Raw genomic sequence first — 112,980 nt, forward strand, 5'->3', positions numbered from 1 at the left:
TCTGTATCCGTTCCTGCAGAAGTACTTCGTGCGGGGGATCATGCTGGGCTCCGTCAAACAGTGAGGACGCCCGACGGCGCCCACCTCCCCTCCATGACTCTCTGGCGATGTATGTCCAGGTTCACGACGTCCGGGACCCGATGTCCCGGACGCCTTCAGAAAGGAACACTCGCATCATGATCATCACAACCACAGCAGGACAGCGACGTCGGCTGCTGCCGGTCGCCGCCGCTTTGGCGGCAGGGTCCCTGGTCCTCTCGGCCTGCGGCGGCGCGGCCGACGGGGACGCGGACGCCGAGGTCGACATGGAGGAGGTGGGTGTCGGCGCGATGGAGGACTACGACGTCGGCGACACCTTCGTGGCGACCGAGCCGGTGGAGTTCTCGCTGCTCTATCGGGACCACCCGAACTATCCGCTCCGGAACGACTGGTCCTTCTTCGAGCACCTCGAGGAGGACCACAACGTCACCTTGTCCGCTGAGAACGCCCCGCTCTCCGACTGGGAGGAGCGGCGCTCCCTGGTCATCGGAGCCGGAGACGCCCCTGACTTCATCCCCGTCGTCTACCCCGGGGATGAGACCCAGTTCATCTCGGGCGGCGCGCTGCTGCCGGTCAGCGACTATCTGGAGCACATGCCGAACTTCACCCAGAAGGTGGAGGACTGGGGCCTCGAGGAGGACATCGACAGCCTCTACCAGGACGACGGCAAGTTCTACATCCTGCCCGGTCTGCATGAGTCGCCGCAGGACCAGTACTCCGTGGCGGTCCGCTGGGACATCTGGGAGGAGCTCGGCTATGACGAGCCGGAGACCTGGGACGAGTTCGCCGAGCAGCTGCGCGGGGTGAAGGAGGCGTATCCGGACATGGTGCCGTTCTCTGATCGGTGGCAGATGGATGCGACGCTGAGCTTCGCGGCACCCAACTTCGGCACACAGGCCGGTTGGGGGTACAGCGGTGCCTACTGGGACGAGGCTGCTGAGGAGTTCACCTATACAGCTGCTCAGGACGAGTACCGGGACCTGCTCGAGTACTTCCACGGGCTTGTGGACGACGGGCTGATGGACTCCGAGTCCCTGGTCCAGGACGACGATCAGGCCATTCAGAAGTTCGCCTCCGGGCAGTCTGCGGCCATCGGCGGCAACGACCAGGAGATCCTGTCCTATCGCACCTCGATCGAGGAGGTGGGCGAAGACGACATGGAGGTCAGGCTGATCCGGGTTCCGGCCGGCCCCGCAGGGGACATCGCCCCCGGCGGCCAGACCGAATCCGGGCTGGTGCTCTCCTCCTCGGTGGCCGAGCAGGAGAACTTCGTGGCCCTGCTGCAGTTCATCGACTGGCTGTACTACTCCGACGAGGGACTGGAGTTCGCCAAGTGGGGTGTGGAGGGCGAGACCTTCGAGCGTGAGGGCGACGAGCGCGTGCTGGCCGACAGCATCGACATCCACGGGCTGAATCCGGAGGGGGATGAGGAGCTCTCCGCCGACTACGGCTTCCACAACGGCGTCTTCATGCCGGCTCACGGCTCCACCACCGACCTGGTGCAGTCGATGCTGCGTGACGAGGTGGTCGAGTTCCGCGAGTCGATGGCGGACAAGGAGCGGACCCCGGTCGTGCCCGCCACGCCGTTGGACGAGCTCGAGCGGGAGCAGGTCTCCCTGACCGAGACGGCGCTGAACGACACCGTGTCCACGGCCACTGCGCAGTTCATCCTGGGGCAGCGTGACCTCGAGGACTGGGACGCCTTCGTCAGTGAGCTGGAGGGTCAGGGCATGGCCGACTACATCGACAAGCACAATGAGGCCTATGAACGGGCCCAGCAGGAGATCGACGGCGTCGAAGCGGACATGGACCAGTGATCGGTCAGCCCCGGGGCACTGTCCGGCGCGGGTGAGAGGGGACAGCCCGAGGACGTCCGGCGAGTCCGCGCCCGGGTCCGGCTATGAGTCGGCGCCGGGCGCGGACGTCGTCGTGTGGGGTCCTGTGATGGATCATGGTGAACGGCGACGCGTCGAGACGGGCCGTCGGCGACCGAGTGCGCAGGAAGGTGAGGGATGAGCATCATGGACTCGGAGAGGGAGGGCCCGCTGGCGCGGGTCACCAATGCCGTCTATCGGATGATCGTCATCGAAGTGGCGTTCGTGGTGGCCACTCTGCCTGCGCTGATCGGCATCATCCTGCTGGACCAGGATCCGAGCAACATCCCCCTCTACGGGCTCTTCGCCCTCGCGTTCGGCCCGGCCATCACCGCCGGGGTCTACGCCTGGCGGGCGGACGCCGACATCATCCCCTGGCTGCGGTACTGGAAGGGATGGGTCGAAGGCTTCCGGCAGACGATGGTCGTCTGGGCCCCCGCCGTGATCTTCGCCACACTGGCCGCCTTCAATGCGGCCTTCGCGCAGGTGCCCGGCGCGATCCTGCTGGGCGGGGCAGTGGTGGCGGGCGCCGTCGTGCTCGTGGCGGTGGCGATGCTCGTGATCATCGCGACCTTCGACTTCCGCACTCGGGACCTGTTCAGTGTGGTGATGTACGGGGTGGCCTCCGCCCCGCTCGCCGCCCTGGGGGTGCTGGGGCTGTTCGTGGTGGTCGGTGCCGTGGTGGTGCTGTGGTCCGACTGGGTCGGGGTGCTCCTGGCCTCGGTGTTCCTGTGGCTGCTGGCCCGCACCGTGCGCCCCATGCTGGTGCAGATCCGGCAGGATCTCGTCGCCGGGTGAGCATGCCCGCCGGAGTGCGGAACGTGCCGGGGTGGCGACGCCGGCCGACGTGTGATTTGCTGGCTGGTACGGCCTGCGCCTAGAATTTCAGTGGTCCACCACGGGATCGCGCCCCCATCGTCTAGCGGCCTAGGACACCGCCCTTTCACGGCGGCGGCACGGGTTCGAATCCCGTTGGGGGTACTGCGAAGCTCCGATTTGGAGCCCAGCGAGAAGCTCTGATAGAGTTTCTAACCGTGCCAAGCGGCACGGACAACTGAAAAAGCAAGGCCCAGTGGCGCAGTTGGTTAGCGCGCCACCCTGTCACGGTGGAGGTCGCGGGTTCAAGTCCCGTCTGGGTCGCTCCAGCTCTCGGAGGAGAGTGAAGTCATCTTGTGATGGCGCCCCGGCTCTGTAGCTCAGTTGGTAGAGCGTTCGACTGAAAATCGAAAGGTCACCGGATCGACGCCGGTCGGAGCCACCACCCGAAACCCCCGCTTCCGGCGGGGGTTTCGTCGTGTCTGGGGTCCGTATGACGCGCCCCGGCCTCAGCCCCGCCGAGACATCGACTGCTGAGCGCTGACTCGTATAGGTTGTGAAGTGAATGACGCGACGCAGACCTCAGGAGGCGCCATGACGCAGCAGCCCGGACACCCCGGCCCCGACGACCACCACGACCAGAACGGGGAGCAGGCCTCTGAGGGCACCCCCGAGCAGCAGGGAGAGCAGCAGACCCAGCCGTACCCGGAGCCCGGCTTCCCCGGGGCGCAGGAGCCCACCCCGGAGCCCACCGCCGACGCCGTCTCCGGAGCCTCAGCCTCCTCGGCCGCCGAGACCGGTCAGCCCTTCGACCAGCAGCTGCCCCCTGAGCAGCAGCCTCAGCCGGGCTACGGGCAGAACCCCTACGAGGGGCAGCACCCGAACCACTACGACGCCGCCCAGCACGGTCAGGGCTACGACCCGCACCAGCAGGGCCACCCCGGCGCGCAGCAGGGCTATGGACAGCCCGCCCAGGAGGGGCACGGTGCCTACGAGCAGCCCCAGCCGGGCTACTACGGCCAGCAGGCCGCCGCTGACCAGCAGGCCCAGTCCGCCGCCTCGGCGCAGCCCGCCTACGGCTACGGCCAGCAGCCCGACCCTTACGCCCATCAGCCCGGCTACGGGCAGCAGCAGTACGGCGGCCAGCCCTATGGGCAGCAGTACGAGCAGCAGTACCAGCAGCAGTATGCCCAGCAGCCCGGCGGGGCCCCGGCGCCGGCCGGTCGCCCGAACACGGTGGAGGGCAAGGGCTTCTTCGGTGCGCTGTTCGACTTCAGCTTCCAGAGCTTCGTCTCGGTGAAGTTCGCCAAGTTCATCTACATCATCCTGCTGGCGTTCCTGGGCCTGGCCTGGTTGGTGTCCATCATCGCCGGATTCGGCGTGGATGCGATCGCGGGCCTGCTGGCCCTGTTGCTGGGCTGGATCCCCCTGGTGATCTACCTGATCCTGTTCCGCGTGACCCTCGAATTCATCATCTCGATGGTCCGCACCTCGCAGAACACCGCCGGTGTGCGCACGGAGCTGGAGGACCTGCGACAGGACCTCCGCGACCGGTCCTGAGCACTGAGTCTCTGGACGACGACGGCGCCCGCACCCTCGACAGGGGGCGGGCGCCGTCGTCGTCTGCTGTGATGCCCGGAGCGGATGCGGCCCCGGGTGCGGGCGTCAGCGCAGGTCCACCACCACGGGGGCGTGGTCCGAGGCGCCCTTGCCCTTGCGCTCCTCGCGGTCGATGAACGCCGAGTCCACGCGTTCGGCCAGGGCCGGGCTGGCGAGCACGAAGTCGATGCGCATGCCCTCCTTCTTCGGGAAGCGGAGCTTCGTGTAGTCCCAGTAGGTGTACACGCCCGGGCCCGGGGTGTGGGGCCGCACGACGTCGGCATAGCCGGCCTCCAGGAAGCCGCGGAACGCCTCGCGCTCCGGCTCGGAGACATGGGTCAGCCCCTCGGCCCGGAAGTAGTCGATGTCCCAGACGTCGTCGTCCTGCGGAGCGATGTTCCAGTCGCCCATCAGCGCCACCTGGGCCTGCGGGTCATCGGTCAGCCACGTCTCGGCGTGCTCCCGCAGCTGGTGCAGCCAGGCGAGCTTGTAGACCATGTGCTCGTCCTCCAGCGCCCGTCCGTTGGGGACGTAGAGGCTCCAGATGCGCACCCCGCCGCAGGTGGCGGCGATCGCACGAGCCTCCTGGATGGGGTCCTTGCCGCCCTTGCCGAAGGCGGGCTGATCCGGGAAGGTCCGCTCGACGTCGGACAGCCCCACCCGCGAGGCGATGGCCACTCCGTTCCACTGGTTCAGCCCGAAGTGGGCGACGTCGTAGCCGTTGTGCTCGAAGACCTCCCAGGGGAAGTTGTCATCCTTGCACTTGGTCTCCTGGATGGCGAGGACGTCCACGTCCGTACGGTCCAGCCAGGCCTCCACCCGGTCAGCCCGGGCGCGCATCGAGTTCACATTCCAGGTCGCGATTCTCACGGAGGTCACGCTATCAGCCGCGCCAGCTCCCCTGCGGCGGATGCGGAACGTGCTGGTGCTGGACGTAGACCTGAGCGGGCTGGGGCTTCGAGCCGCAGGCCATCACCAGAGCCACCACCCACCCGATGAACGACCATCCGAGCAGCAGGTTCACCAGGAAGACGCCGCCCAGGTTGTGGCTGCGGATCATGGCGATGAGGGACGGCAGGAAATAGACGGCCAGGGCGACGAGCCCGACGACGACGATGACGATGCCCACGATGGCGCCTTCGGCGCCGTTCATCCCGAACATGGGTGCCTCTCTGTGGTGCGGGAGATGTCAGTCCAGGGTACTCGGGCGCCAGCGGCCTGTCTCAACGGGATCAGCTGCGCCACCAGGTGTCCTGGATGGTCACCGGCAGGGCGCGCTTGTGACGGGTGGCCAGGTAGCGTCGTTCGATGATCTCGGCGAAGTCCGTCGGGACCTCGCGGCCCTCCAGGTAGTCGTCGATGTCGTCGTAGCTCATGCCCAGCTCGGTCTCGTCCAGCTGGCCCGGGTTCTCATCCAACAGGTCAGCGGTGGGGGCCTTCGACCACAGGGCCTCATCCGCTCCCAGATGCTTCAGGATCTGGCGGACCTGACGCTTGTTCAGGGTGAACAGGGGCAGCACGTCGGCGCCGCCGTCGCCGTGCTTGGTGAAGAACCCCGTGATGGACTCCGCCGCATGGTCGGTGCCGACCACCAGGCCCCCGTGCTCGCCGGCGATCGCATACTGGGCCGTCATGCGCAGGCGGGCCTTCACGTTGCCGCGGTGGTAGTCCTCCATGGGCCGGCCCATGGTCTCGGCGTAGGCTGCGTCGAGGCCGGTCACGGCCTGTTCGATGTTGACCGTGTGCACGTGGTCGGCGCCGATGAACTCCACCGCGCGGGCGGCGTCGTCCTCATCATGCTGGACACCATGGGGGAGTCGGACCGCATGGAACCGGACCTCATGGCCCGCATCCCGCAGCCTCTCAGCCGCCCGCTGGGCCAATGCCCCGGCCAGTGTGGAGTCCACACCGCCGGAGATCCCCAGCACCAGGGAGCGGCCGCGGGCGCTGAGCAGGTAGTCCGCCAGGAATCTGACCCGGCGCTCGACCTCCTCCGCGGGATCGATCTCCGGCTTGACACCCATCTCGGTGATGATCGCAGTCTGCAGCTCACGCATGCCGCCGAGTCTACCGAGCCGCGTGTCACAGGCATATGACGGCTCGGGGGCCACGTCACCGGGGCCCAGTAGGCTGAGGCTCAGGAAGTGCCGACGGCGGAGGAGGCATCGTATGACGTCCTGCGAGGTGCTGGACGTGCAGAAGGCCGTCGCAGCCCATCGAGACTACGACTCCGAGAGCGGCTGACCGCTGGTGGAGGTCGCACAGCTGACCTGGGCGGAGCGGCTCCAAGGCTTCCTCGTGGCCGGGGCGGCCCTGCTGGGGCTCAGCCTCGGCTCCGTGGACCAGATCTCCGGGCTCGGCGAGCACATCGTGCTGCCGGCCCTGCTGGTGATGCTCGCCGCCTTCTTCGTCCAGGTCGACGTCGGTAGTGTCGGTGACGTCAGCCGCGCCCGGCGGCTCGTGGGGGCCAGCCTCGTGATGAACTACCTCTTCACGCCCCTGGTCGCCTGGGCGCTCGGAGCCGGGCTGCTGGGCGCCCAGCCTGACCTGCGCATCGGGCTGCTGCTCCTGCTGGTCACCCCCTGCACCGACTGGTACCTGGTATTCACCGCGCTGGCCCGCGGGCACACCGGCATCGCCGTCGCCCTGCTGCCGGTGAACCTGGTCCTCCAGCTGATGCTGCTGCCCGTCTACGTGCTGCTCCTGGGCGGTGAGGCAGCCCCTGTGGAAGCAGGGGTTCTGGTGGAGGCCGTGGCGCTGGTGCTGCTGGTGCCGTTGGCTGCGGCGACGATCCTGCGGAGGACTGCGGGAAGGGTGGGCGGAGCCTCGGCCCGCCGCCGGCTCGACCGGTGGGCGTCCCGGAGCACGCTGCCGCTGCTCTGCCTGGCTGTGGGCGCCATGTTCGCCTGGCAGGCGGAGACGGTGTGGACGGCAGGAGGGACGCTGCTGATGCTGCTCCCGCCGCTTCTGGCGTGGTTCGTCCTGATGCCGCTGATCGCCACCGTGGTCTCCCGGCTGCTGGGGCTGCCGGGAGAGCAGCGGGTGACGCTGACGATGGTCACCGTGGCGCGGAACTCTCCCATCGCCCTGGGCATCGCCGTGGCGGCCTTCCCCGACCAGCCGCTCATCGCGCTGGCCCTGGTGGTCGGCCCGCTCATCGAGCTGCCAGCATTGGCGATGCTGGCGCCGCTGGTACGGCCGCGCGGCTCCCGGTGAGGGTCACGTTCCCTGGTCAGGGTCCTTCGTCTGCAGCCCGCGGAAGTAGGCCTCCACGTTCGCCCGGTGCTCAGCCGGCGCGACGACCAGCAGCTCGTCATACAGCTGGAGGGCGGTGCGCCCATCGGGCACGAAGGCCGAGCCGGCGCGGATGACCAGCGAGATGTCGGCGCTCTCCGGAAGATCCAGGTGCTTCAGCGGCATGCCCTCCAGAGCGCAGTGTCCGGTCAGCTTCACTTTCACGAGGTCCGCTCGCTGCTCGTCCAGCGGAGCGGGCTCCAGGGTCACCGCGGTGGCCGCCGTGTCCTCGACGAGCCCCAGCCGTCGGGCCACCCACGGCAGGGAGGGGGCCTGGATCGCCGTGTAGGCGATGACGAAGACCAGGACGACGTCGAACAGCCTGTCCGCATCCTCCATCTGGGCGGCCATCGGGACAGTGGCCAGAATGATGGGCACCGCCCCGCGCAGCCCCGCCCACGAGAGGAACGCCTGCTCTCGCCAGGGCACCCGGAACCAGACGGCGCAGAGGACCACCGCCACCGGGCGCACCACGAACGTCAGGAAGAGTCCGGCGGTGAAGCCCAGCAGGACGACATCCCAGGTGATCCGGCTGGGGCTGGCAAGCAGCCCGAGCATCACGAACAGGCCGATCTGAGCCAGCCAGCCCGTTCCTTCGGCGAATGCCTGCGTGGCGCGTCGATGGGGGAGCCTCCCGTTGCCCAGCACCATGGCGCAGATGTAGACGGCGGCGAACCCGGAGACGCTGATCTGGGTGGCGATGCCGTAGGCCAACACGGACCAGGCCAGCGCAGCCAGGGGATAGAGGCCGGCAGCAGGAAGGGCGAAGCGGCGCAGGACGAACACTCCCAGCGCCCCCAGCATCACGCCCAGCACGATGCCGCCCACCAGTTGCGCCAGGATCAGCAGCGCCACACCGGGGATGCCGCCCGGCTGGGGCGCCCCGACAGCGGCCGCTGTGGCCGCCGCGACGATGAGCACGGTCGGAGCATCGTTGAGCCCCGACTCGCCTTCGAGGGCGGACCGCACGCGGGCTGGCAGGGGGATGCCACGCAGGACCGAGAAGACGGCGGCGGCGTCTGTGCCCGCATTCACGGCGCCGAAGAGCAGGGCCAGGAGCAGGGGAAGGCCGAGCGCGTAGTGGCCGATGAGGGTCATCAGCCCGATGGTGACCACGACGCCGACGCTGGCCAGGACCGCGGAGAGTCCGATCGTGGGCCGGATGTCCTCCCATTTCGTGCTGAGCCCACCTTCCGCCAGGATCAGCGTCAGCGCGGCATAGCCGAGCCCTTGGGCGATGACGGCGTCGTCGAAATGGAGCCCGACTCCCGACTCGCCCAGGATGATGCCGACCAGCAGGAACAGCAGCAGCGCGGGAAGACCCAACCTCGTGCCCACCCGCACTCCGCCGATGGCGACCAGCAGGACGAGCGGTGCGAGCAGCATGAAGAGGTTGATGAGGTCCATGGCTTCCATTCTTTCAGACCGCCGACCTGGAGCTCCGTGGGGCACTGGTCAGCGGAGCCGCCACCAGTAGGATGGCCCCATGATCTCCAGCACCACCGGCAGCAGCACGGACGTGTCCACTCCCAGCGCCGAGCGCCGTCGGCTCAAGCAGCTCATCAGTGAGCTCGCCGTCGTCCGCGGGAAGGTGACCCTCTCCTCCGGCAAGGAGGCCGACTACTACATCGACCTGCGCCGCATCACGCTCCACCATGAGGCCTCGCGCCTGGTGGGCCGGGTCATGATGCGCCTGCTCGACGACGCCGGCATCGACTACGTGGCCGCCGGCGGTCTGACCATGGGGGCGGACCCGGTGGCCACCGCCATCATGCACGCCGCCCACGAGCAGGGCCGGGCCGTCGACGCCTTCGTGGTGCGCAAGGCCCAGAAGTCCTACGGCATGGGCCGGCAGGTGGAGGGCCCGAACGTGGAGGGCCGGAAGGTCGTGGTCCTGGAGGACACCTCCACTACGGGCGGCTCCGCGCTGACCGCTGTGGAGGGAGTGCGCAACGCCGGCGGCCTGGTGCAGGCAGTGGCGGTCATCGTGGACCGCGACACCGGCGCCCGGGAACACATCGAGGACTCCGCCGGGGTGCCGTACCTCTTCGCGTACTCCAAGTCCGACCTCGGACTCGACTGACCTCCTCCCGACGACGCTCCGGCCCGGGCGGCTCGTGAACGGGTCGCGGTCCAGCGGCGACGCGCGGGAGGCATGAGGAACTGACGGACCACTCTGGATGGAGGAAGACCGTGGCCTTCTACAACTCCCGCGCGCACATGGTGCCTGAGATGCTCTCCGCGCTGCTGTCCACCGCCGAGATCGATCGGCTCGGCACGTCGGACGGCACCGCCGTGCTCGTCCGCCGCGGGCATGATCCGCAGGCCGGGGTCGCCGTGATCAGCGGCGGCGGCTCCGGGCATGAACCGGCCCATGCCGGGTTCCTCGGCGACGGCATGCTCGCCGCCGCCGTCCCCGGCTCACTGTTCGCCTCCCCGCCGGTCAGCGCCGTGTTGGAGGCGATCCGGGCGGTCACCGGGCCGGCCGGCTGTGTGCTGATCATCAAGAACTACACCGGCGACCGGCTCAACTTCGGCCTGGCCGCCGAGCGGGCCCGCGAGGAAGGCCTGGACGTGCGTACCGTCCTGGTGGCCGACGACGTCTCCCTGCCGGAGATCGAGCAGCCCCGCGGGTTGGCCGGCACCGTGCTGGTGCACAAGGTCGCCGGCCATCTGGCGGCCGCCGGGGCCTCCGTGGAGCAGGTGGCCGAGGCCGCGCAGCGGATCGCCGACGGTCTGCGCACCATCGGACTGGCCCTCACCCCGGCCACCCTGCCCGGCGAGGACACGGAGCCCACCCGCGGGGCGGAGCTGGGGCTGGGCATCCACAACGAGCCGGGCGCCCGGGAGGTCGACGTCGACGGCGCCGCCGGTGCGGTGCAACAGGTGCTCGACGCCCTCGATGCCGATGAGTTCGTCCGCACGTCCGAGCACGGGGTGGTCGCTGTGCTCAACGACCTGGGCGGCTGCTCCCCGCAGGAGGGTCTGGTGCTCACCCACGAGCTGCTCGACCGGCTCGGCCGCGACGCCGTCACCCGCCTGCTGGGGCCCGCCCGCCTGATGACCTCCCTGGACATGCACGGCTTCTCCGTGACCCTCGCCCCGGCCAGCGAGGAGCTGGTCGCCGCGCTGGACGCCCCGACGACGGCGCCCGGCTGGGTGCGGCCCAGCAGTCCGTGCGCCCCGCAGAAGGTTCCGGGCGTGGGTGTGGCCACCGGCGAGGTGGCCGCTGTGGTCGCCGAGGCCACGCCGCGCACCCAGGACGGACGCCTGGAGGACGCCGTGGCCGCGGCATGCCGGGCCCTGGAGTCCGCGCAGCGGGAGCTCGACGAGCTGGACCGTGCCGCCGGGGACGCCGACGCCGGCACCACATTCGCCGCCGGGGCGCAGGCGGTGCGCGGGCTGGTGGAGTCCGGGGACCTCGGCTTCGCCGACCCGGCCGCCGCGATGCGCCGGATCGCCCGCACTCTGGAGACCGCGATGGGCGGCTCCTCCGGGGTGCTGCTGGCCATCCTCGCCACCGCCGCCGGACGCAGCCTCGAGACTGACGGCCGGGCGGACTGGTCCGGCGCGCTCGCCGAGGGGATCGCCGCAGTGCAGCACCATGGCGGCGCCGCCGAAGGGGACCGCACCATGCTGGATGCGCTGATCCCCGCCCAGCGGGCGCTCGCCGAGGGTGACGGCGTCGTGGTCCCCGCGGCGGTGGCTCAGGCGGCCGCAGCAGGTGCCGAGGCGACGGCGACCCTCACTGCGCGCGCGGGCCGGGCGGCCTATGTGCCGGACTCAGCCACCCAGGGCTCCCCGGATGCAGGGGCCGCCGCCGTCGCGAAGCTGGTGCGAGCACTGGCGGATTCGCTCAGCTGACCGGAACAGGCGGGGTCCCGGTGCGTCGAGGGGTCATTCTCCCGTGCGACATCCCTGACATGACGCGCGTCAGCGAGCGGGCAAGCGCCGGAATGTGACTCCTCGTCCCTCAAGGATGGGCGGGCTCAAGGATGGGCGGGCTCAAGGGTGGATGACGCCCAGGGGCAGGATCACGCCGCAGTCTCCCGTCGGCGGCGAAGAAGGGACCCGAATTCATCGAGCGCGGGGCGCTGGACCGCGTAGTACGCCCAGCGGCCGCGCTGGGTGCGGGTGAGCAGCCCCGCCTCGACGAGGATCTTCAGGTGGTGAGAGACCGTGGGCTGGGACAGTCCCAGCGGTGCGGTGAGGTCGCAGACGCAGGCTTCGCCGTCCTCGGTGTGCTCGATCAGGGACAGCAGGCGCAGCCGCACGGGATCCGCCACAGCTTTGAACACGGCGGCCAGGGGTTCGGCCTCCTCGGCGGTCAGCGGGCCCTGGAAGGTGGGCAGGCAGCAGGCGCTGTCGGCCGGCGTCGAGGTGCTCATGGAGTCATCGTAGCTCACGTATTGACGAATTTCGATGGGTGACCCTAGAGTCTCTCGTATCGAAGTCTGTCTATGTGTCCTGGTGTCATGTCGGCTCCAGATGACGCCGACCCTGAGGAGACCCCATGCAGCACACGACCAGCACCGCTCCCTCTGCTCCCTCCGCTGCGGACGCGCTGCCGGTCGCGGTCATCGGTGCCGGCCCGGTGGGCCTCGCCGCCGCGGCGCACCTGCTGGAGCACGGGATCGAGCCGCTGATCCTGGAGGCCGGCGACGACGTCGGCGCCGCCATCCGGCAGTGGGGCCACATCCGACTGTTCTCGCCGTGGCGCTACGACCTCGACTCCGCCTCCACCCGCCTGCTGGAAGCCGCTGGTTGGGAGCCGCCGCGGCCCACCGCGCTGCCCTGGGGGCGGGAGATCGTGGAGGACTACCTGGAACCGCTGGCCCAGGTGCCCGCCATCCGTGACCGTCTGCGCACACGCTCCCGCGTGGTGGCCGTGACCCGCGGATCCCGGGACAAGACCCATGTCCGGGGTCGTGAAGGTGCGCCGTTCGTCCTGCGCGTCCAGCGGCGCACCGAGGCCGGACTGCAGGTCGACGAGGTCCGCGCCCGCGCGGTCATCGACGCCACCGGCACCTGGAGCGCCCCCAATCCCCTCGGCGCGGCCGGGCTGCCGGCGCTCGGGGAAGACGCACCCGGCGTCGTGCCGCACCTGACGGGAGCTCTGCCAGATGTGCTCGGTGAGGAGCGGCAGCGGTTCGCCGGCCGGCACACGCTGGTGGTCGGTGCCGGGCACAGTGCGACCAACACGCTGCTGAACCTCGCCCAGCTCGCCCGGGAGGAGCCCGGCACCCAGGTCCACTGGGCGATCCGCGGGCAGGACCCTGGCCGGACCTACGGCGGGCGCGACGCGGACGGCTTGCCGGCCCGCGGAATGCTCGGCACCCGGCTGCAGCGCGCGGTCGAATCCGGCGCCGTCCAGCTGCACGCGCAGGCGTCGGTCTCTGCGCTGCGCCCGGTCGAGGACGGGAAGGGGCACGGCGTCGTCGTCACCGTCGGTGATGGCGACTCGGCCCGCGAACTCACGGTGGACACCGTGGTGGCGGCCACCGGATTCCGCCCCGAACTGGACATGCTGCGCGAGCTGCGCCTGGAGCTCGACCCCGCCGTGGAGGCGCCGGTGCGCCTGGCGCCGCTCATCGACCCGGAGATCCACTCCTGCGGCACGGTCCCCGCCCACGGGGCAGACGTCCTGGCCCACCCCGAGGATGGGTTCTTCCTGGCCGGCATGAAGTCCTACGGGCGAGCGCCGACGTTCCTGCTGGCCACCGGCTATGAGCAGGTCAGGTCCATCGCCGCGCACCTGGCCGGCGACGACGCCGCCGCCCGCGACCTGGCCCTGCCGGAGACCGGGGTCTGCTCGGTGGCGGCGCCCGAGCCGGAGCTGATCGGCGTCCCCACCGGGGTGGCGCACGGTCGCACCGGGGACTGACGCGGGTCCGACGCATCAGGCGCAGCCCTTCCGGTCAGGTGAGGCCCGCCTCCCGGGCGTGGATCGCCGCCTGCATCCGCGAACTCAGGTGCAGCTTCGCCAGCACGCTGGAGACATGCGTCTTCACCGTGGCCAGGCTGATCACCAGCTCCTCGGCGATCTGCGCGTTGGAGAGCCCGCGGCCGAGCGCCCGCAGGACGTCGAGCTCCCGCGGGGTGAGCTCCCCGAACGCTCTCTCGGTGCCGTCGGCGACACTCGCGGGGGATCCCGGCGACCTGCCGGATGCGCTGGCGGTGACGGCGTCCGTTCCTGTGACCGGTGCGCCCTCGTCGGCCACGAACGTGCGCAGCAGCCGGCGCGTGACCTCCGGTGCGATGACGCCGTCTCCGGCGGCGATGCGACGGATCGCGTCCAATAGTTCCTGCGGGTCGGCGGACTTCAGCAGGAACCCGGCGGCCCCGGCCCGTAGGGCGCCGAACACCACCTCGTCCAGGTCGAAGGTCGTCAGCATCAGCACCTCTCCGGTGCTGGCCTGGACGACCTGTCGTGTGGCGGCGATGCCGTCGGTGCCCGGCATCCGTGCGTCCATGATGACCACGTCCGGGCGCAGGGACTGTGCCTGCTGCACGGCGACGGCACCGTCGGCGGCCTCACCGATCACCTCGATGTCCGCCGCCGTCTCCAGCAGCAGTCGCAGCCCGGCCCGGATGCTGGGGTGGTCATCGGCGAGCAGCACGCGGACGGGCGGCGTTCCGTCGTCGGCGTGCGGGGTGGGGAAGGGCATGCTCATCGTCTCCGTCCTCGGGGAAGGTCTGCCGTCAGCACCCAGAGGTCCCCGTCGCGGCCCGCCTGAAGCGTGCCGCCGGCCTGGGCGAGCCGTTCCCGCATGGTGATGATCCCCGTGCCGGTGGCCAGTGCCGGGGAAGGTCCTCTGCCGACAGGGGCGTCTGGCACGCCGTTGGTCACTCGCAGGCGCATCTGGTGCGGAGTCTCGGTGAACTCCACCCGAGCGGCGCCGTCCCCGTGGGCCGCCGCGTTGGTCAGCGCCTCCTGCAGCACCCGGGAGAGGACTCCCCGGATGCCGGAGCGGGTCGGCTCGTCCCCGCGCGGAACCTCGCCGGAGATCTGCAGCGACAGGCCGCGGCTGCGGGCGACCTCCACCACGTGCTCGAGGGACGGCGGAGCCAGCAGCTCGGAGCTCTGGGCGTCGCGGCTCTGGGCGTCGCGGCCCTCCGGGACGCCCTCGGGGGACTCGGCGTCCTGGCCACGCAGCAGGTTCACCATGGTCCGCAGGTCCTCCAGGGCGGTGACGGACGTCCGCCGCACCTCCTCGAGGGCGCGGCGGTCGCGGTCCTGGTCAGGGGAGCCGGCAAGCGCCGCCCCGGAGTGCAGGGCGATGGCCGAGACATGCGAGGAGATCACATCGTGGAGCTCGCGGGCCATCCGCTGGCGTTCCGCGGCCACCGCCCGGCGCCGGTCCAGCTCATGCACCCGCACCAGCGCCGCGTGCCGTTCCGCGTCGAGCCGGTCCCGTTCAGCGGCGAGCGGCCCCAGGGGATATCCCCGGCGGACCTCCACAGACCACCACAGCGGAAGCAGCAGGACGCTGCCGATCAGCAGCGTCGCGGAGACCGCCGTGCCGGCGTCCCCGTCGGCCGCGAACAGCACGACGCCGCCGGCGAGCATCAGGGCCGCGAACACCCCCGCCAGCCAGGACAGGGAGCGGCGTCCTCCGCGCAGACCGAAGAAGTAGATGAGGTCGGCCAGGCACAGCCAGATCCCGACGCTTCCACCGATGGCCAGATCGGCCAGTACGCAGAGGCCTCCCGCCAGCAGCGCCGTCAGAGGCGCCGCCGGCTTGACGATCATCGCCGCGCCGATCACGGCCAGTGGCCCCAGATGCCACCACCAGACGGGGCCCGGTCCGAGAGAGTCCAGCCACGGCGTGGGCAGCAGACCCCGCAACTGGACCGCCAGCAGCCCGAGGGCGGCCGCCAGCGTCACGACGGTCTGGACCTGATCGCGGCGCCGCAGAGGGTCCGGCCAGGTGGGCCGTCGACCCCGGCGAGGCGGACTGCCGTCGTCGGAGGCCCTGCGCAGGCCGGGGGAGGAGTCCATGACGCCATCTCACCACAGCGCGGGCGCCTGGTCCTCCGACCAAAGTCTGAGGAGCGGGTCAGGGTTCAGCCCTTCGGCCGATGCGCAGGGCGCGGGGCCAGGGCAGGGTGGCAGGTATGAGCACCACAGACATCCTCATGCCGGTCCTGGACAGGACCTGGTCTGCTGTGAGCCTCTCGGACCTCAGCGGCGAGCTGCCCACCGACGGGCTCGGTGCCGGACTGTGGGGGATCCTCGCCGTGCTGGCCCTGATCGACTCCACCACCTTCGGCACGCTGCTGATCCCGGTCTGGCTGCTGATGGCGCCGGGGCGGCTGCGCGCCGGACGGGTGCTCGTCTACCTGGGTGTGGTGGCCGCCGGCTATGCCGTCATCGGTGTGGTCCTGCTGGCCAGCCTGACCTTCTTCGGGGACGGGCTGCTGAGCTGGTTCGCTGAGGTCCGCGGCACGCCGGTGTTCCTCCTGGGGCAGGCGCTGCTGGGCGCCGCCCTGCTGGCGTACAGCTTCCACCTGGACCCGATGACCAGGGCGGGCAAGGCGCGGAAGGCTCGCCGCGAGCAGGCACGGGGCTCCGCCGGCCGGGTGACTCGGTGGCGTGCCCGGGTGTTGGGCACGGAGGTCTCGCCGGCCCCTGAGGCGGTGACATCACCGCGGGCGCAGACCGCCGCCGCGCCGTCGTCCGGACAGGCTGGCCCGTCCGCGTCGGAGTCCGCGTCGGAGTCGGCGTCGGCGTCGACGTCGACATCCGCGGTCCGACCGGCCGGGGTGGGTGCGCTGGTGGGACTGGGGCTGCTGGCCGTGCTGCTGGAGATCGGCACGGTGCTGCCGTACCTGGCGGGCATCGGGATGGTCGCCGCGACGGGTCCGCAGTGGCCGGCGTCAACCGTGATGATCCTCTTCTACTGCCTGATGATGGTGCTTCCGGCGCTGGCGCTGCTGGGCGGACGCCTCGTGGCCCAGCGGGCTCTGCAGGGCCCGCTGGAGAAGCTCGAGGGGTGGCTCAGCCGTCACGCGGCGGGCATGGTCGCCTGGGTGGTGGGCGGCGTCGGGGTGCTGCTGCTGATCAACGCCCTGGGATCGCTCGACGTGCTCTGAGCGGACCAAGGCCAGGGGCTCCGCGGTTCACAGCTGGCGCAGAGAGTCCAGCAGCTCGTCGGCCTGACGCAGATTCCGGGCCAGCTTCTCCCGGCGTTCCGCCAGCTCCTCCTGCAGGGTGGCCAACCGCCCTCTGGCCTGGTCATCCTCCGGGGAGGCGGTGACGGCGTCGATGGCCTCCAGTGCCCTGGTGATCTCGTCGAGCGAATAGCCCAGCGGCTTCAACGTGCGGGCCACCAGCAGGCGTTCGAGATCGGTGGCGGTGTAGACGCGGAATCCGCCCTCGGTGCGGGAGGCCGGCAGGAGGCCGACGTCGTCGTAGTGGCGGATGGTGCGGTGGGAGAGGCCGGTCTTCTCGGCGAGTTCCCCGATGTGCATGGTCGACTTCGCGGGGGAGTCCGTGCCGGCGGCAGGGACGTGCGCCTCCGATGCGTCATCTCGTGTCCTGCTGCGGTCATGCATCGGGATCCGCCTCCGTCCGGCCAGCTGTCAGGTCCTGTCACGGCGTGCGCGTCGCCGGCCCGCCGGATGCACCGCGTCACGGGACTTTCGAGGGCCCAGTCTATGTGGCCTGCCGCGTGGTGCGCCGGTCTCGTTCTGCCCACTGACGGTATGCCGCTCCGCTGACGTCGGCAGCGCAGGTCCCGTACGCTCGTGCCATGCCTGATCAGCCCGACGCCCTGTTCGCTGATCCGCGCCTGGCCGCGGTCTATGACGCGCTCGACCCGGACCGTGGGGACCTCGACGAGTATGAGGCCGCCGTCGCCGCACTGGAGGCCCAGAGGGTCCTGGACATCGGGTGCGGCACCGGAGTGCTGGCACGTCGACTGGCCCACCGGGGGATGCAGGTGATCGGTCTGGACCCTGCCGCGGCCTCGATCGCGGTGGCACGCAGCCGCCCCGGGGCCGAGCGGGTGCAGTGGGTGACCGGCACGGTGGCCGCCCTGGAGGCGGCTGATCTGCCGACAGAGGTCGTCGCGATGCTCCCGGTGGACGCCGTGACCATGAGCGCCAACGTCGCTCAGGTGTTCACAGACGACGCGGAGTGGTCCGCAGTGCTGGCAGCGGCGCACCGCGCGATGCCTCCCGGAGGGCTGCTGGTCTTCGAGGCCCGTCGGCGAGAGGCCCGTGCCTGGGAGTCCTGGACTCCGGAGCAGTCTCGCACCCGGGCTGATGTGCCGGGGGTGGGCGCGGTGGAGCGCTGGGTGGAGGTGGTCGACGTCGTCGGCGACGGCGAGCTGGTCACCTTCGATCAGCCCACCGTGTTCCTCGATGAGAAGACTGGCGCCCCGCTCGACGACGGCACCCGGTGGGAGTCCCGCTCCACTCTGCGGTTCCGCACCCGGGAGGAGATCGAGGGATCGCTGGAGACGGCAGGCTTCACCGTGGACGTGCTGGACCTGGCGTACGCGCCGGGCTGCGGGTGGCTGTATCTGGCTCGGCGCCGCCCGTGAGCCGGGACGGAGCTTCGCCCGGTCGGTTCCGGACCCGGCGCCGGGATCCTCAGCTCAGCGCCCGCCCGATCCGTGTCACCGCCTCGGTGAGGATCTCCTGCGACGTCGCCATGTTCAGCCGAGCGTGGCCTGCCCCGCCGTCACCGAAGGGGTTCCCCGCGGTCAGCGCGACTCCGGCCCGCGCCAGCAGCGCCCTGGCGGGGCCGCGGATCGGTGCCTCGGCGCCTGCGGCCGCGACGTCGTCCTCGGCCCCGGCCAGCGCGGTCGCCCGGAAGTCCAGCCACGCCAGATAGGTGGCCTGCGGCGGAGTCCACCGCACCTGCGGCGCATGCTCGGCCAGCAGCTCACCCAGCAGCGTCCGGTTGGCGCGCAGGCCGTCCAGCAACGCGTCCAGCCACGGCTCGCCGTGGGCGAAGGCGGCAGTGTGCGCGAGCGCGCCCACATGGCTGGGTCCGTGCGCGACGATGTCCGGCAGACGCCACAGATCCGCGACGGCGTCGGGTCCCGCGATCATCACCGCCGCCTTCAGCCCGGCCAGGTTCCAGCCCTTCGAGGCGGACATCAGACTGATGCCCCGCGGATCCACGGACAGGTACGGCGTGAAGCGGACCGGGGCACCGTCGGAGTCTGCACCGTCGACGCCGGGATCGCCGGGGTCAGGTGTCGAGCCGAGGACCAGCGGGGCGTGGATCTCATCGGCGACCACCCGAAGTCCGTGCCGGTCGGCGAGCTCCGCCAGCTGCTCCAGCTCGGCGCGGGTGTGCACCACGCCGGTCGGGTTGTGCGGATTCGCCAGCAGGAATACCGGGGAGGTCGAGGTGCGGGCGGCCTCCGCGAAGGTCTCCTCCAGCGCGGCCGGGTCGAGCCGTCCTGCCGGGTCCAGTGGGGTCTGCACCACTCGCCGGCCTGCCTCGGCGGGGTACTGGTAGAACGGCGGGTACACCGGGGAGGCGACGACGACGGCGTCGCCGGGTGTGCTGATCAGCTTCAGCGCCTCGGTGATCCCGCGCATCACATCCGGGACCGTGCTGGTGTGCGCGACATCCAGGCTCCACCCCCAGCGGCGCTCGGCGAATCCGGCCAGCGACTCCGCATAGCCGCGGCCGGCGGGGTATCCGGTGTCGCCGCGATCGATGACGCCGCGCAGCGCGTCGGCGATCGGTTCGGCCAGGGGGACGTCCATCTCCGCCACCCAGAGCGGCAGAACACCGTCGCCGAAGGCTCGCCATTTGGCGCTGCGCCGGGTGCGCAGGTCCGCCAGCGAGAGCCGCTCCAGCGGGTTGGGCGGGGATGACGGACGAGCGGGGGACTCGACGTGCGGGGTGCTCTGAGCCATAGGGCCGAGCCTACGTCGAGGCTCGGGGGTGAGGGGAGGGGCGACGAGTCCCGTGGGCGGTGCGGCCGGGGCCGGCTCCGGTAGCCTCGTGCGCATGGATGACGCGCCCCGCCCCCGCCCGGATGCCACGCCCACCGCAGCAGGCGAGCCGTCAGGGGGCCAGGCGGCCGGTGCTCGCGAATCAGGCGCTCGCGCATCTGCCGCCCGGGCCGCCGATGCGAACGATCCCGATGCCCGCGAGGTCGGCGTCGGGCCCTGGGAGGGGCCCTGGCCCGAGGGGGAGCACTGGGACCCGGAGCTGCTGCGTCACGGCGACCGGCGCAATGTGGTGGACCGGTACCGCTACTGGCGCCATGAGGCGATCGTCGCCGATCTGGACACCCGCCGGCACGGGTTCCACGTGGCCATCGAGAACTGGCAGCACGACTTCAACATCGGCACGGTGGTGCGCACGGCCAACGCCTTCCTGGCCGCCGAGGTGCACATCATCGGCCGACGCCGGTGGAACCGCCGGGGCGCGATGGTCACCGACCGGTACCAGCACGTCCGTCACCACGCCACCGTGGAGGAGTTCGTCGCCTGGGCGAAGGAGGAGGGGCTGCCGGTGCTGGGCGTGGACCTCTTCCCCGAGTCCGTGCCGCTGGAGACCTACACCCTGCCGCGGGAGTGTGTGATGGTCTTCGGGCAGGAGGGCCCGGGTCTCAGTGAGCAGATGCGGGCCGCCGCCGAGGCGACCCTGTCCATCGCGCAGTTCGGCTCCACCCGGTCCATCAACGCCGGCACTGCCGCCGGCATCGCGATGCACGCCTGGATCCGCCAGCACGCCCAGCTGGAGTAGATCGGCGCTAGGATGGGCGGCACCGACGCCCTCCGACGAAAGGGGCCTCCGTGTCCGATTCCCTGCACGAGCTCCTCGTCCGTCACGTCGACGCCGGGACGATGCCCGGCGCCGTCGGCACCTACGGCGACGAGTATGAGCCGTTCAGCGTCGGCCTCGATGCTCCGGGCGGGGCTCCTCTGGGAGTCGACACGATCTTCCGCATCCAGTCGATGACGAAGGCCGTCACCGCCGTGGCGACGCTGCGACTGGTGCAGGACGGGGAGATCGCCCTCGACGATCCGATCGCCGCCTGGCTGCCGGAGCTGGCCGAGCCGCGCGTGCTCGCCCATCCTGATGCTCCGCTGGAGGATGCGCAGCCTGCCCGTGCGCCGATCACGGTGCGTCATCTGCTCACGAATCAGTCCGGCTGCGGGATCATGACCGCCGATTCCCCACTGAAGCAGGCGATGGTCGACGCGGAGGTGGAGGCAGGTGCCGAACCTGTCGCACTGGGCGCTCAGGACTGGCTCGACGCGCTCGCGTCCCTGCCGCTGGCGTTCGAACCCGGCGAGGGGTGGCGTTATCACCACTCCTTCGGGCTGCTCGGCATTCTGCTCGGACGTCTCGGCCGCGGCAGCACTGACGAGGTGCTCGCCGAGACCGTGTTCACCCCCGCAGGCATGACGGACACCGGCTTCACGGTGCCCACTGACCAGGTGCACCGTCTGCCGGCCGTGTTCCAGCGCGGCGCTGAGGGCTTCGAGCGGTGTGAGCCGGCGGCAGCTGGTTTCTATGCCGCACCAGCGCCTTTCGATGTGAGCCACTCCGAGCTGGTGTCGACCCTGGCGGACTACCATGCGTTCCTCAGCGCGCTGCGTGACGGCCGGGTGATCAGCCCTGACCTGCGGGACGAGCTGTGCCGGGATCAGGTGGATGAGGGCGCGAAGGCCTCGGACAGCTTCTTCCCGGGATTCTGGGAGGGCACCGGGTGGGGCTACGGGGTGTCCGTGGTGACGGAGGGGCCGCATCGAGGGCGGTTCGGCTGGTCCGGCGGGCTCGGCACTGACTTCTTCGTCGACCCCGATGGCAGGATCTGCCTGGTCATGATGCAGGTGGCCATGGACGAGCGCGTGTTCGCTCTGCTCGGAGAGCTGCGGGGCATTGAAGGGGCGTAACGTCTGAGTCGGCGGGGAGCAGCTTCTGGTGGGCCTGGACTGTCCTACGCGCCGTCAGGGAGGTCGCAGGGAGTGACCCCGGTGGACCTCAGCCCAGCGAACGGGCCCAACGGCTGAGGAACTCGGCGCCGGCGTCGTCATGGATGGCGCCGGTGTCCGAGGTCAGCACCGGGTGGGCGGTCTCCGGGATGCCGTCGGCGGGGCGGACGTCCACATGGCTGACCTGGTGGCCGCGCTCGTGCAGCCAGGAGGCCATCGCGTAGTCGGTGCGGGAGTCGCCCATGGTGTACCAGGCCTGCGGGGTGATGCCGCGCTCGCGGAGCAGCTCCAGGGCCCGGGCGGCGCCGAGGTCCTTGCCGAGACGCTCGTGCTCGATGTCGGTGGAGATGATGGTCGGGTCGATGCGGACGTCACGGACCTGGTGCTTCTCCAGCAGGGCGGGGACGGCGGCGTCGAACTCCGGCTGGACCGCCAGGTAGTCCTCGTTGGCGACGTCGGTGCGCTGCTCCAGGGAGATCATGGCCCGCTTGGTCTCGTCGAAGAACATGTGCCCGCTGAACCGCTCGGCCACCAGGGCGCGGACGTCGTCGGCCAGTGCGCCGGGCAGCCGCAGCTCCGCGTCGATGTGGATCTCGCCCAGCCCCTCCGGGGTGACCTCGGCCCAGACCGCGCCCTTCTCGCTGATGGTGAAGACCGGGGCGCCCGCGCGCAGGCCCGCCTCGCGCAGTGGCGGGACCACCTCACGGGCGATGAAGTCGTCGGAGCGCCCGGTGTTGAAGATGACCGGGATGCCCCGGTTGGCCATGGCGGCCAGATCGCGGCCGATGGAGGTGATCGCCACCGTCCGCGAGACCGGCGAGGCGATGGGGCCGTCCACATCCAGCAGCAGCCCGAAGGCAGGCTCGGCGACGACGGCGGGGGAGGGCGCGGTGGAGACGGTCATCCCACCAGTATCAGGGATTCAGGCCGGCTCAGCAGTGGCGGTGCTCACGCCCCGGGTGCAGGAACGCGGGTCGACATCGTGTGACGGTGCCCCTATGCGCTGGTGACCAGCGATGACGGCGGGGACAGGCGGTTCCCGGCGTCATCTGCCGTCCAGGAATTTCTGTGAGCGGCTCCGCGGTTATATCCTGGTGTGGTCGCGCGCGGCGATCTGCGGAGATGATCTGCAGAAGAGCCGGTGCGGCGACACTGCATACGGGGCTATAGCTCAGCTGGTAGAGCGCGTCGTTCGCATCGACGAGGTCAGGGGTTCGACTCCCCTTAGCTCCACAACTGAAGACGTCCGAACCCTGCCCCGCGGCGACGCCGGGCAGGGTTCGTTCGTTGCGGGCGCGTCTTCCTCGAACTCTTCGGCATCGATCCCTAAACTCCGGGCTGTCCTTCCCCCGGGGGGCCTACCCTTCCGCTCTGACGCGGAACGATCGTCAACCGTGTTCTCGGTGAATATGGCCGCAGGCCTGTGAACCCAGCGGCGTGTCTATGTCAGGGTGGGTGACCTGGCGGTGCGGTCGTTCAGAAGTGTCCCCACGTACTGCATGCTGTCGGGGCCGTCTGACTGACCCTGACACGAACTGGAACGGGAGGCGGAGAGCAAGTGGAGGTTGATCACTCGTCGAAGGGTCAGTGTGTTGTCATCATCGGGGGCACCGGGATGCTCAGGCCAGCCGTACGGACTCTCATGGAGCGGGGAATCTCCGTCGTCGTGGTGGCCCGCCGTCCCCTCCGCGGCGTCCCACCGCAGGTCAACGGAGGGGCCTATATTCCCGTCGAGGGAGAGTGGAGCGCACCTGAGTCGTTGGCTGAAGCGGTTCGTGATGCGCTTGAGGACCGAGGAATATCGCGCTCGACAGTCTGCGGCGCGATCATCTGGGTGCACTCGCCGCACCGCCAGAGCGTCCTGGACGAGCTCACTCGCATCTTGAAGCCCGACGCCCGGGTCCTGCAGCTTTGGGGAAACGCAGCTCAGGACCCCCGGGAGGTCATGGACAACGAGGACCGTCCAGACAGGCCCTGGAGAACGCGCCATCTGTTCCTCGGCTACCACCGAGACAGCGGTGGATCGCGATGGCTCACAGATGGTGAGATCTCGCGCGCGACCGTGCTCGCCTGGGACAGCGGGAGCGAGTACGCCAGCGCCGGTCAACTCGACCCCTGGGAACTCCGTCCCTGAGCGAACCGTCCTGGGTTTCGTTCCTTCGGGCTACGAGGATTCAAGGGGATGGGCCGCGGATCCCCAGAAGCTGTCGACGCTCTCCGGTGTCTTCACATCTCAGGCGCTGCGGCGACAGTCTCAGTGGTCGCAAGCCTCGATATAGTCGAGGGTCGCGGTGGCAATCTGCATCCGGGTATTCCGCATCCTACGTTGAGCAGTTCGATCTGCAGGGCGCCCCAGAGTGACTCGATCACGTCATTGTCATGCCCATCACCCCTGGTCCCGGGTCTGTTGAAGGGTCTGCTGCTGACCGATGATGACGCCATGATCCGTTCGACGCTGGCCCTGCTGCTGCGCCTGGAGCCCGACATCGACGTCGCTGACCGGCTCTCACTCCGCCTCATCACCCGGAGCGTGGTCGTGACTCGACGCGCGCGTCCCGGTGTGCTGCGGGCCGGACGGCGCGGCGAGACGATGGGGCAGATCGCGCAGGCGCGATGGGCCGGTGCGCGCCCCTACACCGCCCGGGCCGCCGCGCACTGGCAGGCTGCCAGCATCCCCTCCGAGGCCTCGGCCTCCGTGGGGCGGGAGGGATCGTGGCCACCCTGGGCCGGGGGCGCGAGGGCCTCCTCCGGCACGGAGGCTGGGAGCTCCACACGGCGAGGCCACAGCACCCAGGCGCTGACCAGCCCGGCGAGGGCCAGCAGGGCCAGAGTCGCCCAGGCGGGGGTGAGCCCGACGGCGGTGCCGAGCCATCCGGCGATCGGGTAGGTGACCAGCCAGGCGGCGTGGGACAGGGAGAACTGTGCGGCGAACACCGCCGGCAGCTGGTGGTCCTCCACGCTGCCGCGGATCACCCGTCCGGTGGGCGTGACGATCAGTGCCATGCCCGCCCCGATGAGCGCCCAGAGCGGAGCGGTGACGCCCCAGGCGGTGATGCCGGTGGCGCTCATCGTCACGGCGGCGAGCACGCCCACCAGCAGGGTCACGGCGCCGGTCATCATCACGGACCGTTCACGCACGGAATCCAGCACGCGAGGCAGCATCAGTGCGGCCACCAGGGTGCCGAGGCCTGAGGCGGCCAGCATCCAGGCGACGTCCGCCTGGGTTCCCCCGAGCTGGTCCCGCACGTAGTTGACCGTGTTGACCACGACGATCGCGCCGGCCGCGGCGACGACGAGGTTCAGGGCGAGGACCCCGCGCAGCCCAGTGGTGCGCAGCATGAGCCCACTGCCGGAGGCGACTCGTGCCCAGACGCCGGTGTGGCCGCTGGGCCGGGCGTCGGGGATGCGCGTGGAGAGCACCAGGGCGGCCGAGACCAGGAAGCCCGCGGAGGTGCCGACGAACAGCCAGTTGAAGGACATGAAGGTCAGGGCGACGGCCGCCAGGACCGGGCTGAGCAGGCTCTCCATGGTGTAGGCGACCTGCGACGCAGACAGGGCCCGGGTGTAGTCGGCCTTCTGCGGCACGATGTCGGGGATGGTGGCCTGGAACGTCGGCGTGAAGGCCGCCGAGGCGGCCTGGAGGAGGCCGACCAGGAGGTAGATCTGCCAGATCTCCGTGACGAACGGGAGGGCCAGGACGACGCCGGCCCGCACCGCGTCGAGCAGGGTGAGGAACATTCGCCGGGGCAGACGGTCGGCGTAGGCCCCCGCCACCGGGGCGACGAGCACGTACATGACCATCTTGATGGTCAGCGCGGTCCCGAGGACCGCCCCGGCCTGGGCTCCGGCCAGGTCATAGGCGAGCAGGCCGAGTGCGACCGTGGCCAGGCCGGTGCCGAAGAGCGCGATGACCTGGGCGCTGAAGAGGTGCCGGTAGTCGCGGATCGCGAACAGACTCATGGGGTCCTCCTAGAGTGTCTCACCGATGACCAACGATATACCCCTAGGGGGTATTCCCGGGGTGTGAATGTGCTCCTCGGGAGCACCCGCACCCCCGGCGCCCAGCGACCTCGGGAGTCGGGGAGCGTCGGGGGCGCAGGGTGCCGCCACTGGCCGACGTCGGCCCGGTCACGGTTGAAGCCGGGGCAGGTTGAAGCCGGGGCGGGCTGAGACCGTCGGTGGATCACGCGGGGTGCGCGTATTGCTCCGGGTCCGCGTCGAAGAGCGGGCCGCAGGCTGCGCAGCAGAACCAATACCGCGTGCCCCGGTGGTCGCGGTACAGGCCGGCCTCCTCCGCCTGGGCCTTGACGACCGGGGTGCCGGCCATCACCGGGCATTCGGCCATGTCGTCGGCCGGGGCCTTCGTGGTGGCCTCAGGGCGGGGCGTGTGGCCGCAGCAGCTCCCACCGCCGGAGGAGGTGTCGGTCAGGGGCAGGCTCTCTCGTGCAGTCATCGTGTGTCCTCTCGTCTGGTCTCGATGATGGATGGTCAGGTGTTCGCCGACTCGTTCGCCGATCCGCGTGCCGGCGCCGCGGTACGGACCGCCGGGGCGGCGCCGTCGTCGGCCGTGGCCCTGAAGCCGCGCAGCCTGAGGCTGTTGGCGACCACCGACACGCTGGAGAAGGCCATCGCCGCCCCCGCGAGCATCGGGTTGAGCAGCCCGAACGCTGCGATGGGGATCGCCGTGGTGTTGTACCCGAAGGCCCAGAACAGGTTCTGCTTGATCGTGCGCAGGGTCCGTCGGGCGAGACGGATCGCGTCGGCCGCCGCCCGCAGATCGCCGCGGACCAGGGTGATGTCAGCGGCCTCGATGGCGACGTCGGCGCCGGTGCCCATGGCCAGGCCGAGGTCGGCCTGGGCCAGGGCGGGGGCGTCGTTGACGCCGTCGCCGACCATGGCCACCACCTTGCCCTGATCCTGCAGCCGGGTGACGACGTCGACCTTGTCCTGCGGCAGCACCTCGGCGAAGACCTCCGTGATGCCGACCTCGGAGGCGACCTGCTCGGCCACGGCCTGGTTGTCGCCGGTCAGCAGGACCGGGGTCAGTCCCAGCTCTCTGAACTGGGCGATGGCCTCCGCGGAGGTGGGTTTGATCGTGTCGGAGACCACCAGCACGCCGCGGACCTGGCCGTCCCAGCCCACTGTGATCGCGGTCCGGCCCTCGGCCTCCGCCGCGCGTTTGGCGGACCGGAGATCTTCGTCCAGGTGCATCGACCAGTCCGCCAGCAGCGCCTCGCGTCCGGCGACGACGGCATGACCGTCGATCACCCCCTGGACCCCGAGGCCTTCGATGTTCTCGAAGGACTCCGGGGTGGGCAGCTTGCCCACCTCCGCGGTTGCGCCGGCGGCGACGGCCTGCGCGATGGGGTGCTCCGAGTGGTCCTCCAGGCCGCCGGTGATCCGCAGCAGCTCGGAGCGGTCCACGCCGGCGGCAGGGATGACGTCTGCCAGGGTCATCTTCCCGGTGGTGACGGTGCCGGTCTTGTCCAGCACGATGGTGTCGACCCTGCGCGTGGACTCCAGGATCTCCGGGCCCTTGATGAGCACGCCCATCTGGGCTCCGCGCCCGGTGCCGACCAGCAGTGCGGTCGGCGTCGCCAGCCCGAGGGCGCACGGGCAGGCGATGATCAGCACCGCCACGGTGGCGGTGAAGGCCGCGCTGACCGGGAATCCAGCCCCCAGCCAGGCTCCGAGCGTGGCGACGGCGATGGCGATCGCCACGGGCACAAACACGGCGGAGACGCGATCGGCCAGCCGCTGGATCTCGGCCTTCCCGGACTGCGCGTCCTCGACCATCTTCGCCATCTGTGCCAGTTGGGTGTCGGCGCCCACGCGCGTCGCCCGCACCACCAGCCGCCCGCCGGCGTTCACCGTGGCGCCGGTGACGGCGTCGCCCGCGGAGACCTCCACCGGCACCGATTCGCCGGTGAGCATGGAAGCGTCGACGGCGGAGGTCCCCGAGACGATCGTGCCGTCAGTGGCGATCTTCTCGCCGGGGCGGACGACGAACTCGTCGCCGACCGACAGCTCGTCGACGGGGACCCGCACCTCCTGGCCCTGCCGGAGGATCGAGACCTCCTTGGCCCCCAGCTCCAGCAGGGCCCGCAGGGCGGCGCCGGCCTGGCGCTTGGAGCGCTTCTCGAAGTAGCGCCCCAACAGGATGAAGGTGATCACCCCGGCGCCGACCTCCAGATAGATGTGGCCGAGCCCGTCGGCCCGGGAGATCGTGAGCTCGAAGGGGTGGACGACGCCGGGCTGACCGGCGGTGCCGAAGAACAGCGCGATGACCGACCACGCCAGCGCGGCGGAGGTGCCCACTGAGATCAGCGTGTCCATCGTGGCCGTGCCGTGCCTGAGGTTGGCCCAGGCGGCCCGGTGGAAGGGCCAGCCCGCCCACACCACGACCGGTGCGGCCAGGACCAGGGACGCGAATCCCCAGTAGTCGAACTGCAGCGCCGGAATCATGGCCATGGCGATGACCGGCACGGAGAGGGCGGCCGCCCCGATCAGTCGCTGCCTGAGCACCCGGATCTCGGTGTCCTCGCTCGATTCGCGCTCCTCCCCGGCGGCCTGGGCGGCGTCCGTGGCGGCGGGTGGGAGTTCGGCGGTGTAGCCGGTCTTCTCCACCTCGGCGATCAGCAGCTGGGGGTCGTAGTCGTGGGGAGCGGTGACGCTGGCCTTCTCCGTCGCGTAGTTCACGCTCGCTGTGACGCCGTCGAGCCCGTTGAGCTTCTTCTCGATCCGGTTCGCGCAGGAGGCGCAGGTCATGCCGCCGATCCTCAGCTCGACGCCGGCGAGGCTGTCGGGGGTGCTGGTGCGCTCAGTGGTCATGATCTGCTCCGTCCTCGTCCTCGTGCGTGTCGTCCTCGTCCTCGTGCGTGTCGTCCTCGTGCGTGCCGTGGTCGGGTCGGTCGCCCGCGTCGCCCGCGTCGAGCACCAAGGGAGCCGTGTGGACCTGCCCGTCGACCTGGAAGTCCAGGTACAGCAGGTAGCGGCCCTCGGTGGGGGCCGTGGCCTCGAAGGCGATCTCAGGCCCCGAGGTCTCCCCGGGCTGCGGGGCGGCCCCGTGCGGATGGACGTGCAGATAGGCCAGGTCTCCGTCGCGCAGGGCCACCAGGTGCCCGAAGGCGCCCAGGTAGGGCTCCAGGGTGGTGACGGGCTCGCCGTCGCGAGAGACAGTCATGGTCAGCGGGGAGGCTTCCCCTGCGACGAGGTCACCCTCGACGGCGACGTCGAAGCCGTCCGTCGTGGCGGCGGTGATCGGCTGCTCAGCCGGTGTCGGAGTGTAGTCGCCCCCGGCGTGCACGGTGGTGGAGAGGGTGAGCCCTTCCCCGGTCTCGGCGGGGAGGAAGTCGGCGATGATGCGGTAGGACCCTGCGGCCTCCCACTCCCAGGGGATCGACCACGTGCCGGTCTCGTCGCGCTCAGGGTGCACGTGGGCGAAGTGCTGGCCGTCGGCACGCACGACGATCAGGTGCAGCTCCTTCTCGTGCTCGAGGGCAAAGTCGGTGACCGGTCGCCCGTCGGGGCCGGTGACCGCGAAGGTCAGCTCGCCGTGGACTCCGGGGGAGGCAGGCGCGCTGACGTCGGTGAGTCGGTAGCCGTTCTGGGCCAGCCCGAGTCCCAGCGCCGCCGGGTCTGTGTGGTGGCCGTGGTGCGTTGTGCCGGTCATGTCCTCGTCTCCGTCCTCGTTCTGGTGGTGGCCGTCTGGGCTCTGGTCGGTCCAGGTCTGCACGGTGGCGTCGGGGACGACGGCGTTCGCCGTGAATCCGGCCACGGCGAACACGGTCACCAGGATCAGCCCGTACAGCCCCAGTCGTGCGGGTGCCTTCATCGGTGGCTCCTTCTCTCCCGGACGGTCGATGGATATACCCCAATGGGGTACCTGCGAGACAAAAGTATACCCCTAGGGGGTACCTGTCAAGGGGTGGGGTGAAGCGGTGCGCCGCCCGGGGGCTTCCGCTGTACAGGTGGCGGGATCTACGGTGAGATCTGTCCCGGTGAGAGCTGCCCCGGTGGCATCATCTAGGGGTGTCATCCGGAGGCGTCATCACTCACGCCGCACCACCCGCACCCGCACCCGTCCCTGATCAGCTCTCCCAGAGGAGCCGCCATGACGTCGTCGTCCGTTCCGTCCGGGGACATCCCCTGGGAGCAGGGAGTGTGGAGCAACCCTCCCGCGGCGGTGGAGAACCAGGGCTCAGACCTTCTGGTCACCGCGGTGGAGACCTCTGACGCCTGGCGGCACACCAGCTACGGATTCGTCCACGACACCGAACACGCCCTGCTGGCACCGTTCCGGCCCGGCACCGCCATGGAGGTGGAGTACACGGCTGACTTCTCCGCCCAGTTCGACCAGGCGGGCCTGTTCATCCGCGCCGCGCAGGATCACTGGACCAAGGCGGCCACGGAGTTCTCGGACGGGCACCTCAGCGCCGGCGCCGTCGTCACCGATGGCGCCTCGGACTGGTCGCTCTCCCCGGCGGACGACTGGCTGGGCCAGCGGGTGCTGGTCCGCGCCAGCTGGAGCGATGACGCGATCACCGTGCGCGCGGGGCTCCTCGGCGGCGAGCTGCGCCTGCTGCGGGTCTTCCCGTTCCCCGCCCGCGACGACGTCGCCGCCGGCCCGCTGGTCTGTGCCCCGACACGGGCCGGGCTGACCGTGACCTTCCACGCGTGGCGGAGCGCTGAAGCCGACGTCGCCCTGCACCCGTGAGCAGGGCGCTAGGACGGGGCGATCGCCCGGGAGGCTGATCAGCGGCGCTCCTGCCGGTGCATCATCACCGTGACGACCCCATCGACGATGAACAGCCCGATCATGGCGAGTGCTGCCGGGGTTCTGCAGTGGCGGGCATACTCTGAGGCGATGACCAGGTGGAGGCCTTCACGGGCCATCAGGGCTGGCCAGCGCCGTCGCGGCCAGATGCGGGAGGATGTGAGGATCGCGGACCCGAGGCCGACGTCGGCGACACCGATGAGACGGGCTCGCGCCGGTGGCGTCCCGTCGAGGCCCAGGAGGCTCCCCACTTTCTTCGGCGCCAAGGTCAGTCCCAGGCCGAGAGCCAGAGAGGTGCTTCCGATGAGATCCGCCAGCAGGTCGACGACTCGCTGATCGGGGGAGAGGGCTGCGCCAGACTGGGCGAAGATCGCCGCGGGCGCCTCCGTCTCAGTGAGGGACACCGGGCCGCCCTCCCTTCCGGCCGAGGTGCTCCCATCCCAGCCCTGTGAAGCACGGTCCCGAGGTCGCTTCGGAGAATTTGATGTCGTTGTGGCCGTTGTTCCACTCGAGCACGTGGACTGAGCCGTCCTGAGAAACGGTCAGGTCCCACCCGATCACCGGGGCCACCGGGAATCGTCGATGCAGCCGTTCCACGGCCTCGCGGCAGGCGGCGTAGTTCGGCACCTCACGTCCGGCGAACACGGCGCCGGAGTCGGGATGCCGGTCGATCTCGAGCCAGTCCACCGTGTAGCCGATCGGGCTGAAGGCTCCCGTGGCGGTGTCGAGCAGTACGCGGATGTTCGAATCCGAGGCGACGTGGTCCTCCGTCTCCCGCCCGAAGCGCAAGTAGGCATCCCTGAGTGACGTCTGCCCGTCAGGTTCGACGACCGTCGTCATCCGCAGCGTCCCGACTGAGCCGGACGCGATCTCAGCGAATGCCTCGTGCTGGTGGATGAAGGGCTGAACCACGCCGTCGGGAAGGTCCCCCGCGGTCCGGGTGAAGCTCTCTCGATCCAGGATCTGCACGCCTCGACCGCGCGCGCTCCCGTCAGCTTTGAAGGCCACTCTGTCCCCTCCTGCGAAGACCAGGTCGGTGAACTCCTCCAGGGATGCGCTCTCGTCGAGCGATGCGCTGAACAGCCGCCCCTTGACCACGTATCCGCTGTCGGGGATCTCCTTCTCGTGCCCGAAGATGCGAGCCGTCATCGCCCGCATGTCCGAGAGTGCGCCATGCCGACCCTCGATCGCGGGAAGCACCACGGACATGTAGTAGTCGTCGGGAATCCACCCCTCGCGGAACTCACCGCCGATCGCGCAATAGACGTACAGCCAGGCCGCATGGCTCCTGGAACCGAGCACATCCCCTGCGTAGTCGTCGGCCTGCGCTCTGACATGCCGCGGCACCGGGCCTGTCGCGGATTCGATCGATCGCAGCACCTTCGCCGCGTTCCGGCGGTTCAGCCGGGCCCGGACCTTCATCCTCAGGGCATCGTCAGCTTGCTCTATCGTGTCCAGGTTCATGCCGACTCCCTTGAGAGGTGTTGTGGTGCCGCGCCGTCAGCAGCCCGGCTCGACCATGGTCGAAGTCTCGAATGCCTCTCTGGGAAACTCCCGCATCAGCGGTGTCACAGCCCGGGTCCGCGGCGCCCGCACCAGACGACGACGGCGCTGACGGCGATCATGGCCGCCGCGATGCCGGCCAGGTAGAGGATCACGCCCGGGTAGCCGGCCAGCGGCACCAGGTCCGGGTTGCCCGGATCCATGAAGGGGTAGGGGTACCAGAAGGGTGCGCCGGTGGCCGGATCGGTGACCAGCGGGCCTCGGACCATTGTGTAGATCGCCCACAGCAGCGGGAACGCCACCATCACCCACAGGGCGCGCCATGGCAGAGCGCGTCGGCGCGGCCCCAGCAGCAGGTCGGCGAAGACGAACAGCGGCACCACCAGGTGCAGCACCTCGTTCGACCATGGCGGCGGCTCGCTGCCGGGGGGCAGCGGCAGATGGCGCAGCAACGTGTTGTAGACCGCCCCGGTGATCAGCACGCAGCTGGTCACACAGGCCAGCCCCAGGGAGAGCGCCGGCGGGTCCACCAGGGAGCCGCGCCGACGGATGAGCGGACGCAGCCCGGCCCAGGCCAGGAACACTGCTGCCGCTGAGTTGGAGAGGATGGTGAAGTAGCTGAAGAAGTTCCCCACCGTGGCGCCCAGAGCCCGGTCATGGGTGAGGGCGCCGTCCAGGGCGGCGACGAACTGCGCGACCACGGCCGCAGTGGCGAGCACCGCGACGAGCACGCGCATGGCGGACCAGAGGATCATGCTGGTCGGCAGGCGGCGCAACGGGATCCTCGACGCCGTCGGCGCGCGCGGGTCTCCGCGCTGAGTCATCGTCTCGGCCTCGGCCACCCGGTGAAGTCCTTCCCCTCGCCATGCCCCGCCGACGCCGTCAGGCTCACCGCCGGACGTCCGACGCACGGGTGGTCATCCGACCATATATAGCGCATCAGTGGCTCGGGGGCCAGGTCTGAGGGCTCGCCGTTGGGCCGTCAGTGGAGGTCGCGCTCCGCGGCAGTCCGCTGCGACGGCTCAGATGATCTGCAGCTCCCGCAGCTTGGCGGCGACGTCGTCGTTGCTGGGTTCCACGTGGTGGGAGCCGTCCGGGTAGACCACTACGGGGATGTTGGTGCGCCCGGAGATCTCCCGGGCGACGTCGGCGGCTGCCACATCCTGCTCCAGGTCGATGTACTGGTAGTCGACGCCGAGGCCGTCCAGCTGCGCCTTGGTGCGGCGGCAGTCACCGCACCACTGGGCGCCGAACATACGGATCGTGGCGGGGGTCGTCTCGGTCATGGCGGGTCCTCTCGGGCGATGCGGTCGGCGGGATGCTGTGCCGACGTCCACTGCTGCAGTGATGTCCACAGAGGGAACCATCGGCGGTGCAGGAGGATTCCCGGGGCGGTCACCGGGTCGAGCACCGTCGCTGTCCCAGTTTCAGGGATGCGACGACTCATAGAAACCGCCCCGCCACTCATAGAAACCCCCGCCCCGCCTCGCATCAGTGGACGGCCTCGTGCCTGCAACGGAGACACAGATCGGGGACCGTGAGAGGAACCCCGAGAAAAACTTCGCCCGGATCTGTCGATCCCGGCACACCCCGTGCGTCAAGATGTTGTCGGACCATCCGGTGCGACGTCCTTCGGCTCTCGTCGCGTCCCTCCCCGGGCCGCGGTCCACGGCCGACAGATATGAGGAGTCACTATGAAATACGCACTGCTGCTGACGGGTCGCACGGATGACGCCGGCTGCGGCGAGCACGGAGGCGCGGACCCTGAGGAGTTCTTCGCCTTCGACAAGGAGATCACCGAGGCCGGCGTCGTCGTCACCTCCTTCGCCCTGGAGGACCCCGAGCACGGGGTGCGGGTCGCCAGTGACGACGACGGCGCCCGGGTCGTCACCTCCGGCCCCTTCGCCGAGGTTCAGGAGTTCGTCGGCGGCACCTACATCATCGAGGTGGCCGACATCGACGAGGCCATCGAGTGGGCCCGCCGCAGCCCCGGCTCCGCCCCGGGCGGGCATGTGGAGGTCCGCCCTGTGGCCCCCTACTGAACCGCCGGCCGTGACAGCCCCGCACATCGGCGGAGCGGATGCCGCGCACCGGGCGATCGCCGGCCTCGGCCGGGACGCCCGGGCGCGCATTCTCTCCGCTCTGGCGCGTCGGTTCGGAGACCTCGACCTCGCCGAGGACATGCTCCAGGACGCCATCGTCCAAGCGCTGCACAGCTGGTCCGAGACGGGCGTGCCCGCCGTTCCGGAGGCTTGGCTGACCACCGCGGCGCGCCGCAAGGGCATCGACTCCCTGCGCCGGGGCAGGGTGCGGGCCGCCGCGCTGCCGCGGCTGCGGGTGGAGCAGGACCGCGGCCCCGTCCCTGAGGCGCTGGAGGACCCCGCCCAGCAGGACCACGACGACGAGCATGCCGAGATCCCGGATGAGCGCCTCGGGCTGTTCTTCGCCTGCGCCCACCCCCTGCTCGCCCCTGAGGACCGCATCGCGCTGACCTTGCGGTTCCTCGGCGGTCTGAGCACTGCGGAGGTGGCGCAGGCGCTTCTGGTGCCCACTGCGACCATGCAGCAGCGGATCGTGCGGGCCAAGCGACGCATCCGCACCCTCGGCATCGCCTTCACCCCGCCTCGACGACAGGATCTCGGGGCGCGTCTTGCGGGCGTGCAGCGCGTCATCTACCTCCTCTACACCGAAGGCTTCGTCGCCACCGGGGGAGAGTCTCACACCCGGGAGGACCTCACCGGCGAGGCGATCCGCCTGGCCCGGGTGCTCCACCTACTCATCCCGGGCTCCGCCGAGACCACCGGCCTGCTGGCCCTGCTGCTGCTCACTCAGGCCCGGCGTCCCGCCCGGTTGGCCGACGACGGGTGCCCGGTGCCGCTGGCCGCCCAGGATCGGGCCCTGTGGGACGACGCGCTCATCCGCGAGGGCGTGGCCCTCACCGAACAGGCGACCGCTTCCCCTGGCGCAGGGCCGTACGCCATCCAGGCGGCCATCGCTGCGGTGCATGCCGAGGCGCCCGCCGCAGAGTTCACCGACTGGGCACAGATCGCGGTGCTCTACGACATGCTGCGGACCCACGACGACGGCCCGGTGGTCCTGCTCGGTCGGGCCGTCGCGCGAGGCAAGGCTCGGGGCCTGGAGACGGGCCTGCGAGAGCTGGATGCGCTCGCTGAAGATCCGGTCCTCTCGCGGTTCCGGCCGTTCCACACCGCCCGGGGGCTCACGTTGGAGCAGCTGGGGGATCACGGCGCCGCCGCAGCAGCGTACCGGCGCGCCCTCGAGCTGCCGGGGAACCAGGCCGAGGAGGGCTTCCTGGCCGCCGCCCTGGCCGGCGTGGAGGGCGAGGCCTGAGGCTCACATCAGCTGAGGCAGAGCCGTGGCGACCATGTAGACGCCCAGCCCGCCGAGCACCGCCCCGCTGACGGCCTGGATGCCGTGGGTGACCGCCGGCCGGGCCAGCCAGCGACGGGCGGCGTCGGCCAGCACCACGACGGCGATCAGGTAGAGGAAGATGCACAGCGCCACCGTCCCGCCCAGGGCGAAGGTCACCTGCGGCACGCTCATCTCGGCCGAGGTGAACTGCGGGAACAGGGCGATGAAGAACAGTCCGGTCTTCGGATTCGTCAGGCACGTGGTCACCCCGGCCAGCAGCGCGGTCCGATTCCGGATCCTGGGCGGCGCGGCGACGGCCACCGCCCCCGACGGGCCGACGGCGGCGTCGTCGTCGGTCCTGGCCGGCTCGGCGTCGGCCCGCGGGCCGTGGGCATGGGTGGCAGGCGTGACCGGAGCGGAAGTGGCCGAGAGGGACGCGCGGGCCTCCCGCGCGGCGTGCAGTGCCCGGGCGCCCACGATGATCAGGTACGTGCCGCCCAGCAGGGTGAGTCCGTAGTAGGCGGTGGTGGAGCTGCGCAGCGCCGCCGCCACTCCGGCCGCCGCCAGCGCGGCCCAGGCGAAGATCGCCGCGGAGGATCCGGTGGCGGCCAGCAGGCCGGGGCGACGGCCAGCCATGGCATAGCGCAGAGCCAAGAACGTGTCCGGTCCCGGAGTGACCGCCAGGATCGCGGCGACGCCGAGAAAGGCCAGGTAGCTGCTCAGGGTCACGATGTCTCCTCGGGGGCGAACGGCCAGCCTCACCATTCCACCTCCTTCAACTGTTCGGGACAAGCGGGTGTTCTTGAATGATTGTTCGTCATCACCGTATGGTCATGGCATGCAGAACCCGCACCGTCTCCAGATGCTGGAGGCCGTGATCGCCAGCGGCTCCGTCCAGGCGGCGGCCCGGAACCTGAACTATTCGCCGGCGACCGTCAGCCAGCACCTCAAACAGCTGGCCCGCGAGACCGGGCTGGAGCTGTTCACCCGAGAAGGCCGGGGGATCGTGCCGACCGAGGCGGCCCGGGAGCTCGTCGCCCACGCGTCGGGAGCGCTCACCGAGCTGCGTCGGCTGGACCGCACCATCGCTGACCTGCGGGAATCCCCGGCGGAACACCTGGCGGTGGCGTGCTTCTCCTCGGCCGCGCAGGTCTGGCTGCCGGGAGTCATCGAGGCGGTCCGCACCCACCACCCTCAGGTCACGGTGGAGGTCAGCCTCAACGAGCCCTATGGCGGGCATGGCCGCCGTCATGCCGACCTCGACATCCGCAACGAGCCCCTCGACGATCCGCCGGAGCCGGATGCTCCCCGCCTGGAGGGCTACGAGCGGCATCCGCTGGCCGTGGACGCCTTCTTCGTGGTGCTGCCGCCGGGGCACCGGCTGGCCGACCGGGACGTCATTCCGCTGCAGGAGCTGCAGGACGAGCCCTGGATCGACCACGACATCTATGACAGCCCGACGGGCCGGATCATCAGCACCGCCTGCCGCGCGGCGGGATTCGCGCCGGGCTATGTGGCGCGGCTGGACGACCATCACGCGGCGCTGGCGCTGGTCGAGGCCGGGATCGGTCTCACAGTCCTGCCGCGGTTGGCGCTCACCGGCGTGGAGGAGAGGCTCCCGGTCCGGGGGCTGACAGCCCCGGAGGTCCGCCGGCGCATCGTGGTGCATGTCCGGCGTGCCCCGCAGCCGCGCCCTGTGGTGCAGCGTGCCCTGCAGACGCTGATGCAGCTGTCCGCCCGAGGCTGAGGGGCGCCCAGGGCCAGGACCAGGGCCCGGTGTCCAGCGCTGAGGGGTGGGACAGCCGGCGACGCCGAAACCTCGCGCAGGCGAGGTGCCGCTGACTATCCTGCGAGCACACCGGAAGGACCGGCCCATGGCACGCATCCTCATCACCGGATCCACCGACGGACTCGGTCGCATCGCCGCGGAGCACCTGCAGGCGGCAGGACACCACGTCACGGTCCACGCCCGCGACGACCACCGTCTCGCCTCCCTGCGGCCGCTGGTGGACGACGGCGCCTCCGCCGTGGTCGGCGACCTCGCCGACAGGGAGCAGGTCCGGGACATCGCCGCCCAGGCGGAGGAGCTCGGTGGCTTCGATGCGGTCATCCACAACGCCGGCGTCCTCCGTGGTGCGCACCTGCTGCCGGTCAATGTGGTGGCCCCCTATCTGCTCACGGCGCTGCTGCCCCGTCCCCGGCGCCTGATCATCCTCTCCAGCGGTCTTCACCACGGCGGCCACCCGACCCTGGAGGGACTCGACTGGGCCGGAGAGCAGGAGACTGCCACCTATGCGGACACCAAGCTGATGGCCACCGCTCTGGCCGCCGCCGTCGAGCGCCGATGGCCGGAGACCGTCTCACACGCGGTGGACCCCGGCTGGGTGCCGACCCGCATGGGCGGCGCCTCGGCCACCGGGGACCTCCGGGAAGGAACTCGGACCCAGGAATGGCTGGCCGTCACCGACGACGCCGCCGCCGGCGTCGGCGGGTATTGGCACCACCGGCGTCGCGAAGAGCCCCATGCCGCCGTCCACGATGAGCAGTTCCAGGGGCAGCTGTTGGCCGCGCTGGCCCAGCACACCGGCGTCACACTGGACTGAGCCCCGCAGACCGCCCCCGGGGTCGCCCGAGCTGACCCATCTCCCGGCGGCTGTGACTCGTACCATGGACTATGGAGGGCTTGTCCCGGGCGGACCGGGCGGACGACGCCGCATTGCTGGCGGGCCTCGCAGTGGGAGACGCCGCTGCGGCCACGGCCTTCGTGCGCCGGTTCCAGCGTGCGGTGTTCGGCATGGCGGTCAGCATGACCCGCGACCCGGCCCTCGCCGAGGACGTCAGCCAGGAGGTGTTCCTGCGTGCCTCGCGGGCCGCGGGCACCTATGACCTGCGGCGCGCCTCCGTGCTGACCTGGCTTCTGACGATCTCCCGCAACGCCGCCATCGACGCCGTGCGTGCCCGACGGGTCACCCCGGTGGAGGACGAGATCCTGGACCGGCTGGTGCAGGACACGCTGACGGCGGTGCCGGAACAGGAGGAGACGGCGCTCAACCGCATCGAGTCGGAGCGGGCCCTCCGGAGGCTGCACAGCCTGTCACCTCCCCAGGCGCGGGCGGTGGTGCTGGCAGTGTTCGGCGGCTGCACCGCCGCCGAGGTCGCTGACCGGGAGGGGATCCCGCTGGGCACCGCCAAGACGCGCATCCGCGACGGGCTGCGCCGCCTGCGGGACCGGAAGGAGGCGGATCATGCCTGATGCCCACCCCGACCCGCACCTGCTGACGGACGTCGCGCTGGGCACCGGAGACCCCGAGCCCACGGCATCGCTGGTGGACCACGTGTCGCAATGCCCGAGCTGCCGCCGCACCGTCGCCGAACTCCTGGACGCCGTGGAAGCGGTCCTGCCGGCGGCGCCGCGGGCGGGCCCCGCGCCGGGGCTGGAGTCACGCGTGTTGGCCGGTCTGGGCGTGGAGCCGCCGTCGTCCTTCCCGACGGCGGCGCCTGCCCCCGGGCCCACCGGTCGCCTGCGCAAGGCCCTGCTGTCCTCCGCGGCAGCGGTGACGGGCCTGACCATCGGGGCGGGGATCATGTGGGGAGTGCTCGGCGGGCAGCCACCGGCGGGACCGGAAGACGCAGCGGGGATCCCTCTCGTCGCTGCCGACGAGGATGACGCCGATCCGGTGGGTGAGGTCTCCCGCGCCTACGGAGAGTCTGGGGCGGTGCTGGTGATCGACGTGGTCGCGGCCCCGGAGGGCCGGGCCGTCACATGCCTGGTCAGGCTGGCCGACGGCACCGTGCAGGAGGTCGGCGAGTGGCCGCTGGGTGAGGGCGGCGGCACGTGGGTCGTCGCCGACCGCGACCCCGGCGTGGTGGAGGTCCTGCTCATCGACCAGGACGGGCAGCGGTGGGCCTCCTCCCGCCTGTGACCGACCAATCCCTCTGCGGCTTCCAGACGTATCGTCGGTATGAGACCACACCTGAGGAGAACTCCTGCACAGCCCGGCAGGCGCCGGACGAGCACCACCCTGGCAGTCCTGGCCGCCGCGGGGCTCCTGCTCGTCGGCTGTCAGGGCGATGAGCCGACCGATGACCACGGTACTGAGGAGGAGGCCGACAGCCCCCGGCCGGGCTACGGCGCCCCTCGAGAGGCCGAGGAAGAGACAGACGGTGCCGACGACGGTGACAGCGCGGCGACACCGGTCCACCTGACCATCACCGACCACGAGTTCGATGTCCCGGACACCGTGGCTCCCGGGGCGGAGATCACCGTGACCAACCATGACGGTGAGGCCCACACCGTGACCTCCGATGAGTCCGGGATCTTCGACGTCGCGGTGGGCGCCGGTGAGACCGTGACCTTCGCCGCCCCCGAGGAGCCGGGCGACTACAGCCTGCACTGCACCCCGCATCCGTTCATGACCGCCACGCTCGTCGTCGAGTGATCCGCCCTCGAAGGGCCCTCCGGGGCGTGACGGGACCTCGCCGCCGCCGCCTGACAGTCATGCCACGGGGCTGGCGACGCATGCGGCGTCACCAGCCCCGATCGGCTACTGCGTCCGTCCCACGGGAGAGATCCCTGAGCAGATGCCCAGGGGCGGGACGTCCACCTCTGTGATCACGTGGCCGTGTATGCGGCTCACAGGATGTACATGATGTTCATGAAGTTCATCACCGTGGTGAGAAATTCGAGCATGGCTCCTCCTCTCGGGTCCTGGCGTCGCGGTCTGGACCGAGGGGCGCGGTGAGGTGGCAGATGCCCGGACGCATGTCGTCCGGACGCCCGTGAGGCCGCGCCCCTCGGCATGGCCGACTATGTCGACGCTGACGACTCTCCCAGGGGGTGCTCACATCTCACTCACATCTCACTCACGAGGTCGTGAGGCAGGATGGGTCCATGGAGACGACCCCCACCGCATCCCACCATCGCCGTGAACTCCGCAACGTCCCGGGCGCCGACATCGGCTTGGACCCCCGCGAGCGTGAGGTCCGTCGTCGTATCGCCGCCCAGGAGCTCTACACCGATGCGGCGCCCGGCCTCGACGGCCTGGAGGAGGCCCGCATGAGGGGGAAGGAGCTCGCCGGCGAGTACAACGCCACGGGTCCGCGAGAGGCCTCCCGGCGGGCCGAGCTGCTCGGGAAGCTGTTCGGTCGCGCGGGCCGCGACCTGTGGGTGGAGCCTGATGTCGTGGTCTCCTACGGCGCGCACACGTTCTTCGGCGACGACGTCTTCGTCAACACCGGGCTCACTCTCGTCGACGACAGCGAGGTCCACATCGGCGACCGCGTGATGCTCGCCCCCAGGGTCACCATCACCTCCACCGGACACCCTGTCCACCCGGAGCTGCGCCGGGACGGCACCCAGTTCTCCGCACCCGTGATCATCGAGGACGACGTCTGGGTGGGGGCCCATGCCGTCATCCTCCCCGGCGTCAGGGTCGGGGCCGGGTCCGTGGTCGCCGCCGGTGCGGTGGTCCACGCCCACGTGCCACCGCTGACGGTGGTCGGCGGGACCCCGGCGCGCGTCCTGAGGCAGATCACCGAGGCGGACTGGGACTGGTCCTGGAGGGAGCCCCGGACTCTTGCGGTGCCGACCGGCAGCGAGCCCACCGAGGGACCTGGCCGATGAGTTCGGGCTCCACGGGCTCCACGTGCTCCGCGGGCGGGGCCGTGCCCGCGCCGCGCTGGGCGGTCTGGGCTGCCTGGGGCACCGTGCTCACCACGCTTCCCAGCGGTCTATGGAGGCTCGGCAACGCGCTGGGCCTTCCGTGGGGCTATGCCAGCGCGCGGTGGGACCAGGACGGGCCAGCCCTGATCGCCTTGTCGCTGCTGACCACCGCGACGGCGGCTCTCAGCCTCGGCCTGGTGCGCTCCTGGGGTCAGACCGTGCCGGGCTGGGTGCCGCAGCTGGGTGGGCGGGTCGTCCCCGTGCGTCCCGTGGTCGTGGTGGCCTCGATCGGCGCGGTGCTGCTCACCCTGCTCTGGGCGCAGCTGTTCTGGTGGTGGGCCGTGGAGCCCGTGTCCAGCGGGGTGGATCCGCGCTGGCACACTGCCGTCGGGTTCCTCTACCTGCCCCTGGTCGCCTGGGGTCCGCTGCTGGCGGCGGTGACGTGGGACTACCGCCGACGTCGGCGGGCCTCCGAATCCGTCTGAGGGGGAGCGACGCGGGCGGTGAGGCGCCAGCAGGCTGAGGCGTCTCACCTCGGGAGAAGGTCCGTGGATCTCTGGTGGCCCGGCAGGTCCAGCTGGTAGAACGGTGAGCACAGCCTCGAGGGTGAGGCTTCAGAACGATCACCGCTGCGGTGCGGCGAGAAAGAGGCTGAGGTGGCAGGCGATCCAGAACGGATTGAGGGGAACGGGGCGGACGCTGAGAGCAGCTCGCCCCTGCTGATTCCGGTGCGTCTTGACGCCGCCGTGGACCTCGCTGATCGGGACGGTCAGCGGACGCGGCATGCGGACCTTGCCTCCGCGCTGGCCGCGGTGCGTCGCGGTCATCACGGGCACCTGTCTCCGGTCATCGGGCTCGACGCGGGTCCGGGCGCCGCCGACGTCGTCGAGTCCGGGTGCTGGACGCTGGAGTACATCGATCCGGAGCGGTGCGAACGGCCTCCTCGTCAGGCCGTGGACTTCACACTCTCCTACACGGATTGGACGATGACGGTCCCGGGAGAGGGGCCGCGCCCGGTCGATGTCGCGGAGCTGGGCGAGGAACTCGCGTCGGTGATCCGCGCCAGCGGGCGGCCCGCCGAAGTCGTCGGGGATCTGCTGGGCCTGCGACCGACCGTCTTCACCCTGGACACCGACGGCCGTGCTGCGCCCGCACCCGCAGCACTGGCGGAGCACATCCGGTCCGCCGGGCTGCCCCAGGAGGAGCCGGAGTCAGACGGCACGGCTGAGCATCAGGCGGCAGGGCACGCGAGCCGCGCCGACGAGGTCGGCTCGGACTCCGCTCCTGTTGTGGCCGGGGCTGTTGAGGGTGAGCCTTCCCTGGACACCGGTGAGTTCGAAGCGCTCACCCGCAGTGCGCGCCGTGCCCAGGACCGGCAGCGGCGGAAGCGTCGTCGTCGGCGGGCTGCGGTGCTGGGAGCGGTGGTGGCGGTGCTGGTCGGCGGCCTCGCCTGGTACGCCGTGACAGGGGAGGACGACGCACGGGGAGACTCTCCGGCGACCGCCTCCCCTGAGCTCGTGGAGGCAGGGATCGATCTTCGGGACGAGTACTCCCTGCGGCTGTGGGACCTGCCGCCGTCGGAGGCCGGTCAGCTCTCGGTGTTCTCGGCGGGCGTTCTCAGCGTGGCCGGCGAGGGCGAGACCCTGGTGCTGCGTGCTGGGCTGACCGGCGAGCCGGTGGCGGAGATCGAGCTGGACTCCGAGCTGCAGTGGACCACCGAACTGCGGCTGCCAGGGGAGACCGAGGCCGCCGTCGACGCCGTGGGCGTCCGTACCGACGGTGAGTTCACCGTGGTGACCGCCGCAGGGGATGAGCAGAGGTGGGAGATTCCTGAGGGGTCGGAGGTCACGGCAATGGGGGAGATCCCGCTGCTGCATGACCAGGACGGCGTCCACTTGCTCGAGCTGGGCTCGGAGGAGCCGGAGCTCCTGGAGGTCAATCCCGAGCTGATCACCGGAGCGGCCGACCGGGCCGGGATCATCCAGGCCCGACCCGGTGAACCGGAGATCGTGCGTATCCCGTGGTCAGAGGGCGAGGAGTCGACGGCACTGACCCTGGAGACGCCGGAGGAAGGGTTCACCTTCACCAAGCACCTGGCCGTGGGGCACGGGCAGGGGCTGTCGTACTGGACTGCCGAGGACCAGGGCTACTACGTGGTCCACGATCTCGACGACGGGGCGGCCCGTGCCGTGCTCGAGACGCCGACCCCGGCCTCCGAGGCGCCGGCCTGGGAGGTCGGGCGGGGTATGGACCTGGCCATCATCGAGAATTATGCTGTGTCTTTGACGTCTGGCGAGTTGGAGGCGGCCTGGGATGGAGCCGACTTCACCGTGGCCTTGGGGCCCGCGGCGGTGGTGGAGACCGACAGTGGGCGTCATATCGTGCTGGACCAGCACGTGTATTCAGAGACTGACAGAGTGATCGGGGTGTCCCCAGGGGGGACGATGTGGGTGCGGCAGCCGGATGGTTCGGTGGTGGCGCTCTCCCGGGACCGAGGGGATGCTTGATGACACCGATGAATCGTCCTGCCGGCGTGCGAGCCGGTCTTGCTGCTGCCGTGGTGGTCGGCCTGAGCGCGCCGCTGAGCGCACTTCCGGCCTATGCGGAGACCGAAGAGTCGGTCCGCGACGTGCCCGCGGAGGTCAGCCCCGACGAGACGTCGGCATCTGACCCGCAGGAGGATCTCGAGACGCCTGACGTCCCGGAGCCGGAGCCGGAGCCGGAGCCTGAGCCTGAGCCCGAAGACGAGCCTGAGTCTGTGGTGGCCGGCCACACCCTGGACGACTACCAGCCCGGAACTCGCGGCCTCGTCGAGCAGCTGGCGGAACTTGAGGGGGAGGACCTGCAGAGTCTCTTCCAGACGTTGATCGGGGACGACTCCTTCACCGACTCATCCGGTGTGCTCGACCACGCCGCCCTGCAGGCTCGCGTCGACGAGCTGACGCCGGAGCCGGAGCCTGAGCCTGAGCCTGAGCCTGAGCCTGAGCCCGAGCCTGAGCCTGAGCCCGAGCCGCAGCCTTCGGGGTCGCCCTCGTACAACTCGGTCTGGGACCGCTTGGCGATGTGCGAATCCTCCGGTGACTGGAGCATCAACACCGGCAACGGCTACCTGGGCGGCATCCAGTTCTCCCAGCAGTCCTGGGAATGGGTGGGCGGCACCGGGTCCCCGCACCAGGCCTCCAAGTATGAGCAGATCGCCCGCGGCTACGAGCTCTGGAAGATCCAGGGCTGGGACGCCTGGCCCGGCTGCAAGGCCAAACTGGGGCTCTCCGGCGACCCGGGCGGCGTCGAGAACTACGAGATGGGCAGCAACGCCCGCACCGCCTCCAGCTCCGCGAACATCTGGAACGCCAGCTTCAGCGTCCCACTGCGCGAGGAGGCCGACTCTTCCAGCGAGAAACTGGCTCAGATCCCGCGCGGCGCCGACGTCGAACAGCTCGGCACCGACGGGGACTGGATCCACGTGCGGTTCACCGACGACGGTGAGGCGCTCACCGGCTGGGTGAACACCGGCTACCTCTCTCACGCCTGAGAGTGCTGACGGTGTACGCTGGGACCGCTGAGTTCTCAGCGACATCGTCTGCCCTCCGCGGCATCCCCTGCTCCGGCTGCGGCACTTCGCGTGCCGCAGCCGGAGCAGGGAATCCTGTGCGTCGCTGACCACAGTCCTGCATGACGGCGTACGGCGCCGGCACAGCTCTTCAGTTCGCGGGAAGAGCCGTGCCGGCGCCGTCGTCGTGTCAGGGTGAGCGCACCACCAGCTCCGGAACGACCAGGACGTGTCGCCCTTCGGAGAGCTCGGTCTGCGGGCGCACTGAGGTGCCGTCCGGGCCCATGAGCTGATCCAGGACGGCGGAGGCCACACGCTCGGGCTGCTGCTCCACGCTGCTGATCCCCAGCGCGTCGGCCGTCGGTGTGTTGTCGAAGCCATAGATGAGAAGCTCTGGCCGTCCCGCATCCAGCCCGGCAAGGTGCGCGCCGATAGCCAGCACGTCGGAGGCGCAGACGACGGCGTCGGTGCCGTCCCCGGCCAGGACTGCCGCCACCGCCAGGCGGGCAGCGGTGACGTCGTCGTCCACGGCGAGCCGCTCTCCAGGGGCCACGCCGCCGGCTTCCTCCAGTGCGCGCAGCCAGCCCCGTTCCCGATCGTCGCCGGTGCCGGAACCGGCGGGCCATCCGAGGAACGTGATACGTCGAGCGCCGTTCTCCAGGGCGTGACGGGTGGCCAGCTCGGTACCGACCGCGGAGTCCACATCCACCCACGGATGGGCGTCCATGCCGGCGGCGTCGCGGGTCGCACCCCAGGGGCGGCCGAAGCTCGCGAAGGGGATGCCATGGGCATGCAGCCAGGTGGTGCGGGGGTCCTGATGCCGCGTTCCGGAGAGGACGACGGCGTCGATCTCTCCTCCGTCGACGAGGTCCTCGATCCGGCGGATCTCCTCGTCTACGTCCCGGGCGGTGTAGACCAGCACTCGCATGGCCCGGGCGGTGGCACGTTCGGTGAGCGCATGGACGAAACGGTCCAGCATGACCCCGGAGATCCCACCGCGGTAGGGGTCGAGATGCACGCCGATGGCGGAGGAGCGGCGGGTGCGCAGTTGTCGGGCAGCGGTGTGCGGACGGTAGCCCAGCTCCTTGACGGCGTTGAGGACCTTCTCCTGGGTGCTCCGCCGGACGATCCCGGGGTTGTTCAGGACGTTCGACACCGTCTGCCGGGATACGCCCGCGGCGCGGGCGACGTCCTCCACCGTGGGGGTGCGCGCCATGGGTCCTCCTTTGATCGCTGCCCGTGCGTTCGGGGTGGCATGCCGGTGATGCGCGTCATCCTACACAGCATGCGGAAGACGTCTTGACTTCCGCCAAACGTGCTGAGTAATCTACGTCACGCCAGCCTTTGAACGTTCAAAAAATGGCGCATGGTCACCGTACCGCATGCGCCTGAAGGAGACGATCCCCATGAGGCAGCCTCAGACTGCACCCCGCTTCCCTACGGCCCGTCGCACCCGCTGCGCCCTGCGCGGCGGCGTCATCCTCGGCGCCACGGCCCTCGCGCTCACCGCCTGCGGCAGTGGATTCGACGACGGTCCCGCTGCTGGGGACGACGCCGGCGACTTCACGTCCGGGGCAGACCCTCTGACCGTGCTGATCGGATCCTCCGGGGACTCCGAGACCGCCGCCGTCGAGGACGCCGTCGCCGCGTGGTCCGAGGAGTCCGGACTGGAGGCGTCCGTGCAGATCGCCAACGACCTCACCCAGCAGCTGTCCCAGGGATTCGCCTCGGGGGATCCGGCGGACCTGTTCTACCTCTCCACCGATGCGATCGCCGGTTATGCCGCCAACGGCAGCCTGCAGCCCTACGGCGACCACCTGGAGAATCGGGACGACTTCTACCCGAGCCTGGTCGAGAATTTCACCGTGGAGGATCAGTTCCATTGCGCGCCCAAGGACTTCTCCACCCTGGCGCTGATCATCAACGACACCCTGTGGTCCGACGCCGGCCTGACCGACGACGACGTCCCGGCGACCTGGGAGGAGCTCGCCGGCGTCGCCGAGCAGCTCACCACCGAGGACCAGGTCGGCCTGACCTTCAGCCCCGAGTACCAGCGGCTGGGGGTCTTCATGGCCCAGGCCGGCGGCGCCCTGGTCGAAGACGGCGCTGCCGTCGCCGACAGTGCTGAGAACGTCGAAGCGCTGGAGTACGTCCAGGAACAGCTCGATGCGGGCTCCTTCGCCTTCTCATCGGACATCGGTGCCGGGTGGGGCGGCGAGGCCTTCGGCACGGAGGACGCTGCGATGGTGATCGAGGGGAACTGGATCACCGGGGCGCTGGCCAATGACTTCCCGGACCTCGACTACACCGTGGCGGAGCTTCCTGGCGGTCCCGCGGGGCCGGGGACCCTGCAGTTCACCAACTGCTGGGGCATGGCCGCTGACAGCCCCAACCAGGAGGCCGCCCTTGACCTGGTGGAGCATCTGACCAGCACCGAGCAGCAGCTCGAGTTCTCCGAGCGCTTCGGCCCGATGCCCTCGGTGGAGTCGGCCGCGGCTCAGTGGTCGGAGGAGAATCCCGAGCTGACCGCGTTCCTCGACGGTGCCGAGTACGCCCAGTTCCCACCGCACCAGGCCGGCGCGGCCGACGTGATCGCCGACCTCAACTCCCAGCTGGAAGACCTCGACTCCGCCGATGCCGAGTCACTGCTGGACTCGGTGCAGGCGAACCTTGAGCCGATCACCGAGTGAGGACCAGATGAGCACTGTCACGCGGGCCGGAGTCGGCCGTGGAGAGGCGGCCGCGGGGTGGCTGTTCACCCTGCCGGTGATCATCATCCTGGGGCTGTTCCTGCTGGTTCCGGTGGTCATGGCGCTCTGGGTCTCGTTCTCCGACTGGACCGGCCGAGGCTCGCCCTTCTCGGCCGACGTGGGACTGGTCGGGGCCGAGAACTACGAGGCCGTCACCACCGGAGGCGGTCTGGCGGAGCGGGACTTCGGGCTCGCCATGCGCAACAACGCCTGGTATGCCGTGCTGGTCATCCCATTGCAGACCGCGCTCTCGCTGTTCCTGGCGGTGCTGGTCAACCGCGCGGTGCTCCGCGGCCGCGGCTTCTTCCGCACCGCGTTCTACTTCCCTTCGGTGACCAGCTCGGTGGCGATCACCGTGCTGTGGCTGTTTCTGTTCTCCTCCTCGGGCGCAGTGAACCGCATCCTGTCCTGGATCGGCGTCGCGGGCCCCAACTGGTTCAATGACCCGACCGGCGTAGTGCACGCGGCGCTGCGTGGGATCGGGGTCGACCGCGGGCCCGAGGTGCTCACAGAGAACAGCTTCCTCAGCGTCTCCTGGTGGGAGTGGCTGGCCGGACCGTCCTTCGCGATGAGCGCCTTCATCCTGATGGCGATCTTCACCACCAGCGGCACCTTCATGCTGCTGTTCCTGGCCGGACTGCAGAACCTCGGCCAGGACGTGGACGAAGCCGCCGTCATGGACGGTGCCGGAATCTGGCAGCGGTTCTGGCATGTCACGCTGCCTCAGCTGAAGCCCGTGCTGTTCACGGTGCTGACCCTTGGTCTCATCGGATGCTGGCAGGTGTTCGACCAGATCTACACAGGAACCCAGGGAGGCCCCGGCAAGACCACCCTCACCCCGGCCTACCTGAGCTACCAATCGGCCTTCATCTCGCAGGAATGGGGGCAGGGTGCGGCCATTGCGTTCATCCTCTTCCTCATCATCGTGGCGATGACCCTGCTGCAGCGCTGGATCCTCCGGGACCGGCCCATCTCCGGCCGACGCCGGATGCTGCCCGCAGACCAGGACTCGCTGTCCGCGCAGCCGAAGGGAGGACGCGGATGACCGCCGTCGCGCTCCGTCACCGAGGGAGGCCTGCCTGGGGACAGATCGGACTCTACGGGGTCCTGTGTGTCCTGGCTCTGGTCTACATCTATCCCTTTCTGGTGCAGCTGGCGACCTCGTTCAAGACCGACCCGGACGCCGCCGCACAGCCGGTCTCCCTGGTGCCGCAGGCGTTCACCTGGCAGGCCTATGAGCGGCTGTTCCTGCACTCGGACTTCCCGGTGTGGTTCATGAACTCCGCCGTGGTGACCCTGCTGGTCACCCTGGGCCGGGTCTTCTTCTGCTCCCTGGCCGGGTATGCCCTGGCCAGGCTGCGATTCCGAGGCCGGGCCGTCATCTTCGCGGCCCTGGTGGCGGTGATGTCCGTGCCTGCCGTGGTGCTGCTGATCCCGAAGTTCCTGGTGATCAACTCACTGGGCATCTACGACTCATACGCGGGCATGGTGCTGCCTCTGCTGGTGGACGCCGCCGGGGTCTTCATCATGAAGAACTTCTTCGAGTCCATCCCCCGGTCTGTGGAAGAGCAGGCGCGGATCGACGGTGCCGGCATCTTCCGTACCTTCTGGTCGGTGGTGCTGCCCATGGCGCGGCCGGCGCTGATCACCATCGTGATCCTGTCGTTCCAGGGCTCCTGGAACGAACTGAGCCATTTCATCGTGGCCACGCAGTCTCCGGAGCTGACCACGCTCACCAAGGGAGTGGCGTCCCTGGCCAGCGGACAGCTGAGCCAAGGCAGCGAGTACCCCATCAAGTTGGCCGCCGCGGTGATCATGACCATTCCGGTGGCCGTCATGTTCTTCATCTTCCAGCGCCGCATCATGAACTCCACCGAAGGAGCCGTCAAAGAATGACTGAAACACCCAATGCCCCGCTGCAGCCGTTGCTCAGCGATGCGCTCGTCGCCTTCCGCGCTCCGACCCAGGTGTGGTCCGGGGCCGACGGCGACATCGGCGGCTCTGCCGTCGAGGGCATCTTCCATGGGGACGTTCGGCATGTGCGCCGGATGAGTCTGCTCTGCCCGGACAGCCAGGTGGAGACCATCTCACGGTCCGTGGAAGGCCCGGATGAGCTGACCTTCCAGGCGCTGCTGCGGGAGGTGGATGATCCCACTCCAGACCCCAAGGTGAGGCTCCGTCGTGACCGGCAGGTCAGCCCTGGGGTGATGACGGAGACCTGGCGGCTGAGCTCTGCAGTGTCCGAGGAAGTCACGGTGCGCTTGGGCGCCATGCTGGTGCCCGAGTTCGCCAGCATGCATGACGTCAAAGCCGGTGTCGCCGCCGACGAGGCGTTGAGCATCGAGCAGCAGGACGGGGGGATCGTCGTCACCAGCGGTGCACGCCGTCTGCGTCTGGAGGCCGACGGTGCTGCTCTGTTCGTCGTCGACGGGTCCGTCCACTGCTCCTGGACGGTCACGCTGGCGCCGCGGGGGCGCTGGGAGTCCACGCTGCGGATCAGCATGGAGGACCCCGGTCTGGTGGTCAGGGCTCCATCCGATGACCTGCCCACCGCCGTGGCCGAGCAGCCGCTGCCTGCCGACCCGCGCGCCGGCCGGTGGCTGCATCGTGCGGTGGCTGACCTGGACGCGCTGCGCCTGGCGCTGCCGGAGAGCCCGCAGGACGGCTTCTACGCCGCAGGAGCCCCGTGGTTCTTCACCCTCTTCGGGCGGGACTCACTATGGGCCTCTCGGCTCGCGCTTCCGGTGGTTCCGGGATCGGCGGCGCCCACGCTGCGCACGCTGGCGCGTCTTCAGTCCACGGACGACGACGCCGAGGCTGCTCGGGAGCCCGGGAAGATCCTCCATGAGCTACGCTCCGGCACGTTGAGCATCCCCGGGGAGGCTATTGAGCTGCCCCCGCTGTACTACGGCAGCGTGGACTCCACCCCGCTGTGGATCTGTCTTCTGGCCGAAGCCCGGGAGCACCTGACCCTCGAGGAGCTCCGCGGACTGCGTCCGGCCCTGCGTGCGGCCCTGCGCTGGATCCTGGTGCACGGCGACGGCGACGGCTTCCTCGACTACATCGACCGGACGGGACATGGTCTGGCCAATCAGGGATGGAAGGACTCCGGGGACTCCATCCAGTGGCGCGACGGCAGACTCGCCGAGGGGCCGATCGCGCTCTGCGAGGTCCAGGGGTACGCCTACGAGGCGGTGTTGGTCGGGGCGGAGATCCTGGAGGTCCTCGGCGAGGAGGCCCCGAACGGCAGCGATGTCAGGGAAGGAGATGACGACGTCGACCTCTCGCTGGAGTCCCTGCGCCGATGGGCGGCCGAGCTCCGTGAGCGCTTCCACCGGCACTTCTGGGTGGAGACCGAGGAGGGTCGGTATCCGGCGATCGCCCTGGACCGGCATAAGCGCCCTGTGGACACCCTGACCTCGAACATCGGGCATCTCATCGGCACCGGGATCCTGGATCCTGAGCAGGAAGCGCAGATCGCCGAGCTGCTGCTCGGGGAGTCGATGTCCAGTGGGTACGGCGTGCGCACCATGTCCACCGAGGCGGCCGGCTACTGGCCGCTCTCCTATCACGGAGGCAGCGTGTGGATGCATGACACGGCGATCATCGTCCACGGTATGCTCCGGGCCGGGTTGACCGGGCCTGCCGCGCGGATCGCCGAGCAGATGCTCGACGCCGCTGAGGGCTTCGCCTACCGGGTGCCGGAGCTCCAGAGCGGCGACCCGGTGGCCGACGTCGGCGCGCCGGTGCCCTACCCCGCGGCGTGCCGGCCGCAGGCCTGGTCCGCGGCCGCCGCCGTCGTCTGTGCTCAGGCGCTTGCAGGCGCCGAGGAGGCCTGACCCTCCCTTCATCCAGTGGCCACGAATCCCGGCTTCTCGCCCTCATCGACCGCGTGTCATGAGGGAGAAGCCGGGATTCGTGGCCACTGACGTCAGATCTGCTGTCCGATGAGCTCGGCCGCTCGCAGCACCTCGGGGATCCTGCGGCGCAGCGTGTCCACGCTGACAGTGTCGTCGTGGGCGACGATGTTCAGGACGCCTGCTGCCTCGCCGCGAGCACTGCGCACCACAGCGGCGACGCTCACCGTGCCGAGCACGCGTTCGGAAACGCCCAGGTGGTACCCGGACTCCCGGATCTCGCTCAGCTCCGCGCGCAGGCTCTCGGACGTCTGGTGCTCCCCTGAGGCGAGCCGCACTCCGGGGTAGTCCTCGAGGTACTCCTGGAGTTCCTCATCTGTGAGGTGCGCGAGCAGCGGCTTGCCGGCCCCGACGTCCAGGGGGAGGCGCCGGCCGATCGGGAACTGGTAGCGCATCGGCTCCGGCGCCTCCACGCGTGCCGTCAGGATCCGGTCGAAGCCGGAGCGCACGAAGATCGATGCCGTCAGGCCGGTCGAGTCCGAGAGCTCGGTCAGGACGGGGCGTGCGGCCTTGACCAGGGGGTCCTGCAGCACGAAGGCGTGAGCCTGAGCCAGCGCCACGGGGCCGAGCGTGTAGCCGTTCTCCGAGGTCTGGGCGTAGCCGCTCCCCACCAATGTGGCCATGATCCGCTGAGCGGTCGCGATGTGCAGGCCCGTCTCGCGGGAGACCTCGCTGAGCCGGATCGGTGACCGCGCATTCTCCAGAGCTCGCAGCACGTCGAACGCACGCTCGAGCGTGCGTCCCTTGTTGCCCGACGCGTTCATGTCTCTCCTGTCGTCTTGACCGATGCGCCCCTTCATTCTCCACGAGTGTGCCTCCTGATGGAGGGGTGGTTGACAACACACTCGATGCCATGTGATGGTAAGCACACTCATAAGATGAGAGCAACTATCACTCAGTGAGAGGCATTGATGACTGTAGCAGTTCTCGGGCTCGGTGAGGCGGGTCAGGTCTTCGCCCGGGCCTTCGCTCAGGCGGGAGACCACGTCGTGGGATTCGATCCTGGTCCGGCCAGGACTCCCGACGGCGTCGTCCGTGCTGACACAGCGGCCGAGGCCGTGGCGGAGGCGGAGATGGTGCTGTCGCTGACCACCGCGCGCTTCGCCGTCGCGGCGGCGGAGCAGTGTCGGGCCGCTCTGTCTCCTGGTGTGCTGTACCTGGATCTCAACGCCTCCTCGCCGGAGGTGAAGAAGTCCGTCGAGACGGTCCTTGAAGGTGCCGCGCAGGTCGTCGACGGGGCAGTCATCGGCTCGGTGCGTGCCTTCGGCGCCACCGTGCAGGTCCTCCTCTCGGGAGCTTCCAGCGGTGAGGTCGAACAGCAGCTCAGCAGGGTCGGCACGCGCACCGAGATCCTCGGCGCCCAGGTGGGAGATGCCTCCCGGCGGAAGCTGCTGCGCAGCATCTTCATGAAAGGGCTCAGCGCGCTGGTCCAGGAGTCCCTGGAGGCCGCGGCCGGCGCAGGTGACGAGCAGTGGGTGCGCCAGCAGATGGCCGAGGCGCTGGTCGGCGGCGAGTCCACAGTGGACCGTCTGGACAGCGGCATTCGGATCCATGCTCGTCGGCGCAGCCAGGAGCTGGCCGACAGCCTTGAGCTCATCCAGGACCTGGAGGGCACCTGGCCGATGACCTGGGGCGCACGGGAACGGCACCTGCTGCTGGCCCGACGGGCCGAGGACGTCTCACCGGCTCTCGAGGTCCTGCGGCGTACGCCCACCGCGGCCCTCGGGGACGGCAGCGACCGTCTGGGGTTCGTCGGTGCGGACCTGCGTCCGGTGTGGGACTGCCCGCAGATCGCGGGCCCGGCGCTGACGGTCCAGACCCAGGCCGGCGACAACTTCGCCATCCATCAGGCCCTGGCCCGGGTGAAGCCCGGGCAGATCCTCGTGGTCTCCGGGGAGCGGGGCCGCGAACGTGCCCTGATCGGAGATCTGATCGCTGAGCGGGCGAAGAAGGCCGGGGTGGCAGGGATGATCCTCGACGCCCCAGTCCGTGATGCCGCCGGCATCGCCGAGGTGGGCCTGCCTGTTTGGGCGGCCGGCGTCTCTGCTGCCGGTCCCTACAAATCAGGACCCGCCCGGCTCGGGCGCCCTGTCGCCGTGGGTCATGCTGTATGCAACCCCGGTGACATCGTGGTCGCCGATGCCGAGGGCATCCTCTTCCTGCCCCCGGAGGAGGCCACCGCCGCAGCAGAGGCCGCCGAAGCAGTCCTGGCCGAGGAATCCGCGCGGCGCGAATCCATCCGAAGCACCACCTAGACCACGACGACGTCATTCCACCACTTGGGAGGAACCATGAAGAAGACCCACAGCCGCACGACACTCATCACCGGACTGCTGGCCCTGCCGGCCCTGGCCCTGACCGCCTGCGGCGGACAGGCTGACGGAGGGGACGCCGAGAGCTTCCCCGACGAGACCATCACCTTCATCACAGCCTTCGCCGCCGGAGGGGCGAACGACTCGCTGGCCCGCATGCTGGCCGAACACACAGAGACTGTGGCCGAGGACTACGACTTCGTCATCGAGAACATCGACGGCGGCTCGGGCTCCGTGGGTCAGGCCGAGGGGGCCCAGGCGGACCCGGATGGGCACACCCTGCTGCTGGTCACGCCGTCGATCATCACCAATCCGATGTTCAACAACGTGCCCTACACCCACGAGTCCTTCGAGCCGGTCATCCTGATCAACAGTGAGCCGCACGTGCTGCTCGTCAACGCTGACGCTCCCTTCGACGACTTCGCCTCCTTCGTCGAGCACGCCGAAGAGAACCCCGGACGGGTCAGCATCGGCGTCTCCGGGGCCGAGACCACGACAGCCTTCACCAGTCGCGACCTTGCGACCGCCGCAGGGATCGAGACCACCACGGTGCCGCACGACGGCACGGCCGACGCCCTGCTGCAGGCCCAGGGCGGGCACATCGACGGTGCCGTCGCAGGAGGCCTCACGGAGGCCCAGTCCGCCATCGACGAGGGCAGTCTCAAGCCGATCCTGGTGTTCGACGACGAGCGGCTGGAGGGCCTCCCGGACGTCCCCACGGCGAGCGAGGAGGGGCTGGACACCATGCACAGTTCCTGGCGGGGAGTGGCGGCGCCCGAGGGCACCGATCCGGAGGTCATCGAGGCTCTGCACAATGTCTTCCAGGAGGCGCTGGAGACGCCGGGCTACGAGGAGGCCGCACAGAACCTGAACCTCTCCATCGACTATGCCGGACCGGAGGAGTTCCAGGAGCTGATCGACGCCACCTACGAGACCTACTCGGCATATGAGGACTGACCCCCATCCTGCCTCTCCTCGACCAAGGACGGTGATCCATGAAGGTCAGATCGGTTGAGCTGATCGTGCTGCTCGGTCTCGCAGCCGCGGGAGTCTGGTACCTCGTCAGCGCAACGAGCTTCCTGGAGGCCGGGGAGCCGGACTACTACCTGAACCCCGGCTTCTTCCCCACGATCCTGGGGTGCGCACTGCTGCTGTTCATCACGGTGAGTCTGGTCCAGACGCTGTTCAGGACGTCCAACAGGGAGGCGTTCCCGGCAAGGAACACCCGCCGGGTGATCCTGGTCATCGGGCTGACGGCCGCCTACCTCCTGCTCTGGAGCATGATCGAGCCGCTGTTCTACCTGTTCACCGTCCTGTTCTTCCTGGCGGTCTCCCTGGTGCTGACCCTGAAGAGAGGAACCCCGCTGCTGCCGGCGATCGCCAGGCTCGGGCTGGTCGCCGTCCTGCTCACCGGACTGGTCTACCTCATCTTCGATGCCACGTTCGGGATCTCCCTGACATGACGGCCGCCTCGCCGCCCCGAAAGGACGTGTACACATGGGCTTGACGGAATTCGACGTCTCGGTCCTCTTCGATCCGCTCAACATCGTCGCCATCCTGGTCGGCTCCCTGGCCGGCATGTTCTTCGGTGCCATCCCGGGTGTCGGAGCGATGGTGGTGCTGGTCCTCTTCCTGCCCATCTCGTTCCTCCTGCCGCCACTGCCTGCGGTGCTCCTGCTGCTGGCCGTGTATCAGTCGAGCGAGTACGGCGGGTCGATCTCCAGCATCATCCTGGGGATCCCCGGTTCGCCGTCGAATGTGGCGACGATCCTCGACGGGCATCCGATGGCACAGAGCGGGATGCCGGGCAAAGCCTTGGGATACTCGCTGTGGGCGAGCACGATCGGCGGACTCGTCGGTGGTCTCGCGCTGCTGTTCCTCGCAGTGCCGATCGCGGCCTTCGCGATGACCCTCAGCTATCCGGAGTACTTCCTGCTCGGCATGTTGGGCATCCTCGCCGTGGCAGTGATCAGCTCCCACGATCTGATCCGCAGCATCATCTCGGCGATCCTGGGGCTCATGGTCGGCACCGTGGGCATGGACCTCATCACCGGGGACCCACGGTTCACCGGGGGCCAGATGGAGCTCTACAGCGGATTCACACTCGTGGCGATCATCCTCGGGATGTTCGCCTTCTCCGAGGTCATCACCATGATCAGGGACAAGGGGAGCCGGCCGGCACCCGACACCCTGACGGTGAAGACGGAGGTCCCGTTCGCGGAGCTGAGGACCACAGCCAAGGCGACCACGGGCGGAAGCGTCATCGGCTCGCTGATCGGCATCTTCCCCGGCACCGGCTCCGGGACCGCATCCTGGTTCGGCTACAGCCTGGCGAAGAAGCTCTCCAGGAACCCGGACCGGTTCGGCAAGGGGAGTCCTGAGGGCATCGCCGGTGCCGAGTCAGCCAACAACTCCTCCGTCGGCGGCTCACTTCTGCCGCTCCTGACTCTCGGGGTCCCCGGGTCTCCGGCCATCGCGATCGTGATGGGGGCGTTCCTCATGCACGGCATCGTGCCCGGCCCCAACATCTTCGCTGAGGAACCCACCCTCACCTACGGAATCCTCTTCGGCTTCCTGCTCACCTCGGTGGCGATGTTCTTCTCCGGGAAGCTGGTGACGCCCATCTTCTCGCGGGTGCTGAAGATCCCCAGCGAGATGCTGATCCCCGCTGTGCTGCTCATCTCGATCGTCGGCGTCTATGCGGCGAACACCTCGAGCTTCGAGCTGTGGGTCGCACTCACCGTCGGTGTGATCGCCTACTTCATGAGGAACCTCGGTTTCTCCCTCCCTGCCTTCGTCCTGGCGTTCGTGCTCAGCGGGATCATCGAAGAGAACTTCCGCCGTGCCCTGCTGGTCTCGGGCGGGGACCTCACGATCTTCGTGACCAGGCCCTTCTCTCTCGTCCTGGTCCTGATCATCGTCGGCCTCGTGAGTCTGGGAATCTGGGGCAAGGCCCGAGGCACCCGGCGTGAGAAGATCCTCGCCGAAGTGCAGGGGACCGACGAGCAGAAGTCCAAGGCCTGACATCTCATTGACCTGCATCCAGTGGCCACGAATCACGGGATCTGCCCGATGACACGCCGGTCAGGAGCCCGAGATGCCGGGATTCGTGGCCACTCGATGCAGTGAGGGCATGTCGTCACCGGCGAGGCCGCAGCGCCTCACGCCAGATCCGCTCGTGCGCACGCACATAGGAGGTCACCGCGGACCAATGCGCGCCGTGGCCCGTGAGGTACATGCTTCCCCACGGCTCGCGGCCACTTGCGTAGGACTCGCACAGCAGCCGGTGCATGGCCGCCGTGCGGTCGCCCATGGCTTCGGGGAGGGCGGATCGCAGCGTGCAGTCCGCGCCGTATCCGTCGACGAACGCGGCGAGTCGGGCAGCCGCCGCCTCCGGATCCTCCGCAGGGTCGTTCGCGGTGAAGGCCTGTGCGGAGTAGGCCAGGTCCCAGAGCCGACTGCTCGGTCCTGCGCCGTCCCAGTCGATGAACACGAAGCGCTCGCCGATGACCAGGTTCCAGGGGGCGAGGTCGTTGTGACAGATCAGCTCGTGCTCCCGGGCTGGGATGACGTTCTCCCAGGGCGCACCCTCGGCAGGACGGTGCTGTGCGGCGACGTCGTGGATGCGCCGCACCAACGCGCCCACTCTGTGCAGCTCGTCAGAGGTGAGTCGACGAGCCTCGACCGTGGGACCAGGGATGAACTCCAGGATCTGGCGGCCTCTGCTGTCCCGGCCCAGCACCCGGGGCACGTCGACGCCATGGTTCCCCAGATGGGTCAAGAAGGCGTGGACGCTCGCCGTCGCAGAGCGCCACGGTTTGCGGACCGTGTCACCGATCCGGACGACGCCGTCGCTGACATTGCCGCCGGTCAGCGGCTGCTCAAGATCCACAGCACCAGGCTAGTGCGTCGCCCCGACCATCTAGTGGTCTCGAATCACGGGATCTGCCCGATGACACGCCGGTCAGGGGTCCGAGATGCCGGGATTCGTGGCCACTCGATGCGGAGGTGTCAGCGGAAGCGGACCTCCACGGCCTCGCCGTGGGCGGGCAGACCCTCAGCCGCGGCCAGCGCGGTGACGTGGCCTGCCACCTGGTCCAGTCCGTCCCTGCCGTAGTGGATGACCTGTTGGGAGCGCAGGAAGCTGGTCACATTGAGCCCCGAGCTGTAGGCCGAGGCGCCGCCGGTGGGCAGCACGTGGTTGGATCCGGCGCAGTAGTCGCCCAGCGACACCGGAGTGTAGGCGCCCAGGAACACGGCACCGGCGTTGTGGATCCGGTCAGCCAGCGCGGCGTCGTCGCCGGTCATGATCTCCAAGTGCTCGGCTCCGTAGGCGTTGGCGACGTCCACCGCCACGTCCAGGGAGTCGACCACCAGCACCGCCGACTGGGAACCGGTCAGCGACTGCTTCACCCGGTCAGCGTGCGGCGTGCGGGCGGCCTGCTCCTCGACGGCAGTCATCACCCGCTCGGCGAACGTCATCGAGTCGGTGACCAGCACCGCGGCGGCGAGCTCGTCATGCTCCGCCTGGGAGATCAGGTCCGCGGCCACCAGAGAGGGGTCGGCGGACTCATCGGCGAGCACCATGATCTCGGTGGGACCGGCCTCGGCGTCGATGCCGACCACGCCCTGCACGGCTCGCTTGGCGGTGGCGACGAAGATGTTCCCCGGACCGGTGATCAGTTTCACCGGCGGGCACACGACGTGCCCGGCGGCGTCGCGCGCGCCGTAGGCGAACATTGCCACGGCCTGGGCCCCGCCGACGGCGTAGACCTCCTCGACGCCCAGCAGGTGGGCGGCGGCCAGGATGGTCGGGTGCGGGTAGCCGCCGAAGTCCTTCTGCGGCGGGGAGGCGATGGCCAGGGAGCGGACGCCGGCGACCTGTGCGGGCACCACGTTCATCACCACCGACGACGGGTACACCGCCTGGCCGCCTGGCACATAGAGGCCCACCCGCTCGATCGGCACCCACCGGTTGGTGACGCGAGCATCCGGTCCGGGGGAGACCATGGAGGCGGCCGGCAGCTGGGCGGAGTGCACCTCGCGGGCTCGGGAGATCAGCGTCTCCAAGGCGGCGCGGACGGTGCCGTCCAGGTGGTCGAGGGACTCCTCGAGCTTCCACTGCGGCACCCGCAGCGCCGGCGGGCGGACGCCGTCGAAGCGTTCGGAGAGCTCGGTCAGCGCCTCGACGCCCCCGTGCCGGACCTTCTCAAGGATCGGCGCCACGGTCTCGACCGTGGCCGAGATGTCCTGCTCGGCGCGGGGCAGCACGGTGCTGACGTCCGCGGCGCTGCCACGGAGATCCTTGAGGGTGAGCATGTTCCTCCTTGGGACCGGTCGGATTCTCCGCCCATTCTCCCCCGGGGAGCCGCAGCACGCAGAATCTCATGACGATGACGGCGGACGACGACGGCGTGCAGGCAGTCACACCGGCTCACGTCCGGTTGCACTCCAGGTGTCGGTGACACCATGCTGGATGATCGCGGCCCGGCAGTCGCCGACCGCCCACCATCCGACGCCCCGAGGAGTGCCGTGACTGCGGAAGAGACGCTCGAGCCGACACCGGACGAGGATCTGAACACCATCGTCGAGGACAACGTCCCGGACGGGGTCCAGTCGCTGATGGCCGACGCCGGACCCATCCTGGGGATCTTCATCGGCGTCGCCGTCACCCTGGTGGTGGCCCTGGCGATCACCGTGGCCTCCTCGGTGGTGATGAAGCAGATCTTCCGCCGCACGCCGGAGGCCACGCGGGCCATCAACCGCACCCGGCTGCCGCTGTTCCTCACGCTGACGGTCTTCGGCGCCCGGGTGGCGGTGCGGATAGCGGCCACGGAGGAGTCCTGGCAGCCGGCGGTGTCGTTCGTGCTGTTCATCCTCATCGTGGCAGGCATCGCCTGGTGGGCCATGCGTGTGGTGCGCATCGTCGAGGCACTGGTCCTGGCCCGTTACGCCGGCGACGGCGAGATGGAGGACCGCCGGGGACGCCGCCTGCGCACGCAGGTCTCACTGATCCGCCGCATCCTCACCGCGGTGATCATCACCCTCGCGGTGACCGCCGTGCTGCTGATGATCCCGGAGGTCCGGGCGCTCGGAGCCGGGCTGCTGGCCTCGGCAGGTGTGGTCTCCGTGGTGGCCGGCCTGGCGATGCAGTCCACGCTGAGCAACGTCTTCGCCGGAATCCAGCTGGCCTTCACCGACTCGATCCGCGTCGGTGACGTCATCGTCATGGAGGACACCTTCGCCACCGTTGAGGACATCACGCTGTCGGTGGTGGTGCTGAAGGTCTGGGACGAGCGCCGGGTGATCTACCCCTCCAGCTACTTCGTGGCCACCCCGTTCGAGAACTGGACCCGAGTGGGCACTGAGCTGTTCGGCACCGTGGAGCTCGACGTCGACTGGCGCGTGCCGATGGACCAGCTGCGTGCCCGGCTGAAGCGCCTGCTGGAGTCCACCGACCTGTGGGACGGCAAGGACTACTCGGTGCAGGTCACCGAGGCCACCGGCGGCATGGTCAAGGCCCGTGTGGTGGTCTCGGCCCGCAACTCCGGCGAGCTGTGGGATCTGCGCTGCCTGGTGCGGGAGGACCTGGTCAACTACCTGCGCGCCGAGCATCCTTACTCGGTGCCCACCCAGCGCATGCTGCTCTCCCACGAGGAGGCCCTCGACGGTGCGCCCCACCATGTGCGCACGGGCCAGTTCAACCAGGTGGGGGACGACGACGGCGCCCGCCGCGGCGACACCCGCGAACAGCCCGTGGTGCCCGGCGCCCCCGAGCGGCGCCCCGAGGATCACGCCGGCGCCTGGCGGCTCAGCCCGGAGGAGCAGGAGCTCCTGCGCCGGTACGGCTCCGCCGGCCACCAGGCTGAGGAGACGGCACAGGAGACGGAACAGGAGACGACCCGGGAGACGACCGGGGCGACGTCCGGAAGGGCGGATGCCTCGCACGCCGCGGAGTCGGAGCATACGGAGGAGACCCCGCTGACGCAGGCCGGCGAGGGTGCCTCCGTGTTCACCGGCTCCATCACCGCCGTCGAACGCAACCGCGAATTCTCCGGCCCCGGTGAGGAGGCGTACCGGGAGCGCCGGGAGCGTCAGGAGGACGGCGCCCTGGAGGAGGACGGCACGGAGCCGCGCGAGAAGCACAGAGCCCGGCCCGACGACGGCGACTGAGCCGCCGCGGACGGCCGTCCGGCTGCGGCGAGGCCTCGCGTGTCGCCCCAGGTCACGTGGTGGTGTCGACATGGCATCAAGCCGATGACAGCGGGCGCTGGGCGGTTCCCGCGCGTCGCGACATCCCGGTACGGTGGCCGGACCTGTGCCCCCGACCTGGAGCTGAGTAATCACGATGGTTCCCCGAGGACCGGACGCGCGCCGCACGCCATGGCACGACCGCCCCGCCGCTCTGCTGGGAGCGGGCCTGGTGGCACTGAGCCTCGCAGCCTGCGGCCCCGGCGACGAGACTCCGGATGAGGACCCCGACTCCGTGGTGGAGGAGGAGACGGACCCGGACGAAGCCCCGACAGATGACGACGCCGATCCTGACGATCCCGATCCTGATGACACCGCTGACGACGTGCCCGAGCCGGAGGAGGTCGAGGCGCCTGACGCAGCCGAGGGCCCTGATGCAGAGGCCCCTGAGGCGGAGTACCGCGAGCACCGGGAGGGGCTCAGCGACGACCGCTTCGACACCGAGCCGCGGGAGAGCGCCGGATTCCCTGACGCCCTGGTCCCGCCGCCGGAGGATGAGGACCTGCTGCTCGGTGAGGTCAGACTGGGCGCGCATGACGGCTACGACCGTGTGGTCTTCGACCACGCCGGCACCGGCTTCCCGGGGTGGCGGACCGAGTATGTGGACGAGCCCACCCAGCCGGGCAGCGGGCACCTCATCGAGATGGACGGGGACGCCTACCTGGCGGTCCACGTCACCGGGCTGTGGCCCGGCAACGCGGGAGAAGACCAGGGCCACCTGGTGATGGAGACCGACTGGGCGCACCTGGACACGCTCGTGGAGGGCACCGCGACGACGATCGTCTTCGAAGGCGCCGCCAGCTACTACATCTCCCTGGACCAGGTGCGCGACTACGACGTGTTCGCCATCGAAGACGGCTCACGCCTGGTCATCGACATCCTGCACTGACAACGGCGCCGGACCAGCGTCGGACCAGCGCCGGCCCAGGTCACTTCTTCAGCGGATTCCGTCCGTTGAGCTGCATGCTTCCCGACGGCGCCGACGTCTGCCCGTCGGAGCCCTGCCCGTCGGAGCCCTGCCCGCTGGAGCCCTGCCCGCTGGAGCTCCGCCCGCCGGCGTCGGGCAGCGGAGTCCTCGGCACCTCGGAGGTCGGAGTCTCCGAGTCGGCCACCTCCACGGCACCGTCGGACCCTTCAGCGCTCTCCTCGCCGCGACCGCGGCTGTCCTGGGCCTTGGCGGCCTTGTATGCGTCCACGGTCCGGATGGCCTCGGTGGTCGGCTCGGCGGTGCCGTCGTGGTCGCGCCGCGGGCCGCGCTCCAGTTGGGCGATCGCCTCACCTTCGGTGGGCGCGCCCACCCGCCGCTCCATGGCCCAGCGGACCATCGAGTCCGGGACGAACTTCAACGAGGCGGTGAGCATCTGGTAGCTGCGCGACGGCACGCAGGTGGACGCGCCCTGGGCGTTGGCTGCCAGCGCCTCCCGGACGACGTCGTCGGCGTCGAGCCACATCCACCGCTTCGCGCCCTTGACCTTGATGCCGGAGCGTTCGTGGAACTCGGTGCGCACCAGGCCCGGGCACAGGGCGGTGACGGTGATCCCGCGGCCGCGCATCTGCTGGTGCACGGCCTTGCTGAAGTTGATGACCCACGCCTTGGCCGCCGAGTAGGTGCCGGTGGGGGTGAAGCCTGCCACCGAGGCCACGTTGATGATGCGGCCCCCGCGACGCCGGACCATGGCCCGTGCGGCGGTGTGGGTGAGCTCCATCGTGGTCTGCACGTGCAGGCGCAGCAGGTCCCGCTCCTCGTCGAGGTCGGACTCGAGGAAATCCGTGGGGAGGCCGTGCCCGGCGTTGTTCACCAGCAGGTGCACCGGGTTCCGCGCGTCCGCCAGGCGCTCCTGGACGGCGCCGACGCCGTCGTCGGTGACCAGGTCGGCCACCAGGACGGTGGCGCGCACCCCGTACTGGGAGGCCATCGATTCGGCCTGGGCCCGCAGGCGGTCGGCGTCGCGGGCCACGAGCACGAGGTCATAGCCCTGGGCGGCGAGCTGGCGGGCGAAGGCCGCACCCAGCCCGGCGGTGGAGCCGGTGATCAGAGCGGTGTGGGAACTCATGTCAGTATCCTAGATCGACAGGCTCCACGGGTCGGACCTACACGTTCAGCCGGTGTTCAGCTCCACCGGCCGGGAGCCTGTGATGGCCGTCAGCGGCGGCCAGGCCGCTGACGACCCGGACAACATGACACGAGATCGGGACATTGTTACCGCAGCACCGTGCTGCGAAGGAGGGGTTCACCGTGCGCTGGCGACAGAGGACCGAGTGGGGGCCGAGGTCGCTCGGAGACGACGAATGGGCCGTGCTCGAGGCGCAGATCGACGCCGACGACCTCGAGGCCGTGGAATACGTCGTCGAAGAGCTCACCGGATTCATGGACGCGTTCCGGGAAGACGTGGACGGCCATCCCATGGTGGGGGTCACCGACGGGCAGCTCAGCGTCACTCAGGAATACACCGAGAACCGCCGGGGGCGACGGGTGCTGCAGGTGACCTTCTACGCCTCGGGCCCCGTGGGGGTGGCCCAGCCGCACGCGTTCGACCGGCTCGGCTCCGCGGCCGGCTCGTTGGTGGACCACCTGCAGGCGGACGGCATCGTCGTCTCCGAGATCCGCTGGTCCGAACACCCCTATCGGAAGCGCGCATTCTGAGCGCCCGTGCCCCCGTGCCTCTGAACCCCTGAGCCCCTGCCGCTCAGGCGCCGTCGTAGGAGGGGGCCGTCGGCCGGCCCTGCTCCACCATCTGCGCCAGCATCGGGCAGACCAGCACGGTGATGGCCCCGCCGGTGACCATCACGGAGGCGACCGCCTCGTCGATCAGCCCGGAGGAGACGGCGATCTGCGTGACGGCCACGATGATCGGCAGACCCGTGGAGGCATAGAGCGCCAGGGCGAGGCGCTCGCGGACGGTGCGCAGTCCGGAGTGCGTCTCGGTGAGCTGTTCGCGCAGGAACACCGGCAGTCCGCGCACCGCGAGGATGGCGGCCACAAAGCCCAGCAGCATGGGCCACTGGGAGACCACCGACCCCAGGTCGATCCCCATGCCGCTGGTCACGAAGAACACCGGGATCAGGAAGCTGAACCCGATGACCTCCACCTTGTGCACCAGCGTGTGCCCGTGCTCGGGGGCCATGCCGGAGAGCACGGCGCTCAGCAGCATCCCGGCGGCGAAGGCACCGAGCGCGACGTCGAGCTCGAGCACCGCGGTCAGCAGCATCAGCGTCAGCAGGACCAGCACGGTGAAGCGCAGCGTGGTCTGCATGGTGGTGTTCGCCCCCACCGCCATGGCCCGCCCCAGCAGCGGGATGCGGGTGAACAGCCGGTGGGGCACCAGCACCACGACGACGGCGGCCACCGCGAACCCGACCAGCACCATCGCCGCACCGAGCGTGCCCCGGGTGGAGAGCAGCAACGACATGGCCACGATGGGTCCCAGCTCGCCCAGCGCCCCGTGCAGCATGGTCGCCCCGCCCAGGAGTGAGCCAGCGGCGCCCGAGTCCTTGAGGATCGGCAGCAGGGTGCCCAGCGCGGTGGAGGTGGAGGCGATGGCGAACACGATCGCCACATGCGTCTGCCCCTGGGTGACCAGCAGGCCTGCCCCGATGCCCAAGGCCAGGCAGATCACCCAGGTCAGGGCGGCGGCGCGCCCCTGCCGTCCGCGCATCTGGTCGGTGTTGATCTCCAGTCCCGCCAGCAGGAACAGGAACCCCATGCCCAGTTCGCGGAGGAAGCCCACCGCCTCGGTCTGCTCCGCCAGCTGCAGCCCGAAGGGGCCGATGAGCATCCCGAGCAGCAGCAGCCAGACGACGTCGGGGATCTTGCGGCGCGTGGCCAGCGCCAGCAGCGGGGCGAGGAACGCGGCCACGACGATCCACCAGGTGGAGAGCAGATTCTCCACGAGCATGTGTTCACCCATGCAGCAGAGCCTACGCGCGGATACGTCCGTGGGCCTGCGTCGGCGCCGCGGAGGTCAGATCTCGCCGAGCCTGCGCAGGTGGTCCAGCTGGGCGGCGGCGATCCGTGTGGTGACCCGCTGGGGGACCGGGCTGTCCTCGCCGTACAGCATCCGGCCCAGCTGCTCCGGGTCCTCGGGCGCAGCGGGTGAGGAGGCCGTCGTCGTGCCCTGCCGGGCCTCCGCGATGAGCGCCCGGACCTGATCCAGCCGTTCGTGGCGGTGCGCCAGGTACCGGCGGGCGGTCTTCGCCAGCGACGGCTGGGCGGGGCCGTGGGCGGGCAGCATGAGCGCGTCACCGTAGCCGATGAGGCACTCCAGGCTGGCCAGGTAGTCGGTGAGCGTGCCGTCCGGGTGGTCGAGCATAGTGGTGCCGCGGCCCAGGAGGGTGTCGCCGGTGAGCATCATCGCGGCCGGTCCGGCGGGCCCCGGGCCGAGACGTTCGTCCCCGGACTCGGCGACGAGCTGCGCCTGCGGCAGGAACAGGCTCACGGAGTCTGAGGTGTGGCCGGGGGTGTGCACCGGCTCCACCGCCGCCCCGCCCAGGTCGATCCGCTCGTGGTCGCTCAGCGGGTGCGGGAAGAGGCCGTCGGCGCCGGGGAGGCATTGCTCGGGGTCGAATCCGCGGACCGGGGCGCCGGTCCGCTCCGCCAGGGCCGGTGCGGCTCCGGTGTGGTCCCGGTGGCGGTGGGTGACCAGGATCTGCGCCACGGGACGCCCGGCGACGGCGGTCAGGATCGCCTCGACGTGCTCCGGGTGGTCCGCCGGCCCCGGGTCGACGACGGCGACGGCGTCCCGGCCGGCGAGCACGTAGGTGGTGGTCCCCTCCAGGGTCATGGGGGAGGGGTTCTCACAGAGGAGCCGCTGCACGGACAGCGGCGCAGCGGCAGGTCGGGACGTCGTCGTCGAGGTCATGGCACCACTGTAGGACGGCAAGGGCGTCCGGTACGCCAGGTGACGGTGACTCTGTGGCCTGTTCCACCGGCTGGGGCCGCGTCGTAGGCTGGCCCCATGGCACCCGCACAGGAGCGCACCACGGAGAGCGCTGACACCGCTGACCCCCAGCCCACCGCCGGCACGGAGCATTCCACCGCCGGGGCGTATGTGACCGGTGAGGAGTTCACCCGGGACACGAACTACATCGAAGACCGCGTGGTGGCCGACGTCGACGCCGTCCGGGCCGCTGCCAAGGAGGAGAGCTCGACCATCGGGGACCCGCGGATCGCCGGGCTCACCGAGGGGGCCGAGGCCTGGCCGGTGGAAGCCGGTCGGTACCGGCTGGTGGCGGCGCGGGCCTGCCCGTGGGCGCACCGGTCCATCATCGTGCGCCGGCTGCTGGGGCTGGAGGACGTCATCTCCCTGGCCACGCCGGGGCCGGTGCATGACGTCCGCTCCTGGACCTTCGACCTCACCGAGGACGGCCGCGACCCCGTCCTGGGTACCGAACGCCTGCAGGAGAACTACTTCGCTCGGTTCCCCGACTACCCGCGGGGCATCACTGTGCCCGCCCTGGTGGACATCCCGTCCGGCGGCGTGGTCACCAACAACTACCCGCAGCTGACGTTCGACCTCTCCACCCAGTGGCGAGCACACCACCGCGAGGGTGCGCCCGATCTGATCCCCACCGACCTGATCCAGGACATGCTGCCGGTGATCAAACGGATCTTCACCGAGGTCAACAATGGGGTCTACCGGTGCGGATTCGCCGGCTCCCAACGTGCCTACTCGGAGGCCTACGACCGCCTGTTCACCGCCCTGGACTGGTTGGAGGATCGGCTGGCCGACCGCCGGTACCTCATGGGCGAGCACATCACCGAGGCCGATGTCCGGCTGTTCACCACGCTGGTGCGCTTCGACCCCGTCTACCACGGGCACTTCAAATGCAACCGCACCAAGCTCACCGAGATGCCGAATCTGTGGGCCTACGCGCGGGACCTCTTCCAGACCCCCGGCTTCGGCGACACGGTCGACTTCGACCAGATCAAGCGCCACTACTACGTGGTCCACGAGGACGTGAACCCCACGCAGATCGTCCCGGAGGGACCGGAGCTGGGGAGCTGGCTCTCCGCCCACGGGCGGGAGCGGCTGGGAGGGTCTCCCTTCCCCGAGGGCGCGACGGCGCCCAGCCCGCTGGCCGCCGAGGAGATCCCGCCCGGAGCGAATCCGCTGCACGGCTGACCGGCTGAGGAGCGCGCCTCAGCGGTAGGTGCGGATCACCTGGGAGTCGTCCTGGCCGATGAGCCCGGCTGCGGCGGCCTCGGCGTACTTCGCCTGGGCGGCACGCAGCAGCGGGGTGTCGAGGTCGTGGGCGGCGGCGATCTCCGCCACCAGCCCGGAGTCCTTGACGAAGATCCCCACCGCGCTGCGCACCTCCGGCTCGACGCCGGCGAGGCCTTCGAGCATGCGCGGGCCGCGGTCAGCCAGCATCCACGATGCCGCGGCCCCGGCGGAGACCGCGTCGAGGACGGTCTCCGCCTCCAGGCCGAGCGTCTCCGCGAGGGCCAGGGCCTCGGCGGCGGCGACGATGTGCACCGAGCACAGCAGCTGGTTCACGCCCTTGAACGCCTGCCCGCGTCCGACCTGCTCGCCGCAGTCGACCACGGTGCCCATCGTGCCCAGCAGATCACGGTTTGCGGCGACGTCGCCGGGTGCGCCGGAGGCGAAGAGGCGGAGCGCGCCCTTCTGCGCCCCGGCCACACCGCCGGTCACCGGGACGTCCAGCAGCCGGACCTGCCTCGCGGCAGCCGGGTCCGCGAGGGCCCGCACCGCCTCGGGGCCCACCGTGCTCATCACGATCAGGCTGGCTCCCGGGCGCATGCGCGCCAGAAGGCCGGGTGACGCCTCGTCGTCGCCCAGAACGGCCGCGTCCAGCTGCTCCGGGGTGGCCACCATGACGACGACGGCGTCGGCGTCCTGCGCGGAGTCCGGAGCCTCCTCCGTGGCCAGGCCGAGCTCAGCGGCCAGTGGGCGGCGCGCAGGGGAGGGGTCCACCCCGGTCACCTGATGGCCGGCGCGAGCGATCTGTTCGGCCATGGGCAGGCCGATCGCGCCGACACCGACGAAGGTGACGCGCAGGGCGGGCTGGGGAGAGGTGGTGGGCGTGGCGCTCATGGGTCGCTCCTGACAGATGGTGGGCGTGATCCGCTTCACAGGACGGCACCCATGATGTTAGCGTATGTGAACCCAGCGTGCGAGGTTCACAGATCGCAACATCCGGTGTCCGCCGAGGCGGCGCCGCGGAGTTCACCAGAGAGCAGAGTTCACCAGAGAGGGGCGCAGGATGCCGCTTCGACTCGGCGTCATCGCCGATGACTTCACCGGCGCGACCGACATCGCCGGCTTCCTTGTGGCCGCCGGGCTGCGCACCGTTCAGCTGAATGGGCCTCTGCAGCTCAACGAACCTCTGCAGCTCAACAGTCCTGTCCAGCCCGACGGGTCGATCCGGGCCCAGACCCCGCAGGACGCGCACGGCTCGGCGGCGGATCTCGCCGCCGCCCTCGGGCTGCCGGCCGACGTCGATGCGGTGGTCATCAGTCTGAAGTCGCGGTCCATCCCGGCGTCCGAGGCCGTCGCGCAGAGCCTGGACGCGTGCCGTCTGCTGGAGGCTCTGGGAGCCGAGCGGATCCAGTTCAAGTACTGTTCCACCTTCGACTCCACCGCGGAGGGCAATATCGGTCCGGCCACGGACGCGCTGCTCGATCACCTGGGGGAGGACCTCACCGTGCTGGTGCCGGCCCTGCCCGTCAACGGACGCACCGTCTACCAGGGGAATCTCTTCGTCCACCACCAGCCGCTGCACGAGTCCGGCATGCGCGACCATCCGGTGACGCCGATGCGGGACTCTGATCTCCTGCGGCTGATGGAGGCGCAGAGCGCCGGGCGTGCGGTGAAGGTGCCGCATGCCGTCGTCGCCCGCGGAGCCGCGGCGGTCCGTGAGGCGCTGCAGGAGGCCCGGGTCGACGGGGCCCGGTATGCGGTGATCGACACGATCGACATGGATCAGCTGGACATCATCGGGGCGGCCGTCCGGGATCTCCGATTCGTGACCGGCGGGTCCGGGATCGGCTCGGGCCTGGCCCGCAGCCTCACTGGCGCGGCGTCCGGAGTGTCTGGTGGCGGCTCCGGTGGCACGGAGGCCTGGGGCTTCACCGGCGGCGCCGCCGTGGTGCTCTCCGGGTCCTGCTCGGAGATGACCAACCGGCAGGTCGAGGCCTACTGCGCGCAGGCGCCGAGTCGAGCGGTCGATGTCGACCAGGTCATCGCCCGCGGCGCGGAGTACGCCGCGGAGACCGCCGCCTGGGTGCGGCAGACCCAGCACGACGCCGAGACTGCCCCGCTGGTCTACGCCACCGCCCCTCCGGAGGAGGTGCGCGCCTGGCAGGACCGCCACGGAGCCGCCCGGGTCTCCGCCGCCGTCGAAGAGTTCTTCGGCCGTGTGGCCGCCGCCGCGCGCGAGGCTGGCACCACCCGGTTCATCGCCGCCGGTGGGGAGACCTCGGGGGCCGTCACCCAGGCGCTGGGCGTGGACGGCTTCGAGGTCGGCCCGCAGATCGCCCCGGGCGTGCCGTGGACGCGGACGCTCGCGGACGGCCCGGACCGTCTCGACCTCGCGCTGAAATCCGGAAACTTCGGGGACGAGGACTTCTTCGCCGCAGCTCAGCGGATGGTTCCCGCGACCGCCGCTGACCCCACCCCTGACACTGCCTCCGGGAGTTGACATGACCCGCTTCGCCGCCAATCTGAGCATGCTGTTCACCGAGCTGCCCTTCCTGGACCGTTTCCAGGCGGCCGCCGACGCCGGCTTCACCGGCGTGGAGTACTTGTTCCCCTACGACCACGACGCCGCCGTCGTCGCCGCGGCCCGCCGCGCCGCGGGCGTGGAGCAGGTGCTGTTCAACATGCCTCCGGGCGACTGGTCCGTCGGAGAGCGCGGCCTGGCGACCCTGCCCGGGCGGGAGGAGGAGTTCCGCGCCGGCGTGGAGACCGCCCTGCAGTACGCACAGGCCCTCGGCTGCGGCCGGCTGCACGTCATGGCCGGGGTTCCCGGAACGGATGCGGGGTCTGCACAGCAGATCCGTGAGCGGTACGTGGCCCGTCTGCGGTACGCCGCGGAGCAGGCCGCCGCCCACGGGGTCACCGTGCTCGTCGAGCCCATCAACACCCGTGACATGCCCGGCTATCACCTGGATTTGGTGGAGCTGGCCCGGGAGATGATCGCCGAGATCGACCACCCCGCGGTGGCCCTCCAGCTGGATCTCTACCACGCGCAGATCATCCAGGGTGACCTGTCCGAGCTCATCCGGGCCACGGCGGACATCACCGCGCACGTGCAGATCGCCTCGGTGCCGGACCGCCACGAGCCCGACGGAGGGGAGCTGGACCTGCAGCACCTGCTGGGCGTGCTGGACGAGGTCGGCTACACCGGGTGGATCGGAGCGGAGTACCGGCCCGCCGGAGAGACCACAGCCGGGCTCGGCTGGCTCCACCGGTTCCAGGGGGAGGCCCGATGATTCCCGACGAACGCCGCCGTCGCCTCCTGCACCTGGTCGAGGAGGAGGGCTCGGCCAGCATCGCCGCGCTGACCCAGACGCTCGGGGTCTCCCATATGACGGTGCGCCGGGACATCCGGCGCCTGGAGGAGGCCGGGCGGCTCGTCTCCGTGGACGGCGGGGTCGCCCTGCCCTCGCGCATCGCCCTGGACGCGACCCACCAGACCAAGCTCGGACTCCGGCCCGCGGAGAAGGAGGCCATCGCGGCGCGAGCCGCCGTCTTGGTCGGCGCGGGCGACGTCGTCTACCTCGATGCCGGGACCACCATGCTCGCCCTGGCGCGCCGACTGGTCCGGATGGCCGCCGACGGCGCCGCCGGTCCGGGCGACATCATCACCAACGACCTGGCCGTGGCCGCCGCCGCGGGGGAGCACCCGCAGGCCCGGGTCCATGTGCTGGGCGGCCAGCTCGACAGCGCCAACCTCTCCACGCAGGGCCCTGTGACGGCCGCGGAGATCGACGGCTACAACATCGACATCGCCTTCGTCTCCGCCTCCTCCTTCGACCTGCGGGGACTCTCGGTCCCCTCGGATGCGAAGACCGTGGTCAAGCGCGCGCTGGTGGAGAACGCCGCCCACAGCTACCTGGTCACCGACAGCAGCAAGTACGGCCGGGTCGCCGCCTTCAAGGCCGTGCCCCTCGGCGCCTTCGACGGCCTCGTCTCCGACCCTGAGCTTCCCGAGGCCGCCCGGGAGCGTGCCCGCGATCTCGGCGTGGACCTGCTGCTGACCGACCCGCCCCACTGACCGACCCGCCCCCACTGATCGACCCGCCCCCACTGATCGACCCGCCTTTGAAAGGACCACCCATGAAAGCCCTCGTCACCGGAGGGGCCGGCTTCCTCGGAAGCCGTGTCATCACCGCCCTGCTGGAAGCTCACGACGCCGGCCACCTCGCCGTCGAGGTGGACGAGGTCGTCTCCCTGGACCTCGCCGAATGCCCCGTCGACGATCCGCGCGTGCGCTCCGTGGTGGGCGACGTCGGGGATCCCGAGACCTTGGCCCAGCTGGTCGACGCCGAGACCTCGGTGATCTACCACCTGGCCGCGGTGCTCTCCGGCGGCTCGGAGGACGACGTCGACCTCGCCCTGGAGGTCAACGTCGACGCCACCCGGAACCTGCTGGAGGCCGCCCGCGCTGTCGGCACCGCCCCGCGGTTCGTGTTCACCAGCTCCATCGCCGTCTTCGGCGGGGAGATGCCCGACGTCGTCCCCGAGACTCAGGGGGTGCAGCCCGAGTCCACCTACGGGGCCACCAAGGGGATCGGGGAGCTGCTGGTCAACGAGTACTCCCGCCGCGGCTTCGTGGATGCCCGCATCTGCCGTCTGCCCACCATCTCGGTGCGACCCGGTCGGCCGAACACCGCCGTGTCCTCCTTCGCCAGCGGCATCATCCGCGAGCCGCTCCAGGGTGAGGAGGCGGTGTGCCCGGTGCCGCGGGACACCCGGCTGTGGCTGTCCTCCCCGGACACGGTGGTGGCGAACCTGGTGCACGCCGCCCGGCTGAACCCCGAGCACCTGCCTGCCTGGCGGGTGCTGAACCTGCCCGGGGTGACCGTCACGGTCGCCGAGATGCTGGACGCCCTCGAAGCGGTCGGCGGTGCTGAGGCCCTGGCCCGGGTCTCCCATGAGCACGACGAGCGGATCAGCCGCATCGTGCGCTCCTGGCCCGGAGCCTTCGACGTGGACCGGGTCCTGGCGCTGGGCTTCCGCCCCGACGCCAGCTTCGAGGACGCCGTGCGGCAGTATCACGCCGAGTTCGTCGACTAGATCGAGGCAGCCGAGTCCATCGGCTGAGAACAGGACTCCGTCCCGGTCCCGGGACGGTCGTGTGTCAAGGAGGACACCATGACAGAAGAAGCTGCAGGTCTCACGGAGATCACCGCCGTCGTCGGCCTCGCCGCCGCCGTCGCGCTGCTGATCTTCCTGGTGCTGCGGACCAAGGTGCACGCGGTGCTGGCCCTGGTCATCGCGGCCTCGATCGCCGGGCTGGCCGCGGGGATGGCCCCGGCCGCCGTCGTGGAGGCGATCACCACCGGATTCGGTGCGACCCTGTCGACCATCGGTCTGGTGATCGGACTGGGCGTGATGATGGGCCGGGTGCTGGAGGCCTCCGGCGCGGCCGAGAAGCTCGCCGTGACGCTGATCCGCTGGCTGGGGCGCAAGCGAGAGGAATGGGCGCTCGCCGGGGCCGGGTTCATCATCTCGATCCCGATCTTCGTGGACAGCGCCTTCGTGATCCTCACCCCGCTGGTGAAGTCGTTGAGCCGCACGTCCGGGCGGTCTCTGCTGACCCTGGGCATCGCGCTCGCCGGCGGCCTGACCGTCACCCACCACGCGGTGCCGCCCACGCCGGGGCCCCTGGGCGCGGCCGGGATCTTCGGCGTCGGCGTCGGGGAGATGATCCTCTGGGGTGCGATCCTGACCATCCCCTCGCTGCTGTGCGTGGTGATCTACGCGAAGGTCATGGGTCCGCGCATCGAGGCGATGATCGAGGCCGACACGGGGGACAGGCTCTCCCCGAAGGAGGCGTTCGCGGAGTTCGAGGAGCGTGCCGCCGAGCGGGAGAAGGAGCTGCCCTCGCTGGCCATCTCGGTGATGCCGATCTTCGCGCCGATCATCCTGATCTTCCTCAACACGTTCTCCACCAACCTCACCGAGGCCGAGGTCATCTCGCTGCCGGACTGGTTCGTGCAGACGGCGGCCTTCTTCGGCAACCCGGTGATCGCGCTGCTGATCGGTGTGCTCATCGCCATCTATGGTCTGACCCGCGGCCAGGACCGACAGGGCACCATCGCGGACCTGGAGAAGGGCGTGGAGTCGGCCGGCATCATCCTGCTGGTCACCGGTGCCGGTGGTGCCCTCGGGGCGGTGCTGCGCGAGTCCGGCACGGGCGACGCGATCGGCCAGTGGGCGGCCGGGCTGGCGCTGCCGGCGGTGCTGATCCCCTTCGTCATCGCCACGCTGGTGCGCGCCATCCAGGGATCCGGGACGGTCGCGATCATCACCGCCGCCTCCATCTCGGCGCCGATCATGGCCCCCATGGATGTGAATATGGTGCTGGCCGCTCAGGCCGCCTGCCTGGGGTCCATGTTCTTCAGCTACTTCAATGACAGCATGTTCTGGGTGGTCAACCGTATGCTCGGCGTCACGAATGCCAAGCACCAGATGCTCACCTGGTCGGTCCCGACGACGATCGCCTGGGGCGTCAGCCTGGTCACCCTGCTGACGGTGAGCGTCTTCGCATGATGACTGAACCGCATCGAGAAGGAAGGACCAGTGCGTGAGTGACTCTGAGCTGCGTCGACAGCTGGTGGAGATCGGAGCCAGCCTGTTCGACAGGGGGTTCTCCGTGGGCAGCGCGGGGAATCTGAGCGTGCGCACGGCCGATGGGTTCCTCATGACGCCCACCAACTCATCCCTGGGGCGGCTGAGCGTGGATGAGCTGGCGGAGCTGGACCACCAGTGGCGGCATGTGGGAGGGCCGCGGCCCTCCAAGGAGGTGGTCATGCACCGGGCGATCTATGAGACGCGCCCCGAGGCGCAGGCCGTGGTGCATCTGCACTCCACCTATGTGACGGCGGTCAGCTGCCTGGCCGAGGACGGCCCGGCGATCCCGGCACTGACGCCGTACTTCGTGATGCGGGTCGGGCGCGAGGTGCCCATGGTGCCGTACTACCGTCCCGGATCGGCCGAGGTGGACGCGGAGCTGCGCGCCGCGGCGTCCCAGGGGCCCGCCGTGATCCTGGCCAACCACGGGTCCATCGTGGCGGGGGAGACGCTGGAGTCGGCGTCGAACGCGGCCGAGGAGCTGGAGGTCTCCGCCCAGCTGGCCTTCCTGGTCAAGGACCGGCAGGTCCGGCCGCTGACCGAGGAGCAGATCCGAGAGCTGCTGGACTGAGCTCGGCTGCGGCTCATCGATCGGGGGATTCCTCGTGGTCCCAGGCCCGGACCAGCCCTGGGACCACGAGGAATCCCCCGATGGATGCTGCAGAGCGCGGCGCGCGATAGTGTGATGGGTGGTGTCCCATCGTCTTCCGAGGAGCTCGTGCATGTCAGCGTCAGATGAACTCGACGGCCCGTTCGAGAAGCGGTTCGTGGCCCTGGGCGATTCGTTCACCGAGGGTGTCGGGGACATCGACCCCTCCAGCCCCAATGACTGCCGGGGATGGGCTGACCGGGTCGCCGCCCAGCTGATCGCCAACGACTCCTCCTGGGGGTACGCCAACCTGGCGATCCGTGGCAAGAAGCTCACGCAGGTCATCGAGGAGCAGCTCGAGGCAGCCCTGGTCATGGAGCCGACCCTGGTGACCCTCTACGCCGGGGGGAACGACATCCTGCGGCCCGCGGTCAACATCGACGGGCTCATGGCCAGGTACCGCCTCGCGGCGCAGAAGCTGGTCGACACCGGGGCCCGGGTGGTGCTGTTCACCGGATTCGACTCCGCCAAGGCGCCCCTGTTCAACATGACGCGCGGGCGCACGGCCATCTACAACGAGCACGTCCGCAAGATCGCCGACGACTTCGACACAGACCTGGTGGACTTCTGGCACATGAAGCAGTTCCAGGACTGGCGCTACTGGGACGTGGACCGCATGCACCTGGGCATCGCCGGGCACACCGAGATGGCCAAGCAGGTCCTGGAGGTCCTCGGCGAGACCGATGAGATCGAGGACCCCGAGATCGACGAGCTGCCGCCCCAGACGCTGGTGGAGCGGACGGTGGACCACGTCAGCTGGGGCCGGGAGCACCTGCTCCCGTGGGTGAAGCGTCGGGTGACCGGCCGCTCCTCCGGCGATGACATGTCCCCGAAGTACCCGGAGCTGACGTCCCGCGTGTGGTGACCCCCTGCCGAGGAGTCCGGGCATCGTGTCCGGGTCTCCTCAGGGTCGTCTCCGGGTTCCCTGTCGCCCGGAGGCGATGTCCTCCCGCCTGCGCCGGCGCCTAGCGTCGGAGGTATGGAAAGACATGACTCGGGCGGGCCGCGCGGCGGCCTCGCCCTGACCCTGCGGTGGCTGTTCTCCGCCGTCGTGATCCTGCACGCGCTGATGGTGCTGGCCCAGCCGTTCCTGGCCGGCGGATCCCTGGACGGCCACGCCGTGCCGCTGCTGGCCCACGCCGCCGTCGGCGGCACCCTGATCCTGGTCTCCATGGTGCTGGTGGTGCTGGGCGTCCTGGCCTGGATGCCGGGCGGAGGCAGCGCCTGGGCGCCCGTGATGGCCCTGGGGCTGGTGATCCTGGAGATCGCACAGGTCGCGCTCGGACACCTGCACCTGCTGAGCATCCACGTGCCGTTGGGCGTGGTCATCACGTTGCTGGCCGCTGGGCTGTGCCTGGTGGCGCTGCGAAGGCCGCGTCCCCGCTCCCGGCGCACCCGGACCACCCTTCCCGCCCGGCACGACGTCGACCCGGTGAGCCACCCCCTGGCCCGCCCGGTCCCGACGGGAGGTCCCCATGGTTGAGATGGACCGTCGCCACCTGCTGCGGTGGGGAGCCGCCGGCGGGGGCACCGTGGCGCTGGCCGTCGTCGCGAGCCTCTTCGGCTGCGGGTTCGCGGAGATCCGCACCCCGCGCAGCACCGCCGGCCAGGTGGACTTCCGGAACCCGCTGCACATCCCACCGTTGGCGGAGCCTGTGATCGATGAGCAGAGCGACGACGGCGCTCACCGGATCTTCGAGCTCACTGCGCAGACCGGAAGCTCGCAGATCGTGGATGCCGGGCCCACCGAGACATGGGGGATCGACGGCGACCACCTGGGTCCGACCCTGCGGGCGAGCCGCGGCGACACCGTGGAGATCCGGTTCGCCAACGCGCTGCCGGAGGCCACCAGTCTGCACTGGCACGGTATGCGCCTGCCGGCGGAGGCCGACGGCGGCCCACACCAGATGGTGGAGCCCGGTCAGACCTGGGAGCCGTCCTGGCGCATCGACCAGCCGGCGGCCACCCTCTGGTACCACCCGCATCCGCATGGGCAGACGGAGGCTCACGTGCACCGGGGGATCGCGGGGATGTTCATCCTCGACGACGACGAGGAGCAGGCGCTGGACCTGCCGCGGGAGTACGGGGTCGATGACGTGCCGCTGATCCTCCAGGACCGCAGCTTCGACTCCCGGGGCCGACTGGTGGAGAGCGGGCGCCGGAACAACGGCATGCTCGGAGACACCGTGCTGGTCAACGGGACGGCGGAGCCCGTCCTGGACGTCACGGCTGCGCGCACCCGGCTGCGGGTCCTCAACGGCTCGGGGGCGCGCAGCTACGCCGTCGGGTTCGCCGACGGAAGGCCCATGACGATGATCGCCTCCGACGGCGGCCTGCTTCCGGCTCCGGTGGAGCTGGACAGAGTCACTCTGACTCCTGGGGAGCGTGCCGAGATCCTGGTGGACATGGAGCCCGGGGAGGAGGCGGTGCTGCGCTCCTTCCCGCAGGAGCTGGGCATCACCCGGGGCATGGCCGACACCACGGGGTCCCGGGATGAGCTGGATCTGCTGCTGCTGCGTGCCGCGGCGACGCTGCGCCCGGCACCGCCGATGCCGGAGCGTCTGGTCCCGCTGGAGTCGTTGGAGGAGCGCGAGGCGGGCACCGTGCGCGGCTTCGAGCTGCGCACCAATCGGATCAACGGGCGGCTGATGGACATGGACCGGATCGACGAGGTCGTCACGGCCGGGAGCACCGAGATCTGGGAGGTGTGGAACAGCCACGGCCAGCCGCACAACTTCCACGTCCACGACGTCCAGTTCCAGGTGCTCACCGTGGGCGGGCAGGCCCCGCCGCCCGAGCTGGCCGGCTGGAAGGACACGGTCTACCTGCCGCCGCACGAGCCGCTGCGGCTGATCATGCGTTTCGGTGAGCACACCAGCACCGAGGTCCCGTACATGTACCACTGCCATCTCCTCTGGCATGAGGACCAGGGCATGATGGGCCAGTTCGTGGTGGTGGACCCCGGAGATGAGGACGACGTCGACGTCGCGCCGCGACTGGATCAGCCGGACCTCGGCTCCGCTGAGGAGCACGGGCACTGAGGTTGCGCGAGGGGCGCCTCAGCGCACCCCGCGCATGAGCTTCACCAGCTTCGGTGAGGCCACGGCCAAGGCGACGCCCAGCACGACGCACACCCCGCCCAGGGTGATGAAGTAGGCGACCTCCTGGCCTGCGGTGTAGAAGCCGGCCAGGATGCCCGCCAGCGTGGTGCCCAGGGCGATGGACAGGTAGAACAGCGCCAGCATCTGGGTGGTGAACGCCACCGGGGCCAGCTTGGTGGCCACGGACAGGCCGATGGGACTGATCAGCAGCTCCGCCCAGGTGACCAGCAGCAGGATGCCGCCCAGCGCCAGCAGCGGGGTCCGCTCCAGGGACTCCAGAGGGATGAACAGCAGATAGGCGATGCCGATCACCACCAGCGCGCCGCCGAACTTCAGCGGAGTGGAGGGCTGCCGGTCTCCCATCGTCGTCCACAGGGCCGCGAAGACTGCGGCGAAGAGGATGATGAACAGCGGGTTGATGGACTGCACCCAGCTGGCGGGCATCTCCCAGCCGAAGATGCTGCGGTCCAGGCGCTGCTCCGAGTACACGGCGATGAAGGTGAACTGCTGCTGGAACAGGGCGAAGAATGCGGTGGAGGCGATGAACAGCGGGATGAAGGCGACCACGCGGCTGCGCTCGTCGCGGTCGACCTTCGGAGAGGTCAGCAGCACCACGAAGTAGACCACCGCGGCCACGATCACCACCCCGGCGATCACCGTGGCCAGGTTGGCCGCGGTGAGCACGCCGGTGGCAAAGAGCCCGGAGATCAGCACGACGGCGGCCAGCGCGCCGAAGCCGTACCGGCGGCGCAGCGCGGCGGGCAGCGGATTGACCACCGCATGGGCGGAGTCCGGGAGCCGGCGGCGGCCCCGCGTGTAGACCACCAGACCGATGACCATACCGACCGCGGCGGCGCCGAAGCCCCAGTGGAAGCCGATGCGGTCCTGCAGCAGCCCGGAGAGCAGCGGGCCGATGAGCCCGCCGATGTTCACCCCCATGTAGAAGATGGAGAACCCGGCGTCGCGGCGCGGGTCCTCGCGGGTGTAGAGGGTGCCCACCAGGGAGCCGGCGGCGGCCTTCACCCCGCCCGAGCCCACGGCGACGCAGACGAGTCCGACGGCGAGCCCGGCCGCGCCGGGCAGCACGGCCAGGGCGATGTGGCCGATCATCACCAGCACCGCCGAATGGAACAGTGTGCGCTCGGCACCGATCAGTCGATCCGCGATCCACGCGGTGAGGATGGTGGAGAGGTAGACGGAGCCGCCGTAGGCGCCCACGAGACTCAGGGCCAGGCCCTGGTCGATCCCCAGGCCGCCGTCGGCGACCGAGAAGTACATGTAATAGGCGAGGATGCCCTGCATCCCGTAGAAGGAGAAGCGCTCCCACAGCTCGACCGAGAACAGGTTGAACAGCATCCGCGGATGCCCGAAGAACGACTTCCCCTCATCCGCCGCAGGGACCGGCGACGGGTTCTGATGAATGGTGGTCATTTTTCCCATGGAATCGCATGCTGAGCTAAAGCGCTAATCCGGACGTTTCCTGGATGCTCGCTCGCCAGGGGTGATGTCGGCACGATCGCAGGTCAGAGGCGATCAGGAGGGGGTGGACGGCGCGACGGCGTGACGTGCGAGACAGCTGTGGCCGGCCTCGTCACCCGAGGCCGGCCACAGCTGCTGCGTGGGGGAGAGGCAGGGGGGATGTGCTCAGCCGAGCACGGCGGCCAGGGTCTCCTCCCAGAGGCCCAGGGCCTCGTCCACCTCGGCCTCGGTGACCACCAGCGCGGGGATGAGGCGCACGTTCTGCCCGTACATGCCGTTGTTCAGCAGCAGCAGGCCGCGCCGGGCGGCCTCCTGCTGGACCGCGGCCGACGTCGCCCCGTCCGGCTCGCCGTCGGCGTCGACGAACTCCACGGCCAGCATCAGGCCGAGTCCCGTCACCCCGGCCACCTGGGAGTGCTGCTCACCGATCCGCTCCAGTCCGGCGCGCAGCTGGGCGCCGCGGGCGGCGGCGTTGTCCACCAGCCCCTCCTTCTGGATGACCTCCAGGGTGGCGGCGGCTGCGGCGCAGGCGACCGCGTTCGCCCCGTAGGTTCCGCCCTGGGAGCCCGGGCGGGCCTTGGCCATGAGCTCTTCGGAGGCGGCGATGCCGGAGATCGGGAAGCCGGAGGCGATGCCCTTGGCGAACATCATGATGTCTGGGGAGACGCCGAAGTGGTCCTGGCCCCAGAATTCGCCGGTGCGGCCGAAGCCGGTCTGCACCTCGTCGAGGATCAGCAGGATGCCGTGTTCGTCGGCCCGCTGGCGCAGGCCCTCGAAGAACCGGCGGTTCCCCGGGACGTAGCCGCCCTCGCCGAGCACCGGCTCCACCAGGAACGCCGCGGTGTCCGCGGGTGCCGACTGGGTCTGCAGCACCAGGTCCAGCTCCCGCAGCGCGAAGTCCGTGGCCTGCTCCTCGTCGAAGCCGTAGGCGCGGTAGTGCGTCGGGTTGGGGAAGGGGGAGACCACCACGCCGGGCATCAGCGGCGAGAAGCCGGCCTTGAACTTGGTGCCGGAGGTGGTCAGTGAGGCCGCGGCGACGGTTCGCCCGTGGAAGCCGCCCTGGAACACCACCATGTTCGGCCGTCCCGTGGCCTGGCGGGCCAGGCGCAGTGCTGCCTCCGCGGCCTCGGAGCCGGAGTTGGCGAAGAACAGGGAGTCCAGCCCCGCCGGCAGCACCTCGCCGAGGCGTTCGGTGAGACGCTGCAGCGGCTCGTGCATGATCGTTGTGTACTGGCCGTGGATGAGCTTCCCGACCTGGGCCTGCGCGGCCTCCACCACCTTCGGGTGGCAGTGGCCCGTGCTGGTCACCCCGATGCCGGCGGTGAAGTCCAGATGGCGCCTGCCCTCGGCGTCGTAGAGGTTCACGCCTTCGCCGTGGGTCGCCACCACGGGGGTCGCCTGCTTCAGGAGGGGGGAGAGAGCCGTCACCGGTGCACCTCATTCTGATTGTTGACAATCCGTCCGTGGCCTAGGCTACTCGGTGGGGGTGCGGATGTCAGCCCGTGGCCGGGATGGCCATGGTCGGCGTCGTCGCACCCGTGACCGGCCCCGCGGGGCGGGCGTATCGTGAGCACCACGTCGAGAGACCACGTGTGAGGCCAGGCGAGAGGCCTGGCTGCAGATCTAGCGTGAGAAGGAGTCCAGATGACAGGCACCACCGCTGAGACCGTGACATCGCACCGGGAGGCCGACGTGGTCGCCCAGGCGCCGAAGCAGCTGTTCATCGACGGCCAGTGGGTCGACGCCCGGGGAGGGCGCACGCTCGACGTCGTCGACCCCTCCACCGGGGAGGTGCTGTGCGCCGTCGCGGACGCCAGTGAGGAGGATGGCTGGGACGCGCTGAAGGCCGCCGAGCGGGCGCAGGCCGAGCTGGCCGCGCTGCCCCCGCGCAAGAGGGCCGACATCCTCATGCGCGCCTTCGAGCTGATGCATGAGCGCATCGACGACCTGGCCCTGCTGATGACCCTGGAGATGGGCAAGCCGCTGGCCGAGGCCAAGGGGGAGGTCGCCTACGCCGCCGAGTTCTTCCGACACTTCGCCGAGGAGGCCACCCGCATCGATGGCGGCTACCAGACCGCCCCCGCCGGCGGCTCGCGCTTCCTGGTGACCCGCCAGCCGGTGGGGCCCTCGATCCTCATCACCCCGTGGAACTTCCCTCTGGCGATGGGTGCACGGAAGATCGGGCCCGCGATCGCGGCTGGCTGCACCTCAGTGACCAAGCCCGCCGCCCAGACGCCGCTGTCCATGCTGGCGCTGGGTGAGATCCTCTCCGAGGCCGGCGCTCCGGCTGGCTCGGTGAACATCCTGGCGACCTCCACCTCCGGGAAGGTCATGGAGCCGCTGATCCGCTCCGGCATCGCCCGGAAGCTCTCCTTCACGGGCTCCACCTCGGTGGGGCGGACGCTGTTGGAGCAGTGCGCGGGCCGGGTCCTGCGGACCTCCATGGAGCTCGGCGGAAACGCTGCGTTCGTGGTCTTCGAGGACGGGGACCTGGATAAGGCCGTCGACGGCGCCATGCTGGCCAAGATGCGCAACTCGGGCGAAGCCTGCACGGCGGCCAACCGGATCTTCGTCCACCGCAGCGTGATCGAGGAGTTCGGCCGCCTGCTCACCGAGCGGATGTCCGAGCTGACGGTCGGCCGCGGTGTCGACGACGGCGTGAAGGTCGGTCCGATGATCGATGCGAACCAGCGGGACAAGGTCGACGAGCTGGTCCAGGACGCGATCTCCGGCGGCGCACGTGTGCTCACCGGGGCCGAGGCGCTCGACGGCGGCGGGTTCTTCTACCGGCCCACTGTGCTCACCGACGTCCCGGAGTCCGCGCGGATGCGGGACGAGGAGATCTTCGGGCCCGTGGCGGCGCTGACTCCCTTCGACAGCGAGGAGGAGGTCGTCGCCGCGGTCAACTCCACTGAGTACGGCCTGGTCAACTACGTCTACACCGAGTCCCTGCGGCGCGGGCTGCGCGTGGCGGAGTCGGTGGAGTCCGGCATGGTCGGGCTCAACCAGGGCGTGGTGTCCAACCCGGCGGCACCCTTCGGCGGGGTCAAGGAGTCCGGGCTGGGCCGCGAGGGCGGGCCCACCGGCATCGACGAGTTCCTGGAGACCAAGCTCATCGGCATCGCGATGGACTGATCGGATCCCATCACCGCCTCGAGTGGCGGATTCACTGCGGCTGTCGGGCGCGATCGGCGATCCAGCAGCAGTGGATCCGCCACTCGACGTGTGACGGGGGCGTGGATCGGGGCCGAGGGTGTGGAGCCGCGTCGAGAGGGGCTCGCCGTCGTCGGGAATGGATGCCGCAGCACCTCTGTTGGACAGGACATGAAAAGTTGAGTCGAGTCGACTCAAGTCAGTTTGACACCACGATTCCCGAGGTGGAGACTTGAGCCTGGTTCACTCAAGCAGACCTGCGCTCCACCCCGGAGCGACACCGTCCATCGAAGGGAGTCCCCTCATGTCCCGTGCAGTCGGCATCGACCTCGGAACCACCAACTCCGTCGTCGCCGTCCTCGAAGGTGGCGAGCCCACCGTCATCGCCAACGCCGAGGGCGCCCGCACCACCCCGTCCGTCGTCGCCTTCTCCAAGGACGACGAGGTCCTCGTCGGCGAGATCGCCCGCCGTCAGGCCGTCAACAACCCGGACCGCACCATCGCTTCCGTCAAGCGCCACATGGGCACTGACTGGAAGAAGGAGATCGGGGAGAAGACCTACACCCCGCAGGAGATCTCCGCCCGCACGCTGATGAAGCTCAAGCACGACGCCGAGTCCTACCTGGGCGAGGACGTCACCGAGGCCGTCATCACCGTGCCCGCCTACTTCAACGATGCCGAGCGCCAGGCCACCAAGGAGGCCGGCGAGATCGCGGGCCTGAAGGTCTCCCGCATCGTCAACGAGCCCACCGCCGCCGCGCTGGCCTACGGTCTGGACAAGGGCAAGGAGGACGAGCTCATCCTCGTCTTCGACCTCGGAGGCGGAACATTCGACGTCTCGCTGCTCGAGGTCGGCAAGGATGAGGACGACTTCTCCACCATCCAGGTGCGCGCCACCGCCGGTGACAACCGCCTCGGCGGCGACGACTGGGACCAGCGGATCATCGACTGGCTGGTCCAGCAGGTCAAGAGCAAGGAGGGTGTGGACCTCTCCAAGGACAAGATCGCCGTGCCGCGTCTGAAGGACGCCGCCGAGCAGGCGAAGAAGGAACTGTCCTCGGCCACGTCCACCGACATCAACCTGCAGTACGCCGCCATGACTGAGAACGGCCCGGTGCACGTCAACGAGACGCTGTCCCGCGCGAAGTTCCAGGACATGACCTCGGACCTGCTGGACCGGACCAAGAAGCCGTTCCAGGACGTCATCACCGAGGCCGGCGTGAAGGTCTCCGAGATCGACCACGTCATCCTGGTCGGCGGCTCCACCCGTATGCCCGCCGTGGCGGACCTGGTCAAGGAGCTCTCCGGCAAGGACGCCAACAAGGGCGTCAACCCGGACGAGGTCGTCGCCGTGGGTGCGGCCCTGCAGGCCGGTGTGCTCGCCGGTGAGCGCAAGGACGTGCTGCTCATCGACGTCACCCCGCTGTCCCTGGGCATCGAGACCAAGGGCGGTGTGATGACCAAGCTCATCGAACGCAACACCGCGATCCCGACCAAGCGCTCCGAGGTGTTCTCCACCGCCGAGGACAACCAGCCCTCGGTGGCCGTCCAGGTCTTCCAGGGCGAGCGCGAGTTCACCCGGGACAACAAGGCCCTGGGCACCTTCGAGCTGACCGGCATCGCCCCGGCTCCGCGCGGTGTGCCGCAGATCGAGGTCACCTTCGACATCGACGCCAACGGCATCGTCCACGTCTCCGCCAAGGACAAGGGCACCGGCACCGAGCAGTCCATGACCATCACGGGCGGCACCTCCCTGGACAAGGAGGACATCGACCGCATGGTGGCCGACGCCGAGGCCCACGCCGAGGAGGACAAGAAGCGTCGCGAGGCCGCCGAGCAGCGCAACGCCGCCGAGACCACCGCGTACTCGGTGGACAAGCTGATCAAGGACAACGAGGACAAGCTCCCCGCCGAGGTCAAGGACGAGGTCCAGGCCGACGTCGACGCCCTGAAGAAGGCGCTCGAGGGCGAGGACAACGACGACGAGATCAAGTCCGCCTTCGAGAAGCTGCAGGCCTCCCAGACCAAGCTGGGCGAGGCGCTGTACTCGCAGGCCGGTGCTGACGCCGCCACCGACGGCGCGCCCGCCGGCGACGCCTCCGGCGAGGACGAGGACATCGTCGACGCCGAGGTGGTCGACGAGGACGCCGACGAGAAGAAGTGAGAGGTCGTCCCTGATGGCAGAGCAGGACCAGAACCCGGAGCGGGACGGCGTGGACCGTCCTGAGTCCGAGGAACCGATCCGCTTCACCGACAAGCGCCGGATCGACCCGGAGACGGGCCGGCCGCGCCACGTGGAGGGAGAGACCGGCGCCGAGGAGAAGGAAGCCGCTGCGGGCTCCGGCACAGCACCGGCAGACCCGGTGCAGGACCCGCTGGCCCAGGCCGAGCAGATCCTGCGCGACCTGCCGGCCGAGGATGCCGAGGACTCCGAGGCCGGGGATCCGGTGAGCGTCGCCGACGCAGCCGGAACCCCCGACCCCGGTGCGGATCCCCTGGTGGCTGAGGAGCCGGAGCTTGAGGAGGTCCCCGCGGACCAGTCGAGCGCCGGTGACCGCGAGGCCGAGCTGCAGGCCGACCTGCAGCGTCTCCAGGCGGAGTACGTCAACTACCGGCGCCGCGTGGAGCGGGACCGGGCCGTGGAGCGGGACCGCACCGTCGGTCACGTCATCACCGGCCTGATGCCGGTGCTGGACGACATCCACGCCGCCCGGCAGGCCGGTGACCTGGCCGACGGGCCCTTCGCGGCCATCGCCGCGAAACTGGAGTCGCTGCTGCAGCAGCAGGGCCTCGAGCGCATCGACGAAGAAGGCGTGCCCTTCGACCCGTCGGTCCACGAGGCGCTCATGCAGCAGCCGCACCCGGAGATCCCCGCCGACCACGTGGCCGCGGTGCTGCGGGCGGGCTACCGCCACGGCGACCGTGTGCTGCGCGCGGCCCAGGTGATGGTCTCCACCGGCCCGGCCGAGTGAGCCGAGCCTGACTCTCCGTGCCGACGGCCCGCACCGGGCCGTCGGCACGGATCGGCCGACGCCGTCGTCGCGGAGCGTCGCAGCCCACGACGTCGGCACACAGACAGCGCACCACGCACAGGCCCCGCCCGGCGGGGTCGCAGAAGAGAAGCAGGGAGGGAGGCGCCGTGGCCTCGCAGGATTGGATCAACAAGGACTTCTACGCCATCCTGGGCGTCTCCAAGGACGCGTCCGAGGACGAGATCAAGAAGGCCTACCGGAAGCTCGCCCGGACGTACCACCCGGACAAGAACCCGGGGGACGAGGCCGCTGAGCAGAAGTTCAAGGACGTCTCCGAGGCCCACACCGTGCTCTCCGACAAGCAGCAGAGGGAGCAGTACGACGCCATCCGGGCCATGGGCTCGGGCGCCCGCTTCTCCGGAGCCCCGGGCGGCGCCGGCGGCGCCTCCGGATTCGAGGACATCTTCGGCGGGCTCTTCGGCGACGCCGGCGGCTTCGGCCGCGGGGGTCGAGGCGGCCCCGACTTCTCCGACATCTTCGGTGGCATGGGCGGCCGGTTCGGCGGCGGCTTCGGCGGGGGCGCGCCGGCCAAGGGCGCCGACCGCACCGCGAAGACCACCATCTCCTTCGCCGGGGCCGTCCGCGGCACCACGGTGGGGCTGCGCGAACCGGACGGCAACGTCATCGACGTCCGGATCCCCGCCGGGGTGAAGGAGGGCCAGAAGGTCCGCGTCAAGGGAAAGGGCCAGCAGGGACCCGGCGGCGCCGGCGACCTGCTGGTGGAGGTGGCGATCACCCCGCACCGGTTCTACGAGCGCGACGGTGACGACATCCGCATCCACCTTCCCGTCTCCTTCGACGAGGCCGTGCTGGGCACCACCGTCCAAGTGCCCACCGTGCACGGGGAGAAGGTGCGGATCAAGGTCCCCGCCGGCACCACCTCGGGCCGCACCCTTCGGCTGAAGGGGCACGGGGTCCGCCGGAAGTCCCACCAGGGGGACATGCTCGTCGTCGTGGACGTGCAGGTGCCCCAGGACCTCTCCGAGGAGGCGGTGGAGGCCGTGAAGGCCTACGCGGAGGCGACTCGCGACGTCGACCCCCGCGGCGACCTGGAGGTCCGGGCCGCCCTGTGACCGGGCCCGCCGCTGCGGGATGATGGAGAGACGAGACCGACCCGCCCCAGCGCGGCCGGGCGGGAACGGAAGAGGTGAGCAGCAGTGGCCAGGAGACGTCGCTCCGAGATCGGCGGGGAGGACCCGCGGCTGATCGAGGCGGAGCACCGGCATGCTCCGCTGTTCGTCATCTCCGTGGCCGCCGAGCTGGCGGACATGCACCCGCAGACGCTGCGCCAGTACGACCGCATCGGCCTGGTCACCCCGCGGCGCCAGGGCGGCCGGCACCGTCGGTACTCGCCCTATGACATCGAACAGCTCCGGCAGATCCAGCAGCTCTCCCAGGAGGGCGTCTCCCTGGAGGGCATCCGGCGGATCATCGAGCTGCAGAACCGGGTGGAGGAGCTCGAGGAGACCGTGGAGGAGCTGCGCTACGAACTCCGCGAGGCTGAACGGCACTCCACCAAGCCACGGGTCTTCGCCGTCGGCCCGCACGGCGACGTGGTCACGGTGGCCCGAGGCCGCCGGGCCCGCACCAGCACCCAGGCGCTGGTGCTCTGGGACCCGCGCCGCCGCTGACCGGGTGTGTTGCCCGAGCATCCGCCCCGCACACCCGCCCCGCACACTCTGTCCCGCACACCCCGTCGAGCGGTGATCTGTGCGTCAGGAGGGGTCAGGGGCGGGCGGCGACGTCGGCGAGCAGTCCCGCCAGCAGCGCCGTCTGCGGCGCGATCTCCGAGACCAGGATGTGCTCATGGACCGCATGCGGCCCTTCGCCGACGGCACCGAGGCCGTCGAGGACCGGTAGCCCCAGGGCGGAGACGAAGTTCGCGTCGGAGGCTCCGCCCACCGCGGCCGGGGTGATCCTCCGCCCCAGACCTGCGGCCAGGCGCTCCACCCGGGCCATGGCGGCCCGGGAGGCCGGGGTCGGATTCATCGGGGGCCGATTGGCATCCACCGCGATCTCCAGTAGCAGCCGAGGGTCGGCGGCATGGGGCTCCGGCAGCCGCAGGGCGCGCAGACCCTCGGCCACCCGGTCCTGCTCGGCCGCTTCGGTCACGCGCACATCCACCTGGCAGGTGGCCTGACCGGCCACCACATTGCGGCTGGTGCCCCCGTGGAAGGTGCCCACGGTGACGGTGGTCCCGTGATCCGGGGAGGCCAGGGCGACGATGTCGGGCACGACGGCGGCCAGCGCGTGCACCGCACTGGCCCCCTTCTCCGGCTCCAACCCGGCATGGGCCTGCACGCCGTGCACGGTCAGGTCCGCGAAGACCATGCCCTTGCGGCGGTCCTTGGGCTGACCGGCCGCACTGGGCTCCGGCACCAGTGTCAGCGCGGACTGCGCCGCGGCGGCCTCGATCGCCGGGCGCCCCGCGGTCGAACCGATCTCCTCATCGCCGGTGAGCAGCAGCCGCAGCGGGGCATGCGGCACTCCGAGCTCGCGCAGCGCACGCACCGCCCAGAGGGTCTGGACGATGCCGAACTTCATGTCCAGCACGCCCGGGCCGGTGAGGCGGTCGCCCTCGGCGGTCAGGGGCCAGCCGGTGATCGTGCCGGCTGGCCAGACTGTGTCGTAGTGGCACACCGAGAGCACGGAGCTCTCCAGCTCCGTGATCTCGCCGCCGTCGACGTCGCGTCCCGGCCACCGCAGATCCAGCACGTCGCCGTGGACGCCGCCGTCGGTGCGGGCCTCGGCCAGGGGTTCGCCGAGTCGTTCCACCGCCAGGGTGCGGATCTCCTCCAGCCCGGCGTCGAGCAGCGCCTTGTCATGGCTGGGCGTCTCCGCGTGCACGATGCGCCGCAGGTCCTCCAGGAGCTGCTCCTGGTGGGCGGCGGCGTGGTTCCGCAGCGCCGGCATCGGGATGCCGGCCACGGCGTCGGGGCGGGCAGACGTCGTCGGGGTGCTCTCCATCGGGGTCCTCTCCATCGGGGTCCTGTCTCTCCTGGTCATGGTCGTCTCCTCAGCGCACCGGCACTCCGGGCCCGAGCGGGATCCCGAGGGCCCACCACAGCACGAAGAACAGGAACCAGGCGCACAGCAGCGCCACGGAGACCGGCAGCGTCAGGGACACCAGGGTGCCGATGCCGGCCTTCGGGTAGTACCGCTGCAGATACCCCAGCACCAGGGCGAAGTAGGGGCTCATCGGGGAGATGATGTTGGTGGGGGAGTCCCCGATGCGGAACAGCATCTGAGTGACCTCCGGGGAGGTGCCCACCAGCATGAGCATGGGCACCAGGACCGGGGCCATGAGGGTGTACTGCGCGGACCCCGAGGTGATGGTCAGGTTGAACAGCGCGACCAGCAGCACGACGCCGGCGAACATCACCACCACGGGCAGGTCCAACCGCTCCAGCAGGTGGGCGCCCTCGATGGCCAGCACCATCCCGATGTTCGACCAGCTGAAGTAGGCGATGAACTGGGCGGCCGCGAAGAACAGCACCACCACGCCGGAGAGCTCCTTGATGGAGCGTCCCATCAGCTCCGGGATGTCCCGCGGGCGGGTGATGGTGCCAGCTGCGACCCCGTAGGTGATGCCCACCGCCAGGAAGGCCAGCGCGATCGGCACGGCGATGTCGGTCAGCAGCGGGGAGTCGAGCACGTCCCCGCTCTCGGCCTGGAACGGCGAGCCGGGCAGCAGGAGCAGGGAGAAGTACACCGCCAGGAAGCCTGCCAGCGCCAGCAGGGACGCGCGCAGCGCCGCAACCTCTCGGCGGGTGTAGGTCAGCAGGGAGACCTCATCGGTGATCGCCTCGCCGCGGCCGCCGTCGTCAAGGTCCCTGCCAGCCGCCAGCACGGCGGTGGCCGCTCCGCCGGTGGCGTCCTCCTCGTGCTTCATCCGCTCGGTCATCCGGACCAGCAGCAGCTCGGTGACCAGCGTGACCACCAGGGCGAGCACCACGGCGGAGGCCGCGGAGAAGAAGTAGTTGGCCACCGGGGAGACCACATGGTCCGGGTCGATCAGCTGGGCCGCCGAGGTCGAGATCCCGGCCAGCAGGGGATCGCTGGCGGTGATCAGCAGGGACGCGTTGTAGCCCGCGGAGGCCGAGCCGAAGGCGACGACGGCGCCCAGCACCGCGGAGCGGCCGCTGGCCTTGAACGCCGCGGCCGCCAACGGGATCAGGATGACGTAGATGGCGTCCGAGGCCACGGATCCGGTCACTCCGGCCAGGGCGACGGTGAAGGTCAACCAACGGCGCGAGACCCGGGAGACCACCACCCGGATGGCCGCGCTGATCAGACCCGATCCCTCAGCCACTGCGACGCCCAGCATCACGGTGATGATCAGACCCAGCGGCGGGAACGTCACGAAGTTCTCCACCGCATCGGTGACCATGCGCTGGAAGCCCTCCGGTGTGAGCAGGCTCTGCACGGCGATCTGCTCGCCGTCGGCCGGGTTCTCCGCACCCACTCCCAGGGCCTCCAGGATGGCGGAGAGCACTACCACGACCACCGCGAGGATGATGAACAGCCAGAACGGGTGTGGCAGCAGGTTGCCGATGCGTTCGACGACCCGCAGCGCCCGGACCAGGAACCCGGGGCGATCGCCGGCGCTGCGCGATCTGCGGGAGCGGCGGGTCGGGGTGACGGTGCTGGGCTCTGACATGGCGATTCCCTTCCGCCGGCCCCGGGGTCCAGGGGCCTTCCGGCGTGACGACCTTGCAGATCGCGCCAGTCTAGTCAGAAGGTGGTGATTCGGTAAACGAACTATCTCTGCCTGTGGTGGGCCCTCCGGTGGGGAATTCCTCGAGGTCGCCGCGCAGATCAGCGCGATGCACCTCGAGGAACTCCCCACCGGATGCCTGAGTCGCCGAGCTCAGCGCTGCGGCGCCGGGTCCTCCTCGGGCTCGACGGCCTCGGAGCTGGCCGTGCCGCCGTCGCCCTCGGCGCCGTTCGGAGCCTGACCGTCGCTCGCTGCCTCGGCTGAGACCACCGGGATCGAGGAGGTCGCCAACGACGTCGCCGGGGAGTAGTTCTCCATGTCCCCGTGCCAGTCCTCGTCCTCCTCCGGCGTCCAGCCGTCCTCCCACGTCCCGGTGGTGAAGTCGTAGCCGATCGGGTCGCCGTTCTCGTCGGTGCGCTGGTACCACTCGGTGTACATGTCGTCCTCCGAATCCACCCCGGCGCCGGCGCCCAGCCCCGGCTCGGTGGGTGCCACCTGCAGGGTGAAGTCGTCGCCGTAGCGGTCGACGCCGTCGATCACCGCATCCCGCAGCGCCTTCTCCGCGTACTTGGTGCGCAGGGCCCGCGGGTCGGTGCGCACGTCGCGCAGCCACGCGATCATGATCAGCAGCATGATCACGGCGAAGGGCACCGCCGTGACCGTCACCAGGGACTGCAGCCCCTGCAGGGCGGTGTCCCCGCCGGTGAGCAGCATGACGACGGCGACGCCGGTCATCACCAGTCCCCAGAAGACCACCACGGACTTCCGCGGGTTCAGGTCGCCGCGGGTGGAGAAGATGCCCATCACCACGGAGGCGGAGTCGGCGGAGGTGATGAAGAAGATCGCCAGCACCACCATGATGACCGCCGGCAGCCACTCCACATACGGCAGGTGGTCGATGATCGTGAACAGCACCTCGGCGGCGGGCATCTCGTCGTTGAAGCCCTCCAGGCCCTCCCGGTACATCCAGATGGAGGTTCCGCCCATGATCCCGTAGGCCACGAACAGCAGGGAGCTGGGGATCAGGATGACGCCCAGGATGAACTGGCGGATGGTGCGACCCCGGGAGATGCGGGCGATGAAGACCCCGACGAAGGGCGACCAGGAGATCCACCAGGCCCAGTAGAACACCGTCCAGGCGGACTGGAAGTCCATGGTCTCCTGACCCCAGGAGGCCGAGCGGCCCATCATCTCGAACAGGGAGCCGAAGTACTCCACGAAGGAGGAGGGCACCAGGTTCAGCAGGAAGAGGGTGGGGCCGAGGAGGAACACCAGCGAGATGATGCCGATGGTCAGCACGATGTTGATGTTGGACAGGTAACGGATGCCTCGGGCGACCCCGGAGACCGCGGAGAGCACGAAGCCGACGGTCAGCAGCGCGATGACGATGATCAGCAGCGTGTTGGTGACCTCGGCGCCGGAGACGATGGTCCACCCCTGGCCGATCTGCATGGCCGCGATGCCGAGCGAGGCGGCGGTGCCGAACAGGGTGGCGATGATCGCGAAGATGTCGATCAGCTTCCCGGCCAGGCCCTCGGTCTGGCTCTGCCCGAAGAGGTTGCGGAAGATCGAGGACATCAGGGGCACGCGGCCGCGGCGGTAGGCCGCATAGGCGACGGCGCCGCCCACCAGGGCGTACATGGCCCAGGCGTGCACGCCCCAGTGGTAGTAGGTCTGTGCCATGGCGCCGTGCAGCGCCTCGACCGTCTCAGCCTCATTGGTCAGCGGGGCCGGCGAGTGGAAGTAGGTCAGCGGCTCCGAAGGGCCGAAGAACAGCACTCCGATGCCGATGCCCGCGGCGAAGAGCATGGCGGTCCAGGAGAACGTGGAGAACTCGGGCTTCTCCCCGTCCTTGCCCAGCGGGATCCGTCCGTACTTGGAGAAGGCCAGGCACAGCAGGAAGATCAGCACCACGATGGCGACCACGTTGAACAGCCAGCCCAGGTTCTCCATGGTCCAGCCGAACGTGTTCCCGGCGACCTCGGCCACGTGGGACGGGCTGCTCACGCCCCAGATCACGAAGGCCACGGTCAGCAGGCCGGCGATCAGGAACACCACCCGGTCCACCGAGTACCGGCGCCGCTGCTCGTCGATGCCGATGCCTGGCACCAGCGCCGGGTGGATGTTGTGCGGGTATTCCCCCTGGGAATAGACGTTCAGCCGGTGCAGCGCGGCCCCGGCCTTCCGGGTGGCGGCTCCGGCGGCCACGGCGGCCTTCGGCGTCGGGGAGCGGCGGGCCTCGCTGGATGAGGCGTCGGCGCCGCTCCCGGACTCCTGTGCGGGCGCGCCGTCGTCGGGCTGGGACTCGCCGTCGCGGCGAGGATGGGGTGGCTGAGAGTCAGCCATGCTGATCACACCTTGTCTCTCGGGTACAGGTCTCGTCTCGCGGAAAGGTCTGGTCGGGCCGTGGTGCCGTGGTGCCGTGGTGCCGTGGTGCCGTGGATGCGCTCAGCCTGCCGGACGCCGGGCGGACGTCCGGTCGCGATCCCCCGCCGGGCGGAGCCCGGGTCAGCTCACCGGGGTGCGGACGAAGGTCAGGTCGAAGATCCTCCGCCCGGCCTTCAGCGCCTTGGTCTCGAAGTCGGTCTGGATGCGGCCGTCGAATCGCGGTGCCCAGCCGCCGACGTCGTCGATGGCCTGGTCCAGGGGGAGCGGTTCGGGAGTCTTGCCCATGCTGCGGGTGTCGAGGTCCTCCAGGCGGACGGCGGTCAGCGGGGACTCCTCGCCGGCGCGCTGGCCGGCGTGGACATTGGTGAATGCGGGGGAGGCGGAGATCGTGTCGCGCATCTGGACCGCGTAGCCGGACCAGTCGGTGGCCAGCCGCCAGAGGCCGCCGTCGGGCAGCACGCGGGCGATCTTCTCCACGAAGGAGTCCTGGACGAGGCGGCGTTTGGTGTGCTTCTTCTTGTGCCAGGGGTCGGGAAAGAACACCCACACTTCGGACACCGAATCCTCGGGGAGGAGCTTGTCCAGGACCTCGGTGGCGTCCACATTGGCGACCCGCACATTGCGCAGGCCCTCCCGGCGCAGCCGGCTGACCAGCTGCGCGACGCCGGGGCGGTAGACCTCGACGGCCAGGAAGTTCTTCTCCGGGGCTTGTGCCGCCGCGTGGGCGATCGCCTCCCCGGACCCGGTGCCGATCTCGACGATCAGCTCCGCGTCACGGCCGAACTCGGCCTTCCACTCGATGCGGAAGTCGTCGGCGACGGCGGTGTCGCGCTCGCCGTGCGGGATGTCCAGGAGCTCCTGGCCGAGGGCGGCGTCCCAGGCGCGCTGGCGACGCGGGGTCAGCCGGTTGCTGCGGCGCACGAAGGACAGCGGGTGGCGCATGTGGCTCCGGGCGGCGGTCTGCTCGGGCTGCTGGCTCTCAGGGGACACGGTCTCAGGCTCTCTGTTCGGGTGCAGGTGCTGCCGCGGGCTGGTGGAGTGGGGTGCTCCGGGCCGTTTCGCGGCATGACGACGACACGCCATCGTAACGGACTGTTCCCCGCCGACTCAGGGGTCAGCGGGCCGCAGTCCGTGGCCGAGGCGGGCGTCGCCACGAGGCGCCGAGGCCGAGCATATCGCAAATTCTGATCGAAAGTCAGGAGACTTGCGATTCTTGGGAGAGGCTCAGTACGCTGAGCCGCATGTCCCCCACGACGACGGGCCGCCCGTCCGCCGACCGCATGCGACGTGCCATCCGCGCCAGCGGACGCTCCCAGCGACAGGTGGCCGCCGAGATGAGGATGGACGAGACCAAGCTCTCCAAGTCGCTCTCAGGCCAGCGGCGGTTCACCGACGACGAGATCGTCGCGCTGGCCCGGGTGACCGGCGTGGCCGTCAGCTCCCTGATGGGCTCTGCGCCCGGCGAGGCTCCCGTCTCCGTGACCCCGCCTGATGCCGACCCCGGAGGGGCCTCGCCGGTCACCCCGGAGCAGGCTCGCCGTCGCCGGGAGATCATCGAGGCGGCCTGGGGGCTCTTCGCGCAGAAGGGCTTCGAGGCGGTCCGCGTCAGTGACATCGCAGCCGCCGCAGGCGTCTCCAGCGCCACTGTGCACTACTACTTCCCGACCAAACCCGACCTGTTCGCCATGGCGTTGAACCATTCGGTGAAGCTGGCCTATGACCGGCAGATCGCCCGGCTGACCGGCGTCGAGGATCCCGTGGAGCGGCTGTGGAGGCTGCTGGAGATGCAGTCCCCGCACGGTGAGGCCGGTCGGCTCGACTGGTCCATCTGGCTGCAGTCCTGGAACCGGGTGGCCCTCGACGGCGGCCGAGACCAGGAGTACGTGGAGATCTACCGACGCTGGTCGGAGACCGTCCGCGCCGCCGTCGCCGCCGGTCAGCAGGCCGGAGTGTTCCACTCGGGCCCCAGTGAGGAGCTCACCGGAGAGCTCACCGCGCTGGTGGACGGGCTGGGGGTCCAGGTGCTCACCGGAGTGATCACCGAGGAGACCATGCAGCGCCGCGTCCGCGACCACCTGCGGCGACGCATCCTGCTGCCGGACGTGGAGCTGCCGGACGTGGAGCTTCCGGAGGTGGAGCTGCCGTCCACGGATCTTCCGGTGGAGCGCCCGGTGCCGTCCTCGCAGGGATCGCCGCCGGCCGGCGTCTGAGCCCGCGCCCCACAGACCCCATCACGAGAGGAACCCCTCCCATGTCACGTCCCGTCATCCTCACCTGCGCGCTCACCGGCGCCGGCGACACCGCCGGCCGCAGCGAGCACGTCCCGGTCACCCCGGAGCAGATCGCCGCCGACGCGATCGCCGCCGCACGGGCCGGCGCGTCCATCGTCCACATCCACGTCCGCGACCCGGAGACCACCCAGGGCTCCCGCGACGTGGCCCACTACCGCGAGGTGGTGCGGATCGTCCGGGAGTCCGACGTCGACCCCGTCCTCAATCTCACCGCCGGGATGGGCGGAGACCTGGTCATCGACCCGCAGCGGCCCACCGACCAGCTCGACGGCACCGACCTGGTCAACGCGATCGAACGCCTCCCGCATGTGGAGGAGCTGCGCCCGGAGATCTGCACGATCGACTGCGGCTCGCTGAACTTCGGCGAGGGCAGCAGCCTCTACGTCTCCACCCCGGACATGCTCCGTGAGGGGGCGGCGAGGATCCAGGAGCTCGGCGTGACGCCGGAGATGGAGATCTTCGACACCGGGAACCTGTGGTTCGCCAACGTCATGGTGGAGGAGGGGCTGATCGATCCGCCGCCCCTGTACCAGCTGTGCATGGGGATCCCCTATGGGGCCCCGGCCGACCCGCGCCTGCTGCGGACCATGGTGGACATGCTTCCCGAGGGTGCTGAGTTCACCTCCTTCGCCCTGGGCCGGAACCAGCTGCCGTGGGCCGCCCGCTCCGTGCTCGCCGGCGGCCACGTCCGCGTCGGCCTGGAGGACAACCTGTACCTGTCCAAGGGGGTCAAGGCCACCAACGCTCAGCTGACCGAACGTGCCGTGGGGATCGTCGAGTCCCTGGGCGAGCGGGTCGCCACCCCGGACGAGGCACGCGAGATCCTGGACCTGACGGTTCAGATCCCCTCCGCAGGGAAGGGGGCCTGAGCATGGCCCCGGCGCTGCGCAGCATCGACGACGTCGGCACCATCGCCTGTGTGGGCGCCGGCACCATCGGGGGCGGGTGGGCCGCCTACTTTCTGGCCCGCGGCCATCGGGTGAAGGTCTGGGACCCCGCCCCGGACGCCGAGGAACGCCTGGGCCGGCTCATCGGCGCCGCCTGGCCGGCCCTGGAGCAGCTGGACATGCTCGACGGCGCGGACCGGCACGCCTGGAGCGTGCACACCGACCTGGCCGAGGTCGTCGACGGCGTCGGCTTCGTCCAGGAGTCCGCCCCAGAAGACCTCGCCCTGAAGCGTCGGCTGCTGGCGGACCTGGATGCGGTGACCGCGCCCGATGTCGTGATCGGCTCCTCCACCTCCGGATTCGGGATGACGGACATGGCCGCCGAGGTGGTCCGCCCGGAGCGTTTCGTGGTGGGCCACCCGTTCAATCCGCCCTACCTGATCCCGCTGGTGGAGGTGGTCGGCGGGGAGGGCACCGCCTCCGAGGTGGTGGACTGGGCCGCGGAGTTCTACACCGCGTCGGGCAAGTCGGTGATCCGGATGGACCGCGAGGTGCCCGGGTTCATCGCCAACCGGCTGCAGGAGGCCTTGTGGCGCGAGGCGCTGCACATGGTGGACAACGGCGAGGCCACCGTGGAGCAGATCGACCGGTCCATCAAGGACGGTCCGGGCCTGCGCTGGCCGATGCACGGGCCCATGCTGACCTTCCACCTCGCCGGAGGGGAGGGCGGCATGGCGCACATGCTCGACCACTTCGGCCCGTCCTTGAAGTCCCCGTGGACCCGGCTGGAGGCGCCCGAGCTGACCGAGGAGCTGCGCGCCGGCGTGGTGGCGGGATGTGACGAGGCCAGTGCAGGCCGCAGCGTCGCGGAGCTGGTGGCCGAGCGCGACGCCGGCATCATCGCCATCCGTCGTCTGCTCGGCAGCGCCCAGCCGCCGGGTGACGCTCAGCCGCTGGGTGACGCTCAGCTGCTGGGTGATGCAGGGCAGGGGGCATCATGACGAGCGCCGCGCTGCCGGTCTATGAGACCCAGGTGGCCCCCGAGTGGATCGACTACAACGGGCATATGTCCGAGGCCTTCTACGTGCTGGTCTTCGGATACGCCACCGACCAGGCGATGGAGCGCCTCGGCATGGGGCCCGCCTACCGGGAGGCGAGCGGCTGCTCGCTCTACACCGTGGAGGCCCATGTGCGGTACCTGCGCGAGGTCGGCTTGGGGGCGCCCCTGACGGTGCGCACCCGGGTGGTCGGGGAGGGCCCCAAGAAGCTCCACCTGGCCCATGAGATGCACTCCGGCGCAGAGCTGGTGGCCACCGAAGAGATCCTCGGACTCCACGTGGATCAGGCCGCCAGTGGCACCGTGGGCTTCCCCGAGGACGTGTCCGCCGCCATCCGGGTCCACGCCGAGGAGCCCCCGGGGTGGTGCGGCCGCCGGGTGGGCTGAGGCGGCGCATGCGACCGGCTGAGGGCGATCCTCGCCCTCAGTCCAGGATCTCGGCAGCGCCGGTGAGGAACTCCTGCAGCAGCGGCCCGTTGGTGGAGGAGCCGTACTCGCCCTCGTCCACGAAGATCGCCACCGCCAGGTCACCCTGGAAGGCGATGACCCAGGTGTGGGCGTACATGTCGTCTCCGGCCCCGGCCTGAGCGGTGCCGGTCTTGGCGTAGACGTGCTCCCCGGGCACGTCGATCAGTCCGTCCAGCGTGCCGAACTCGACCGTGCCGTGCATCAGCTCCCGCAGGTCCTCGGCCTCCTCCTCGGTCAGCCCGGATTCGGCGTCCGAAGCGCCCTCGTCGTTCTCTTCGCCGGCCTCCTCGGAGTCCGCCGGCTTCACCAGGTGCGGGTGGACCGTCTCGCCGGCGGCCACTGAGGCGGCCACGGTGGCCATCCCCAGGGAAGAGGCCTCCACGACCCCCTGGCCGAAGAGGTTGGCCGCATGCAGGTTCAGCTCCGAGTCGTCCGGCACGGTGCCGAAGCTGCTGGCCAGGCCGATGTGCTGCGACTCGTCGTCCAGGCCGAGGTCATAGGCGGCCTGCTGCAGCTCGGCGGAGGTGACCTCGTCCCAGGCGTTGACGAACAGTGTGTTGCAGGAGGTCGCCACGGCCTCGGTGAACTCCACCGAGCCGGTGTATTCGGTGGGGAACCCGACGTAGTTGCGGAACACCTGACCGTGCACTCGGGCGGAGGCTGGGCACTGCACGGTGGAGTCGGGGGAGAGGCCGTCACGCAGCATCGCCAGTGAGGAGACCACCTTGAAGCTGGAGCCGGGCGCATAGGTGGACTGCGTGGCGGTGGAGACCCAGGAGTCCTCCGGGTCGTGGCTGGCCGCGGCGAGGATGCCGCCGTCGGAGGGGCGCAGGGCGACCATCGAGGCGGTCACGTCCTCGTCCACGCCGTCGACGATGTTCTGGGCGAGGTTCTGCAGGCGTGGGACGAGCGTGGTGTCCAGGTCCTCACCGTTGACCGGGTCCGTGGAGAACAGCGTCTCACCGTCCCTGTGGATCCGCATGCCCGGCGATCCGCGCAGCGTGTCCTCGAAGGCGGCCTGCAGGCCCGAGGTGCCGATCTGGTCGCCGGCGCTGAGGCTGGGGTCCTCCTCCAGGTGCTCGGCGGTGACCGGCCCCACCCGGCCCAGCAGCAGGGGGGCGAAGTCGCGGGACTCCGCCAGCGGCAGCTGATCGTCCACGATGGTCACGCCGGGGATGCCCTCGAGGTCCGCGGCGGTGACCTCGTCGGAGTCCCGGCGGTGGACGATCGCCTCCACGAAGGCCTGGTCCCCGTAGGCCACCACCCGGTCAGCGTAGCTCTCGGCGTCGATGCCGAGCACCTCGGCCAGCTCCTCGGCGGCCTCCCGCTGGGTGTCCTCATCGGCGGCGTCGTCTCCTTCGGCGAGCTGGGACTTGTCGATGCCGATGCGCACCACGTCCCGGTTGTAGACCATGGCTCGGCCGTCGTCGTCCATGATGCGGCCCCGTTCGGCGGGCACGGTGGAGATCCCGATGCCCTCCTGGCCGGTGAAGTCGGGCAGCACCACCTCGGTGTCGGGCTCCAGACGCCACTGGTCCGCTTCAGCGCTGTAGGTCAGCTCTGCCTGGGTGTCATAGCTCCAGGTCTGGTCCTCGACGCCGATCTCGTCGAGGTCCCAGGAATGGTTCAGTTCGACGACCGCGGTGGCCGGCCGGGGCGAGTCCTCGTGAGGCTCGTCGACGGTGATCTCTGAGACGCTGACCTCCGGGCTCAGCTCGCCGAAGGGGTCATGGAGGGTGGCCACGGCGTCGGCGAGCTCCTGGGCTCCGGCCTCGGTGCGCACGGCCACCTCGGTGAAGTCCCCGCTCTGCAGGGCGGCAGCCAGGGCCTCAGCCTGGGATTCGGGGCCGGTCGTCTCGTCTCCGCAGCCGGTGAGCAGCGCCAGGGTTCCGGCGGCCACCACGCTCAGGCCGAGGAAGCGTCGGGGGTGCGAGGTGAGTGACATGGACCCAGTATGCCCGCAGGCAGTGACACGACGGCGGCATGTGTCCTGCTCGGGGCGTCCCCCTCCGGAGCGACGGCGCCGGGGCGTATGGCATCCACCGCGCGGCGAGACTCACCGCACCCGGAGCCGCACCCGCACGGCCGTCGCCGCGCAGGCCACCACGGCTGCGCCGCCGATGACGGTGGCGGGCGTGATCGTCTCGCCGAGCAGCAGCGCCGCCCAGGCCAGCGTCATCACCGGTTGGGTGAGCTGGATCTGGCTGACCTGCGCCATCGGGCCGAGAGCCAGCCCCCGGTACCAGGCGAAGAAGCCCAGGAACATGCTCACCACCGCGAGGTAGCCGAAGCTCGCCCACTGGATCGGGGAGGCCTGAGGAGCCTGGCCGCCGAGGCTGACGGTGGTGAGCAGCGCCGTCGCCGGCAGGGCGAGCACGAGCGCCCAGGAGATCGTCTGCCAGGAGCCCAGCTCCCGGGCCAGCAGCCCGCCCTCCGCGTAGCCGAAGGCCGCGGTCACCACGGCGCCGAAGAGCAGCACGTCCGACCAGTGCAGCGGTCCCAGCCCGCTGTGGGTCAGGGCGAAGACTACGGCGGCCGCCGCGCCCGCCGTCGTGGCGAGCCAGAACAGCGGGCCCGGTCGCTCGCCGGTGCGCAGCACGACGACCACGGCGGTGGCCGCCGGCAGCACGGCGATGACGATCGCGCCGTGGTTCGCCGTCGTCGCCGTCAGGGCCATCGAGGTCAGCACGGGGAAGCCCAGCACGACGCCGAGGCCCACCACGGACAGGCGCCACCACTGTCGGCCCCTCGGCGCCCGCGGGCGGGCGAGCAGCAGGGCCAGCGCCGCCAGGAGGCCCGCGACGACGGCGCGTCCGGCGCCGACGAACAGCGGGTCCAGCGCGCCCGCCCCGGCGCCTGTCTCTGCGCCGGTCTCCGTGACGGCGATTCGGGTGAACGGGACGGTCAGTGAGAAGGCGGCGACGCCGAGCAGTCCCCACCACAACCCCGCTCGCCGGACCAGTAGCGCAGTCGGGCCATTGACAATAGCGGTATCATGAGGTCTCATGACTGATAGTAGCAGTCGAGTGGAGCAGCATCTGCGCCGATGGATCGAGCAGGCCCCGGTGGGAGCGCGCCTGCCCAGCAGCCGTCGGCTGGTCTCCGAGTTGCAGGTCAGCCCCGTCACCGTGCAGACGGCGGTACGGCGGCTGGTCGGCCTCGGGCTCGTGGAGAGCCGTCCCGGGGTGGGTACCTTCGTCCGTCCCCGACGGCCAGCGGCGAGCCGCGACCATCGGTGGCAGACCGCAGCCCTGAGCCTGAGCGACCCCGTGGCCGCCGCCGCACCGGCCACGCTGCGGTCAGCCTCGCCCGAGGCGATCCCCCTGCACGTCGGGTATCCCGAGCCAGGGCTGCTGCCGCGTCGGCTGCTGCAGTCGGCCTGGTCCCGGGCGGGCCGCACCGACTCGTCGCTGCAGCGACCGCCGGCCGCCGGGCTCCCGGAGCTCCAGGCCTGGTTCGCCCAGGAGCTGATGGCGGCAGAGGCCGGGGGATCCGGAGTCTCGGCGCGTGATGTGCTCATCGTTCCAGGGAGCCAGAGCGGACTGGTCGCCGTGTTCCGGGCCCTCATCGGTCGGGATCAGCCGGTGGTGATGGAGTCACCCACCTACTGGGGTGCCATCCTCGCCGCCCGGCACATTGGTGCGCGCATCATTCCCGTGCCCACCGGGCCGCACGGCCCCGACCCCGAGCAGGTGCGCCAGGCGCTCATCCGTTCCGGGGCCCGGACCTTCTATGCCCAGCCGACCTTCGCCAATCCCACCGGCGCCCGGTGGAGTCCGGCCCGAGGTCGCCAGATCCTCGACGTCGTCCGGGACCAGGGGGCGTTCCTGATCGAGGACGACTACGCCCACGACTTCGGGATCGACGGCGCCGTCGCGCCGTTGGCCGCCCAGGATCCGGACGGCCATGTGGTCCATCTGCGCTCGCTGACCAAGAGCGTCTCACCCTCGGTGCGCGTGGCCGCCGTCGTCGCCCACGGCCCGGCGCGCGAGCGGATTCTGCGCGCCTGCCAGGCGGAGTCCCTGTACGTCAGTGCGGTGCTCCAGTCGGTGGCGCTGGATGTGGTCACCCAGCCGGGATGGAGCACCCACCGGCGCGGGCTGCGCGAGGAGCTGGGCCGCCGTCGGGACCTGCTGGTGCGCGCGGTCCACCAGCACACGCCGGACGCACAGCTGGAGCACATCCCGCGCGGCGGCCTGCACCTGTGGCTGCACCTGCCCGGACTGCCGGAGGCGGGAGCCTTCGTGCGCCGCTGTGAGGAGAAGGGCGTGGTCGTCGCCGGCGGGGACGAATGGTTCCCCGCCGAAGCGCCGGCCAGCCATGTGCGGATCAGCTACTGCGGGCCTCGGACGGAGGAGTTCGACGACGCCGGCCGGCTCATGGGGGAGGCGCTGCGGGAGTGCCTCGAGGATCAGCGCTGACCTCAGGGCTCACGCCCGAGGCCTGCCAGGATCCGCTCGGCCATCCGGCGTGCGCGCCGCAGGCGGTCCGGACTCCCGTCGAGGCCCGCTCGGCTCATGGCACCTTCGAGGAGGAAGGAGAGCTGCTCGGCAGTCTCCTGCGCGAGGGGGCGAGGGGCGAGGCGCTCGAGGTGCGAGCCGAGGATCTGCTCCACCTCGTCCTTGTGGCGGCGTACGGCCTCCCGCCCGCGTGCCCCGGCAGGCAGCTCCGCTGCGGCGTTGAGGAGCCCGCATCCGCGGAACGCGTGGACGTAGGCCGCCTCCGCATGGTCCAGGTAGGCGTCGAAGACGGCGAGCACGCCGTCCTCCGGACGGTCGGCGCCCTGGGCGCGGTGCCGGTACAGCTCCATCCACTCCTGGTGCCGACACTCGAGGTACGCCAGCACGAGCTCCTCCTTGGAGGAGAAGTTGTTGTACAGGCTCCTCTTGGCCACGCCCGCTTCCGCGATGACCTTGTCGATGCCGGTCGCCGCGATGCCCTCGGCATAGAATAGCCCGGCGGCGGCCTCCAGGAGGCGGGTCCGGGCGGAGCCCCGTCGCGCTGCGGACGGCTCGGCGCCGGTCATGACCCGCCGTCGTCGAACGCCGCCTCGACGGCGGCGGCGAACTCTTGCATGGAGCGGAACTCGGCGCCATAGCTCCATGGTTCGGCAGGCTCCGGGGTCGCGCCCCAGCCGGGCTGCGCGTGACGGCGGTTGATCCACACCGAGTCCAGCGCGTGCCGACGGGCCGGCACGTGGTCGTGGAACAGGCTCTGGGCCACGTGGAGCACGTCTGAGCGGGGAGTGCCTCGTTCCGCCAACCAGGACTCCAGGGCCTCGAAATGTGGGGCGGCCGGCTTATAGGCGCCCACGTCCTCGGCGGTGATGACGGTGGCGAAGTCGGCGCGGAGGTGCGTGTTGCTTCCGGTGAAGCCGGCGCGGTGGACGTTGGACAGGATGACCAGGTCGTACCGACGGCCCAGGGCGGCGAGCGCCTCGGCGGAGTCAGGGAAGGCTGGCCACTGGGGCACGGACGCGCCGAGTCGCCGCGCCCACTGCTCGCTGACGGTGACGCCGAGGTCCTCGCCGGTGCGGCGGAACGCCTCGGCGAGGACCTCCGGGTAGAGCCAGGTGGGGTGCTCGCGCATCACGGCCGCCTCTTGGGCCGAGTAGGCCTGCAGGAGGTCTTCGGGGCTCCTCTCGAGGGTGTGTTCGCGCGCCCAGTCGGTCAGCACAGTGGAGAGGCCCGTCTCCCAGTCGATCAGCGTGCCGTAGCAGTCGAACGTGAGGACGGAGTAGGCGGTCAGGTCCTTCATCGCGTCTCCTCAGCCGGTAATAGGTAGATCTGTCTACCTCGTTCCGTCACGAGTGTACCCCGCGGCAGGCTGGTTCCGGCCTGCTGGAGCCTCGAGGAGGACGGACGGAGGGTGACCGACTAGGGGAACCGGAGGGCGCCCTGGCCATCGGCTCCCAGGATGTCGTCGGGATTGGAGTACGGGCACGACTTCAAGGAGAGGCATCCGCAGCCGATGCAGCGGGAGAAGCGGTCGCGCAGAGCGGTGAGATGCTCGATCCGCTCATTGAGGTCGTCCCTCCATTCACGAGAGATCCGCGCCCAGTCTCTGGTGGTGGGGAGCCCATCCTCGGGGAGCTGGTCCAACGCTCCCTTGATGCGGTCGAGGCTGATGCCCACGCGTTGGGACGCGCGGATGAAGGCGAGGACCCGCAGCGTGTCGCGCCGGTACTCACGCCGGTTGCCCGAGGTTCGTCGGCTGCGGATCAGCCCTATCGACTCGTAGTAGTGAAGCGTCGACACCGCGACTCCGGCGCGCTCGGCGATCTGGCCCGGCTTGAGCCAGACGATGTCCTCTGGGACCTGCGGCACGGTGTCCCCTCCTCAGCGGCTCGCTTGACATCAAGTCAACTTGACGTAGTCGACTGTACTGCACGTGATCCCGACGAAGGAGCAGACGATGATCGAACTCGATGTGTGGGCTGATGTGCGCTGTCCTTGGTGCTGGATCGGACTGCGTCGACTGCGCCGTGCCGCCTCCGTCCTCGGCGAACCGTTGCGTGTGCGGCGGCGAAGCTTCCTGCTGGAACCGGACGGCCCGGTCAGCCCGGGTCAGACGACGGCGAACGTCGCGACGAGCGAGTGGGGGCTGTCGTCCGCGCAGTGGGAGTCCACGAGCCGGCGCCTTCGCACCGAAGGACGCCGCGAAGGCCTGGACCTCGCCGTCGACGGTGCGCTGATGTTCGATTCGCGTCCGGTCCACCGTCTCCTCAAGCTCGCCGCGGTCACAGACCACATCGATGCTGAGGCGGCGTGGGACGCGACCTTCGCCGCGCACTTCACCCGCAATCAGCGGCTCGGTGACTTTGACGTCCTGCGCGCTGTGGCCATCGGGTGGGGGCTCAGGCCCGAGGAGATCGACGGCGCGCTGGCAGGTGGCGCCTTCTCCGAGGAGGTGGCTCACGACCTCACCGAGGCGCAGAGGCTGTCGGTGGAGACGGTGCCGACTGTCATGGCGCCGGATGGACGTCGGCTCTCCGGTGCCGCACCGGTCGAGGACCTGGTGCGATTCGTGGCAGCGGCGGGGGCGGTCCGATGAGCGGGACGGTGCGCGCCGCCGCGATCGACGAGTTCGGCCCGGCCGAGGTCCTGCGAGTGCGCGAGATGCCGCGTCCCTCACCGTCGTCGGACGGTGTGCTGGTGCGGGTCCTCGCCGCCGGCGTGCAGCTCACGGATGCTGCGATCCGGGCAGGGTGGAGACCTCCGGGAGCAGAGATCGAGTTTCCGCAGATCCTCGGCAATGAGTTCGCCGGCGTCGTCGAAGAGGTCGGCTCCGAGGTGGAGGGTGTCCGCGCCGGTGACGAGGTTGCCGGTTTCGCCCTGCTGAACTGCTACGCCGAGTACGTCGCCGTGCCCGCATCGCAGATCGTGGCCAAGCCCGCCGGAGTCCCCTGGCAGGTCGCGGGGGCCCTGTCAGCCTCGGGGCAGACGGCCCACACGGCGTTCGAGGACCTCAGGATCGGAGCCGATGACGTCGTGCTGGTCTGCGGCGCTGCCGGTGGGGTCGGCACCATCTTCACGCAGCTGGCCGTCCGCGCAGGGGCCACGGTGATCGGGACAGCCAGCCAGGTGAACCACGCCTACCTGCGATCTTTGGGCGCCGTCCCGATCACCTACGGGCCGGGCCAGGCCGAACGCATCCGCGCCCTGGGCGGCCGGGTGGACGTGGTCTTCGACGCCGCGGGCCACGAGAACCTCCGCACGGCTGTCGACCTGGTGGCGGATCGTGATCGCATCGCCACGATCGTGGACATGGCCCTGGCCGTCGAGCTCGGATGCCGGATCGTGCGCAGTCGTCGTGACGCGGCGCGACTGGCCGATCTCATGCGACGTGTCACCTCGGGTGAGCTCGAGGTCCATGTGCGCCGGACCTATGGGCTCGACGAGGTGGCCGCAGCGCACCGAGATGTCGAGACGGGCCACGGTCGTGGCAAGGTCGTCCTCGAGATCGGGCAGGCACGGTGACGGCCCGCGCATCGACGCGTCAGCACCGACTGTGGACGACACAGACCTGGCCGTTCATCGCCAGCGTGCTGGCTCTGATGACCTTCATCGCCTTCGAATCCTTCGCCGTCACCACCATCCTGCCTGTGGCGGTCGCAGACCTCGGAGACATCGGCTGGTACTCCTTCGCCTACGCGGCGACGATCACGACCGCACTGGTCGGCATGGTCGTCGGAGGCAACTGGGCCGACCGGGCGGGGCCGCGCACACCGCTGATGATCGGTGGAACGATCTTCCTGCTCGGTGTGATGTTGAACGTCCTGGCCTGGGACGTCCCGGTCTTCATCATCGGGCGACTTCTGCAGGGGCTCGGAGGAGGGATCGACTCGGTGATCCTCTATGTCCTCATCGCCAGGCACATCCCGGAGGCCGTCCGCCCCCAGATGTTCGGGCTCCTGACCAGCGCATGGCTGGTCCCCTCCCTGGCCGGGCCGGTCGTCGCCGGTGCCATGGCCGAGCTCATGGACTGGAGAGCGGTGTTCGGCGTCGTCCTCCTCGGGGCGGCCGTCTCCCTGTTCTGCCTGCTGCACGCCACGCGTCCATCCCGGGAAGCCGCGGCCTTACGCAGGGCATCCTCGCGACGATCTCTGTCAGCGGGGATCGTCGGACGCAAAGGGGTGGTCGCGGTCCTCGCGGCCGGACTGCTGGCGGTCCTGCATCTCAGCGGACAGAGCGACGGCCCTGGCACGGCCGTCATCGTCGGAGGGGTGTCTCTGGCGCTCCTCCTCACCGCCCGCAGCCTTCTGCCGAAGGGGACCTTCACCTTGCGAGGTGCGCCGCAGCGCCCCATCGCCCTGCGGGCCGTCCTCGGCGCGACGGCCACCGCCACTGACCTCTATCTGACCCTCTACCTGCAGGCCGTCCGTGGGTATCCGCCCACGACCGCTGGTCTGGTCATCGCCGCCGCCGCCGGAGGGTGGGCGCTGGGCGCATGGATCCAAGGACGTCGTCCGAGCACGCAGACGTCCCATCGCCGACTCGTCCTGATCGCCACGATGCTGGTCGGCACAGGGCCTGCCACGGTGCTCGTCTACATCGTCACGGACATACCGCTGTGGAGCGTCGTCATCGCCTCCGTGGCGATGGGAACCGGCATGGGGACGGCGTACCCACGCCTGTCCAGCGCAGCTCTCGCCCTCGCTGACCCCGGCGAACAGGGCACTGTCAGCTCCGCACTGCAGACTGGGGAAAGCATGGGCATCGGCGTCGTGACGGCGCTCATCGCTGCCGTCCTCGTCAGCGGCGGCTCCTTTCCCGCCGTCTATGTGATGCTGATCGGCCTGGCCTCTGCGGCAACCGTCATCGCGTCACTGGGCATCGGACGTCCTGCGGACACCTCGTGAGACGCGATGGCAGCGCGTTCGGCAGCGGCCACGCGCACCAGACTCAGACCGCCAGCCGGTAGCCGCGCTTGACCACTGTGGACACCACTCCGGAGACCGGCAGAGCCTTGCGCAGGCGGGAGACCCACATCTCCAGGGCGTGCTCGGAGTCGCAGTGCCCCAGCACCGCCAACAGATGCTCCCGGGACAGCACCGCGCCCTCGGCCTTGACCAGGGCGCGCATGAGCGCCAGCGGCCCCGGCGCCAGGCGCACGGGCCGATCGGTCACCTCCGGGAACCGCACCTCCGCACCGCGCAGCTCCACCGGTCCGTGCCGGGTGTCCACGCGCAGGGTCTGGTGCTCCTCCAGGTGGTCGCAGACCAGCCGGATCATCGCGCCCAGCCGCCACCGGGACGGGATGATCGGCCGCACCCCGGCCTCGTGCAGCGGGGCCGCGGTCACGTCCCCCACTGCCGCGGAGACGACGTCGGAGCGGAACGCCTCCAGCAGCGCGGCCGCCCGGCCGTACTGGTGGGCGACCTCCAGGAACGCGTCGACGGCGGGCGCGGCGGTGAACGTGACGATGTCCAGCTGACGCTCGATCACGGCGTCGATCATCCGCAGCAGCGCCGAGTCCTCGGCGGGCTTGGCCCACATGTAGGGCATCACGGTGATGACCCGGGCTCCGGCGGCCTCGATGCGGGCGATCTGCTCGTGATCGGTGCGTCCGTGCAGCTGGAACGCCACGGTGGTGCCGGTCAGGTCCTTCTGCAGCAGCATGTCCACCACAGTGGCGGTGCGCTCGTCGTCGGCGGCGCCGTCGTCATCCAGCCCGGCGGCGCGCACTGCACCACGCGCCTTGGGTCCGCGCACCAGGATGCTGGAGCCCTCCAGCACCTCATGCAGCGCGGTGCCCAGCCCGTAGGCGTCGGCGGCCTCCGCCCAGCGGCGCATCCCGTAGGCGGTGGTGATGATCGTATGGTCCGGGCGCGCCTCCACCACCAGGCGGGTGTCCCGCTGCAGGGTCACCGACTCGGTCATCGGGGCGATGCGCAGCGCCGGGGCATGCATGACTTCCGCGCCGCGGCGCTCGAAGGCCGAGATCAGGTCCTCGCTGCGGCGGTCCGAGGTCACTCCGATGCGGAAACCGGCCAAGGACTGGGGCAGCGCCGCCGACGCCGGCGGGGCGGGGGAGGAGGCGCTGCCGGCGGAGCCGGAGCGTGCGGGGTCCGAAGAGGCGGCGCCGGCGGAGGGCCGGGTGGTGTTCAGCGACGGGCTCACAGCACGGCCCCCGCCAACGCACGGATCCGCTGGACGCCCGCGCTCGCCGTCGGCCCACTGACAGACACCGGGTGGGCGGCCTCTCCCGTCAGGGGTTCGACGGCGGCCAGTCGCACCACCTCGCCGATCACCAGCACCGCGGGGTGGCTGATCCGCGCGTGCGCGGCCACGCCGAGGATCTCGCCGAGCGGCGCGATCGACACGCGCTGGTCGGCGCTGAAGCCGTGCTCCACGATGCCCACCGGGACGTCGTCGCCCAATCCGTGGCGGCGCAGCCCGGAGACCGTGTGGCCCAGCGTGCCGACACCCATGAGGATGACGGTGGTGCCACCGAGCCCGACGAGACCGGCCAGCTCCTCTTCGCTGAGCGGATCATGCCCGGAGATCACCGTGAACGCCTTCGAGACGCCGCGGGCGGTGACCGGGATGCCGGCTGCGGCCGGGACCGCGATGGCCGAGGAGATCCCCGGCACCACGGTGACCGGCACATCGGCCTCTCGGCAGGCGGCGACCTCCTCGCAGCCGCGGCCGAAGACGAACGGGTCTCCGCCCTTGAGCCGCACCACGGCCTGGCCTGCCTGTGCTGAGTCGATCATCATCTGCTGGATCGTCTCCTGCGGGACCCGGTGATGTCCAGGCCGCTTCCCGACGTCGACCAGCTCAGCCCCCGGCGCCCAGCCGGGCAGGTCATCGGTGGGGGCGAGACGGTCGTAGAAGACGACGTCGGCGGAAGCCAGGGCGTCCCGAGCGCGGACGGTCATCAGATCCGCCGCACCCGGCCCCCCGCCGACCAGTGTCACGTGCCCGATCATGACCGCACCCCCACCGGCTGACCGGCGGGCTGACCGACGGGCTCGCCGCCGTCGTCGCGGCGGGAGTCAGTGCCAGAATCCTCACGCACCGGGATGCGGGGACCGGAGAGCAGCACGGGCCCTTGGCCGGAGGCGGCGGCCTCGACCTCCTCCGCAGTGGCCGGGCGCCGCTGGTCCCGCTCCACCACGTAGGCCAGCCCGGTGTCCGGGGCGTCGGGCGCGTTGACGAAGCTCCGGAAGCGCCGCAGCTTCTCGGGGTCGCGCAGCGTGGCGGCCCATTCGTCCTCGTAGCGGTCCACGTGGGTGGCCATGGCGGACTCCAGGTCCTCGGCGATGCCCAGGGCGTCCTTCACGACGACGTCGTGGACGTGGTCCACCCCGCCGGGCAGCTCCTCCATCCAGCGGGCGGTGCGCTGGAGCCTGTCGGCGGTGCGCACGTAGTAGATGATGTACCGGTCGATGTAGCGCAGCAGGGTCTCGTCGTCGAGATCTTTGGCCAGCAGCTCGGCGTGGGCGGGAGTGGCGCCGCCGTTGCCGCCCACATAGAGGTTCCAACCCTCCGAGGTGGCGATGACGCCCACGTCCTTGCCGCGGGCCTCCGCACACTCGCGGGCGCAGCCGGAGACGCCGAACTTCAGCTTGTGGGGGGAGCGCAGTCCCCGGTACCGCATCTCCAGCTCGATGGCCATCGCCACCGAGTCCTGGACGCCGTAGCGGCACCAGGTGGAGCCCACGCAGGACTTCACATTGCGCAGGGCCTTCCCGTAGGCCTGCCCGGATTCGAAGCCGGCCTCCACGAGGCGCTTCCAGATCATCGGCAGCTGCTCGAGCCGGGCGCCGAACATGTCGATCCGCTGGGCGCCGGTGATCTTGGTGTAGAGGTCGAACTCCTGGGCGACTTCGGCGATCACGGCGAGCTTCTCGGGGGTGATCTCGCCGGCCGGCACCCGCGGCACCACCGAGTAGGTGCCGTCCTTCTGCATGTTCGCCAGGGCGCGGTCGTTGGTGTCCTGGAGTGTGCCGCGGCCGTCGTCGAGGATGTATTCGTCATGCTGGGCGGCCAGCACCGAGGCGATGACCGGCTTGCAGATGTCGCAGCCGAAGTTGACGCTCGCATCGGCCGGCGTGCCGAAGCGCTCGATGATCTCGGTGAAGGAGGTCAGTCCCGTGGCCTGCACCGCCTCGAAGAGTCCGGCGCGGGAGAGGTCGAAGTGCTCGCACAGGGCGGTGGAGACCTCCATCCCCTGGGCGACCATCTCCTTCTCCATGATCTTCTTGGCCATCGGCAGGCAGGAGCCGCACTGGGTGCCCACCTTCGTGCAGGACTTCAGCGCCCCGATGTCCGCACACGGCGGGGTGGCTCCGTCGCCGACCACGGCCTTCCGGATGGTGCCCGCACAGATGTCCTTGCAGGAGCACACCTGGGCGTCGTCGGGCAGGTCCAGATCGGCGACCTCCCCGCCCGCCGCCGAGAGGAAGGCGCCCGGTTCGGCAGGCAGCTCGCGGCCCAGCAGCGGCCGCAGCGACGAATAGGGGGAGGCGTCGCCGACGAAGATGCCGCCCAGCAGCGTCTTGGCGTCCTCGGAGACCACCAACTTCTGGTAGACGCCGCCGGCCGGGTCCGCGTAGACGACCTCCAGCGCGCCGTCGGTCTCGGCGAAGCCGTCGCCGAAGGAGGCCACGTCCATGCCGGCGAGCTTGAGCTTCGCCGCGGTGTCGAAGCCGTCGAACTCGGCCGCCCCGCCGGCCAGCCGGTCCGCGACGACCTCGGCCATGGCGTTGGCCGGAGCCACCAGGCCCATACAGATGTCCTCGAAGCAGGCCACCTCGCCGATGGCCCACACATGCGGCGCCGAGGTGGCGCAGGTGGCGTCGATGACCGCGCCGCCGCGGGATCCGATCTCCAGCCCGGCCTCACGGGCGAGCTCGTCGCGGGCAGTGATGCCGATCGCCGCGACGATCAGATCCGCCTCCACGGGCTCCATGGTGGGGAAGGTCAACGTGTGGTGCGGACGCGGGGAGGCGTCCTCGCCGCCGGCGGGAGCGGCGCCGCCGTCGCGGATCTCCAGACCCGCCGGGCGCTCGCCGCAGTGCAGGTCATAGCCCTCCTTCTCCAGGAGGCGGTTCAGGGTGCGGCCGCCGAACTCGTCGAGCTGGGCGTTCATCAGCCACGGCTTGGAGTGCACCACGGTGACCTGCGCGCCCAGGCCCTTCAGCCCGCCGGCGGCCTCGAGGCCGAGCAGGCCGCCGCCGATGACGGCGCACTGCGGGGTGCGGCCGAGCGCGACGGCGAGGTCGGCCACCCGCTGACGCAGCCAGTCGACGTCGTCGAGCGTGCGGTAGACGGCGATCTCCTCGGCGCCCTCCAGCGAAGGCCGCGGGGCGGAGGAGCCGGTGGCCAGGACGAGCTCGTCGTAGCCGTGGGTCTCGCCGTCGGAGGTGGAGATGCGCTGTGCGGTGACGTCGATCGCCGTGACGGGCCGGCCGGTGTGCAGGACCACGGCCGGGTGCTCCCAGAGGGACGGCTCGCCGAGGAGCAGATCGTCGTCGATCTCGAAGCGCTTGGAGAGGGCGACGCGGTCGTAGGGCGGCAGCGTCTCCTCGGTGAAGACGCTGATCCGCGTGCCGGGCAGCTCACGGGAGACGAGGGCCTCGGTCAGCCGGTGGGCCGCCGGGCCGCCGCCGACGACGACGATGTGCCGCGTCTCGGCGTCGCTCGGAGTCGGGGTCGCTGTGCTGGGTGCAGACATGATCCTCACCTTGCCGGTCGAGAAGAGCGTCAGAGGCACCGTCACGGTGCCCTGTGCTCGGGGTTGGATCCAGCGTAGGGAGGGGCGATTTCCCTGCCGTATCGCCTTTGTAAAGCCAATATGACGAGGCGTTCAGCGTGGTGACTCGGGGTGCTGAAGGACGTTTCACGGCGGGGAAACACGCGCGCACGATGGGGGAAACCCCGCGCGCCTAGCGTGGACGCATGACCACAGCACTGCATCTCACCGAAGATCACGACCTGACGCTCACCGACGCTCCGGCGTCGTCCGGAGGGCGCCACGCGGTCTGCCGGCTGGAGGACCTCGAGCCCTTCTGGGGTGAGGCCGCCCTGGTCGCGGGTGTGCAGATCGCCCTGATCCGTGTCCCCGGAGACCGTGTGTTCGCGGTCTCCCAGTGGGACCCCTTCGCGAAGGCCCATGTGATGGCCCGGGGGATCGTGGGGACCAAGGGCGGTCGACCGACGCTGGCCTCCCCGATCCATAAGCAGGTCTATGACCTGCAGTCCGGGCAGTGCCTCAGCGAGGACGGGCTCGGGCTGCGGGCCTACGGGGTCGATGTGGACGCCGAGGGCATGGTCCATGTGATCCTGTGACAGAGGCGGGCCGGGGCGCTCCTGCCCGCCTTCCTGGTCTGGTCTTCATGTCGAGGAGTCACGTCCCGTGCATCTCACCCCGCCTGACGCGTGTCAGGCGGGGTGAGGGGTGCCGGAAAGTGACTCCTCGACGCTCGTGTGCCCGCTCAGGGGACCCCGGATGGAGGGGCCTCAGACCACGGCGGGCTCGGCTGCGGCCTCCAACATCTTCTCGATGCTCCGGTGGCAGGTGCCGCAGCCGGTGCCGGCCCGGCAGGCTGCCCCGACCTCCTCCACGGTGTCGCAGCACGACGCCGCCTCCTCCACCTGACCGGCGGTCGCCCCGGAGCAGCGGCACAGCACGTCATCGGGCCCGAGCTCGGCCTCCTTGCTGGCGTGCTCGGCGGCGAGCAGGGCGGTGCGGTCGGCCACCGGAAGGGTGCCGCGGGTGCAATGCAGCGCCAGCTCGGCCGCGGAGCGCGGCATCCCCACTGAGACGAACCCCAGCAGGCGATCACCCTCGGTGACGATGCGCAGATACTGTCCGGCCCGGGGATCGGACCAGGTGGACACGGTCGGCGACTCGGGGTCCCAGGGATCCACGGCGGTCTCCCCGGCACAGGCCACGGACAACGTCTTCGACTTCACCAGGATCACGTCCACCGTCTGGGGGGCGTCATCGCTCGTCACCGATGCGCGAAGATCCACGGGACGGCCGGCGGCGTCACGCTCCGGGGGCACCGCCAGACCCAGGTCGGCGCGGATGGCGCTGGCAGCCGCCTCAGCCTGCTCCCAACCGGGGCCGATGAGCCCGCTGGGGTCACGCCCCTCGACGGCGGCGCAGTCGCCCACCGCGAAGACGTGCGGATCCCCGGTGCTGCGGCAGTGTCGATCCACCACCACGCCCCAGGCGGTGGGCAGCCCGGCATCAGAGGCCAGCTCGTCCCGGGGACGCACTCCGGTGCAGGTGATCAGCAGCGAGGTGTCGATCTTCTCGCCCAGCGAGGTCCGCACCGCGGTGAGTCTGCCGTCGTCGGCGACCACCGTGTTCACATCGCAGGCGGAGCGCACGTCCACGCCGGCGTCCACCAGCTGACGGCGCAGCAGCATCCCGGAGTCGGTGTCGATCTGTCGGCCCATCGGCACGGTGCCGCGGTGCAGCAGCGTCACCTCACCGCCCACCTCTGCGATCGCCAGGGCGGCCTCCACTCCGAGCACGCCGCCGCCGAGCACCACGGCCCGTTCGCGGCGGGCGACGATCTCGCGGATGCGTCGGGCGTCGTCGAGGTCTCGCAGCGCCATCACTCCGTCCGGGTACCGGCGGGGCTCCTGCGACTCCGCCCCCGGTGCCCGGGAACGGGACCCGGCGGAGCGTCCGTTGGCCTTCATCGTCAGCTCGGCGTCGATGTGGCCGTCGCGGCGCATCTCCAGGGTCATCCGCGGGACGGTGGGCTCCGCGCCCGTGGCGAGGACCAGCTCGTCATAGTGGAGGATGCCCCCGTCGTCGAGGGTCACGACCCGCGAG

At 70.2% G+C, this 112,980-nt stretch carries 101 protein-coding genes and 4 tRNA genes (1 of these 105 only partly in view); 63 read left to right on the forward strand and 42 right to left on the reverse strand.

Annotated elements, in window-relative coordinates:
* Nucleotides 1–176: 176 nt before the first annotated feature.
* The 6 genes from SD455_RS05275 to SD455_RS05300 all read left to right on the forward strand — a co-directional run bounded on the left by SD455_RS05275 (nt 177) and on the right by SD455_RS05300 (nt 4,289).
* Nucleotides 177–1,856 carry an ABC transporter substrate-binding protein gene (locus tag SD455_RS05275; protein WP_070158556.1) on the forward strand — a complete coding sequence of 560 codons (1,680 nt, stop codon included), beginning with the start codon at nt 177–179 and terminating at the stop codon, nt 1,854–1,856.
* 195 nt (nt 1,857–2,051) lie between these two features.
* Nucleotides 2,052–2,711, forward strand: a complete 660-nt coding sequence (locus SD455_RS05280) for a DUF624 domain-containing protein (RefSeq protein WP_070158555.1) — start codon at nt 2,052–2,054, stop codon at nt 2,709–2,711.
* Nucleotides 2,712–2,821: 110 nt separating this feature from the next.
* Nucleotides 2,822–2,894, forward strand: a tRNA-Glu gene (locus tag SD455_RS05285).
* A gap of 85 nt (nt 2,895–2,979) precedes the next feature.
* A tRNA-Asp gene (locus SD455_RS05290) sits at nt 2,980–3,053 on the forward strand.
* A gap of 45 nt (nt 3,054–3,098) precedes the next feature.
* Nucleotides 3,099–3,174: transfer RNA gene (locus SD455_RS05295), tRNA-Phe, on the forward strand.
* A 149-nt stretch (nt 3,175–3,323) separates the two neighbouring features.
* Nucleotides 3,324–4,289: a DUF4282 domain-containing protein gene (locus tag SD455_RS05300; protein WP_085437847.1), complete on the forward strand. Its 966-nt coding sequence runs from the start codon at nt 3,324–3,326 to the stop codon at nt 4,287–4,289.
* A gap of 105 nt (nt 4,290–4,394) precedes the next feature.
* On the opposite strand, the gene SD455_RS05305 is transcribed toward SD455_RS05300, so the two are convergent.
* The 3 genes from SD455_RS05305 to nadE all read right to left on the reverse strand — a co-directional run bounded on the left by SD455_RS05305 (nt 4,395) and on the right by nadE (nt 6,385).
* A complete protein-coding gene (locus SD455_RS05305; RefSeq protein WP_445507443.1) occupies nt 4,395–5,198 on the reverse strand; it encodes an exodeoxyribonuclease III in 804 nt (267 codons plus the stop codon).
* Between the two features lie 13 nt (nt 5,199–5,211).
* Nucleotides 5,212–5,490: a superinfection immunity protein gene (locus SD455_RS05310; RefSeq protein WP_445507444.1), complete on the reverse strand. Its 279-nt coding sequence runs from the start codon at nt 5,488–5,490 to the stop codon at nt 5,212–5,214.
* 70 nt (nt 5,491–5,560) lie between these two features.
* Nucleotides 5,561–6,385, reverse strand: coding sequence for an ammonia-dependent NAD(+) synthetase (nadE, locus tag SD455_RS05315; protein WP_445507445.1), 825 nt, complete (start codon nt 6,383–6,385; stop codon nt 5,561–5,563).
* Between the two features lie 193 nt (nt 6,386–6,578).
* Between nadE and SD455_RS05320 the strand changes: the two genes are divergently transcribed.
* Nucleotides 6,579–7,544, forward strand: coding sequence for an arsenic resistance protein (locus SD455_RS05320; protein WP_445507446.1), 966 nt, complete (start codon nt 6,579–6,581; stop codon nt 7,542–7,544).
* Nucleotides 7,545–7,547: 3 nt separating this feature from the next.
* On the opposite strand, the gene SD455_RS05325 is transcribed toward SD455_RS05320, so the two are convergent.
* Complete coding sequence (locus tag SD455_RS05325; RefSeq protein WP_085437851.1) at nt 7,548–9,029, reverse strand: potassium/proton antiporter; 1,482 nt, start codon at nt 9,027–9,029, stop codon at nt 7,548–7,550.
* A 79-nt stretch (nt 9,030–9,108) separates the two neighbouring features.
* Here SD455_RS05325 and pyrE point away from each other — a divergent pair, with 79 nt between their 5' ends.
* Together pyrE and SD455_RS05335 are read left to right on the forward strand one after the other, a co-directional pair.
* Nucleotides 9,109–9,705, forward strand: a complete 597-nt coding sequence (pyrE, locus tag SD455_RS05330) for an orotate phosphoribosyltransferase (protein ID WP_070158548.1) — start codon at nt 9,109–9,111, stop codon at nt 9,703–9,705.
* Nucleotides 9,706–9,815: 110 nt separating this feature from the next.
* A complete protein-coding gene (locus SD455_RS05335; RefSeq protein WP_445507447.1) occupies nt 9,816–11,486 on the forward strand; it encodes a dihydroxyacetone kinase subunit DhaK in 1,671 nt (556 codons plus the stop codon).
* Nucleotides 11,487–11,656: 170 nt separating this feature from the next.
* Here SD455_RS05335 and SD455_RS05340 read toward each other — a convergent pair whose 3' ends face one another.
* The gene (locus tag SD455_RS05340) at nt 11,657–12,010 is read right to left on the reverse strand and encodes an ArsR/SmtB family transcription factor (protein WP_445507448.1); all 354 of its coding nucleotides are present in this window, start codon (nt 12,008–12,010) and stop codon (nt 11,657–11,659) included.
* Nucleotides 12,011–12,135: 125 nt separating this feature from the next.
* Here SD455_RS05340 and SD455_RS05345 point away from each other — a divergent pair, with 125 nt between their 5' ends.
* On the forward strand, nt 12,136–13,506 hold the full coding sequence (locus SD455_RS05345) for an FAD-dependent oxidoreductase (RefSeq protein ID WP_445507449.1): 1,371 nt from the start codon (nt 12,136–12,138) through the stop codon (nt 13,504–13,506).
* Nucleotides 13,507–13,540: 34 nt separating this feature from the next.
* Here the strand turns inward: SD455_RS05345 and SD455_RS05350 are convergent, their stop codons facing one another.
* Together SD455_RS05350 and SD455_RS05355 are read right to left on the reverse strand one after the other, a co-directional pair.
* Entirely contained in the window at nt 13,541–14,296 is a 756-nt protein-coding gene (locus tag SD455_RS05350) for a response regulator (RefSeq protein ID WP_237090242.1), read from the reverse strand.
* Nucleotides 14,293–15,624 carry a sensor histidine kinase gene (locus tag SD455_RS05355; protein ID WP_445507450.1) on the reverse strand — a complete coding sequence of 444 codons (1,332 nt, stop codon included), beginning with the start codon at nt 15,622–15,624 and terminating at the stop codon, nt 14,293–14,295. The genes SD455_RS05350 and SD455_RS05355 overlap by 4 nt, the downstream gene beginning before the upstream one ends.
* A gap of 116 nt (nt 15,625–15,740) precedes the next feature.
* Here SD455_RS05355 and SD455_RS05360 point away from each other — a divergent pair, with 116 nt between their 5' ends.
* Nucleotides 15,741–16,718: a GAP family protein gene (locus tag SD455_RS05360; protein WP_445507451.1), complete on the forward strand. Its 978-nt coding sequence runs from the start codon at nt 15,741–15,743 to the stop codon at nt 16,716–16,718.
* A gap of 27 nt (nt 16,719–16,745) precedes the next feature.
* On the opposite strand, the gene SD455_RS05365 is transcribed toward SD455_RS05360, so the two are convergent.
* Entirely contained in the window at nt 16,746–17,096 is a 351-nt protein-coding gene (locus SD455_RS05365; protein ID WP_070158813.1) for a MerR family transcriptional regulator, read from the reverse strand.
* 281 nt (nt 17,097–17,377) lie between these two features.
* Between SD455_RS05365 and SD455_RS05370 the strand changes: the two genes are divergently transcribed.
* Nucleotides 17,378–18,172 (forward strand): class I SAM-dependent methyltransferase, encoded by a 795-nt coding sequence (locus SD455_RS05370; protein ID WP_085437938.1) that lies wholly within the window; start codon nt 17,378–17,380, stop codon nt 18,170–18,172.
* 49 nt (nt 18,173–18,221) lie between these two features.
* Here SD455_RS05370 and SD455_RS05375 read toward each other — a convergent pair whose 3' ends face one another.
* Complete coding sequence (locus SD455_RS05375) at nt 18,222–19,508, reverse strand: MalY/PatB family protein (protein WP_445507452.1); 1,287 nt, start codon at nt 19,506–19,508, stop codon at nt 18,222–18,224.
* 94 nt (nt 19,509–19,602) lie between these two features.
* Here SD455_RS05375 and SD455_RS05380 point away from each other — a divergent pair, with 94 nt between their 5' ends.
* Nucleotides 19,603–20,346: a TrmH family RNA methyltransferase gene (locus tag SD455_RS05380; RefSeq protein ID WP_085437890.1), complete on the forward strand. Its 744-nt coding sequence runs from the start codon at nt 19,603–19,605 to the stop codon at nt 20,344–20,346.
* Between the two features lie 50 nt (nt 20,347–20,396).
* Nucleotides 20,397–21,503: a serine hydrolase domain-containing protein gene (locus tag SD455_RS05385; RefSeq protein ID WP_070162260.1), complete on the forward strand. Its 1,107-nt coding sequence runs from the start codon at nt 20,397–20,399 to the stop codon at nt 21,501–21,503.
* 88 nt (nt 21,504–21,591) lie between these two features.
* Here SD455_RS05385 and SD455_RS05390 read toward each other — a convergent pair whose 3' ends face one another.
* Nucleotides 21,592–22,446, reverse strand: coding sequence for a hypothetical protein (locus tag SD455_RS05390; protein WP_445507453.1), 855 nt, complete (start codon nt 22,444–22,446; stop codon nt 21,592–21,594).
* 256 nt (nt 22,447–22,702) lie between these two features.
* Here SD455_RS05390 and SD455_RS05395 point away from each other — a divergent pair.
* A tRNA-Ala gene (locus SD455_RS05395) sits at nt 22,703–22,775 on the forward strand.
* 325 nt (nt 22,776–23,100) lie between these two features.
* On the forward strand, nt 23,101–23,676 hold the full coding sequence (locus SD455_RS05400) for a hypothetical protein (RefSeq protein ID WP_445507454.1): 576 nt from the start codon (nt 23,101–23,103) through the stop codon (nt 23,674–23,676).
* Nucleotides 23,677–24,173: 497 nt separating this feature from the next.
* Here the strand turns inward: SD455_RS05400 and SD455_RS05405 are convergent, their stop codons facing one another.
* From SD455_RS05405 to SD455_RS05420, 4 genes are all read right to left on the reverse strand, one after another.
* Nucleotides 24,174–25,502, reverse strand: a complete 1,329-nt coding sequence (locus tag SD455_RS05405; RefSeq protein WP_445507455.1) for an MFS transporter — start codon at nt 25,500–25,502, stop codon at nt 24,174–24,176.
* A 223-nt stretch (nt 25,503–25,725) separates the two neighbouring features.
* Nucleotides 25,726–25,995, reverse strand: coding sequence for a YHS domain-containing protein (locus SD455_RS05410; RefSeq protein WP_070162256.1), 270 nt, complete (start codon nt 25,993–25,995; stop codon nt 25,726–25,728).
* Between the two features lie 35 nt (nt 25,996–26,030).
* On the reverse strand, nt 26,031–28,373 hold the full coding sequence (locus tag SD455_RS05415; protein WP_445507456.1) for a heavy metal translocating P-type ATPase: 2,343 nt from the start codon (nt 28,371–28,373) through the stop codon (nt 26,031–26,033).
* Nucleotides 28,363–29,376, reverse strand: coding sequence for a heavy-metal-associated domain-containing protein (locus SD455_RS05420; protein WP_445507457.1), 1,014 nt, complete (start codon nt 29,374–29,376; stop codon nt 28,363–28,365). The genes SD455_RS05415 and SD455_RS05420 overlap by 11 nt, the downstream gene beginning before the upstream one ends.
* A 279-nt stretch (nt 29,377–29,655) precedes the next feature.
* Between SD455_RS05420 and SD455_RS05425 the strand changes: the two genes are divergently transcribed.
* The gene (locus tag SD455_RS05425; protein WP_445507458.1) at nt 29,656–30,258 is read left to right on the forward strand and encodes a DUF1349 domain-containing protein; all 603 of its coding nucleotides are present in this window, start codon (nt 29,656–29,658) and stop codon (nt 30,256–30,258) included.
* A gap of 38 nt (nt 30,259–30,296) precedes the next feature.
* Here SD455_RS05425 and SD455_RS05430 read toward each other — a convergent pair whose 3' ends face one another.
* The 4 genes from SD455_RS05430 to SD455_RS05445 form a co-directional block, all read right to left on the reverse strand.
* Nucleotides 30,297–30,722: a hypothetical protein gene (locus SD455_RS05430; protein ID WP_070162248.1), complete on the reverse strand. Its 426-nt coding sequence runs from the start codon at nt 30,720–30,722 to the stop codon at nt 30,297–30,299.
* On the reverse strand, nt 30,709–31,782 hold the full coding sequence (locus SD455_RS05435) for a sugar-transfer associated ATP-grasp domain-containing protein (RefSeq protein WP_445507459.1): 1,074 nt from the start codon (nt 31,780–31,782) through the stop codon (nt 30,709–30,711). Before SD455_RS05435 ends, SD455_RS05430 begins: the two co-directional genes overlap by 14 nt.
* A 104-nt stretch (nt 31,783–31,886) precedes the next feature.
* Nucleotides 31,887–32,663, reverse strand: coding sequence for a Pr6Pr family membrane protein (locus SD455_RS05440; RefSeq protein ID WP_445507460.1), 777 nt, complete (start codon nt 32,661–32,663; stop codon nt 31,887–31,889).
* 180 nt (nt 32,664–32,843) lie between these two features.
* Nucleotides 32,844–33,107 carry a glutaredoxin family protein gene (locus tag SD455_RS05445; protein WP_445507461.1) on the reverse strand — a complete coding sequence of 88 codons (264 nt, stop codon included), beginning with the start codon at nt 33,105–33,107 and terminating at the stop codon, nt 32,844–32,846.
* Between the two features lie 408 nt (nt 33,108–33,515).
* Between SD455_RS05445 and SD455_RS05450 the strand changes: the two genes are divergently transcribed.
* Complete coding sequence (locus SD455_RS05450; protein WP_445507462.1) at nt 33,516–33,863, forward strand: YciI family protein; 348 nt, start codon at nt 33,516–33,518, stop codon at nt 33,861–33,863.
* A gap of 10 nt (nt 33,864–33,873) precedes the next feature.
* Nucleotides 33,874–35,172, forward strand: a complete 1,299-nt coding sequence (locus tag SD455_RS05455; protein ID WP_445507463.1) for an RNA polymerase sigma factor — start codon at nt 33,874–33,876, stop codon at nt 35,170–35,172.
* A 3-nt stretch (nt 35,173–35,175) separates the two neighbouring features.
* Here the strand turns inward: SD455_RS05455 and SD455_RS05460 are convergent, their stop codons facing one another.
* Complete coding sequence (locus SD455_RS05460; protein WP_445507464.1) at nt 35,176–35,922, reverse strand: LysE family translocator; 747 nt, start codon at nt 35,920–35,922, stop codon at nt 35,176–35,178.
* A gap of 109 nt (nt 35,923–36,031) precedes the next feature.
* Here SD455_RS05460 and SD455_RS05465 point away from each other — a divergent pair, with 109 nt between their 5' ends.
* The 9 genes from SD455_RS05465 to SD455_RS05505 all read left to right on the forward strand — a co-directional run bounded on the left by SD455_RS05465 (nt 36,032) and on the right by SD455_RS05505 (nt 44,387).
* Nucleotides 36,032–36,940: a LysR family transcriptional regulator gene (locus SD455_RS05465; RefSeq protein WP_070158727.1), complete on the forward strand. Its 909-nt coding sequence runs from the start codon at nt 36,032–36,034 to the stop codon at nt 36,938–36,940.
* 127 nt (nt 36,941–37,067) lie between these two features.
* Nucleotides 37,068–37,796: an SDR family NAD(P)-dependent oxidoreductase gene (locus SD455_RS05470; RefSeq protein ID WP_445507465.1), complete on the forward strand. Its 729-nt coding sequence runs from the start codon at nt 37,068–37,070 to the stop codon at nt 37,794–37,796.
* 71 nt (nt 37,797–37,867) lie between these two features.
* Complete coding sequence (locus SD455_RS05475) at nt 37,868–38,446, forward strand: RNA polymerase sigma factor (protein WP_445507466.1); 579 nt, start codon at nt 37,868–37,870, stop codon at nt 38,444–38,446.
* Nucleotides 38,439–39,116, forward strand: a complete 678-nt coding sequence (locus SD455_RS05480) for a hypothetical protein (protein WP_445507467.1) — start codon at nt 38,439–38,441, stop codon at nt 39,114–39,116. The genes SD455_RS05475 and SD455_RS05480 overlap by 8 nt, the downstream gene beginning before the upstream one ends.
* 39 nt (nt 39,117–39,155) lie before the next feature.
* Complete coding sequence (locus SD455_RS05485) at nt 39,156–39,632, forward strand: cupredoxin domain-containing protein (protein WP_445507468.1); 477 nt, start codon at nt 39,156–39,158, stop codon at nt 39,630–39,632.
* A 452-nt stretch (nt 39,633–40,084) separates the two neighbouring features.
* Nucleotides 40,085–40,816 carry a DapH/DapD/GlmU-related protein gene (locus SD455_RS05490; RefSeq protein WP_445507469.1) on the forward strand — a complete coding sequence of 244 codons (732 nt, stop codon included), beginning with the start codon at nt 40,085–40,087 and terminating at the stop codon, nt 40,814–40,816.
* On the forward strand, nt 40,813–41,340 hold the full coding sequence (locus SD455_RS05495; RefSeq protein ID WP_445507470.1) for a hypothetical protein: 528 nt from the start codon (nt 40,813–40,815) through the stop codon (nt 41,338–41,340). The genes SD455_RS05490 and SD455_RS05495 overlap by 4 nt, the downstream gene beginning before the upstream one ends.
* Before the next feature lie 171 nt (nt 41,341–41,511).
* The gene (locus SD455_RS05500; protein WP_445507471.1) at nt 41,512–43,362 is read left to right on the forward strand and encodes a hypothetical protein; all 1,851 of its coding nucleotides are present in this window, start codon (nt 41,512–41,514) and stop codon (nt 43,360–43,362) included.
* The gene (locus tag SD455_RS05505) at nt 43,362–44,387 is read left to right on the forward strand and encodes a transglycosylase family protein (protein WP_445507472.1); all 1,026 of its coding nucleotides are present in this window, start codon (nt 43,362–43,364) and stop codon (nt 44,385–44,387) included. The genes SD455_RS05500 and SD455_RS05505 overlap by 1 nt, the downstream gene beginning before the upstream one ends.
* Nucleotides 44,388–44,595: 208 nt before the next feature.
* On the opposite strand, the gene SD455_RS05510 is transcribed toward SD455_RS05505, so the two are convergent.
* A complete protein-coding gene (locus SD455_RS05510; RefSeq protein ID WP_070158757.1) occupies nt 44,596–45,621 on the reverse strand; it encodes a LacI family DNA-binding transcriptional regulator in 1,026 nt (341 codons plus the stop codon).
* A 190-nt stretch (nt 45,622–45,811) separates the two neighbouring features.
* Between SD455_RS05510 and SD455_RS05515 the strand changes: the two genes are divergently transcribed.
* The 4 genes from SD455_RS05515 to SD455_RS05530 are packed head-to-tail and all read left to right on the forward strand — an operon-like array spanning nt 45,812 to nt 50,994.
* Nucleotides 45,812–47,095, forward strand: coding sequence for a sugar ABC transporter substrate-binding protein (locus SD455_RS05515; protein ID WP_070158756.1), 1,284 nt, complete (start codon nt 45,812–45,814; stop codon nt 47,093–47,095).
* A gap of 7 nt (nt 47,096–47,102) precedes the next feature.
* Nucleotides 47,103–48,200, forward strand: a complete 1,098-nt coding sequence (locus SD455_RS05520; RefSeq protein ID WP_070158755.1) for a carbohydrate ABC transporter permease — start codon at nt 47,103–47,105, stop codon at nt 48,198–48,200.
* Nucleotides 48,197–49,051, forward strand: a complete 855-nt coding sequence (locus SD455_RS05525; RefSeq protein WP_070158754.1) for a carbohydrate ABC transporter permease — start codon at nt 48,197–48,199, stop codon at nt 49,049–49,051. Before SD455_RS05520 ends, SD455_RS05525 begins: the two co-directional genes overlap by 4 nt.
* On the forward strand, nt 49,048–50,994 hold the full coding sequence (locus tag SD455_RS05530; protein ID WP_085437348.1) for a glycogen debranching N-terminal domain-containing protein: 1,947 nt from the start codon (nt 49,048–49,050) through the stop codon (nt 50,992–50,994). The genes SD455_RS05525 and SD455_RS05530 overlap by 4 nt, the downstream gene beginning before the upstream one ends.
* A gap of 92 nt (nt 50,995–51,086) precedes the next feature.
* Here SD455_RS05530 and SD455_RS05535 read toward each other — a convergent pair whose 3' ends face one another.
* Nucleotides 51,087–51,836 (reverse strand): IclR family transcriptional regulator, encoded by a 750-nt coding sequence (locus SD455_RS05535; RefSeq protein ID WP_070159211.1) that lies wholly within the window; start codon nt 51,834–51,836, stop codon nt 51,087–51,089.
* Nucleotides 51,837–51,983: 147 nt separating this feature from the next.
* Here SD455_RS05535 and SD455_RS05540 point away from each other — a divergent pair, with 147 nt between their 5' ends.
* Genes SD455_RS05540 through SD455_RS05555 form a run of 4 tightly spaced genes read left to right on the forward strand, consistent with a single transcriptional unit; the run spans nt 51,984 to nt 56,408 of the window.
* Nucleotides 51,984–53,327, forward strand: a complete 1,344-nt coding sequence (locus tag SD455_RS05540; protein ID WP_070159210.1) for an NAD(P)-binding domain-containing protein — start codon at nt 51,984–51,986, stop codon at nt 53,325–53,327.
* A gap of 36 nt (nt 53,328–53,363) precedes the next feature.
* Complete coding sequence (locus SD455_RS05545; protein WP_445507473.1) at nt 53,364–54,341, forward strand: tripartite tricarboxylate transporter substrate binding protein; 978 nt, start codon at nt 53,364–53,366, stop codon at nt 54,339–54,341.
* A gap of 38 nt (nt 54,342–54,379) precedes the next feature.
* The gene (locus SD455_RS05550) at nt 54,380–54,847 is read left to right on the forward strand and encodes a tripartite tricarboxylate transporter TctB family protein (RefSeq protein WP_070159207.1); all 468 of its coding nucleotides are present in this window, start codon (nt 54,380–54,382) and stop codon (nt 54,845–54,847) included.
* A gap of 34 nt (nt 54,848–54,881) precedes the next feature.
* Nucleotides 54,882–56,408, forward strand: coding sequence for a tripartite tricarboxylate transporter permease (locus tag SD455_RS05555; protein WP_445507474.1), 1,527 nt, complete (start codon nt 54,882–54,884; stop codon nt 56,406–56,408).
* Nucleotides 56,409–56,523: 115 nt separating this feature from the next.
* Here SD455_RS05555 and SD455_RS05560 read toward each other — a convergent pair whose 3' ends face one another.
* Nucleotides 56,524–57,276, reverse strand: a complete 753-nt coding sequence (locus tag SD455_RS05560) for a phosphotransferase (protein WP_445507475.1) — start codon at nt 57,274–57,276, stop codon at nt 56,524–56,526.
* A gap of 119 nt (nt 57,277–57,395) precedes the next feature.
* Nucleotides 57,396–58,703, reverse strand: coding sequence for a histidinol dehydrogenase (hisD, locus tag SD455_RS05565; protein WP_311025224.1), 1,308 nt, complete (start codon nt 58,701–58,703; stop codon nt 57,396–57,398).
* A 213-nt stretch (nt 58,704–58,916) separates the two neighbouring features.
* Here hisD and SD455_RS05570 point away from each other — a divergent pair, with 213 nt between their 5' ends.
* Both SD455_RS05570 and SD455_RS05575 read left to right on the forward strand, forming a co-directional pair.
* Nucleotides 58,917–60,557 (forward strand): mechanosensitive ion channel family protein, encoded by a 1,641-nt coding sequence (locus SD455_RS05570; protein WP_445507476.1) that lies wholly within the window; start codon nt 58,917–58,919, stop codon nt 60,555–60,557.
* Between the two features lie 175 nt (nt 60,558–60,732).
* Nucleotides 60,733–61,524 (forward strand): AMIN-like domain-containing (lipo)protein, encoded by a 792-nt coding sequence (locus SD455_RS05575; RefSeq protein WP_344681461.1) that lies wholly within the window; start codon nt 60,733–60,735, stop codon nt 61,522–61,524.
* Nucleotides 61,525–61,564: 40 nt separating this feature from the next.
* On the opposite strand, the gene SD455_RS05580 is transcribed toward SD455_RS05575, so the two are convergent.
* Nucleotides 61,565–62,689 (reverse strand): SDR family NAD(P)-dependent oxidoreductase, encoded by a 1,125-nt coding sequence (locus SD455_RS05580; protein WP_445507477.1) that lies wholly within the window; start codon nt 62,687–62,689, stop codon nt 61,565–61,567.
* Between the two features lie 182 nt (nt 62,690–62,871).
* On the opposite strand from SD455_RS05580, the gene SD455_RS05585 reads away from it, so the two are divergent.
* Complete coding sequence (locus SD455_RS05585; RefSeq protein ID WP_445507478.1) at nt 62,872–63,279, forward strand: hypothetical protein; 408 nt, start codon at nt 62,872–62,874, stop codon at nt 63,277–63,279.
* Nucleotides 63,280–63,322: 43 nt separating this feature from the next.
* On the opposite strand, the gene SD455_RS05590 is transcribed toward SD455_RS05585, so the two are convergent.
* Together SD455_RS05590 and SD455_RS05595 are read right to left on the reverse strand one after the other, a co-directional pair.
* Entirely contained in the window at nt 63,323–64,543 is a 1,221-nt protein-coding gene (locus SD455_RS05590) for a cation:proton antiporter (RefSeq protein ID WP_445507479.1), read from the reverse strand.
* Between the two features lie 54 nt (nt 64,544–64,597).
* Complete coding sequence (locus tag SD455_RS05595; RefSeq protein ID WP_445507480.1) at nt 64,598–65,494, reverse strand: MBL fold metallo-hydrolase; 897 nt, start codon at nt 65,492–65,494, stop codon at nt 64,598–64,600.
* 96 nt (nt 65,495–65,590) lie between these two features.
* Between SD455_RS05595 and SD455_RS05600 the strand changes: the two genes are divergently transcribed.
* Nucleotides 65,591–66,757 carry a glutathione S-transferase family protein gene (locus SD455_RS05600; RefSeq protein ID WP_445507481.1) on the forward strand — a complete coding sequence of 389 codons (1,167 nt, stop codon included), beginning with the start codon at nt 65,591–65,593 and terminating at the stop codon, nt 66,755–66,757.
* 18 nt (nt 66,758–66,775) lie between these two features.
* On the opposite strand, the gene SD455_RS05605 is transcribed toward SD455_RS05600, so the two are convergent.
* A complete protein-coding gene (locus SD455_RS05605; protein ID WP_445507482.1) occupies nt 66,776–67,690 on the reverse strand; it encodes an NAD(P)-dependent oxidoreductase in 915 nt (304 codons plus the stop codon).
* A 169-nt stretch (nt 67,691–67,859) separates the two neighbouring features.
* Here SD455_RS05605 and otnK point away from each other — a divergent pair, with 169 nt between their 5' ends.
* The 9 genes from otnK (at nt 67,860) to SD455_RS05650 (ending at nt 77,146) form a co-directional block, all read left to right on the forward strand.
* Nucleotides 67,860–69,296, forward strand: coding sequence for a 3-oxo-tetronate kinase (gene otnK / locus SD455_RS05610; RefSeq protein WP_445507483.1), 1,437 nt, complete (start codon nt 67,860–67,862; stop codon nt 69,294–69,296).
* A 1-nt stretch (nt 69,297) separates the two neighbouring features.
* Nucleotides 69,298–70,089: a 2-oxo-tetronate isomerase gene (gene otnI / locus SD455_RS05615; protein WP_445507484.1), complete on the forward strand. Its 792-nt coding sequence runs from the start codon at nt 69,298–69,300 to the stop codon at nt 70,087–70,089.
* Nucleotides 70,086–70,874 carry a DeoR/GlpR family DNA-binding transcription regulator gene (locus SD455_RS05620; RefSeq protein ID WP_445507485.1) on the forward strand — a complete coding sequence of 263 codons (789 nt, stop codon included), beginning with the start codon at nt 70,086–70,088 and terminating at the stop codon, nt 70,872–70,874. The genes otnI and SD455_RS05620 overlap by 4 nt, the downstream gene beginning before the upstream one ends.
* Nucleotides 70,875–70,936: 62 nt before the next feature.
* Nucleotides 70,937–71,896 carry a D-erythronate dehydrogenase gene (denD, locus tag SD455_RS05625; protein ID WP_070159193.1) on the forward strand — a complete coding sequence of 320 codons (960 nt, stop codon included), beginning with the start codon at nt 70,937–70,939 and terminating at the stop codon, nt 71,894–71,896.
* 78 nt (nt 71,897–71,974) lie between these two features.
* Nucleotides 71,975–73,375, forward strand: coding sequence for a GntP family permease (locus SD455_RS05630; RefSeq protein ID WP_070159192.1), 1,401 nt, complete (start codon nt 71,975–71,977; stop codon nt 73,373–73,375).
* A gap of 34 nt (nt 73,376–73,409) precedes the next feature.
* Nucleotides 73,410–74,027 (forward strand): 3-oxo-tetronate 4-phosphate decarboxylase, encoded by a 618-nt coding sequence (otnC, locus tag SD455_RS05635; protein ID WP_311025237.1) that lies wholly within the window; start codon nt 73,410–73,412, stop codon nt 74,025–74,027.
* Between the two features lie 151 nt (nt 74,028–74,178).
* Nucleotides 74,179–74,970 (forward strand): SGNH/GDSL hydrolase family protein, encoded by a 792-nt coding sequence (locus tag SD455_RS05640; protein ID WP_445507486.1) that lies wholly within the window; start codon nt 74,179–74,181, stop codon nt 74,968–74,970.
* 114 nt (nt 74,971–75,084) lie between these two features.
* A complete protein-coding gene (locus SD455_RS05645) occupies nt 75,085–75,588 on the forward strand; it encodes a hypothetical protein (protein ID WP_070159189.1) in 504 nt (167 codons plus the stop codon).
* A complete protein-coding gene (locus SD455_RS05650) occupies nt 75,581–77,146 on the forward strand; it encodes a multicopper oxidase family protein (RefSeq protein WP_445507487.1) in 1,566 nt (521 codons plus the stop codon). The genes SD455_RS05645 and SD455_RS05650 overlap by 8 nt, the downstream gene beginning before the upstream one ends.
* An 18-nt stretch (nt 77,147–77,164) precedes the next feature.
* On the opposite strand, the gene SD455_RS05655 is transcribed toward SD455_RS05650, so the two are convergent.
* Both SD455_RS05655 and SD455_RS05660 read right to left on the reverse strand, forming a co-directional pair.
* Entirely contained in the window at nt 77,165–78,637 is a 1,473-nt protein-coding gene (locus SD455_RS05655) for a peptide MFS transporter (RefSeq protein ID WP_445507488.1), read from the reverse strand.
* 213 nt (nt 78,638–78,850) lie between these two features.
* Nucleotides 78,851–80,113 (reverse strand): aspartate aminotransferase family protein, encoded by a 1,263-nt coding sequence (locus tag SD455_RS05660; protein WP_445507489.1) that lies wholly within the window; start codon nt 80,111–80,113, stop codon nt 78,851–78,853.
* A 216-nt stretch (nt 80,114–80,329) separates the two neighbouring features.
* On the opposite strand from SD455_RS05660, the gene SD455_RS05665 reads away from it, so the two are divergent.
* The 5 genes from SD455_RS05665 (at nt 80,330) to SD455_RS05685 (ending at nt 86,501) form a co-directional block, all read left to right on the forward strand.
* Nucleotides 80,330–81,820, forward strand: coding sequence for an NAD-dependent succinate-semialdehyde dehydrogenase (locus SD455_RS05665; protein WP_445507490.1), 1,491 nt, complete (start codon nt 80,330–80,332; stop codon nt 81,818–81,820).
* A 322-nt stretch (nt 81,821–82,142) separates the two neighbouring features.
* Entirely contained in the window at nt 82,143–84,002 is a 1,860-nt protein-coding gene (dnaK, locus tag SD455_RS05670; RefSeq protein WP_070159185.1) for a molecular chaperone DnaK, read from the forward strand.
* Between the two features lie 13 nt (nt 84,003–84,015).
* The gene (locus SD455_RS05675) at nt 84,016–84,810 is read left to right on the forward strand and encodes a nucleotide exchange factor GrpE (protein WP_445507491.1); all 795 of its coding nucleotides are present in this window, start codon (nt 84,016–84,018) and stop codon (nt 84,808–84,810) included.
* A 167-nt stretch (nt 84,811–84,977) separates the two neighbouring features.
* Nucleotides 84,978–85,943: a DnaJ C-terminal domain-containing protein gene (locus tag SD455_RS05680; protein WP_445507492.1), complete on the forward strand. Its 966-nt coding sequence runs from the start codon at nt 84,978–84,980 to the stop codon at nt 85,941–85,943.
* 129 nt (nt 85,944–86,072) lie between these two features.
* Nucleotides 86,073–86,501: a heat shock protein transcriptional repressor HspR gene (locus SD455_RS05685; protein WP_311025303.1), complete on the forward strand. Its 429-nt coding sequence runs from the start codon at nt 86,073–86,075 to the stop codon at nt 86,499–86,501.
* Nucleotides 86,502–86,595: 94 nt separating this feature from the next.
* On the opposite strand, the gene SD455_RS05690 is transcribed toward SD455_RS05685, so the two are convergent.
* From SD455_RS05690 to trmB, 4 genes are all read right to left on the reverse strand, one after another.
* Nucleotides 86,596–87,876: a M20/M25/M40 family metallo-hydrolase gene (locus SD455_RS05690; protein WP_445507493.1), complete on the reverse strand. Its 1,281-nt coding sequence runs from the start codon at nt 87,874–87,876 to the stop codon at nt 86,596–86,598.
* 10 nt (nt 87,877–87,886) lie between these two features.
* Complete coding sequence (locus SD455_RS05695; protein WP_170922610.1) at nt 87,887–89,530, reverse strand: AbgT family transporter; 1,644 nt, start codon at nt 89,528–89,530, stop codon at nt 87,887–87,889.
* A 210-nt stretch (nt 89,531–89,740) separates the two neighbouring features.
* Entirely contained in the window at nt 89,741–91,933 is a 2,193-nt protein-coding gene (locus SD455_RS05700) for a BCCT family transporter (protein WP_445507494.1), read from the reverse strand.
* A gap of 162 nt (nt 91,934–92,095) precedes the next feature.
* Nucleotides 92,096–92,965: a tRNA (guanosine(46)-N7)-methyltransferase TrmB gene (trmB, locus tag SD455_RS05705; RefSeq protein ID WP_445507495.1), complete on the reverse strand. Its 870-nt coding sequence runs from the start codon at nt 92,963–92,965 to the stop codon at nt 92,096–92,098.
* Nucleotides 92,966–93,216: 251 nt separating this feature from the next.
* Here trmB and SD455_RS05710 point away from each other — a divergent pair, with 251 nt between their 5' ends.
* From SD455_RS05710 to SD455_RS05725, 4 genes are read left to right on the forward strand one after another with little or no spacing between them, the layout of a single operon-like run.
* Nucleotides 93,217–94,185, forward strand: coding sequence for a TetR family transcriptional regulator C-terminal domain-containing protein (locus SD455_RS05710; protein WP_445507496.1), 969 nt, complete (start codon nt 93,217–93,219; stop codon nt 94,183–94,185).
* Between the two features lie 41 nt (nt 94,186–94,226).
* Nucleotides 94,227–95,135 (forward strand): 3-keto-5-aminohexanoate cleavage protein, encoded by a 909-nt coding sequence (locus SD455_RS05715; RefSeq protein WP_445507497.1) that lies wholly within the window; start codon nt 94,227–94,229, stop codon nt 95,133–95,135.
* A 2-nt stretch (nt 95,136–95,137) separates the two neighbouring features.
* Nucleotides 95,138–96,154 carry a 3-hydroxyacyl-CoA dehydrogenase NAD-binding domain-containing protein gene (locus SD455_RS05720; RefSeq protein ID WP_445507498.1) on the forward strand — a complete coding sequence of 339 codons (1,017 nt, stop codon included), beginning with the start codon at nt 95,138–95,140 and terminating at the stop codon, nt 96,152–96,154.
* Complete coding sequence (locus SD455_RS05725; RefSeq protein WP_445507499.1) at nt 96,151–96,597, forward strand: thioesterase family protein; 447 nt, start codon at nt 96,151–96,153, stop codon at nt 96,595–96,597. The genes SD455_RS05720 and SD455_RS05725 overlap by 4 nt, the downstream gene beginning before the upstream one ends.
* 37 nt (nt 96,598–96,634) lie before the next feature.
* On the opposite strand, the gene SD455_RS05730 is transcribed toward SD455_RS05725, so the two are convergent.
* Together SD455_RS05730 and SD455_RS05735 are read right to left on the reverse strand one after the other, a co-directional pair.
* A complete protein-coding gene (locus SD455_RS05730) occupies nt 96,635–98,623 on the reverse strand; it encodes a penicillin-binding transpeptidase domain-containing protein (protein ID WP_311025258.1) in 1,989 nt (662 codons plus the stop codon).
* Between the two features lie 111 nt (nt 98,624–98,734).
* The gene (locus SD455_RS05735; RefSeq protein WP_445507500.1) at nt 98,735–99,685 is read right to left on the reverse strand and encodes a DMT family transporter; all 951 of its coding nucleotides are present in this window, start codon (nt 99,683–99,685) and stop codon (nt 98,735–98,737) included.
* Between SD455_RS05735 and SD455_RS05740 the strand changes: the two genes are divergently transcribed.
* Nucleotides 99,684–101,099: an aminotransferase-like domain-containing protein gene (locus tag SD455_RS05740; RefSeq protein ID WP_445507501.1), complete on the forward strand. Its 1,416-nt coding sequence runs from the start codon at nt 99,684–99,686 to the stop codon at nt 101,097–101,099. The genes SD455_RS05735 and SD455_RS05740 overlap by 2 nt on opposite strands.
* 2 nt (nt 101,100–101,101) lie before the next feature.
* Here the strand turns inward: SD455_RS05740 and SD455_RS05745 are convergent, their stop codons facing one another.
* From SD455_RS05745 to soxR, 3 genes are all read right to left on the reverse strand, one after another.
* Nucleotides 101,102–101,704, reverse strand: a complete 603-nt coding sequence (locus SD455_RS05745) for a TetR/AcrR family transcriptional regulator (RefSeq protein ID WP_445507502.1) — start codon at nt 101,702–101,704, stop codon at nt 101,102–101,104.
* Entirely contained in the window at nt 101,701–102,435 is a 735-nt protein-coding gene (locus tag SD455_RS05750) for an HAD-IA family hydrolase (protein WP_445507503.1), read from the reverse strand. The genes SD455_RS05745 and SD455_RS05750 overlap by 4 nt, the downstream gene beginning before the upstream one ends.
* Before the next feature lie 119 nt (nt 102,436–102,554).
* On the reverse strand, nt 102,555–103,004 hold the full coding sequence (gene soxR / locus SD455_RS05755) for a redox-sensitive transcriptional activator SoxR (protein WP_445507504.1): 450 nt from the start codon (nt 103,002–103,004) through the stop codon (nt 102,555–102,557).
* An 88-nt stretch (nt 103,005–103,092) separates the two neighbouring features.
* Between soxR and SD455_RS05760 the strand changes: the two genes are divergently transcribed.
* The 3 genes from SD455_RS05760 to SD455_RS05770 are packed head-to-tail and all read left to right on the forward strand — an operon-like array spanning nt 103,093 to nt 106,039.
* The gene (locus SD455_RS05760; protein WP_445507505.1) at nt 103,093–103,731 is read left to right on the forward strand and encodes a DsbA family oxidoreductase; all 639 of its coding nucleotides are present in this window, start codon (nt 103,093–103,095) and stop codon (nt 103,729–103,731) included.
* Nucleotides 103,728–104,657 carry an NADP-dependent oxidoreductase gene (locus tag SD455_RS05765; protein ID WP_445507506.1) on the forward strand — a complete coding sequence of 310 codons (930 nt, stop codon included), beginning with the start codon at nt 103,728–103,730 and terminating at the stop codon, nt 104,655–104,657. Before SD455_RS05760 ends, SD455_RS05765 begins: the two co-directional genes overlap by 4 nt.
* Entirely contained in the window at nt 104,654–106,039 is a 1,386-nt protein-coding gene (locus tag SD455_RS05770; protein ID WP_445507507.1) for an MFS transporter, read from the forward strand. Before SD455_RS05765 ends, SD455_RS05770 begins: the two co-directional genes overlap by 4 nt.
* A 43-nt stretch (nt 106,040–106,082) precedes the next feature.
* On the opposite strand, the gene SD455_RS05775 is transcribed toward SD455_RS05770, so the two are convergent.
* From SD455_RS05775 to nirB, 3 genes are all read right to left on the reverse strand, one after another.
* Nucleotides 106,083–107,186 (reverse strand): uroporphyrinogen-III synthase, encoded by a 1,104-nt coding sequence (locus SD455_RS05775; RefSeq protein WP_445507546.1) that lies wholly within the window; start codon nt 107,184–107,186, stop codon nt 106,083–106,085.
* Nucleotides 107,187–107,296: 110 nt separating this feature from the next.
* Nucleotides 107,297–108,112, reverse strand: a complete 816-nt coding sequence (cobA, locus tag SD455_RS05780) for a uroporphyrinogen-III C-methyltransferase (protein ID WP_445507508.1) — start codon at nt 108,110–108,112, stop codon at nt 107,297–107,299.
* The gene (gene nirB / locus SD455_RS05785) at nt 108,109–110,862 is read right to left on the reverse strand and encodes a nitrite reductase large subunit NirB (RefSeq protein ID WP_445507509.1); all 2,754 of its coding nucleotides are present in this window, start codon (nt 110,860–110,862) and stop codon (nt 108,109–108,111) included. Before nirB ends, cobA begins: the two co-directional genes overlap by 4 nt.
* 224 nt (nt 110,863–111,086) lie before the next feature.
* On the opposite strand from nirB, the gene nirD reads away from it, so the two are divergent.
* Nucleotides 111,087–111,476, forward strand: a complete 390-nt coding sequence (gene nirD / locus SD455_RS05790; RefSeq protein ID WP_445507510.1) for a nitrite reductase small subunit NirD — start codon at nt 111,087–111,089, stop codon at nt 111,474–111,476.
* A 171-nt stretch (nt 111,477–111,647) separates the two neighbouring features.
* Here nirD and SD455_RS05795 read toward each other — a convergent pair whose 3' ends face one another.
* Nucleotides 111,648–112,980, reverse strand: the 3' portion of a protein-coding gene (locus SD455_RS05795; protein ID WP_445507511.1) for an FAD-dependent oxidoreductase. It continues 347 nt past the right edge of the window; only the last 1,333 of its 1,680 coding nucleotides appear in the window; its start codon lies off the right edge, out of view; the stop codon is at nt 111,648–111,650.

It is taken from the genome of Nesterenkonia sp. K-15-9-6 (genome assembly GCF_052656005.1).

Excerpts from the sequence above, each read along its gene's own strand:
- SD455_RS05275 (WP_070158556.1), top strand. The coding sequence starts at position 177 with ATGATCATCACAACCACAGCAGGACAGCGACGTCGGCTGCTGCCGGTC.
- SD455_RS05280 (WP_070158555.1), top strand. The coding sequence starts at position 2,052 with ATGAGCATCATGGACTCGGAGAGGGAGGGCCCGCTGGCGCGGGTCACC.
- SD455_RS05300 (WP_085437847.1), top strand. The coding sequence starts at position 3,324 with ATGACGCAGCAGCCCGGACACCCCGGCCCCGACGACCACCACGACCAG.
- SD455_RS05310 (WP_445507444.1), bottom strand. The coding sequence starts at position 5,490 with ATGTTCGGGATGAACGGCGCCGAAGGCGCCATCGTGGGCATCGTCATC.
- nadE (WP_445507445.1), bottom strand. The coding sequence starts at position 6,385 with ATGCGTGAGCTGCAGACTGCGATCATCACCGAGATGGGTGTCAAGCCG.
- SD455_RS05325 (WP_085437851.1), bottom strand. The coding sequence starts at position 9,029 with ATGGACCTCATCAACCTCTTCATGCTGCTCGCACCGCTCGTCCTGCTG.
- pyrE (WP_070158548.1), top strand. The coding sequence starts at position 9,109 with ATGATCTCCAGCACCACCGGCAGCAGCACGGACGTGTCCACTCCCAGC.
- SD455_RS05340 (WP_445507448.1), bottom strand. The coding sequence starts at position 12,010 with ATGAGCACCTCGACGCCGGCCGACAGCGCCTGCTGCCTGCCCACCTTC.
- SD455_RS05345 (WP_445507449.1), top strand. The coding sequence starts at position 12,136 with ATGCAGCACACGACCAGCACCGCTCCCTCTGCTCCCTCCGCTGCGGAC.
- SD455_RS05350 (WP_237090242.1), bottom strand. The coding sequence starts at position 14,296 with ATGAGCATGCCCTTCCCCACCCCGCACGCCGACGACGGAACGCCGCCC.
- SD455_RS05355 (WP_445507450.1), bottom strand. The coding sequence starts at position 15,624 with ATGGACTCCTCCCCCGGCCTGCGCAGGGCCTCCGACGACGGCAGTCCG.
- SD455_RS05360 (WP_445507451.1), top strand. The coding sequence starts at position 15,741 with ATGAGCACCACAGACATCCTCATGCCGGTCCTGGACAGGACCTGGTCT.
- SD455_RS05365 (WP_070158813.1), bottom strand. The coding sequence starts at position 17,096 with ATGCACATCGGGGAACTCGCCGAGAAGACCGGCCTCTCCCACCGCACC.
- SD455_RS05370 (WP_085437938.1), top strand. The coding sequence starts at position 17,378 with ATGCCTGATCAGCCCGACGCCCTGTTCGCTGATCCGCGCCTGGCCGCG.
- SD455_RS05375 (WP_445507452.1), bottom strand. The coding sequence starts at position 19,508 with ATGGCTCAGAGCACCCCGCACGTCGAGTCCCCCGCTCGTCCGTCATCC.
- SD455_RS05380 (WP_085437890.1), top strand. The coding sequence starts at position 19,603 with ATGGATGACGCGCCCCGCCCCCGCCCGGATGCCACGCCCACCGCAGCA.
- SD455_RS05390 (WP_445507453.1), bottom strand. The coding sequence starts at position 22,446 with ATGACCGTCTCCACCGCGCCCTCCCCCGCCGTCGTCGCCGAGCCTGCC.
- SD455_RS05405 (WP_445507455.1), bottom strand. The coding sequence starts at position 25,502 with ATGAGTCTGTTCGCGATCCGCGACTACCGGCACCTCTTCAGCGCCCAG.
- SD455_RS05410 (WP_070162256.1), bottom strand. The coding sequence starts at position 25,995 with ATGACTGCACGAGAGAGCCTGCCCCTGACCGACACCTCCTCCGGCGGT.
- SD455_RS05415 (WP_445507456.1), bottom strand. The coding sequence starts at position 28,373 with ATGACCACTGAGCGCACCAGCACCCCCGACAGCCTCGCCGGCGTCGAG.
- SD455_RS05420 (WP_445507457.1), bottom strand. The coding sequence starts at position 29,376 with ATGAAGGCACCCGCACGACTGGGGCTGTACGGGCTGATCCTGGTGACC.
- SD455_RS05425 (WP_445507458.1), top strand. The coding sequence starts at position 29,656 with ATGACGTCGTCGTCCGTTCCGTCCGGGGACATCCCCTGGGAGCAGGGA.
- SD455_RS05435 (WP_445507459.1), bottom strand. The coding sequence starts at position 31,782 with ATGAACCTGGACACGATAGAGCAAGCTGACGATGCCCTGAGGATGAAG.
- SD455_RS05445 (WP_445507461.1), bottom strand. The coding sequence starts at position 33,107 with ATGACCGAGACGACCCCCGCCACGATCCGTATGTTCGGCGCCCAGTGG.
- SD455_RS05450 (WP_445507462.1), top strand. The coding sequence starts at position 33,516 with ATGAAATACGCACTGCTGCTGACGGGTCGCACGGATGACGCCGGCTGC.
- SD455_RS05465 (WP_070158727.1), top strand. The coding sequence starts at position 36,032 with ATGCAGAACCCGCACCGTCTCCAGATGCTGGAGGCCGTGATCGCCAGC.
- SD455_RS05470 (WP_445507465.1), top strand. The coding sequence starts at position 37,068 with ATGGCACGCATCCTCATCACCGGATCCACCGACGGACTCGGTCGCATC.
- SD455_RS05475 (WP_445507466.1), top strand. The coding sequence starts at position 37,868 with ATGGAGGGCTTGTCCCGGGCGGACCGGGCGGACGACGCCGCATTGCTG.
- SD455_RS05480 (WP_445507467.1), top strand. The coding sequence starts at position 38,439 with ATGCCTGATGCCCACCCCGACCCGCACCTGCTGACGGACGTCGCGCTG.
- SD455_RS05485 (WP_445507468.1), top strand. The coding sequence starts at position 39,156 with ATGAGACCACACCTGAGGAGAACTCCTGCACAGCCCGGCAGGCGCCGG.
- SD455_RS05490 (WP_445507469.1), top strand. The coding sequence starts at position 40,085 with ATGGAGACGACCCCCACCGCATCCCACCATCGCCGTGAACTCCGCAAC.
- SD455_RS05495 (WP_445507470.1), top strand. The coding sequence starts at position 40,813 with ATGAGTTCGGGCTCCACGGGCTCCACGTGCTCCGCGGGCGGGGCCGTG.
- SD455_RS05505 (WP_445507472.1), top strand. The coding sequence starts at position 43,362 with ATGACACCGATGAATCGTCCTGCCGGCGTGCGAGCCGGTCTTGCTGCT.
- SD455_RS05510 (WP_070158757.1), bottom strand. The coding sequence starts at position 45,621 with ATGGCGCGCACCCCCACGGTGGAGGACGTCGCCCGCGCCGCGGGCGTA.
- SD455_RS05515 (WP_070158756.1), top strand. The coding sequence starts at position 45,812 with ATGAGGCAGCCTCAGACTGCACCCCGCTTCCCTACGGCCCGTCGCACC.
- SD455_RS05520 (WP_070158755.1), top strand. The coding sequence starts at position 47,103 with ATGAGCACTGTCACGCGGGCCGGAGTCGGCCGTGGAGAGGCGGCCGCG.
- SD455_RS05525 (WP_070158754.1), top strand. The coding sequence starts at position 48,197 with ATGACCGCCGTCGCGCTCCGTCACCGAGGGAGGCCTGCCTGGGGACAG.
- SD455_RS05530 (WP_085437348.1), top strand. The coding sequence starts at position 49,048 with ATGACTGAAACACCCAATGCCCCGCTGCAGCCGTTGCTCAGCGATGCG.
- SD455_RS05535 (WP_070159211.1), bottom strand. The coding sequence starts at position 51,836 with ATGAACGCGTCGGGCAACAAGGGACGCACGCTCGAGCGTGCGTTCGAC.
- SD455_RS05540 (WP_070159210.1), top strand. The coding sequence starts at position 51,984 with ATGACTGTAGCAGTTCTCGGGCTCGGTGAGGCGGGTCAGGTCTTCGCC.
- SD455_RS05545 (WP_445507473.1), top strand. The coding sequence starts at position 53,364 with ATGAAGAAGACCCACAGCCGCACGACACTCATCACCGGACTGCTGGCC.
- SD455_RS05550 (WP_070159207.1), top strand. The coding sequence starts at position 54,380 with ATGAAGGTCAGATCGGTTGAGCTGATCGTGCTGCTCGGTCTCGCAGCC.
- SD455_RS05555 (WP_445507474.1), top strand. The coding sequence starts at position 54,882 with ATGGGCTTGACGGAATTCGACGTCTCGGTCCTCTTCGATCCGCTCAAC.
- hisD (WP_311025224.1), bottom strand. The coding sequence starts at position 58,703 with ATGCTCACCCTCAAGGATCTCCGTGGCAGCGCCGCGGACGTCAGCACC.
- SD455_RS05575 (WP_344681461.1), top strand. The coding sequence starts at position 60,733 with ATGGTTCCCCGAGGACCGGACGCGCGCCGCACGCCATGGCACGACCGC.
- SD455_RS05580 (WP_445507477.1), bottom strand. The coding sequence starts at position 62,689 with ATGAGTTCCCACACCGCTCTGATCACCGGCTCCACCGCCGGGCTGGGT.
- SD455_RS05590 (WP_445507479.1), bottom strand. The coding sequence starts at position 64,543 with ATGGGTGAACACATGCTCGTGGAGAATCTGCTCTCCACCTGGTGGATC.
- SD455_RS05595 (WP_445507480.1), bottom strand. The coding sequence starts at position 65,494 with ATGACCTCGACGACGACGTCCCGACCTGCCGCTGCGCCGCTGTCCGTG.
- SD455_RS05600 (WP_445507481.1), top strand. The coding sequence starts at position 65,591 with ATGGCACCCGCACAGGAGCGCACCACGGAGAGCGCTGACACCGCTGAC.
- SD455_RS05605 (WP_445507482.1), bottom strand. The coding sequence starts at position 67,690 with ATGAGCGCCACGCCCACCACCTCTCCCCAGCCCGCCCTGCGCGTCACC.
- otnK (WP_445507483.1), top strand. The coding sequence starts at position 67,860 with ATGCCGCTTCGACTCGGCGTCATCGCCGATGACTTCACCGGCGCGACC.
- otnI (WP_445507484.1), top strand. The coding sequence starts at position 69,298 with ATGACCCGCTTCGCCGCCAATCTGAGCATGCTGTTCACCGAGCTGCCC.
- SD455_RS05620 (WP_445507485.1), top strand. The coding sequence starts at position 70,086 with ATGATTCCCGACGAACGCCGCCGTCGCCTCCTGCACCTGGTCGAGGAG.
- denD (WP_070159193.1), top strand. The coding sequence starts at position 70,937 with ATGAAAGCCCTCGTCACCGGAGGGGCCGGCTTCCTCGGAAGCCGTGTC.
- SD455_RS05630 (WP_070159192.1), top strand. The coding sequence starts at position 71,975 with ATGACAGAAGAAGCTGCAGGTCTCACGGAGATCACCGCCGTCGTCGGC.
- SD455_RS05640 (WP_445507486.1), top strand. The coding sequence starts at position 74,179 with ATGTCAGCGTCAGATGAACTCGACGGCCCGTTCGAGAAGCGGTTCGTG.
- SD455_RS05645 (WP_070159189.1), top strand. The coding sequence starts at position 75,085 with ATGGAAAGACATGACTCGGGCGGGCCGCGCGGCGGCCTCGCCCTGACC.
- SD455_RS05650 (WP_445507487.1), top strand. The coding sequence starts at position 75,581 with ATGGTTGAGATGGACCGTCGCCACCTGCTGCGGTGGGGAGCCGCCGGC.
- SD455_RS05655 (WP_445507488.1), bottom strand. The coding sequence starts at position 78,637 with ATGACCACCATTCATCAGAACCCGTCGCCGGTCCCTGCGGCGGATGAG.
- SD455_RS05665 (WP_445507490.1), top strand. The coding sequence starts at position 80,330 with ATGACAGGCACCACCGCTGAGACCGTGACATCGCACCGGGAGGCCGAC.
- dnaK (WP_070159185.1), top strand. The coding sequence starts at position 82,143 with ATGTCCCGTGCAGTCGGCATCGACCTCGGAACCACCAACTCCGTCGTC.
- SD455_RS05675 (WP_445507491.1), top strand. The coding sequence starts at position 84,016 with ATGGCAGAGCAGGACCAGAACCCGGAGCGGGACGGCGTGGACCGTCCT.
- SD455_RS05690 (WP_445507493.1), bottom strand. The coding sequence starts at position 87,876 with ATGACCAGGAGAGACAGGACCCCGATGGAGAGGACCCCGATGGAGAGC.
- SD455_RS05695 (WP_170922610.1), bottom strand. The coding sequence starts at position 89,530 with ATGTCAGAGCCCAGCACCGTCACCCCGACCCGCCGCTCCCGCAGATCG.
- SD455_RS05700 (WP_445507494.1), bottom strand. The coding sequence starts at position 91,933 with ATGGCTGACTCTCAGCCACCCCATCCTCGCCGCGACGGCGAGTCCCAG.
- SD455_RS05710 (WP_445507496.1), top strand. The coding sequence starts at position 93,217 with ATGTCCCCCACGACGACGGGCCGCCCGTCCGCCGACCGCATGCGACGT.
- SD455_RS05715 (WP_445507497.1), top strand. The coding sequence starts at position 94,227 with ATGTCACGTCCCGTCATCCTCACCTGCGCGCTCACCGGCGCCGGCGAC.
- SD455_RS05720 (WP_445507498.1), top strand. The coding sequence starts at position 95,138 with ATGGCCCCGGCGCTGCGCAGCATCGACGACGTCGGCACCATCGCCTGT.
- SD455_RS05725 (WP_445507499.1), top strand. The coding sequence starts at position 96,151 with ATGACGAGCGCCGCGCTGCCGGTCTATGAGACCCAGGTGGCCCCCGAG.
- SD455_RS05730 (WP_311025258.1), bottom strand. The coding sequence starts at position 98,623 with ATGTCACTCACCTCGCACCCCCGACGCTTCCTCGGCCTGAGCGTGGTG.
- SD455_RS05740 (WP_445507501.1), top strand. The coding sequence starts at position 99,684 with ATGACTGATAGTAGCAGTCGAGTGGAGCAGCATCTGCGCCGATGGATC.
- SD455_RS05735 (WP_445507500.1), bottom strand. The coding sequence starts at position 99,685 with ATGAGACCTCATGATACCGCTATTGTCAATGGCCCGACTGCGCTACTG.
- SD455_RS05745 (WP_445507502.1), bottom strand. The coding sequence starts at position 101,704 with ATGACCGGCGCCGAGCCGTCCGCAGCGCGACGGGGCTCCGCCCGGACC.
- SD455_RS05750 (WP_445507503.1), bottom strand. The coding sequence starts at position 102,435 with ATGAAGGACCTGACCGCCTACTCCGTCCTCACGTTCGACTGCTACGGC.
- SD455_RS05760 (WP_445507505.1), top strand. The coding sequence starts at position 103,093 with ATGATCGAACTCGATGTGTGGGCTGATGTGCGCTGTCCTTGGTGCTGG.
- SD455_RS05765 (WP_445507506.1), top strand. The coding sequence starts at position 103,728 with ATGAGCGGGACGGTGCGCGCCGCCGCGATCGACGAGTTCGGCCCGGCC.
- cobA (WP_445507508.1), bottom strand. The coding sequence starts at position 108,112 with ATGATCGGGCACGTGACACTGGTCGGCGGGGGGCCGGGTGCGGCGGAT.
- nirB (WP_445507509.1), bottom strand. The coding sequence starts at position 110,862 with ATGTCTGCACCCAGCACAGCGACCCCGACTCCGAGCGACGCCGAGACG.
- nirD (WP_445507510.1), top strand. The coding sequence starts at position 111,087 with ATGACCACAGCACTGCATCTCACCGAAGATCACGACCTGACGCTCACC.